Origin of the sequence: Nocardioides aquiterrae (assembly GCF_039526625.1) — a bacterium.
GTDB lineage: Bacteria > Actinomycetota > Actinomycetes > Propionibacteriales > Nocardioidaceae > Nocardioides > Nocardioides aquiterrae.
Window position 1 is genome coordinate 1 of record NZ_BAAAJE010000014.1, and the last position, 112,728, is coordinate 112,728.

Sequence of the window (112,728 nt, forward strand, 5' to 3'; positions counted from 1 at the left end):
GCGACCCTCAACCGAGAGCCGCAACCCGCATAGGAGCGGCAGAGAACCTGGGGCGCTTCAGGCCTCGGTGGTTTCGAGGCTCGCTTCGCTCGCACCTCAACCACCGGGTACGTCCGGTGAGCCGGGCGCCGGCCGTGATCACCCGCCCGCCGTCCCCGTCGCTGCCTAGTCGGCCGCAATCCCAGGCTGCCTGCACGGTTCCGGGGTCTCGACGAGCTCGACCAACGGGGGCCTCGGTGGTTTCGAGGCGAGCTCCGCTCGCACCTCAACCACCGGTACCGCCAGAGAGCCGGGCGCAGCCGCCGACCGTCCGCCCGGCCTGAGCGCCGCGCGCAGCGGGCGCTCGACGAACCGGAAGCTCGCCTCGGACAGCGCGACGAACAGCGCGACCCAGGCCGCGTCGCCCACGAGGGTGTGCCCGAGCAGCGCGAGCGCAGCGATGCGCGCGAGGACGTTCCACAGGTAGATCGAGTACGACCGCTCGCCCAGCCACCGCATCGGCCGGCTCGCGAGCAGCTGCCGGACGGCGGACCGGGGGGCAGTGCCGACGCCCGCGAGGATGACGAGCGTCAGGGCGGTGCCGGCGAGCGTGACCAGCGCGGGCCGGTCCGTGTCGTCGTGGTGCGCCAGGAGCGGCAGCAGCACGACCGCGGCGAGGGCCGCCGGCCCGGCGCGGCGCGGCGTCCACGACAGCCGGCCGTGGTGGACGGCGATCGCGAGCAGGGCGCCGGCCAGGATCGGCAGCGCGTTCACGTCGGTGCCGAAGTACTCGTGCTGGTCGTACCGCACCGCCCGGGTCACCCCGAGGTAGACGGAGAGCGCCAGGCAGAGGGTGGCCAGCGCGGCGGCGGCGACCACGAAGCCCCGGCGGTGGCGCCGGTAGCCCCAGAGCAGCGCGAACGGCCAGACCAAATAGAACTGCTCCTCGACCGAGAGCGACCACGTGTAGTTGAAGTAGTCCCCGGTGACGAAGACGTGGTTGGACCAGTCGAAGAGGCTGGTGGTGTAGGTGACGGCGGCGCCGGCCGGCGCGAGGACCTGCCCGGTCGCGAGGTCCCGTCGAACGACGAGCAGGACGGCGGTCGTCACCACCACGACGGTGACCAGCGCCGGGACGATGCGCGCCGCCCGCCGGCCGTAGAACGCCCGGACCTCGATGGTGCCGCCCTGGAGCTCGCGGACCAGCAGCGTGGTGATGAGGTACCCCGACAGGCAGAAGAACACGGTCACGCCGACGAAGCCGTCGATGAGCGGCCGGGTCGGGGCGTGCTGACCGAGGACCAGGAGGATGGCCAGGCCGCGGACGCCGTCCAGCGCCGGATCGTGAGCACGGTCGAGCATGCGCGCCGACCTCCCTGCCTCGTCGTACCCCCGGCGCCCAGTGTGCGCCGTTCCGGTGCCCTCAGTCGCCTGGCAGCAGGAGCATCGCGTCCCCGAACTCGTGCCAGAGGTAGTCGGGGGTGAGGTCGGCGTACCCGCGTGAGACGAGGTCGGGCCCCGCCACCGCCCGCAGCAGGTCGAGGTGGGAGGCCTCCGGCTCGTGCAGGCCGGTCAACAGCCCGGACACGACCGTGGCCGGCCGCGAGGGGCCGAGGACGAGCGAGGTCCAGCCCGCCGACGGGACGACGCGACCGTCGAAGGCCGCGGACTCCAGCGCGCGGACGACCGTGGTGCCGACCGCGACCACCCGGCGGCCGGCACGCCGGGTCGAGTCGACCAGGCGCGCGGTGGCGGCAGGGACGGCGAACTCCTCGGGCTGCGGCGGCTCGTGCTTCTCCTGGCTCGCGACGCCGGTGTGCAGGACGAGCGGCGCCACCGTGACCCCCACGGCGATGAGCGAGACCAGCACCGCCGCCGTGAGCGGCCGCCCGGCCGACGGCATCTCGGCGCTGCCGGGGTGGGCGGCGTAGACGTTCTGGTGCGCGGCGATCGGCCACGACCCGCGCACGTACGGGTACCGGATCGGGCTGCCGTGCTCGGACAGGTACGCGACCCGGTCGACCGCGGGCGTGGGCACGGCCCGCCAGAGGCGTGCCTGGCCGGGCGGGTGCGGCTCGACGATGCGCAGGGACACGCCGCCCGGCAGCGGCAGGACCTCGCCCGGTACGGGCACGGCGGGGCCGCTGTTGTCGGGCTGCCGCAGCTCGACCACCCACGACCCGTCGTCCAGCGAGGTCGACACGTGGAGCCCGGGGAGGGCGGATGGCACGGTCGCGCTGGTGTTGACGACGAGCAGGTCGCCGGGGGAGAGGTACGACGCCAGGTCGCGCGCGACCGCGTGGGTGGTCCCGGCGGGCGTGACGACCGCCAGCCGGACCCCGTCGCGCGAGATGCCGCGCGCCTCCGGCGGCACGGTGGCGTCGTGGGTGGCGGTCATGCGACGTGCCGTCCGCTCGCGGTGTCGCCGAGCACGAGCGACAGCAGCCGGGGCGCGACGGAGGACGGCAGCGGCCGGTCGCTGATGTCCTCGCCCGGGAACGCCGCCTGGTGCATCTCGGTGCGCAGGTCGCCGGGGTCCACGGCGTAGACAGCCACGTTCGGCTCCTCCGCGGCCAGCACCCGCGACGCATGGTCGAGCGCGGCCTTGGAGGAGCCGTACCCGCCCCAGGTCTCGTACGGCTCGACCGACGCGTCCGACGTGACGTTCACGATCCGGCCGCGCCGCTCGCGCAGCTGCGGGAGCAGCAGCCCCGCGAGGGCGACCGGCGCGACGACGTTCACCTCGAACGTCCGCAGGTACGCCGAGGGGTCGAGGTCGGCGAGCCGGGGGAGCGGGCTGGCGCCGAGCGTGCTGGCGTTGTTGACGAGCAGGTCGGCACCCCCGAGGTCCGCCGCGGTGGCGGCCAGGGCACCGCGGTGCCACGAGTCGGTGACGTCGCCGGGTACGGCGGCGTGCGGGCCACCCGGCAGCGCGGCGACCGCGGAACCGAGTCGCGCGGCGTCGCGGGCATCAGCGACGATGGTCCAGCCGGACCCGGCGAGATGGGCGGCGAGGGCGAGGCCCAGGCCCTGGGACGCTCCGGTGATCACAGCGACAGGCATGGATCGAGGGTGCAAGTTCAAGTGAACTTCAAGTCAAGGATCCGTCCGGCGTTGGTGGGACTACGCCAGTAGCTCGCGCGCCAGCGCCACGTGGAACTCCACCGACAGCAGCAGGTCGTCCACGTGGACGCGCTCGTCGGCGTTGTGGAACCCCGCGGTGAGCACCTCCGCCGACGTCGCCCGGAACGGGCTGAAGCCGTACGCCGTCGGCGTGCCCGCCTCGCGCAGGTACACCGAGTCGGTGAAGCCGGTGCACAGCATCGGCAGCAGCTCGGCGTCGTCGCCGGAGGCGGCGAGCACCCGCGCGATCGCGGCCATCAGCTCGGTGGACGGCGACGAGGCGCTGCCGGCGATCAGCGGCTCGGGCCACTCCAGCTCGTAGGGCACGCCGGCGCCCAGCCGGGACCGGACCGCGCGCTCGACGTCGGCCTCGGTGGTGCCCGGCAGGATCCGGCAGTCCAGCTCGACCGACGCGCGCGCGGGCATCACGTTGCGCTTGACCGAGCCGTTCAGCAGGGTGGGCGCCATCGTGGTGCCGCCGAGCGCCGGGATGGAGTGCGCCAGCACCGGGTGCAGCGCGGCCGCCTCGCGCAGCGCGGCCGCGCGGTCGGCGTACGAGCCGACCAGGACCGACAGCATCGCGTCGACGTGTGGCGACTCCTGCGGCGTGGGCATCCCGAGGCCGACGCGCCGCAGCAGCTCGCCCAGCAGCGGGACGGCGTTCGCGCCGACGTCGGGGGTCGACGCGTGCCCGGCCTCCCCGACGGCGACGACCCGGACCGGGTAGGTGCCCTTCTCGCCGACGCTGACGGTCTGCACGACCCGGCCGTCGGCGAGCGGCAGCCGCTCGCCGCCGCCCTCGTTGATCGCGAGGTCCGGCCGGACGTCCGGGCGCGCCTCGAGCAGCCACCGCATGCCGACGTCGGCCATGCCGTCCTCCTCGTCGGCGACGGCGATCAGCCACAGGTCGCCGCGCGGCCGGAACCCGGTCCGCGCGAGCTCGGCCATCGCGACCGCGCGGGCGGCGACCTCGTTCTTCATGTCGATCGCGCCACGCCCCCACAGCCAGCCGCCCTCGTCGACGACCGCTGCGAACGGAGGGTGCGTCCAGTCCCGCGGGTCGGCGGGGACGACGTCGAGGTGGCCGACGAACGCCAGCGACGGGGCGCCACCGGTGCCGGGGATCCGCGCGACCAGGTTCGCCCGGCGCGGGTCCCGCGCGACCAGCTCGCAGTCGACGCCCGCACCGGCCAGGTAGTCGCGCAGGTACGTCGCCGGCCCGGTCTCGTGGGCGTCCAGGCCCGGCGCGTTGCTGGTGTCGAACCGGATCAGGGCCCGGGTGACCTCCAGGACCTCCTCGAGGAGGGGGGTCACGAGAGCCGGTCCAGGATCCAGGCGTACACCTCGGCCTCGTACGCCAGGTGCCCGAAGCGTCCGGACGGCCCGGTGTGCGCACCGGCGCCGGTCTCGACTCGGAACAGGCAGCGGGGCGACCAGTCCGGATCGGTCTCCCGCAGCCGCGCGACCCACTTGGCCGGCTCGTGCACCATCACCCGCGGGTCGTGCAGCGCGCCGGTCACCAGCAGGTCCGGCCGGCCTCCGGCCGGCGGCGGGTTGTCGTACGGCGAGTAGGCCAGCAGCCAGTCGAAGTCGTCCTTGCGCCGCGGGTCGCCCCACTCGTCCCACTCGGTGACCGTGAGCGGGATCGAGGCGTCGAACATCGTGGTGACGACGTCGACGAACGGCACCTCGGCGACGACCGCGCGCCACCGGTCCGGGCGCTGGCTGAACACCGCGCCCTGCAGCAGTCCGCCCGCGCTCAGGCCGCGGGTCGCGATCCGGTCCGGGTCCACCAGCCCGTCGCGGGCCAGCCCGTCGGCCACCGCGACGTGGTCGTCGAAGGTGTGCTGCTTGTGCTCGAGCTTGCCGTCGAGGTACCAGCGCCGCCCCATCTCGCCGCCGCCCCGGTTGTGCGCGTAGACCCAGACGACGCCGCGGTCGAGCAGGCTCGGCAGCGCGGGGTCCCAGGTGGGCTCGTCGACGGCGCCGTACGAGCCGTAGCCGTAGAGGAGCGCGGGAGCGGAGCCGTCCAGGGGCGTGTCGCGGTGCCGGAGGATCGTCGCGGGCACGAGGGTGCCGTCGGCCGAGGGGAACGTACGGCGCTCGCTCACGTACCGCTCCGGGTCGTGGCCGGGCGCCTCCTGCTCCCAGACCGTCTCCAGCACCCCGGTCCCGAGGTCCCAGGTGCGCGCCACCCCGGGCCGCAGCCAGGACTCCTCGAGCACGGTGACCGGACCGTCGTACCGTGGCGAGCGCAGGAGGTCGGCCTCGACCCGCTGCGACCCGGCCCTGAGGTCGTCGTGCGGCACCAGCACGAGCTCGCGGTGGCCGCCGGTGCGGACCGTCAGGAGCACGCCGGCGGCGAAGGCGTCCGCCCGGACCAGCGTCTCGTCCGGCGACTCCGGCCGGGCCTCGACCCAGACCGACGCGTCCTGGTCGGCGCCGTCGGGGACCGGGGCCGTCATCAGGCGCCCCTCGACCGCGCCGTCGTCGGTGACCACGAGCAGGTCCCCGCCGCCGTCGGCCCGGCGGCGGTGCTCGGCGTGGTAGCGCACCCCGGCGCGGCGGCCGCCGACCGACCACGGCCCGCGGGTCACGTCGTGCGCGTCGACGACCCAGCACTCCGAGGTCGTGTTGCTCTCGCTCCAGAGCACGAGGCAGTCGCCGCTCCGGGTGCCCCGCACCTGGACCTCGAACCGCTCGTCCGGCTCCTCGAGGACGAGCACGTCGTCCGCGACCGGCGTGCCGACCCGGTGCCGCCACACCTGGAACGGCCGGTACTGCTCGTCGTGGACCGTGTAGAGGAACCACGCGGAGTCGGCGCTCCACGCGCCGCTGTAGTAGCTGCGCGGCACCACCTCGTCGAGGTCCGCGCCGGTGCGCAGGTCGCGGAACCGCAGCTCGTAGACCTCGTCGCCGTCGCGGTCGAAGGAGTACGCCAGCAGGTCCTCCGACGGGCTGACCACCGTGACCCCGAGATCGAGGTACCCGGTGCCACGGTCGGGGTCCGTCGCGAGCGATTCGACGTCGAGAACGACCTCCGGCGCGTGATCCGGTTCCGATTCGGTTGCGGAACCGACGGTCTCCCTCATCAGATCCGCGTAGTCACTCCCGGTCCGGGCCGCCGTGTAGTAGGCATACCTCGTACGCCGCCAGCGCGCCGACAGGTCCGACTCCGGGAGCCGGGCGACCATCTCGGCCCGCAGCGTCGAGACCAGGGAGTCCAGATGGGCACACGCAGAGTCGTAGTAGGTCCGCTCGGCCCGCAGGTGGCCGGTCAGCGCGTCGCCGCCGGCGGCCATCCAGGCGTACGGGTCCGGCCGCGGGACGCCGTGCTCGCGGTGCTCGAACGGCTCACGGTCCGCCACCGGGGGCTGCGTCATGGGCGCCAACGTACAACCGTCGTCGCCTTCGCAGCGTTCGCAGCGGTATCCCTGGTTCCAGGTCTGGCTGTCGGCTCGCCGGCCGCCGCCGACCAGCCGGTCACGCTGACGATCGGGGTCCTCAACGACGCGGACTCGCTGAACCCGTTCGTCGGGATCGAGGCGACGTCGTTCGAGATGTGGCAGCTCACCTACGACTACCTGGTCACCTACTCGACCAAGGACCTCTCGCCGGAGCCCTCGCTGGCGGAGAGCTGGGACACCTCCGACGACGGGCTGACGTGGACCTTCCACATGACCGACAAGGCGACCTGGTCCGACGGCCGGCCGCTGACCGCCGAGGACGTCGCCTACACCTACAACCGGATCATCGACGGCGGCCCGGAGGCCGCCACGTGGGGCGCGTACCTCGCCCAGGTCACCCAGGCCGAGGCCACCGACCCGACCACGCTCGTGCTGCACCTGAAGAAGCCGAACTCGAGCCTGCCGCTGCTGCCGATCCCGATCGTCCCCGAGCACGTCTGGAAGAGCGTCGCCGAGAAGGACGTCAAGACCTACAAGAACGAGCCCACCGACGGCCAGCCGGTCGTGGGCTCGGGACCGTTCCGGATGGTCGAGGGCAGCGCGGGCGGCTCGACGTACGTCTTCGAGGCCAACCCCCACTACTGGAAGGGCGCCCCGCACGTCGACCGGGTCGTGTTCCGCGTCTACAAGAGCGCGGACCCGATGGTCCAGGCGCTGATCAAGGGCGAGGTCGACTTCGTCGACGGCATCAACGCGCTCGAGGTGAAGTCCCTCCAGGGCCGAGACGGCATCACCGCCCAGAACGGCAACGCGCCGAGCTTCAACGAGATCGCGTTCAACACCGGCGCGGTGGACACGAAGACCGGCGAGCCGATCGGGGACGGCAACCCGGCACTGCAGGATGCGGCGTTCCGGCACGCCCTGGGCTACGCGATCGACACCCGGAAGATCATCGACAAGGTCTACCAGGGAGCGGGCGTCCCGGGCAGCGTGATCATCCCGCCGGCGTTCACGACGTGGCGCTGGGAGCCGTCGCCGGACCAGGCCTACACCTACGACCCCGAGAAGGCGGGACAGCTGCTCGACGACGCGGGCTACGCGAAGGGCGCCGACGGCCTGCGCACGATGCCCGACGGGTCGCCGATCGGCACCCTGCGGCTGGTCGCCCGCTCCGAGTCCCCGACGTCGCTCAACACCATGAACTACTTCAAGGAGTGGCTCGCGGACATCGGCATCAAGGCCGACGTCGTCAGCATGGAGTCGTCCAAGCTGACCAACGTCATCCTGGACGGCGACTTCGACGCGTTCGAGTGGGGCTGGTACGTCGACCCCGACCCGACCACGATGCTCGACTACATGACCTGCGGCCAGCGCGGCTCCTGGTCGGACTCGTGGTACTGCAACGACGCCTACGACAAGCTCTACCAGGAGCAGCTGGTCGAGATGGACCGGGACAAGCGCGTCGAGCTGGTCCACCAGATGCAGCAGATGGTCTACGAGGACGCGCCGTACCTCGTCACGGCGTACGACACCATCGGCGAGGCGTTCCGCAGCGACCGGTTCGCCTGCTTCGCCCAGCAGCCCGACCCCGGCGGCGTCTGGCTCTTCCAGTCCGGCGTCTACAGCTACCTGCACGTGCGTCCCGCGGCGGACGCGGGCGACTGCGGCGGCGCGACCAACGCCACGGCCGCGAGCACCACGTCCGGTGAGTCCGGCTCGGTCGGCACCGGTGTGGTCGTCGGCATCGGCGCCGTCGCCGTGGTGGTCGCCGGGCTGGTCGTGCTCGTCGCCCTGCGCCGGCGCCGGACCGCGGGGGACCGGGAGTGACCCGGTGAGCATCGTCGCGGCGGGTCCGGGCGCCGCCGCGGCGGAGGCCGCCGAGGCCACCCGGCGGCGGCGCCGGGGCTACGGGCGCTACGCGGGGGTCAAGGTGCTCGGCGCCCTCGGCAGCCTGCTGTTCATGCTGGTCGTGAACTTCTTCCTCTTCCGGGTGCTGCCCGGCGACCCGGCCCGCACCCTGGGCCGCGGGCGGCTGAGCACCCCCGAGCAGCTCGCGGAGTTCAAGAAGACCTACGGGCTCGACGAGCCGGTCCTCCAGCAGTTCGTCACCTACCTGGGCAACCTGCTGCACGGCGACCTGGGCTACTCGATCCTCTTCCACAAGAACGTCTCCGAGGTGCTGCTCGAGCGGTTCTGGCCGACGCTGCTGCTGGTCGGCACCTCGACGGTGCTGGCCGCGGCGATCGGCGTGTGGCTGGGCATCCGCGCCGGGTGGGACCGGGCCAGCCCGCTCGACCGGTTCACCACGGGCGGCTCGCTGACCCTGTACTCGATGCCGGAGTGGTGGCTCGGCCTGCTGCTGATCGCGGCGTTCGCGGTGGGCATCGGGCCGCTCCCGGGGATCTTCCCCACCGGCGGGCTGCACTCCGTCGACGTCGACCCGGCGTCCGTGCAGGGCGTGCTCGACACCGCCTGGCACCTGACCCTGCCGGTGATCACGCTGACGCTGGCGTACCTCGCCGACTACGCGCTGATCATGCGCGGCTCGCTCATCGACGAGCTCCGGTCCGACTACCTGACGACCGCGCGGGCGAAGGGGCTGCGCGACGTGAAGGTCCGCGACCGGCACGCGGTGCCCAACGCGCTGCTGCCGACCACGACCGTGGTGGCGCTGAACTTCGGTTTCGTGGTCGCCGGCGCGATCACGATCGAGACGATCTTCTCGATCCCCGGCCTGGGCCTGCTCACGACCGACGCGCTCGCCGTCCCCGACTACTGGCTGCTGCAGGGCGTGTTCATGCTGTCGTCGGCGGCCGTGATCGCCGCGAACCTCGGCGCCAACCTGCTCTACGGCTGGCTCGACCCGCGGGTGCGGACATGAGTACGACGCCCGTGCCCGCGCTCACCGCGCGGCAGCTCGCCCGCCGGCGCCGCCGGGCGGCGTTCACGCACTCCTGGCGCCGGTTCCGCAGGAGTCGCACCGGCACCGCCGGGCTGCTCGTGCTGGCCTTCTTCGTGCTGGTCGCGCTGTGCGCGCCCCTGCTCGCGCCCGCGGAGGGGCTCCAGGTCACCCAGGCCACCGGCGGCGTGCTCGAGCCGCCGTCCCGCGAGTTCTGGCTGGGTACCGACGCCAACGGCAGGTCGGTGCTCACCCTGCTCATCTGGGGCGCCCGCATCTCGCTGTTCGTCGGCCTGATGGCCACGCTGATCTCGATGCTGATCGGCACCCTGATCGGGCTGACGTCCGGCTACTTCGGCGGCTGGGTCGGCGCCGTGCTGTTCCGGCTCACCGAGTGGTTCCTGGTGATCCCGTTCCTGCCGCTCGCGATCGTGCTGGCCACCGTGCTGGGCCGGTCGCTGGTCAACATCGTGATCGTCATCGGCGTGACCTCCTGGCCCGGCACCGCGCTGCTGATCCGCAGCCAGGTGCTGTCGATCAAGGAGCGGCCGTACGTCGAGCGGGCCCGCGCTCTCGGGGCCGGGCACCGGCACCTGATCGGCCGGCACCTGCTGCCGAACGTCGTCCCGATCGTCTTCGCGAACACCACCCTCACCGTGGCGATCGCGATCCTGTCGGAGACCACGCTCAGCTTCCTGGGCCTCGGCGACCCGACCCGGGTGTCGTGGGGCTCGATGCTCGACGAGGCCTACAGCGTCGGCGCGATCACCACCGGCTCGTGGTGGTACTTCGTGCCGCCGGGGGTCTGCGTGGTGCTCGTCGTGCTGTCCTTCACGCTGGTCGGCCAGGCGCTCGAAGAGGTCCTCAACCCGAAGCTGCGCGAGCGGTGAGGGCCAGGCGGAGGACGGGGCGATGAGCGAGCTGCTGCGGATGGAGAGCCTCTCGGTCACCTACCGGACCGAGGAGGGGCCGCTGCCGGCCGTCCGCGACGTCGACCTGGTCGTCGACCGCGGCGAGGTGGTCGGCGTGGCGGGGGAGTCGGGGTGCGGGAAGTCCACGCTGGCCAGCACCGTGCTGCGGCTGCAGCCGGCGTCGGCGACGGTGACCGGCACCGTCCTGGTCGACGGCGAGGACGTGCTCACGATGCGCTGGGCCGACCTGCGCGCGCTGCGCTGGGCGGGCGCGTCGATCGTCTTCCAGGGTGCGCTGCACTCGCTGAACGCGGTCCGCCGGGTCGGCCAGCAGATCGCCGAGCCGATCCGGCTGCACGAGCCCTCGGTGTCCGACGCCGAGGTGGACCGCCGGGTGGGCGAGCTCCTGGAGGAGGTCGGCCTGCCGGTCTCGCGGGCGCGGGCGTACCCGCACCAGCTCTCGGGCGGGCAGCGGCAGCGGGTGATGATCGCGATGGCGCTGGCCTGCCGGCCCGCGCTGATCATCGCGGATGAGCCGACCACCGCGCTGGACGTGATGGTGCAGGCGCAGGTCCTCGACGTGCTGTCGGCGCTGGTGCGCGAGCGCGGTGTCGGGATGCTGCTGATCAGCCACGACCTGTCCGTGCTCGCCGACATGAGCGACCGGATCGCGGTGATGTACGGCGGCCGCGTGGTCGAGCAGGGCCGGGCGGACCAGCTGTTCACCGACCCGCTGCACCCGTACACCACCGCGCTCGGCGCGTCGTTCCCGCGGGTCGGCGACCCGGCGGCGCGGTACGCCCCGGCGGGGCTCGCGGGCGACCCGCCCGACCCGCGGGAGCTGCCGCCCGGCTGCTCGTTCCACCCGCGGTGCCCCCTGGCGAGCGAGGAGTGCACGCGCGCCGAGCCGGTGCTCGAGTTGAAGCGGCCGGACCGGTCCGTCGCGTGCGTCAAGGTGCCGGTGACGGGTGGGGCGCGGTGACCGGCCTGACCCTGGAGGCCCGCGACCTGGCGGTCGCCTTCCTGCTGCGCGGCGGGGAGGTCGCCACGGCGCTCGACGGCGCGGACCTGACCGTGCGCAGCGGCGAGATCGTCGCGCTCGTGGGGGAGTCCGGGTCCGGCAAGACCACGCTGGCCCGGGCGCTGGTCGGCCTCCAGCCCCCGAGCCGCGGCGAGGTCCTGGTGGACGGCGTCTCGCTGGGCTACCGCACCCGGGACCTCAAGCCGTTCCGCCGCCGGGTGCAGATGATCCTCCAGGACCCGGCCGGCGCGCTGAACCCGCGGCACACCGTCTACGACTCGGTCGCGGAGGGGCTGCGCCTGCACGGGCTCTCGGTCAACGAGGAGCAGCAGGTCGCCGAGGCGCTCGCCATGGCCGGGCTGCGCCCGCCGGAACGGCTGTTCCTGCGCTACCCGCACGAGCTCTCCGGCGGGCAGCGGCAGCGGGTGCTGATCGCCGGCGCGCTCGCCCTGAAGCCGGACCTGCTGATCGCCGACGAACCGGTGTCCAGCCTGGACGCCTCGATCCGCGGCGAGATCCTCGCGCTGCTGCTGAAGCTGCGCGCCGAGCTCGGCCTCGGCGTCCTCGTGGTGACCCACGACCTCGGCCTGGCGTGGAACATCGCCGACCGCACCGCGGTCATGTACCTCGGCCGGATCGTCGAGGCCGGCCCGACGGAGGAGGTCGTCGCGGCGCCGCAGCACCCCTACACGCAGGCGCTGCTGTCGGTCGTGCCGGAGATCGACCGGCTCGAGCCCGTCGTGCTCGAGGGCGAGGTGCCCGACCCGACCCGGATCCCCCGTGGCTGCCGCTTCCACCCGCGCTGCCCGGCGCTCGCCAGCGGCCTGGCGGTGCTGGTCGAGGACGCGTGCCGGACCGTGCCGCTGCCGGTGCTGCCCGCCAGCGAGGGGCACCGGGCCGCGTGCCACCTGGCGGCGGCCCGCCTGGAGTCGGAGGAGTGGAGCCATGGCTGACCTGCAGGCGGCGCTGCCGCGGGAGATGTACGTCGACGCCGGCGCGTTCGCCCGCGAGCGCGACGCGGTGCTCTACGGCGAGTGGTTCTGCGTCGGACGCGTGGCCGACCTCGGCCTCGACCAGCCGAGCCGGATCGCGGTCGTCGACGTCGTGGGGGAGTCGGTGCTGGTCACCAGCGACACCGGCGGCGCGCTGCACGCGGCGTACAACGTCTGCCGGCACCGCGGCTCGCAGCTGTTCACCGCACTGCCCGGCGCGGCACCGGTCTGCACCGCGGCCGGGTCGCTGCGCTGCCCCTACCACTCGTGGACGTACGCGCTCGACGGGTCGCTGCTGCGCGCGCCGCACGCCGACCTGGCGCCGGACGAGATGCCGGACTTCCGGCTGTCGCCGGTGGCCGTCGACACCTGGGCGGGGTTCGTGTTCGTGCACCTCGGCGCGCCCGCCGGCCCGCTCCTCGAGGCGATGGCGCGGCCGGACCGGACGCTCGCGAACTACCGGATGGGCGAGCTGGTCACCGGGCTGCGGTTCACCTACGAGGTCGCGGCCAACTACAAGGTGCTCGCCGAGAACTACAACGAGTGCTACCACTGCGGGCCCGTCCACCCGGAGCTCACCCGGCTGGTGCCGGCGTTCGGCGGCGGTGGCGCCGACATCGACTGGGACGGCGGCGTGCCGCACCGCGAGGGCGCGTGGACGTTCACGATGAGCGGTACGACGGAGCGCGCGCCGTTGCCCGGGCTCGACGCGGCCGAGCGCGAGCGGCACAAGGGCGAGCTGGTGCACCCCAACCTGATGCTGTCCGCGTCCGCCGACCACGTCGCGGCGTTCGTGCTGCTGCCGCAGGCGGTCGACCGCACCCGGGTCGAGTGCGTGCTGCTGTTCCATCCGTCGGCGGTCGCCGACCCGGCGTTCGACCCGTCCGACGCCGGCGACCTCTGGGACCTGGTCAACAAGCAGGACTGGGCGATCTGCCAGTCCGTGCAGCGCGGCATGTCGTCGCGGTCGTACACGCACGGGTGGTTCGCGCCGATGGAGGACGACTCCGCGGACATCCGCCGCTGGCTGCTGCCGCGTCTCGACAGGCTCGACGACCGGGGGCGCGATGACTGAGCGCTTCGACCACGTGGTCGTCGGCCTGGGCGCGCTCGGGTCGGCGGCGGCGTACCACCTCGCCCGGCGCGGCCGGCGGGTGCTCGGGCTGGAGCGCTTCGAGCTCGGCCACCACCGCGGCGCCAGCCACGACGCCAGCCGGATCCTGCGGCACAGCTACCACACGCCGGAGTACGTCCGGCTGACGCAGGCGGCGTACGACGACTGGGCGCGGCTGTCCGCGGACGCCGGCCGCGAGCTGGTCACGGTCGTCGGCGGGCTCGACCTGTTCCCGCCGGAGCCGGCGATCCCGATGGCCGACTACACGGCGTCGCTCGCCGAGGTCGGCGTGCCGTTCGAGCTGCTCGACGTCGCCGCGATCGGCGCGCGCTGGCCGCAGTTCTCGCTGCCGGCGGGGACGGTAGGGCTCTACCAGGAGCGCGGCGCGATCGTGCCCGCCTGGCTGGGCACCGCCACCATGCAGGACCTGGCCCGGGCGCACGGGGCGGTGCTGCACGACCGCGCGCACGTCGCCTCGGTGACCGGCTCGTCGGTCACGCTGGTCGACGGCACCACCTACGCGTGCGAGAGCGTCGTGGTGTGCGCGGACGCCTGGACCGCGAGGCTGCTGGCGCCGCTCGGTCTCGACCTGCCGCTGACGGTGACGCTCGAGCAGGCGACGTACTTCGCGCCGGAGCGGCCCGAGGACTTCGCGCCGGGGCGGATGCCGCTGTGGATCTGGATGGACGACCCGTCGTTCTACGGGTTCCCCTGCTACGGCGAGCCGACGATCAAGGCGGCGCAGGACTGCGGGGGACCGGCGGTCGACCCGGACGCCCGCGGCTCGGAGGTGTCCGAGGAGATGCTCGCGCTGCTCGCCGGCCACGTGGGCCGGATGCTTCCGGGGTCGGGCCGGCCGGTGCGGTCGCTGCGCTGCCAGTACACGCTCACGCCGGACCGGGACTTCGTCGTCGACCGGGTGCCGGGGTATCCGTCGGTCGCGGTCGGTCTCGGGGCGGGGCACGGCTTCAAGTTCGCGCCGACCTTCGGGCGGCTGCTCGCGGACCTGGCGACCGGAGCGCGCGAGTCGGTGTCGCCGACGTTCGCGCTGGACCGGCCGGCGCTCACGGACCCGGCGTACTCCGCGCACTGGCTCGTGTGACGTGCAGCAGGTCGAAGCCCTTGACCAGCCACGCCGTGCCGAAGGCCCACACGGACCCGACCTCGCCCGCGTAGAGCGACGTCAGCCACCCGATGTCGAGGTCGACGGCGCGGCCCAGGGCGACCCACGCGACCGCGGCGAGGATCGCGATGCCGCACGCGCGGTGCAGCCGCGGGTGGCCGCCGCCGTACCGCTGGTCGCGGCGCGCGAACACGAAGCACAGTGCGGCCAGGCTGAGGATGAACACCCCGGCGCAGGTGAAGTGGATCGCGGCGACGGTCTGCTCGCCCCAGCGCTCCTGGAGCGGGGTGGGCGGCCCGCCGTACATGGCCGGCCGGCTGGTCGGCAGCAGCGCGACGCCGAGGACGGCGGTGCCGGCGAGCGTGCTCAGCCAGTAGTCCCAGGTCCGCGGCTGGGCCGCCAGGTAGGTCAGCAGCAGGCAGCCGGTGATGCAGAGGGCGCCGACGAAGAGGTCGCGGGCGCCGGAGTGGTAGTAGGCGCTCAGCGAGCCGCGCGCCGTGAGCGACCCGCGGAGCACCAGGGCGTCGACCACCCAGAGCACGAACGGGAGCAGGACGCCGATCGCGCCCACCACGGTGCGGATCAGCAGGTAGGACCGCGCGTAGAGCACCGCGGGGTCGGTGCGGTCCCGCAGGTCGGCCGGCCGCTCGAAGGTGGCCGTCGTCAGGTTCAGCATGTCGTCCTCCTCGGGAAGCGGCACAATCCATACATGACGAGGGCCCGATGAGCGATCTGGTACGTCTGCAGGACGAGGTGCGTGCCCGAGGCGGCTCCGTCCCCGCCATGCTGCCAGCGGTCGCCTACACCTCGGCGGAGGTGCTGGCGTGGGAGCGGCGGCACCTGTTCGCCGGCGGGTGGACCTGCCTGGGCCGGCTCGACGAGCTGCTGCCGGACGCGCTCGAGGACGGTAAGCCGGCGACCCAGCGCGCGGTGATGGTGGGCGACGTGTCCGCGCTGCTGACGGCGTCGTCGGGCCGGGTGCGGATGTTCGCGAACACCTGCCGGCACCGGGCGCACGAGCTGCTCCCGGACGGGGCCGCCTCGGACCGGCGGTCGGTGGTCTGCCCGTACCACGCCTGGTCCTACGACCTCGCGGGCGACCTGGTGGCCGCGCCCGGCTACCGCGACGAGCCCGGGTTCGACGCGGCGGCGTACCCGCTGGTGGAGCTGCCGGTGGAGGTGTGGCACGGCTGGGTGTTCGGGCACGCGCTGCATCGGCTGGGCGACCCGGACGTGGCGCCGTTCGCGGACTGGATCGGCGACCTGGACCGGATCGTGTCGGCGTACGACCCGGCCGGGCTCGTGCTGGCCGAGCGGCACTCGTACGAGATCGCGGCGAACTGGAAGATCGTCGCCGAGAACTACCACGAGTGCTACCACTGCCCGCTGATCCACCCCGAGCTGTGCCAGGTCACGCCGCCGACGTCCGGCGACAACTACGACTCGCCCGGCGCGTGGGTGGGCGGCTCGATGGTGCTGCGCGAGGGGATGGCGACGATGTCGCTGACGGGGGAGTCGAACGGACTGCCGATCCCGGGTGTGTCGCCGACCGCGGTCGAGTACCTGCACCTGCTGCCGAACCTGCTGATCTCGCCGCACCCGGACTACGTGATGACGCACCGGCTGGTGCCGCTCGCGCCGGGCCGGACCTGGATCGAGTGCTCCTGGTACCTGCTGCCCGCCGCCGACGGCTCGGTGCCGGACCCGGCGTTCGCGGTGGAGTTCTGGGACCTCACCAACCGCCAGGACTGGGCCGCCTGCGAGTCCGTGCAGCGCGGCCTGGAGTCCCCGCACTATGCGCCGGGACCGTTCTCGCCGCGCGAGGACGCCGTCGAGCGGTTCGTGGCGCTTGTCTCCCGGGCGTACGCCGGGCTGCCGGTGCACGACTACACGCACAAGGACGCCGTGGTCTAGCGCCTCTGGAACTCCCAGGCCGTCCGGATCGCCTGCTGGACGGCCGCCGGGTCCGCGTGCGCCAGGTAGGCCTCCACCTTGTGGTGCGCCTCCATCCGCGGCGGGACGCCGAAGGTGTCGGGGTGGGCGTCGAGCAGCGCCTCGCGATCGTGGAGCGGCACCCGGATGACCGCCGTGTCGGGGTCCTGGAGCCGGACGACGAGGCGGTCGTCGACGTACCACGCCGGCCGCGCCTGGGTGCCCTTGCGCTTGACCCCGAGCAGGGACTCGGCGTAGGCGCCGATCTCCTCGGGAGACATCACTCGCCCTGGGCCCAGGCGGCGACGGGGATCGCGAGGTAGACGCCGACGCTCGTCGTGCCTGCCGCGTCCACCACCGCGTCGCGGAGCCGGTCGCATCGTTCCTGGAGCGACTCGGCGCGGCCGGCGGACCATTTGGAGCGGACCTCGACGACGACGTCGAGACCGCCGGAGTCGCGCTCACCCCTGGCCCGGAAGCGGAGGTCGACGTCGCCCGGGCGCAGGTCGCCGTCGTACGGCTCCTCGGGGCACGCGACGGCCAGCGAGACGGCGTGGGGCAGGGCGTCGGCGAGTCGCTGCAGGGTCGCCGCGGGGACGGCGGGATCGTGGGTGACCTCGACGATGGGCATGTCGCGACGCTAGGTCGCAGCTGAGGGCGATGTCGATGCCCGGATCACGGGGCGCGCCGGGACCTCCGGCCGTGATCGCAGACCGTGAGCGGACCTGAGCAGCGGCGCACTCATGGGCTGCTTGTTGCCTTGACCCAGGACTGCCTGGCGAGGCTCGGTCCAGGCGCCCGAGCTGAGGTCCGCGCGCGCTCGGAACAGGGCTTGAACCCGAGAAGGCGGCGGCCACATCAACGGACCGCGATGGTCCACATGGGCTAGAGACGCCCGACGCTGCCCGAGGTACAAAGCACTGTAGCGACCGGTCAACCTGGAGGCGACGATGCCGGACGACGACGAACTCGCAAAGAGCGAGCTTGAACCGATAGTTGTTCTTCTGCCCCTTCGACAGATCGATGGGGTGCTCTGGGAACTCCACAAGCCGCGAGGCTGGATCAAGGTGGACTTCGAGGGCGCCGTGGCGGACAAGGGGAAGATCTACGCGTCAGCCAAGGCCGCGTACGCGGGCGGTGCAACGGTGGTGGTGCCCAAAGAGGCCGGCTACCACCTCGCTCAGTTCCCCGACGCTGACGGCAATCTTGTGTCACTTCGGATCGAGGTCACCTCGCCGCTGGTTGAAGCGACGGAAGCGAAGACCCTGGCCGACCTGGATGTGCGCGATCTGTCCACCTCGGACCGAATGATTCGGGCGGACCGGTTGTGAACGAAAGCGAAGCGCTCATCATCGCGCTGGCCGCAGCTCTCTCGGCCGGTGGCGGCTATGCGGCAGCCAAGGCGGGCGCTGCGAAGAGCGCAGGGGCCGCCCCAGCGCCTGCGCCCGCGCAACCGGCACCCGCCGAGGACCCAAAGCCGCATGCTAGAGAGGACCCTGAGAAGGCAGCCGGCGAGGACGCCAGCTCCGGAGACTCATGGCGAACGGGGCTCGTTAGTCAGTGGGGTGGTGTCATCACGACCCTGAGCGGGCTCGCCGCCGCCTTGGGCACGTACTCCCTCACCAAGACCCTCGGAACCGGTGACCTCAGCCAGCGAGAGACCTACGCGGTCGTTGCCGCGGCTGTCGCATTTGCGGTCGGCGTCGGCATGCTCCTCATGATTCCGGTGAGCCTACGTGCGAAGAGCAAGGTCCTGGTCGCGGATGCCGTTGAGCGTCAGAACAGGTGGAACAGCAAGAAGCACGGCGGAAGGAAAGGGAAGCTCGTCGTTCCGGCGTCCTCCCTGTTCGGCTACGCGGACATCACAGCGTTCGACCGGGCTAACGAAGACTTGGTCAAGGACCTTCGTGAGACCTACTGGGAGCAAGGGCAGGCGCCGCCGCCCGACAAACTGGCACGGGTGCGGTTCTTTGGTCAGCAACGGCGCCAGATTGAAGACATCGTGGCAACCGTCGAGTTGCGCCGCGCGTCCCGCAGAGCAGCGATCTTCGCCGTGGCCGGCATGGTTCTTGCGGTGGTCGGGTTCACGACCGCCACGGTCATCAACAACAGCAGCGTTCGCGATGCGAAACTGACTGACGCGAGGACTGAACGGGCTAACACGGTCGCTGACGCCCGAACTCAGCAGTTCTACAAGATGGTGGATGCCGCTCAAACGCACACCCGCTCGCTGCAGACGAAGGTCCTCGACGACGCCCTCGCTCAGCCGTCGGTCGGCTCCGTGCTGCCAGCACTGCCGTCGGCAGTAGTCGTCACCTTCCCTGACGGAAAGACCGCTGCTGACGCGCTCGGAGTTCCCGCAGCCGACCTGGACGCCGCCTGTTGGAGCGAGCGGACTGGATCAGCACTCGCAGTGGGTGAACCACCTGCTGGCACCGACCCGAATCGCGTCGTGTTCGTCGCCTTCCCTGCGACCAAGCAGTGCCCCGCCGGGGCGGCCTGGGTCGAGGTCGGGTGGCGCGTCGCCGCGTAGCTGTCTGCGTCGTTGACACTGCCCACACGGATCGCGGCGGCTCGATCCACGGGGACAGGACTCTGACTCCAGCGCGACCGGCTCGCATCCCCACACCGGCTCTTCGGCAAGTCGCTTCCGGACCCTGGTGGTGTTCGTGGTCGTCGCGATTGCCGCCGGCCTGGTGGCGGCGCTCGTCGGCGCGCTGGCCCGGCGCACGCGCGGCTGACGGGCGCCCCCGCTGCCGGCCCGCTCCGGTCGGCTCGGGTTGCGACCGACATGGCAGCGACGGGGGAGGCGGACGTCGGGTCGCGGCTGCTTCCCGGCGCACCGCCGGCGGGTGGCCGCACACCGGAAGTAAAGACTCGAAGAAAGATTCGGAAAGTGTCTCACATCGCGAGATATCGGGCCTGGATCAGGGCCTGATTGTCGGTGGTGCCTGCTGGACTAGAGGCATGCACGAAGGACAGCTGGAGGCGATGACCGAGGAGCAGATCCTCGATGCCGCGTCCTGTTGCGCCGACACGATCCGGGATGCGGAGACCGACTTGCTGCAGCTCGCCTACCAGTGGGCGATCGTGCACTCACCCGACCGCCTCGACCCCGCGACCGCCGCGCTGCCGGGCCGCGAGCAGGCCCGGCGGTACGGCGGCGCCGGGACCCCGGCGGTCACCGAGTTCGCCGCCGCGACGTTCGGGGCCCGGATCGGGCGGTCGACCTACGCGGGCCGGCAGCTGATCGCCGACGCCCTGGACCTGCACCACCGCCACCCCCAGCTCTGGGCCCGGGTCCAGGCCGGCGAAGTGCGCGCCTCCTACGCCCGGCACGTCACCAAGCAGACGCGGGACCTCACCCCGGAGCAGGCCGGCTACGTCGATGCCGGCGTCGTGGAGTCAGCGGACGGGCGGATCACCTGGACCCGGTTCGAGGCCCTGGTCGAGGCCAAGGTCGCCCAGGCCGCCCCCGAGGTCGCCCGGGAGAAGGAGCAGCGGCGCGCGGCGGCAACCTTCGCGCGCAAGACCGCGAACGAGGGCAACGGGATGGCCTCGTTCCTGATCCGCGCCGACGCCGCGACCATCAACGCCATCGACGCCGCCGTCACCGCCTTCGCCCAGCACCTCACCACCGCGTTCCCCGACGCCACCGACGACGAACGCCGGGTCCTGGCGGTGCTGTTCCTGATCCACGGCACCACGATTCCCGAGGCATCCGACGAGCCGGATCTACCCGATGTGGCGGACCTGCTCCCGACGGTGGTGCTGTTCGTGCACATGTACGCCGGCGCCGACCGCGAGAAGGTCGTCCGGGTCGAGGGCCACGGCCCCGTGACCGGGGACTGGGTCCGCGACGTCCTCGGCCCCAAGGCCAGGTTCACCATCCAGCCGGTCCTCGACCTCGAAGGCCAAGCCCCGGTCGACGCCTACGAGATCCCGGACCGACATCGCCAGGCCGTGCGCCTGATGACGCCGGCCGACGTGTTCCCCTACGCCACCTGCACCGCAGGCTCCACCGGCAGCCCGATGCAGGTCGACCACACCATCCCCCACGACCACGGCGGCGTGTCAGGGATCGGGAACTACGGCCCCCTGACCACCACCCACCACCGGATCAAGACCCACGGCCACTTCGAGTGCCGACAACCCTTCCCCGGCATCTACGTCTGGCGCGACCCCTACGGCGCGTACTACCTGGTCGACCACACCGGCACCCGGCACGTCCCGCACCGGTGCAGACCCCAGGTCATCGAGCTCTACCGCGCCCCGTTCCGGATGGAGATCGACCCCGGGTGGGCAGCGTGAGGTCGGGTCACCGGATCACGAACGGTGCCGCCCAGTCGTGGTTGTCGATGACGACGTCAGCCCGCGAGACGGGGCCGACCTCCGCGAGGTAGATCGCCTCGGCAACCGCGTATCGGTCCCGGTGCACCCGGGTCGCCTCGTCCGCGCCGTCCCTCGAGCTGTCGCGCGCGACGCCGCGGTCCAGCGACTGAACGGCAGCGACCTCGAGCCAGATCCGGTAGTCCCACAGGTCGTCCCACTCCGGCCGGAACGCGAAGACGGTGTCCACGATCAGCACGGCGTCGGGGCCGGCCCGGACGACGACGTCGCGGTGGTCCCTGCCGGTCAGGGGATCGTGCGCGCACAGGACGACCTGGCCCGACCCCGACGGTCCGGCGGGCTCGAGCAGCAGGCGTCGCACCGAGGCGTGGTCGTGGGCGTTGCGGTAGTAGCCCACGCCGGAGACCCGGTCGTACCCGTGCTCGCTCGCGTGCTGCCACGGGTGCTTGAAGTCGTCGAGGGACGCCCGCAACGTCGGTCTACCGAGCGCTCGGACGGCGGCTGCGAGCTCGTGGGCGAAGGAGGTCTTGCCGGCTGCGGTCCGGCCGTCGACGGCGACCCGGAGCCGCCGCTCCGAGCGCGCCAGGATCTCCGTTGCCACCCGCGTCACCAGGTCGGACCGGGACGACGAGGCCGCCGGCGGCACCGGCTGGCGCCAGGTCGACACGGACTCGAAGGCCTCCACGCGCCGAGGTTAGCGAGGTTCCGGTCGGTTCAGGATCGACGCCTGCGCAGCCGGTCGAACGCCTTGTCCGGGCCCAGCGCAGTGAGCTCGGTCGCGATGGCGACCGCGCACGCTTCCGGGTTCAGGTGGGTGGTGTCGACGGCGATGTCGCGGTCATCGTGCCGGAAGACGCGCTGGGAACGGGCCAGGCCGGCGGGACGATCCCCCCGTGCGCGCTCGCGTCGGTCCAGCTCGTCCGGCTCGCAGTGCACGTCCACGACGGTCACGTCGAACCCCTCCAGCACGTCGAGCAGGTCCTCGAGGCGCCAGCGCTCGCTGAGCGGGTAGTCCATGATCACGTCGTTGCCGACGGAGGCCACGGCGGCGACTGCTCGGTGGTAGCCAAGGCGCGTCCGACGCAGCATGTCGTCGATCTCGTCCTGGTCGAGGACGCGGGTGTGTGGGGTGGAGCGCATCGCTCCGAGTGTGTCCACGGGGAAGAGGAACCACGGGTCGGGCAGGACGTGCTGGAGCGCGCGACCGATGCTGCTCTTCCCGGAGCTCGACGCCCCGTTCAGGAGGATGACGCGGCCGCGGCTGTCGGACTCCACGGCGCACGACCCTATCGACCGGATCCGTGACCGTGCGACAGTCGTCGCATGACACCAGCAGGCATCGTCGCGGTGCTGGTCGTGCTGGCCGTCGTGATCGGGCTCGCGAGCCTCACCGCGATCGGCGAGCATCGCCGAGGGGGACGGCCCGCCGTCGTGGTCATCGCGGGCCTGTTCTTCCCCTTGGCGTGGATCGCCTGGTACGCGCACGACGAGCAGTCGCCCCGCCGCCGCTGACCCTCTGCGCTCAGGGACGGCACGACCGGTGCGAGGCATCCAGCAGCCGGTCGGCTGCCGGCTCCTCGACCTCGACGGGTTGGCCGAGCCCGAGGATCGCGACGTCCCAGGTGGCGTCCCGCAGTGAGGTGAACAGCTGACGGACGCTCCCGTCGACAGCGCTCGCCGGAAGGTCCGCCAGGGCGTCATCGATGGCGGCACCGGTCACGGTCCACCCGCGGAGGCTCCCGTCGAGCACCTCGATCGACACGTCCAGGCGCACTGCGCCCAGGTCGCCGGCGGCCGTGCTGACGAGCTTCTGGAAGCCGATCGCCGCGAGGACGTCCGCGAGGCTCGCGCTGGCGTTCCCGGCGTGCACGCCAGGTGCGTCGTGGGTCTGGGCAGACACGACCGGGACAAGGCCTGGCGGGACCCAGGTGGCGTCGGCCTCCGTCACACGCGTCCAGCAGTCCGGCGCGAAGATCGAGCCGTCGTACAACGCCTGCGCGAACGTCGACCTGTCGACGACCACGGTCGTCACCGTGACGTGTCCCTCCTTCGGGTAGACAGCCCGCATCGTGGTCCGGACCGTGTGCTCGGGGAAGTTCCACTCACCCGCAACCGTGGGTAGGCCCGCGATCGGGGCGCTTGATGTCCTCGACACCTCCACCTGCGTGAAGCCCGTGCCGGCGGCGACGAGCTCGCGCCACGCCCGCCGCAGCTCCGCTCGGGACAGCACGGCCACCGCCGGTTGCGAGCTCGCCGTCGCGCTCCCGGGCGCTGTGGCCGTCGGCGCGGGTGCCGTATCCCCGTCCGAGCCGCTCCCGCAGCCGCCGACGAGCGCGAGCGCCAGGCACGCCACCGCGGCGGAGGCGCCCCGCCACCCCGGCCGACGGGTCGGGCGGGCGGTCCGAAGACGGGTGGCGACGAGCACGGTGGGTGAGTGTCCTTCGGATGAGGTCCGAGCAGTATGCGAACCCGACCAGCGGCGGACCAAATCACCCGTACCGATGACCCTGGCGCGCGGCGCCGGTCTGTACACCGGAATCCCACACACGGAAGGCTCACGCCATGCGCACCCTCACCTACGGCATGAACGTGAGCCTGGACGGCTACATCGCAGCGCCGGGCGACGACATCACCTGGACCGCGCCGAGCGACGAGCTGTTCCAGTGGTGGTCCGACCGGGTCGGGGAGACGGACCTGGCGCTGTACGGACGCAAGCTGTGGGAGGCGATGAGCTCCTACTGGCCCACCGCCGACCAGCAGCCCGGCGTCACCCCCGCAGAGGTCGAGTTCGCCCACCGCTGGCGCCGGATGCCGAAGGTGGTGTTCTCCTCGACGACCGGCACGGTCGACTGGAACACCCGGCTGGTCACCGGCGACCCGGTCGCCGAGATCACCCGGCTCAAGGCCGAGGACGGCGGACCCATGGACATCGGCGGCGCCACCCTTGCCGCGGCCGCCATGCGCGCCGGGCTGATCGACGAGTACGTGCTGGCCACCGCGCCGGTCCTGGTGGGCGGCGGCACGCCGTTCTTCACGGCCCTGGACAACTGGGTCGACCTCGACCTCGTGGAGACCCGCACGTTCCCCGGCGGCGTGGTCCTCACCAGGTACGTGACCAGGCGCTGAGCTACCCCCGCACCGCCCTCGGGACCGACTCCCGCCAGGTCCGCCGCGACACCTCGGCGCCGTCGAGCGCCGCGACGGTCTCGATGGCCACCTCGTACGACGCGCCGGTGATCGTGACGTCCATGGTCGACTCGACGTGCACGTCGATGCCCGGCCAGGTGAGGTCGAACGTCGTCACCGCGTGCGCGGTCTGCTCCCACGTACGCCGGTCGACGGTCACCGCGCCGAGGTAGTCCTCGCGGGCGGTGCCGTCGTACGGCGTCTCGTACTCGCTCACCGTGCGGGTGCGCGCGGTGGTCGTGCGGCGCAGGACGTCGTCCTCGATCGACCAGCCGACGCCCTCCGTCGACTCCGAGGAGTGCTCCGCGCCGGGGGTGAGGACCGGCGTGGGGAAGGAGCCCTCCAGCAGCGGCAGCGACACCGAGCCGGCGTGCACGGTCAGCACCACCGGCGCGGGCGGGGCGATCGTGTTCGGCCAGTCCGAGCCGGCGACGCTGACCCGCAGCCGGTGGCCGGGCGACCAGTCGTAGGCGCAGGCGTCCAGGTCGAGCTCGACGTCGTACTCGTGGCCCGGCACCAGCGGCGACGGGACGCCGTGCACGCCGTCGCGGAAGGCCAGGTCGAGGGTGCCGCGCGAGACCAGCGCGGACGTGCCGTCCGCGAAGACGTCGCAGAGCTTCACCGACAGTGAGGCGAGCGGCCGGTCGGCCGAGACCCGCAGCTGCGCGCGCGGGTGGCCCACGACGGGGCGGGACGGCGGCGCGGCGTCCCAGGTCAGCGAGCGCGCGTCGTCGAGCCGCTGGTCGCCGGACTGCCCCCAGGGCAGGTGGCCGGCGCAGTCGATCCAGGCCGCGGTGCCGGTGTCGGGAGCCACGACGAGCGCCGCAGGCCCGGCCAGCGACACCGACCACGGCCGGGTGGGCGGCACCGACGGCAGCGACAGCCAGTAGCCCGCGTGCAGGTCGAGGTCCGGCTCGGGGAGCGTCGACGTGCGGACGAACACGTCGCACCCCGACGCGGTTTCGAGGCTCGCCGCTGGCGCTCCTCGCACCTCAACCACCGGGTCGGCGTCGCGCAGCCACCGGTCGAACCACGCGGCCATCTCGACGTCCAGGTCGATGCGCGGGCCCGGCATCGCGGTCCGCGGGTCGGCATGCGCCCAGGGGCCGGCCAGCAGCCGGTGCGGGACGCCGCGGGACGCCAGGGCCGCGACCGTGCGGAAGGAGTTGTTGCGGTACCCGTCCGCCCAGCCGGCGACCAGCATCGTCGGCACCTCGAGCCGCTCGTAGCCCGCGCCGGTGGCGCCCAGCCGCACCGAACCGCCGCGCCAGTAGTCGCCGTGCACGCTCTCCCGCAGCCAGGTCAGGACCCACGGCTCGTTGGTCGCCAGCCGCCGGAACCACTCGTCCCGCCAGGACGCTCCGCCGTCGTCCGGCCACACCGCCGGCACCGGCGGCAGCACGCACATCGGCGTCATGTAGTGGCAGTAGTCGACCAGGTCGACGAGCTTCAACGCTCCACCGCGCCAGTGCACGTCGTCGGTCCACCGGTCGTCGCTGCTGTAGATCGCGAACACCGCGGCCAGCCCCGGCGGGCGCTCGCACGCGAGCTGGAGGGAGTTGAAGCCCGAGTACGACGTGCCGAACATCCCGACCCGCCCGGTGCACCACTCCCGCTCCGCCAGCCAGGCGATCACCTCGACCAGGTCGGCCTGCTCCGCGGGCGGGTACTCGTCGGTCGCGTCGCCCGACGACGACCCGGTCCCGCGCACGTCCACCCGGCAGACCGCGAACCCGAACCGGTCGCGCAGGTCCTCGTAGCCGACGGCGTACGACCAGGTCAGGTCGTCCTTGCGGTAGGGCAGCGCCTCGAGCAGGCACGGCTGCGGCCCGTTCGACGGGTCGGGCAGGTACAACGTCGCGGCGAGCTCGACGCCGTCCCGCACCGGGATGCGCACCTCCGACGTCGACCCGCTCACGACAGCAGCGCCAGGACTTCGGGGGAGTGCAGCGACTCGCTGGTGTGGCCGTCCCGTCCCACGACGACCGGCGCGGTGAACATCGAGTTCAGGACGGCCTCCTCGGCGGCCTCGGCGACCGCCGTGAACAACGGGTCGAGCGCCCGGCCGCCGAGCGGCGTCCCGTCCAGCTGCTGGTCGCGGTCCAGCCGCAGCCCGAGCCCGAAGCCCAGGAAGATCTCGCCGCTGCCGTGGTGCGCGACCGAGCCGGCGCGGCCCAGGCCGAGCCCGATCCGGCGCGCCAGCCGGGCACACGCGGCGCCGTCGACGGGCGCGTCGGTGACCACGATCCCGATGCAGGACCCCGCCGGCTTCGGAGGCGCGGACGGCGCCGGCGGCAGCAGCCGGCCGACGGGTACGCCGCCGACGACGAGCTCCTCGCGCGTCCCGAAGTTCGTCAGCAGCAGCACCGCCACCGTGTGGTCGCCGACGACCCGGGACGCGGTGCCGATGCCGCCCTTGAAGCCCAGGCAGGACATGCCGGTGCCGGCGCCCACCGCGCCCTCACCCGGAGGGTCGGACGAGCCGCGGGACGCCAGTGCGGCCGCATGCGCGGCGACCACGTCGTCGGCTGTCACGTGCATCCGCCGGCAGTCGTTGAGGAACGAGTCGTCGCACTCGCCGACGACCGGGATCACGACGTCCTCCGCGACCCCGCCGTCGCGGTCCAGCTCGATCCCGCACGCGGCGTCGTACACGCGACCCAGCTGCATCGTCGACGTCAGGTGGACCGGCGTCTCGGCCGCGCCCCACTCCGCTGCTGTGATGAAGCCGGTGCACTCGCCGGCGCCGTTGAGCACCGCGCCGCCGGCCGGGACCGGCCGGCGGTAGGCGTCCTCGGCGAGCACCAGGCAGGTCACGCCGGTGCGCGCTATGACCGGGTCGTCCCGCCACACGGTGGCGTGCCCGAGGCCGACCCCGGCGACGTCGAGCACGGAGTTCGTCGGGCCGGTCGGCAGCACCCCGATCCGGACCCCGACCTCACGCGCGCGCGGCATGCCGCCATCCTGCCCGAGCCGGCCGGGTCGGTGGGATGCTGACGCCGTGCGCATCCCCGTGGTCTGGTCGCCCGCCACCAGGCGACACGTCCCGCGGCACGAGGTGTGGGTCGGCGTGCCGACGCCGGGCACCGAGGTGCCCGAGCGGGTGGACGTGATCCTCGCGGCGCTCGACGGGCACCCGACGTACGAGGCCACCCCCCACGACGACGGCTTCCTCCGGACCGTGCACGACGGGGAGCTGCTGGACTTCCTGGCGACGGCGGCCGAGGACTGGGCGGCCGGCCCGTACCAGGAGCTGGTCGGCCAGGACCGGGTGGTGCCGTACTTCTTCCCGACCGGGGCGCTGCTCGCCGGGATGCCGCCGACGCCGGCCGCCGCGCTGCACGCCCGGGCCGGCAGCTACTGCTACGACACGATGACGCTCGTGGGCCCCGGCACCTGGGAGGCCGCCCGCGCCGCGGTCGACGTCGCCCTCACCGCGGCCGACCTGGTGCTGGCGGGGGATTGCGCGGCGTACGCGCTGTGCCGCCCGCCCGGTCACCACGTCACCTCGCACGGGTACGGCGGCTCGTGCTACCTCAACAACGCCGCCGTCGCCGCCGAGGCGCTGCTGGCGGCCGGCCACGAGAAGGTGGCGATCGTCGACGTCGACGCCCACCACGGCAACGGCACGCAGGCGGTGTTCTGGGAGCGGCCGGACGTCCGGTACGGCTCGCTGCACGTCGATCCCGCCGCCGGGTGGTTCCCCCACGTGTTCGGGCACGCGAGCGAGACCGGCGCCGGAGCGGGAGCCGGTACGACGCGCAACCTCCCGCTCCCGGAGGGCACCGGCGACGGGCCGTGGGTCGGGGCGGTCGCCGAGCTCGCGGAGTGGGTGGCCGACTGCACCGCGCTCGTCGTCTCGCTCGGGGTGGACGCCGCCGGCGACGACCCGGAGAGCCCGCTGCAGGTGACCGAGGACGGCTTCCGCGCCGCCGGGCGGGTGCTCGGCGACCTCGGCGTCCCCAGCGTGTTGGTCCAGGAGGGCGGCTACGACCTCACGAACCTGGGCCGGCTGGTCGCGGCGTACCTGGAGGGCCACGCAGGCCCCGCTGCCGACTGAGGACCAAGGCCTCTGCCGCCGGCGGCCGGGGCGGCGCGACGGTCGACGCATGAGGTGCAAGCGGTGCGCGGCCGTGGCCGCCATCGGGTTCGCGGTCGTCTACCACCGCGGCCGCACGTACGGCGCCACGCGCGCGGAGCGGCAGGCCCCGATGCCCGGCGACGACCTGGTCGACTCGCCGCAGGTGGTCGCCACCCACGCCGCGACGCTGCCGGCCCCGCCCAACCGGGTCTGGCCGTGGCTGACCCAGGTCGGGTGGCACCGGGGCGGCTGGTACACCCCGCGCTGGGTCGACGTGCTGCTCTTCCCCGACAACTGGCCGAGCGCCGACCGCCTGCTGCCGGACACCGGGCTCGCCGTCGGGGACACGATCCCGGACGGCCTGCCGGAGAGTCGGTGCTTCTTCGTGGTGCGCGAGCTGGAGGCGCCCCGGCGGATGGTGCTCGAGTCCACCACCCACCTGCCGCTGGGCTGGCGCGAGCGGCGGCGGGCTCGCCTGCACTGGACGTGGAGCTTCGTGCTCGAGCCGGTCGACCACGGCCGGCGCACCCGCCTGGTCTTCCGCTGGCGGGCCCGGACCGCGCCGTGGTGGATCACCGCCGGCGCGCACCTGCTGATCGTGCCCGCGGACCTGGTGATGAGCCGCGGCATGCTGCGCGGCCTGCGCCGGAGGGTCGCGGCGGCCCCGAGCCCGTCGCCGCGCTAGCGGAGCCGGTCCGCGTCCCGGGGTCAGCGGCGCGGCATCTCCTGGCCGTCGCACTCGAAGACCGGGTCGTCCGGGCTCGGGAAGAGCACCACGCACTCCTTGTAGACCTTGCCGTCGACCTTCCAGTCCGGCGCGCTGCCGAGCGGGGCGCCCCAGTCCTGGACCTTCACGTGGTACTTGGCGAGGACCTCGGCGCGCTTCTCGTGCTCCCACTGGCTGCTGACCCGGCCCATCAGCACCAGCGCGGCGACGAACGACGCCCCGGCCAGCACCAGCAGCAGCACGCCGAGACGCTGCCGCGAGATCACGAACGCGCCCACGGTCAGCGCGAGCAGTGCGAAGCCGGCGACGATCGCGGCGAGCAGGAGGGTCTGGGTATGGCTCATCAGCGGTGAATGTACTTCAAGCCGGTTCCCAGTCGGCCCCAAGTACCCCCGCGCAGAGTGCTCCCACCGATCACCCTCACTCTGCACAGGAGCAGCACCGTGAACCGCATCCTCTACCGCCTCGGTCGCAGCACCGCGGCGCACCCGTGGCGGACGATCTCCGCCTGGATCGCCGCCGTGGTCGTCGCCTTCGTCGCGGCCGGAGCCTTCGGGGGCACCTTCCACGACGACTACGACGTCGAGGGCGCGCGCGCCCAGGTGGGCGTCGAGCAGCTCCGGGCGCACGTCCCCGACGGCGGCGGCGCGACCGCGCAGGTCGTCGTCCACGACCGCGGGGGCGACACCCTCGACGCCACGCAGCTGACCGCGCTCGTCGAGCGGCTGCGCGGCATCGACCACGTCTCCTACGTCTACCCCCCGCGGATCTCCGCCGACGGCGACACCGCGCTGGTCGCGATGGAGTACGACGTCCCCACGACCGACGAGGACCTCGTCGGCGCGCAGGGGTACGACCCCCTGGAGGACGCGGTCGCGCCGGTGCGGGACGCCGGGCTCCAGGCCGAGCTCGGCGGGGAGCTGCCGAGCCAGACCGAGTCCACGATGAAGGGCACCGGCGAGCTCGCCGGAGTGATCGCGGCGCTGGTCATCCTGATCGTCGCGTTCGGCTCCGTCGTCGCCGCGGGCCTGCCGCTCGCGGTCGCCCTGATGGGCCTCGGCGTGGGCACGGCCGGCGTGACCCTGCTGGCCGGCGCCATGGACGTGAGCACCGCCGCCCCGACCGTCGCCACCATGGTCGGCCTCGGCGTCGGCATCGACTACGCCCTGCTGCTGGTCACCCGGCACGTCGAGTTCCTCGGCCAGGGCCTGCCCGAGCAGGAGGCCGCCGGCCGCGCGATGGCCACCGCCGGGCGCTCGGTCGTGTTCGCCTCGGTCACGGTGCTCATCTCGCTCCTGGGCCTCAAGCTCGGCGGCCTCCCGGTCTACGCGACGTTCGGCTACGCCACCGCGATCGCCGTCGTCTCCGTGCTCGCCGCCGCGCTCACCTTGGTGCCGGCGCTGTGCGGGCTGGCCGGCAACCGGCTGCTGCCGCGGCGCACCCGGAAGGGCCGGATCCGGGCCGAGAAGACCCCGCTCACCGCCCGCTGGGCGCGCCGGGTCGTCCGGCGCCCGGTGGCCGCCGCGCTCGCCGCGCTGGTGTTCCTGCTCCTGCTCGCCGCGCCGGTCCTCGGCATGCGCACCTGGCCGCAGGACGGATCCAGCGCCGGCCCGGAGACCTCCCAGCGCCAGGCCTACGACCTGATCGAGGCCGAGTACGGCGCCGGTGCCAACGGCCCGTTCACGATCGTCGTCGACACCGCGCAGGCCGACCCGGCCGCGGTCGCCGCGACCGTCGCGGCCGAGCCGGACATCGTGGGCGTCACCGACCCCGTCACCACCCCCGGCGGCGCGATCAGCGTGTTCATCGCGGAGCCGGCGTACGGCCCCACCGACGAGCGCATCGACGGCCTGGTCGCCGCGATCCGGGCCGACGTCCCGGAGGGTGTCGAGGTCACCGGCCAGACGCCGTTCTTCTCCGACATCGTCGACCTGCTCGACGCCCGCCTGTGGCTGGTCGTGAGCTTCGTCGTCGGCGTCTCGGTGCTGCTGCTGGCGATGATGTTCCGCTCGGTCGTGGTGCCGGTGAAGGCGGCGGTGATGAACCTGCTGTCGATCGCGGCGTCGTACGGCGTGCTCGTGGTGATCTTCCAGTGGGGCTGGGGCGGCAGCGCCCTCGGCGTGGACCACGCGGTGCCGGTGTCGAGCTGGATCCCGATCCTGAACTTCGCGATCCTGTTCGGCCTGTCGATGGACTACGAGGTGTTCCTGCTTTCTCGGATCCGCGAGGACTGGCTGCGCACGGGCGACGCCCGCGGCAGCGTCGAGCGCGGCCTGGCCGCGACCGGCCGGGTCATCTCGTCGGCCGCGGCGATCATGGTGGTCGTCTTCCTCGGCTTCTCGACCGAGGCGGACACCGTCGTCAAGCAGCTGGGCTTCGGCATGGCGATCGCGATCGTCCTCGACGCCACCGTGGTCCGGATGGTGCTGGTGCCCGCGACGATGGCGCTGCTCGGCAGGTGGAACTGGTGGCTGCCGGCCTGGCTGGACCGCCGGCTGCCGAGCATCGAGGCCGAGAGGCACGAGTCCGACGAGCTGTGGGCCGAGCTCGACGCCACCGAGTCCGAGGCGGTCGGGCGATGATGACGACCGCGCCGCAGGCCTGGCCCCGGCAGCTCCGGCTGCCGGGCCAGGCGGCGGCCCCCGAGGGGCCGGTCGACATGCAGACCATGTACCTGATGCACCACGCGTTCCGCCGGGACCTGGACGCCTTCGCCGACGCGGTGCGCCACACGCCCGCCGGCGACCGGCGCACGTGGCAGGCCCTCGCGGCCCGCTGGGAGCTCTTCGCGGAGGTGCTGCACAAGCACCACAGCGCCGAGGACGACCACGTCTGGCCGGCGCTGGTGCGGGTGGGGACGCCCGAGGACGTCGCGGTGCTGGACGCGATGGCGGCCGAGCACGGGGAGATCGACCCGCTGCTGGAGTCCTGCGCCGCCGGCTTCCGGCGGCTCGCGACCCGCGCCGACGAGGACGCCCGGGCCGCGCTCGCCGTCCGGGTGTGCGCGGCGCGGGAGTCGCTGCGCCGGCACCTGGCCCACGAGGAGTCCGAAGCGATCGCGATCGTCCAGCGCTTGGTCACCGCCGAGCGCTGGCACCAGATCGAGGCGGAGATCGAGAAAGGCGGCTCGCTGCGCGAGGCGGCCCGGATCGTCCCGTGGATCGGCCACGGCGTGCCCCGGGAGACCCTCGAGCGGGTCCTGGACGGCGCCCCGGCGCCGCTCAAGGTGATCTGGACGCTGACCCACCGCGGGTTCGCGCGCCGGGAGGCGCGGACGTTCCGGTACGCCTGACGTCCGGCTAGAACCCGAACTTGTCCCGCTCGCGGCGCACCAGGTCCGCCGCGAGCGGGACGTCCCAGGCGTCGCACAGCTCCAGCGCCCGGTCGGCGTGCTTGGTGGCCAGGTCGTGCTCGCCGGTCGCGTGGGCGGCCATGGCGAGGAACATGTCGATCGGCCCGATCGCGGCGCCGGAGCCGGCGCAGGCCGGGCGGCCGGCCAGCCCGATCAGCTTCTCGTACGCCGCCGCGCCGAGCTCGGCGTCGCCCAGGTAGCAGGCGGCCTCGGCGCCCATGCTCCACGCCATGGGGGAGTACCAGGTGTCGCTCTCCATGGCCAGGCGGATCTCGTCCGGGTGGGCGTCGTACCAGGCCCGGGCGGCGTCGACGGACCCGGTGCGGCACTGGATCGCGACGATGGAGGTGGCGATCGGCAGGAAGGTGTTGCCCTCCATCGCCATCATCGCGGCGGCGAGCTCCTCGTCGCGGCCCTGCCAGAGCAGCTGCATCAGCATCGCGCCGGCGACGGACTCCTCGTACCCGGTGATCGACACGACCTCACCGATGCCGACCATGTGCCCGATGATCCTCTCGACCTCGTCGAACCGGCCGCGCATCGACGACCAGGACACCTCGAGGGAGTCGAGCACGAGCTGGGCGTAGATGTGCCGAAGCCGGTCCGCCTCGGGCCGGGCCGCGGCCAGCGCCGCGTCCATGAGCGCGATCTCGCCGAGCTCGCCGGCGGCGACCGCTTGGAGCGTGAGCGCCGAGGTGAGGCTGATGTCGTCGCCGAGCTCGCGGGCGATGCCGACCGCCTCGGTGGTGAGGTCCAGCCGCCACCGCGCCGTGCCGCCGCGCCAGATCGCGATCGTCGCGTTCAGGCAGGCGCTGAGCGTCAACTCGGGGTCGCCGACCCGGCGGGCCATCGCGACCGCCTCCTCGGCCAGGGCCTCGCGCTCCTGCGGCGTCGAGCCGTAGTAGATCTCGCCGGCCAGCGCGAGCATGGTCCGGCAGCGCCGCGGGTCGTCGCCGGCCGGGAGCCGGTCGAGCGCCCGGCGCAGCGCGTCGACGACGAGCGGGTCCACCTCGGCGTGCGCGGCGGCCTGCCACAGCGCGCCGGTGCTGGTCATCACGCCCGCCAGGATCAGCAGCTCGAGGTCCCCGAGGTCGTCGGCGACCTCGACGGCCTCGTGGGTCACCCCGCGCAGCTCGATCCAGCGGCCGGCGCGGCGCAGCACGTCGGCGAGGTCGGTGAGCAGCGAGAACCGCGCGTAGTCGTCCGAGCCCGGGTCCGCGTCCTGCGCGCGCAGCGCGTGCTCGAGCATCTCCAGCGCCTCGACGTACGCGAACACCTCGGTGGCCCTGCGGGCGGCCGCCTGCGCCGCCGGCCAGGCGTCGCCGAGGTGGCGCGGCCCCGCCGCGAGCCAGTGCCGCGCGGTCTCGCTCTCGTGGCCGGGCCGGCCGTCGAGGACCGCTGCCGCCCGGGCGTGCACGCGTGCCCGGCGGGAGGCCGGCAGGCTGGCGAGCACCGTGTCGCGCACCAGCGCGTGGGTGAACCGGAACCGGTCCACGCCGTCCTCGTCGACCAGGCCCGCGGCCAGGGCGGGGTCGAGCGCGTCGAGCACGGCGTCCTCGTCGCTGCCGGCCGTGGCCGCCAGCGTGCCGAGTTCGAAGATCCGCCCGACGACGCTGGCGCACTGGAGCAGCTCCCGGGTCCCCTCCTGGAGCGTGGCGAGCCGGCGCGACAGGACCTCGTGCACGGCGGCGGGCGGCTGCGCCTCGGACAGCAGCGCGTGCAGGTCGCCGCGCTCGCGGGCCAGCCGCGCGTACTCCACCAGGAAGAACGGGTTGCCCTCGGTACGCCGGCGCAGCGCCTCGGTCTCCGCCGCGGTCGGCTCGGCCTCGGAGATCTGGCCGAACACCTGCGCCGTGGCCTCCGCCGAGATGCCGCGCAGCTGCAGCCGCAGCGCGTGCTTGCGGGCCAGCGCCTCGGCGACCTCCGCGAGCGCGCCCTCCGGCGGCGGGTGCTCGCGCCAGGTCGTGACGACGAGCAGCCGGGGGCCGGCGCCCTCGGCGACGGCGGCCTCGGTGAGCAGCCGGAGCACCCGCAGGCTGGACGTGTCGGCCCAGTGCAGGTCGTCGAGCACGAGCATCAGCGGGCCGGCCGTGGCCGCCGCGAGCACCCGCTCGACGACCGCCTCCCAGGCGCGGAACGCCGCGCCGCTGTCGTCGTCCGGGCCGCCGCTGGGCAGCTCCGAGCCGAGCCGCTCGAGCACCGTCGCCCACGGCCACAGCGCCGGAGCGCCGTCGTCCTGGGAGCACCGGCCCCAGGCGATCGTCATGCCCCGCTCGGACGCGTACGTCGCCGCCTCGATCGCCAGCCGGCTCTTGCCGATGCCGGGGTCGCCGGTGAGCGCGGCGAACGTCGGCGCGCCGCCGGCGCCCGCGACGGTGCGGTCGACGAGGCCCTGCAGCGCCGCCAGCTCGGCGTCGCGGCCGGCCAGGGACCAGCCCCAGAGCGTCGGGAAGGGCAGGGGGGAGCGCGCCTCGGCGGCCGCGGCCGGCGCCGGTGCCGGGGTCGTGGGCGTCGGTGTCGCGGAGCCGGTCTCCTGGCGCAGCACCGCGGTCTGCACGGCGCGCAGCTCCGGTCCCGGCTCCAGCCCGAGCTCCTCGTCCAGCACGTCGCGCACCTGGCGCAGCACCGCCAGCGCGTCCGCCTGGCGGCCCGAGCCCGCGAGCGCGAGCGCGCGCAACGCCCAGGCCCGCTCCCGCAGCGGGTGCTGCCGGGTCAGCGAGTCCAGCTCGGCGGCGACGGTGGCGTGCAGGCCGAGGAGGATGCCGAGCGCCGCGTGGTCCTCGCTGGCGAGCAGCCGGAGCTCCTCGAGCCGCGCCCGCTCGGCCTCTGCGGCCGGCGCGTCGCCGAGGTCGGCGTAGGGGACGCCACGCCACAGTGCGAGCGCCTCCTCGAGGGCGCGGTGCAGGGCGTCGAGGCCGCCGGCGTCCGGAGCGCCGGGCGGCAGCGCCCGACCCCGGCACAGGGCGTCGGCCAGGGGCGCCACGGCGGTGTGCGCCGAGGCGACCGCCGCCTCGAACGCCGCCGCGTCCAGGTCCTGCTCCGGCAGCCGCAGCGCGTACCCGGGCTGCTCGGTGACCAGGAGCGTGCCGCCGCCACGGGCGGTCCGGCCGGGCTCGAGCACGCGGCGCAGGCCCGCGACGTACCCCTGCATGGTCCCGGAGACGCCGGGCGGGGGACTCCCGCCCCACACGACGTCGGCGAGCGTGTCGACGGCGACCGCGCGGCCGCGGTGCAGCGCGAGCGTCGCGAGGAGCGCGCGCTGCTTCGGCCCGCCGAGGTTGACCGGACCCGAGGAGTCGGTGGCCACGGTCGTGCCGAGGACGCCGATCCGCATGGGCGCAGGCTAGTGCGGGTCAGCGCAGCGTGTCCGCCGAACCGAGGCGCCACACGGCGAGGCCGCGCACGCCGTACTCCCGGGCCAGCGCGACCCGCTTCCGGTAGGACCGGGCGTCGGACCACCAGAGCCGGGTGCCGTCGGACAGGCGGGCGGTCCACTCGCCGGGTCCCGGGCGCCAGTGCGCGGTGGCGCCGTCCTCCGCCACGAGCGCCCGGGCGCGGCGGTCGGTGACGCTGTGCCCGTGGCGGCCGGAGCCGGGCCGCGGCCAGGTGTAGCCGTAGCCGGCCACGCCGAGCTGCACCTGGTGCGCGGGTACGACGGACAGCAGCGCGTCCAGCGCGTCGCGCTGCCAGTCGAGCGCGCCGACCGGGCCGGGGCGGGACCAGGGGCCGTGCAAGTCGTAGGTCATCAGGTCGACGACGTCGACCGCGCCGGCGAGCCCGGTCAGGCGGTAGCCGCGGTCCCGGTAGGACCGCACCGAGGTCGCCGCGCTGACGTCGATCGACACCGTCCGTTCCGCGGGCATCGCGTCCTGGAGCGCGGTCACGAAGGCGACCAGGCCGTCACCGTCGGCGGCGCGCACCCGCTCGAAGTCGACATTGACGCCGTCCCAGCCCTGGTCCGCGACGAACCTGGCCAGCCGGCCCGCCACCCGGTCGATCCGGGCGTCGCTCGACAGCAGCCGGTGCAGCCGACGGGGGTCGAACCCCTCGCTGCGGTTGCTGTAGTTGCTGACCAGCAGCTCCGCGCCGAGCCCGTGCCGGTGGGCGGCGGCCAGCAGCCGCGCGTGGTCGCGGCCGGGCGCGGCCACCGCGCCGCCGGACGCGGTGATCGAGACGCCGGCGACGCTCAGCGTGGTGAGCCCGCCGGCGTTCCGCGCCACCAGCCGGTTGCTGCCGCTCTGGAGGACCCAGCCGGTGACCTCGAGGCCGTCGGGGACCCGCGCGGTCGCCGAGGTGGGCGCGAGCAGCAGCACGGACAGGGCGAGGGCCACGAGACGCATGTCGCTAGCGTGGCACGCATGCACCGCTTCGCCTGCACCCTGCTCGTCGACCGCCGCGGGTGGCTGCTGCTGCAGGAGCGCGACGAGCACCCGGTGATCGACCCGGAGAAGTGGGGCCTGGTGGGCGGGCACGTCGAGGACGGCGAGGAGTTCGAGCCCGCGGCGTACCGCGAGCTCGAGGAGGAGACCGGGCTCGACCTGGCGCCGGGGACGCTGCGGCTGTTCCGCGAGCTCGAGGTCTGGCACGAGGCGTACGGCACGCTCGACGCCACCCAGATCTGGTACGCCGGCGCCGACCTCACCGACAGCGACATCGTGGTGGGCGAGGGGCGGCAGATCGTGTTCGTCGAGCCGTCCCGGGCCCGCGACCTCCCGCTCACGGCGTCCGCGACGAGGATCGTGCCGGAGTTCCTCGACTCGGCGGAGTACCGGGAGCTCCTCGGTTGACCGGTGGCCTCGACCCGGGCGTGTTCGCGCTCGTCTTCCTCGCCGTGCTGCTCGGCTCCACCGTGCAGGCGGTGGTCGGCCTCGGCATCGGGCTGGTCGCCGCGCCGGTGATCACGCTGCTCGCGCCCCAGCTGATGCCGGGGGTGCTCATCTCCCTGGCGTTCGTGCTGCCGATCATCACGCTGGCCGAGGAGCGCCGGGACATCGACTGGCACGGGTTGAACTGGTCGCTGCCGTGGCGCGTGCTCGGCACGGCGGCCGGCGTCTGGGTGGTCGCGACGTTCACCGCCGCGCAGCTCGGCGTGTTCATCGGCGCGATCGTGCTGCTGGCCGTGCTGCTGACCTGGCACGCGGTCGAGGTGCCGGTGACCAGGGGCACGCTGGGGGTGGCGGGGTTCGTCGGGGGCGTCACCGGGACCGCGACCTCGATCGGCGGGCCGCCGTTCGCGCTGCTCTACCAGCACCGGGAGCCCCGGCAGATCCGCACCACGATGGCCGTGTACTTCCTGGTCGGCGCCGCGATCAGCCTCGTGGGGCTGGCGCTCTCCGGCGAGCTGCACCGGCACCAGGTCGCCGTCGGGGCGTTGCTGCTGCCCGCGGTCGTGCTCGGGGTGGTCGCCGGCGCGCCGCTGCGGCGGCGGCTGCCGGCCCACCGGGTGCGCGGTGCCGTGCTCCTCGTCTCCGGCGTGTCGGCGCTGGTGCTCGTGGTCCGCTCCCTGCTCTGATGGGCCCATGCGCGACCTCACCGTGATCCCCGTCCCCGGACCCGGCGCGGAGGACGTCGTCGTCGGCTCCGACGGCTCGGTCTTCACCGGCACCGAGGACGGCAGCATCTTCAAGGTCAGCCCCGACGGGCGCCGGGTCGACCGGGTCGCCCACACCGGAGGCCGGCCGCTCGGCATCGAGATCGACCCGGACGGCCGGCTGCTGGTGTGCGACGCGCACCGCGGCGTGCTGCGGGTCGACCCCGCGACCGGCGGGGTCGAGGCCGTGGCCGACCGGCTCGGGTCCGCGCCGATGATGTTCTGCAACAACGCCGCCATCGCGTCCGACGGGACCGTCTGGTTCAGCGACTCGTCGCAGCGCTACGGCATCGAGCGGTGGAAGGACGACTTCGTCCAGGACACCCGCACCGGCCGGCTCGCGCGGCTCGGCGCCGACGCTCTGTCATCAGGTGGGGGCCCCGAGGTCGTGATCGAGGGGCTGGCGTTCGCGAACGGCGTCGCCCTGGCCGCCGACGAGTCGTACGTCGCGGTCGCCGAGACCGGCGCGCGCACCGTCGTCCGGTGGTGGCTGACCGGGCCGCAGGCGGGCACCCGCGACTTCCTGGCCGACGACCTGCCGGGCTACCCCGACAACATCGCGCGGGGGAGCGACGGGCTGATCTGGGTCTCGATCGCCAGCCCGCGCGACCCGGTCGTCGAGCGCCTCCAGCGCGCGCCGCGGCCGCTGCGGAAGGCGGTCACCAGGATCCCCGAGCCACTCCAGCCGAAGCCCAAGCGCACCGTCCGCGCGCAGGCGTACGACGACGCCGGGACCCTCGTGCACGACGTCGACCTGCCGGGCACGTCGTACCACATGGTCACCGGCGTCCGGGAGCACGACGGGCGGCTCTGGTTGGGCAGCCTGCACGAGTCCGCGATCGCGGTCGTGGACCTCTAGCCCGTCTCGACGACCTCGCCGGTGAGGCCGTCGACCAGCCGGGCACCGACCCCGGCCGCGCGCAGGGCACGCAGTGCGATCGAGCGCCGGTCGAACGACTGGGCCTCCGTGCCGCCGTCGGGCTCGGCGAGGATCCAGCGCCGGGTCGGTCGCGCCCCGCGCGTGGGACGATCGGGTTCCGGCTCGCGGTCGACAGGTGCGACGTACTCGCCGCGCAGGGCGTCGGCGATCCGAGCCGCTCGCACCCGCCCGATGCCGGGATGGCTCCGCAGCCCGTCGGGAGCGGCCGCGGCCACCGCCGCCACGCTGCCGTAGGCCGCGAGCAGGCTGCGGGCCATCGCCGGGCTGATGCCCGGCACGACCGACAGCATCACCTCGGCCTGGGCCGACGGGTGCCGAGGAGCCCGCCGCGGACCCTCAGTGCGGGTGGTCGGCGCAGCGCGCCGGGCCCGCTTGGCGAGCCGGAGGATCCAGGCCGCGCTGTCCTCGGCGTCGAGGCTGTGCAGCACGGTGAACCCGTCCTCGACCAACCGGCACACCGCACCGCGCCACGCGTCCTCGGCGATCCAGCGCGGCTCGCCCTCGATGAGGAGGACCGCCTGGGGGAAGGCCGACTGCAGGCGCACCGCCTGGTCGAAGATGCGCCCGTCGCGGATCGACGCCCCCAGGTCGGCGGGACCCTTGCGCTCGACCGCCAGCCCGGGCCCGAGGACGTAGTCGCCCACCGGCAGGTCCGTCATCTGCACGTCGAGGCCGGCAGCGGCCAGCGCCTCCGGGATGGCGCTACCCCGCTCGCGGTGGTCGACCAGCACCGGACCGATCTCGACCACGCCCTGACGTACCCGCGCGAGGGCGCGGGCTAACGAGGCCTCGTGTCACGCCGTGCGCAGGTTCGCGGGGTCCGCCGCCTTGCGGATCCAGGGCCCGGTGATCAGGACGGCGAGCCGGACCGCGGACCACACCAGTCCGGCCACCGCGCCGAGCGCCAGAGCGGTGGCGACGGCCCACGGGAGCCCGAGCCCGGCGAGCGGGATCCCGATCAGGAGGGATCCGAGCAGCGTGCCGCCGAGGGCCATGGGCATCGCCACGAGGCCGACCTCGGCGCGCTGGCTCTGCGCGAGGAGGCCGGTGGTGCCACCGAGCGCCGCGAGCGAGGCGACGGAGCGCTTGCGGTCGAGGAGGGACTCGACGGAGTGGATGGCGAGTGAGCCGATCACCGCGAGCAGCGCGAGCAGGAGCCCGACCCCGACGAGTCCGATGGCGACCAGGTAGTACGCCCGGTCGCCCGGCTCCTGGGTCTCCAGGATGTCCGCGGCCATGGCTGCGGCACCGCCTGCCACGAGCCCGATGGCGCCGACGGCGGCAGCCGCCCGGCCGGCGGGCCGGGGGTCGCCGGCGAGCCGCCGCGCGGCCAACAGCACGGGGGCCGTCCGTGCGCGGCGGGCCGTGCGTCCGACGACGTACGCCGTCCACGGGGCCAGGCTGATCAGCCCGACGACGAGCAGCGCGATCGACGCCAAGGGGGCGAGCAGGTCGACGAGCTCGGAGGTCCCGAAGAGGACGAGCGCGCTCACGCCGAACCCGATGCCCGCCACGACGAGGAGCAGGCCCCAGGGTCGGGGCGGGTTGGAGCTCGTGCGCCGGGCGATGCCCAGTGGCGAGACGACGACACCGCGGTTGGCGGCCGTGCCCACGATGACCCCCAGAACGGTCACCACCAGCACCGTCAGCAGGACCTGCCACCACGCGGGCGCGACGCTCGTCGGGACGAACCCCGCCAGCGAGCCGTGCCTCGTGACGCCCGGCTCACAGCAGCCGGCATCCACCGGGGCTCCGCCGAAGACTCCACGCATCAGCCGGTAGACGCCGTAGCCCGCCACCGCGCCCGCGAAGGTGGGCAGACCCACCTCGAGGGCACCCAGCCGGCGTACGTCGCCCGGCGTCGCGCCGGCGAGGCGGAGCGCGGCGAGACGACGTTCCCGGGCGGACGTGCCCAGGCGCACGGCCTGGAAGAGGAGCAGCAGCGCGGGGAGCGCCAGCAGGAACACGGCGAAGGCGAAGCCACTGCGGGTCCCGGCGTCGGCCACGACGCTGTACAGGGCCTCCTGGGGATACTCGGGGAGCAGGAGCATCGCCTGCCCGACCAGCAGCAGCCCGCCGACGACCGCGGTGCATGCCGCCAGCAGGACGGCGCGACCACGACCCCCGACGACGGTCAGGTGCCACGCGAGCCGGATCACGCGATCATCCCGTCGACCAGCCGGATCTCGCGGTCCGCCCGGGCGGCGACCCGGTTGTCGTGGGTGACGACGACGACTGCGGCTTCGGCCTCCTTGGCGGCGTCGTGGAGGGCGACGAGGAGCGCTTCCCCGGAGACCGTGTCGAGTGCGCCGGTCGGCTCGTCGGCGAAGACGATGCGAGGGGAGGTCACGAGCGCGCGGGCGAGGGCGACGCGCTGCGCTTCGCCTCCGGAGAGCTCGCCCGGCAGGGCCGCCGCGACGTCGGAGGCACCGAGGCGCTCCAGCCAGCCACGCGCGAGACGGTCGGCCGACGTGCGGTCGTGACGCTCGAGCATGAGGGGGAGGGCGACGTTCTGGAGCGCGGTCAGCTCGGGCACGAGCTGTCCGAACTGGAGCACGACGCCGAACTCACGACGCCGCAGCCGCGTCCGTGCCGTCTCGGACAGGTCGTCGAGGCGGCTGCCGGCGTATCGGATCTCACCCGCCTCCGGGCGCAGGATGCCGGCGAGGGAGAGCAGCAGCGTGGACTTGCCGCTCCCCGACGGCCCGGTGATCGCCACGCGCTCCCCGGCAGCGAGGCCGAAGCTGACGCCGCGCAGCGCCTCGGTGCGTCCGTAGGCCTTGCGGAGGCCGTGGGCCTCCATCAGCAGGTCACTCATGACGGGTCCCCCTTGCGGGTCGTGGTGGTCTGCGCGATGCGGGCTGCGGCGGCCTCGAGCCAGCGCAGGTCGGCGTCGAGGTGGAAGACGGCGTGGTCGATGGCCGAGCGCCCGGCGGGGTCGGTCGTCGCGTCCTGGATCGCGAGCAGCTCGCGCATGCGGGCCAGGTGCACCTCGCGCTGGCGCTCCAGGTAGCCGCGTGCGTCGGCTCCGAGGCGGAGAGCGGTCACCGCCTTCCGGACCAGGTCGTCGGCCGCATAGGGGCCGGCGCTCTCGGCCTCGGAGAGCCAGCGCTCGAGCTCGGCCTGTCCCGCGGGGGTCAGGGCGTAGACCGTGCGCTCGGGGCCACTCTCCTGGACGGTCTCGGCGACTTCGGCCAGGCCGTCGCGCTCGAGCCGCTGGAGAGCTGCATAGACCTGGCCGTAGGCCAGCTCCTTGGCGCCCGGGAACCGGGCGTCGTGCTCGCGCTTGAGGTCGTATCCATGTGCTGGCCCGGCCGCGAGGACGCCGAGGAGGACATGAGAGATGCTCACGCGGTCACTATACACACAATGAATACACTGAGTGAATAGTTCAACTCCGGTGGGCAGCTGACGCCGTTCTCGACCACATCGACGGGCGTGGAGGGCGAAGATTGCGCGGCCGCGAGGCGGAAAGCGACCGCAACCACCTGCCCACCGTCCCCGTTCGCCGCCATGTCGGTCGCAACCCCCGCGGACCGCGAGGAGCTGACGGTCGAGAGCGCCGCGCCGACTCGGCGTCCGGACCACCCACCCGTAGACTCGACGGCTATGGGCCTCCTCGACTCGATCACGTCGCCACGCGACCTGCGCGACCTCGATGACGCGCAGCTGGACGGGCTCGCGACCGAGATCCGGGACTTCCTGATCACCACCTGCGCGCGCACCGGAGGGCACATCGGGCCCAACCTCGGCGTGGTCGAGCTGACCATGGCCATCCACCGGGTCTTCGACTCGCCGCACGACCGGATCGTGTTCGACACCGGCCACCAGGCGTACGTCCACAAGCTGCTGACCGGCCGCAAGGCGGGCTTCGAGAAGCTGCGCCAGGAGGGCGGCGTCAGCGGTTACCCGAGCCAGGCGGAGTCCGAGCACGACATCGTCGAGAACTCCCACGCCTCCACTGCGCTCAGCTACGCCGACGGCCTGGCCAAGGCGTACACGATCCGCGGCGAGGACCGGCACGTGGTCGCGGTCATCGGCGACGGCGCGCTCACCGGCGGCATGGCCTGGGAGGCGCTCAACAACATCGCGGTGGCCGAGCGCAGCAAGCTGGTCATCGTCGTCAACGACAACGGCCGCTCGTACACGCCCACGATCGGCGGTCTCGCCACCGCGCTGACCCGGCTGCGCACGAACCCGCGCTACGAGCACGTCCTCGACATGGTCAAGCGCCGGCTGAACGCCGTGCCGGGCGTCGGACCCGCGGCGTACGACGCCCTCCACGCGATGAAGAAGGGCGTCAAGGACGCGCTCGCCCCGCAGGGCCTCTTCGAGGACCTCGGGCTGAAGTACGTCGGTCCGGTCGACGGCCACGACCGCGCCGCCGTCGAGCAGATGCTCGCCCAGGCGAAGCGGTTCGACGGGCCGGTGATCGTGCACGCGATCACCCGCAAGGGCTACGGCTACGACCCGGCCGAGCGGCACGAGGCTGACCAGTTCCACGGGCCCGGCCCGTTCGACGTGCAGACCGGCGCCGAGAAGCCCAAGGGCCGCATCTGGACCGACCACTTCTCCGACACCATGGTCGAGATCGGCCAGCGCCGGCCCGACGTGGTCGCGATCACCGCCGCGATGATGCACCCGGTCGGGCTGGACAAGTTCCAGGCCCGGTTCCCCGAGCGCACCTTCGACGTCGGCATCGCCGAGCAGCACGCCGCCACCTCGGCCGCGGGCCTCGCGCTGGGCGGGCTGCACCCGGTGTTCGCGGTCTACGCGACGTTCCTCAACCGGGCGTTCGACCAGGTGCTCATGGACGTCGCCCTGCACCGGCTGGGCGTCACGTTCGTCCTCGACCGCTCCGGGGTCACCGGCGACGACGGCGCGAGCCACAACGGCATGTGGGACATGTCGATCCTGCAGGTCGTGCCCGGCCTGCGCCTGGCCGCGCCGCGCGACGCCACCCGCCTGCGCGAGCTGGTGAACGAGGCCGTCGAGGTCGACGACGCCCCGACGGTCGTGCGGTTCCCGAAGGGGCCGCCGCCGGACGACATCGAGGCGGTCGGCAAGGCCGGCGGCTGCGACGTGCTGGTGCGCAACGGCACCAAGGACGTGCTGGTCGTCGCCGTCGGGTCGATGGCCGAGGTCGGTGTCGGCGTCGGTGAACGGCTGGTCGCCCAGGGCATCGGCGTCACCGTGGTCGACCCGCGCTGGGTGAAGCCGGTCGACCCCGCCCTGATCGAGATGGCCCGCGAGCACCGGCTCGTGGTCAGCATCGAGGACAACGGCGAGACCGGCGGCTGCGGCGCGGTGCTGCTCCAGACCCTCAACGCCGCCGGTGTGCACACCCCGTTCCGCCTGCACGGGATCCCGCAGGAGTTCCTCGGCCACGCCAAGCGCGGCGCGATCCTCGAGCGGATCGGCCTGACCCCGCAGGCCCTCGCGCTCGGCATCGTGGAGGACATGACCTCGCTCGCGGACGGTCGTTCTCCCATCGATGTCGAGCAGACCACGTAGCCTCCTGGCACTCGCGGCCCTGCTGGCCGCGAGCCTCGTCGGCTGCGCCGACGACCCGCCGCACGACGCGGGGCCGCCGCCGCACGACGTCGTCAAGGCGATCACCCGCGCGCTCGACTCCCGCGCCCGCGTCGTACGCCGGGCCGACGCCGCGGCGTTCGGCCGGCTGGTGGCCGGCGGCCGGGACTTCCGCGCGCACGAGCGCACCTGGTTCGACAACGTCACCCAGCTCCCCGTCGCCACGCTCCGCTACCGGCTCGACCCCGGCAGCCTGGTCCGCGACGGCGACTCCTACACGGTCACCGCCGACGAGGTGCTCCAGCTCGACGGGTACGACGACGCGCCGGTCACCAGCCCCGTGGAGTTCGGGCTCCGCCCGGCGGCGCGGCACCCGGGGCGCTTCCTGGTCACCGCGGTGACGCCCGCCGAGCCCCAGCCGTGGGACCTCGGCCCGGTCCGGGTCGAGCAGGGCAACGGCGTGCTGGGCGTCTTCGACGCGGGCAGCCTGGACGACGCGCCCGCGCTCCTCGCGTCGGTCGAGAGCGCGATCGTCACGGTCTCCGCGCAGGTGCCGTACGACTGGAGCCGCTCGGTGGTCCTCTACGCGCTGTCCGACCCGGCCTTCCTCGACGGCCTGCGCGACGTGCCGGGGGACGACCCGGAGGCGCTCGACGCCGTGGCGTTCCCGGTGGGCGGGAGCACGCGGTTCGCGCTCAACCCGCGGATGCTCGACCACCCGGGGCGGGAGCTCGACCGGCTGGTGCGGCACGAGCTGACCCACGTCGCCGTCGGCACCCGCGACGACGACGTCCCGGTCTGGCTGTCCGAGGGCCTGGCCGAGTACGTCTCGGTCCGCCCGCTGCCGCCCCAGGACCGCCGCATCCCGGAGGCGGCGGTCGCCGCCGCCGAGGACGGCGCCGCGGACCTGCCCGACGACGCCTCGTTCAACGACCAGGACTCCGAGGCGCACTACGGGCTGGCCTGGTGGGCGGTCGAATACGTCGCGGACGCGTACGGCGAGGACGCCCCCTGGCTGATGCTCGACGCGATGGACCAGCCGGGCGCCGACCCGGACACCGTGCTGCGCGACCAGTTCGGCACCAGCACCCGCCAGCTCGCCGAGCACGCGGACCAGCTCATCCTCCAGCTCTACGAGCCCGCGGGCTGAGGCGCCCCCTGGGTTTCACCCCCGTACCCGGGGGAGAGGGTGGGGGGCATGAGCGTGTTCCGGACGAAGACGATCGAGCAGAGCCTGGCGGACACCGACGAGCCGGAGTACCAGCTCAAGCGCCGGCTCACCGCGATCGACCTGACGGTCTTCGGCATCGGCGTCGTGATCGGCGCCGGCATCTTCACCCTCACCGGGAAGGTGGCCGCCGAGTACGCCGGCCCGGGCGTGGTGTTCTCGTTCGTGCTGGCCGCGATCTGCTGCGCGCTGGCGGCGCTCTGCTACGCCGAGTTCGCGTCGACGGTGCCGGTCGCGGGCTCGGCGTACACGTTCTCCTACGCGACGCTCGGCGAGCTCATCGCGTGGATCATCGGCTGGGACCTGATCCTCGAGCTGATGCTGGGCGCGGCCGTGGTCGCGCAGGGCTGGAGCCAGTACTTCGTGACCTTCCTCGACGAGATCGGCATCACCTGGCCCGCGGGGATCGGCCCGAGCTCGTCGACCAGCTTCGAGTGGGACCACGTCAACGTGCCGGCCCTGCTGCTCGTCGTCGGGCTCACCACGCTCGTCGCGCTCGGCATCAAGGAGTCGCTGCGGGTCAATCTGGTGCTCGTCGCGGTGAAGCTGTTCATCGTGCTGTTCGTGATCGTCGCGGGCCTGTTCTACGTGTCCGGCGCGAACTACGACCCGTTCATCCCCCCGGCCGCCGACCCCGTCGACTCCAGCGGGCTGGCCCAGCCGCTGATCCAGTGGGCGTTCGGCCTGCAGCCGCAGACGTTCGGCATCCTCGGCGTCATCTCGGCCGCGTCGGTCGTGTTCTTCGCCTACATCGGCTTCGACGTGGTCGCCACGACCGCCGAGGAGGCCGAGAACCCGCAGCGCGACCTGCCCAAGGGGATCCTGGCGTCCCTGGCGATCTGCACGGTTCTCTACATGGCGGTCGCGCTGGTGATCACCGGCATGGTGCCCTACGACCAGATCGACCCGGACGCGGCGCTCGCGACCGCGTTCCGCGACGTCGGCCAGAGCGGCTTCGCCACGCTGATCGCGGCCGGCGCCGTGGCGGGCCTGACCACCGTGGTGATGACGCTGCTGATCGGCGCCATCCGGGTGCTGTTCGCGATGAGCCGCGACGGACTGCTCCCGCCCGGCTTCGGCCGGACCAACCCCCGCACCGGCACGCCGGTGCGGATCACGGTCACCATCGGCGCGCTGGTCGCCGTGGTGGCGGCGTACACGCCGATCGGCAAGCTTGAGGAGATGGTCAACATCGGCACGCTCACGGCGTTCGCGCTGGTGTCGATCGCGATCCCGGTCCTGCGCCGGACCCGCGCGGACCTGGACCGGCCGTTCCGGGTTCCGCTGAGCCCCGTCCTGCCGATCCTGTCCGCGCTGATCTGCCTCTACCTGATGGTGAACCTCTCGCTCGAGACCTGGCTGCGCTTCTTGGTCTGGATGGTGCTCGGGTTCCTCGTGTACTTCGTCTACGGCCGGTCGCACAGCCGGGTGGGGGCCGCCGCCCGTGCGGAGGCGGCCCGCACCACGGTGTAGCGCGTCAGGCCCGAGCACACTGTTCGTCGACATCTGCGACGACGGATCCGGGACAGACCCGAGGTCACGGCCGGTGTTGGGCTACGGTCCATCAGCGGAAGCGCCGAGGAGCTCGCGTGTGCGAGCGTGGTGCCGATGACGAGGGTCTCGGGAAGGAGAACCGATGAGCGAGCAGACGGTGAGCCCGCTCGCGTTCCCGGAGCCGCCGCTCAGTGACGGGGTGATCATGCTCCGGCCCTGGCGGCGCGAGGAGGACGGCGTCCGGTACGAGGCGTTCACCGACCCGGTGATCGTCGAGACCTCCTGGCCGTGGTCCGAGCCGCCGACGCCCGAGAAGATCGCGAGCGCGTTCGACCGGCACGAGCGCGACCGGCTCGCCGGCCACGAGCTCAACCTCGCGATCACCGACCCGGACGACGCCGTCCTGGGCTCGATGTGCCTCTACAACCTCGACCGTGACCACGCCACGGCGTCGATCGGGTACTGGCTGACCCGCGCGGCGCGCGGGCACGGCTACGCCACCCGGGCGCTCCGGCTGCTCGGCGGCTGGGCGATGGCCGAGCTCGGCCTGGCCCGCCTGCAGCTCACCTGCGACCCGCGCAACGAGGCGTCGCAGCGGGTCGCCGAACGCTGTGGCTTCGTGCGCGAGGGGCTGCTGCGCTCCCAGTACGCCTGGAAGGACGGCCGCCGGGACACGCTGGTCTTCAGCGTGCTGCCCGGCGAGCTGGTCTGAGGTCGCCCGGGGTCGGTCACCGTTGGTCGAGCCTGTCGAGACCCCGGACCACGGCCGCGCGCGGTCGCCTGTGGACGGAAAGTGGCCCCGAAACTTTACCTACCAAATGCCCAGAACCCAGTGAAACAAGGGTTCTGAGCCCCATCACTGTCGGTGGTCGATGCTTGGGTAGAGGTATGACAGCGATGGCGACCCCCCGACACCGGATCTCGGTGGCGGTCGCCCACGCCCACGCGGAACTCGACACCGTCACCGACGCCTCGGTGTGGTCCATGACCCCCGAGGAGACCCGCACCACCCTGGTCGAGATCACCCGCCTCAAAGCCCGGGCCGCCGAGCTCGAAGCCCGGGTCGCCGAGCACGCCGACGACCAGACCCTCGACACCTGGGCACACCAGACCAGGCAGCTCCGCCCGGCCGTGCTCCGCACCACCCGGCTCGGCCGGGCCCTGGTCACCCGGTCACAGGTGCGCGCAGCGCTGGCCGCCGGTGACCTGGTGGTGGAGCAGGCCCAGGTGATCGTCGACGCCCTCGACCAGCTGCCCGCCGACCTGGACCCCGGCCTGGTGGACAAGGCCGAACGGCACCTGGTCGCCGAAGCCCGCGATCATGACGCGAGGGTGCTGCGGCTGTTGGGCACGCGGCTGCTGGAGGTGGTTGCCCCGGACCTGGTCGACGCCTACGAGGCCGAGCAGCTCGCCCGCGAGGAGGCCGACGCCCTGGTCGCCGCGAAGTTCAAGATCCGCGACGACGGGCACGGCAAGTGCCACGGCACGTTCACGATCCCGTCCTTCCACGGCGCCGCGCTGACCAAGATGCTGCTGGCCTTCACCAACCCCAAGCACCGCACCGCGACCGAGGGCGCCGGGGCTGCGCGCCGGCCCGGACCCCAGGCCCTGGGCCGGGCCCTGTGCGAGCTCATCGAACGCATCGGCGACAAGGACCTGCCCAGCACCGGTGGCGTGGGTGCCACGGTCGTGGTCACGATCCCGCTGGCGGTCCTCGAAGAACGCCTGCAGCAGGCCTGCCTGCTCGACACCGGCGGCAAGATCTCTCCGGCCCTGGCCCGCCGACTGGCCTGCGAGGCCGGCCTGCTCCCCGTCGTCCTCGGCGGGAAGTCCCAGGTCCTCGACCTCGGCCGCAAACGCCGCTTCCACACCCGGGCACAGCGGATCGCGATCGCCCTCCGCGACCAGCGCTGCACCGAACCCGGCTGCGACTGGCCACCGGCCATGTGCCACACCCACCACGACCTCGAATGGGCCCACGGCGGACCCACCGACGTCGACCACGCCCGACTCCTCTGCCCCCGACACCACGCCCGCTACCACCGACGAACGTAAGCGGACCGCTCGAGATCAGGGATACCGCGACCTCGAGGTCGGAGGCACGTGCCAACCCTCGCGCTCGGCCCGGACGGCGGCGAGGGTCCGCGTCGGTACCTCCAGCTTGTGCAGGATGTGCTCCACGTGAGCGGCCACGGTCCGGAGGGCGACGCCCAGCTGCCGCGAGATCTGCTGGTTCGAGCAGCCGTCCACGAGAAGTCCGAGCACTTCGAGCTCGCGCGGCGACAGCCCCTGGCAGTCAGCCCCCGGCGTCACGACGAGAGTGCCGAGGACGAAGTCGGGCGCGTCCGTTGCTGCCAGGACCGTGATCCGAGCGTGACCGGTGGTGCCGGGGTCCCCGTCCTCGGGCCAGAGGAACGAGCGGAAGACCTGGCCGGCCACCAGCGACTGCCGGGCGAGGTCGACCACGGGAGATCCGGGCCCCAGGAGCGGATGCTCGTCTAGTCCCGGGAGGGCGTGGCTGGTGCCGTTGCGGAGCAGCACGACGCCTGAGACGGCACCTGCCACGAGGCGCGCGACGGCGCGCAGCGAGCGCAGGGGCGAGAGACCCAGGGCGATCAGTGGCGCGATCTCGCCGAGGTGGTCGCGCACCGCGGAGGACGGCGCCTCGCCGGTGGCGAAGAAGAAGCTGAGCATCCCCAGGTACGGTCCTCCGGGCTCGCAGAGGGGGACGCCCAGACCTTCCCGAAAGCCGGCCGGGAGCAGGCAGTCCGCCCAGGTCGGCAGCTCGTCGACCGGCACGGGGAGCTCGGTCACGGTGACCGGGGGCCGGTTCTGGTTGAGCTCGGCCAGCTGGATCTCCCGCGCGACCGACGGACGGTCGAGGTAGTCGAGGATCGACTGGTCCAGACCTGTGCTCCCTACCGTGGCGGAGACGGTGGAGCCGGGGTCGGACAGCGTGAGCCAGATGGCGTCGGCCGGCAGCCACCGACCGACGCTGGCCACGAGTGCTCTCGCTCGCTCCGGTAGCGGCATGGTGGAGGCCGCCACCTCGAGAATCTCTGCCACCGGTGGCGGATCGACCCGCATGGGGCTCCCTCCGGGAGCTGGCAGCGCGAGCCGGGCTCGCCGTCGTCGATCCCCGTGGCTAGAGACCGCGCCGAACGCTACCGGTAATCCGGGCGCGACGCCCGGCGCGCACCGGTCTCGGCGCGCCGGGGCGCGGCACATCGGCATTTCTGCCGATGGTGCTCGCGGGTGCGTTGCTCTTGCATGGGCCCAACGCCCCTCGACCGGGCGGCACTCCGTATCCGTCAGAGGGAGAAGCATGAGAACAGTGGCTGAGCCGGTCGACCCCCACGGCGACCGGTGGCTGCCATGAAGGGTCTGAGCCTGGGCATCCCCGGGGTCGGCGACGTCAGGCCGGGAACGCACTACTGCGCCCTCTACTCCGGCCCGGAGGAGCGAGACCGGCTGCTGTACGCCTTCCTCCAGGAAGGGCTGCGGCAGGGCGACAAGTGCCTGTGCCTCATCGACGACGTCGAGCCGGGGCTGGTCCGCGACCTCGCCGTGGGGCAGGCCGGCCCGGAGTACTCGCGCCGGTCGGCGCAGCTCGACGTCGAACGAGCATCGGACGCCTACCTGCCCTCGGGGGAGTTCCGGGTCGACGACATGATGAGGTTCCTGGCCGAGAGCGCGGACGCGGCGACGGACGACGGCTTCGACCTGCTGCGGGCCGCCGGGGAGATGTCGTGGGTGCTGACCGGGCCGCCCGGCTGGGACGACCTGTTCCGCTACGAGTCGGCCATCAACCACGTCGTCGAGGAGATGCCGGCGATCCTCGTCTGCCTCTACGACCTGCAGAAGTTCGGCGCCGACATGCTGGTCGAGGTCCTGTACACCCACCCGAAGGTCCTGGTGGACCGCACGGTGATCGAGAACCCCCACTACCTGCCCCCGACGGAGTACCCCGCCGCCGGCCTCGCGGCAACGGACCGGTATCCGATGGTCAGGGCGAGTGCGCCCGCTGAGGGGGGCGCGCACCAAGGGTGGGCGTCACTCACCGACGGCGAGCTCCGCGTCGTCACCCTGGTGGCCGAGGGGATGAGCAACCGCAGCATCGCCGACGAGCTCTACCTCTCCCGACACACCATCGACGCCCATCTCAAGCACATCTACCTCAAGCTCGACATCCACTCGCGTGTCGAGCTGACCGTCCTGGCCCTGCAGCAGCGCTCCTCGACCGGCTGACCGCACCACCGCGGGCTGCCCGGGGTCACTGCTTCGTCGCGGCCACCTGCAGGAGCGTGGTGCCCTCGCACGTCTCCGAGCTCTTGATCGCCCAGGTGCCGGCGTAGCCGTGCCCGGACCACGTGGCCTCGGCGTCGTCGTGCTCGGCCTCGCCCCGGACCGCACAGGCGGCCACGAGGGCAGCGCCCCCGGCGATGATCCGGCGTTGGAGAGAAGGCATGCGAGTTCCTTCGTGCGACGGGCGGCGTCGCCAACGCGCTCAGCGGTGCCACAGAACACTGGGACAACGATGCCGAGGGGGCGCGGTTACCGCCGGCCACCGCTCGGGCACCGTGGAGGCATGGCCGATGCGCTGGACGTCTACCGACGGAAGCGCGACTTCGCGCGCACGCCGGAGCCCGCGGGGGCGGTGGCCGGCGGCGACGGCGAGCGGCGGTTCGTCGTGCAGCGGCACCGGGCCAGCCGGCTGCACTACGACCTGCGGTTCGAGATGGACGGGGTGCTGGTCAGCTGGGCGGTGCCCAAGGGGCCGACGCTGGACCCGTCGGTGCGGCGGCTGGCGATGCACGTCGAGGACCACCCGGTCGAGTACCTGCACTTCGAGGGCGTGATCCCGTCGGGGGAGTACGGCGGGGGCGACGTGATCGTGTGGGACACGGGGACCTGGGAGCCGGTGCACACCGACGACCCGGGCGCCGCCGTACGCGACGGCGAGCTGCACGCCGAGGTGCACGGGCAGAAGCTGCGCGGCCGGCTGGTGCTGGTGCGCCGGGGCGAGGGCGAGGAGTGGATGCTGCTGCACAAGCACGACGAGCACGCCGTCGACGGGTGGGACCCGGAGGAGCACCCGCGCTCGGTGCTGAGCGGGCGGACCAACGACGAGGTGCTGGCCGACCCGGACCGGCTGTGGCGCTCGGACGCCCCGGCGGACCGGGCGAGCGTGTCGCTGCTGCCCGAGCCGCTGCCCGACGAGGCGATCGACGAGCTCGGTGCGCTCGGCAAGGAGGGCACATGGGAGGTGTTCGGCCGGACGCTCAAGGTCACCAACCTGGACAAGGTGCTGTTCCCGGCCCCTCCCGACGGGCAGGGCCCGCCCGTGACCAAGCGGGAGCTGCTGGCGTACACGGCGCGGATCGCGCCGTACGCGCTGCCCTACCTCGAGGGCCGGCCGCTGAACATGCACCGCTACCCGAACGGCGCCGACGCCCAGGGCTTCTGGCACAAGCAGCGGCCGGCGCACGCCCCCGAGTGGCTGCGCTGCTGGGAGAACCCGGACGCCGACGAGGGCGAGACCACGGCGTACGTCGTGCCCGACGAGCCCGCCGCGCTCGTCTGGGTCGCCAACTTCGGGGCCCTCGAGTGGCACCCGTGGACCTCGCGCGCGGAGTCGCCCCACGAGCCGACGTACGCGCTCGCCGACCTCGACCCGGGGGAGCGGACCGGCTGGGACGACCTGCTGACGCTGGCCCGGCTGCACCGCACGGCCCTGGAGCACCTCGGGGTCACCGGCCGGCCGAAGGTGACCGGGCGGCGCGGCATCCAGATCTGGATCCCGGTGGTGCCCGGCTACATCTTCGACGACACCCGGGCGTGGGTGGAGAAGCTGTCGCGCACCGTCGGCAAGGTCGTGCCCGAGCTGGTGAGCTGGAAGTGGGAGGTCAAGCAGCGCAAGGGCCTGGCCCGCCTCGACTACACCCAGAACGCGATCAACAAGACGCTGGTGGCGCCGTACTCGCCGCGACCCTCGGCCGGGGCGCCGGTGTCGGTGCCGATCGAGTGGGACGAGCTCGACGACCCGGACCTGCGGCCGGACCGCTGGACGATCCGCACCGTGCTGGACCGGCTGGCCGAGCACGGCGACCCGTTCCGCGTGCTCCTCGGGTCGGCCCAGGAGCTGCCGGAGATCACCTAGCCGGGACCGGTGGAGCCGGGCGCCGTACGGCGAGCGCGGCGACGTCGTCGTCGCGGGTGGGGTCCCGCACGCCGTCGACGACCGCGACCAGCCAGGCGTCGAGGTCGGCGCGGTCCAGGCGCCGGGCCGCGCGGACCAGGCGCTCCATGCCCTCCTCGGTGTCCTCGCCGCGGCGCTCGACGAGCCCGTCGGTGAACAGCAGCGCGGTGTCGCCGGCGGCGAACGGCACCGTGACGACGTTCCGGGCGCCACCGCCGGCCCCCAGCAGCATGGTCTGGGTGTGCTCGACCACCTCGACGGTGCCGTCCGTGCGCACCAGCAGCGGCGGGGGATGGCCGGCGCTGATCAGCTGCATCGTGCCGGCGGCGGGATCGGCGACGGCGTACGCGATCGTGACCAGGTGCTCGAGGTCGAGCCGGTCGAAGACGACGTCCAGGCCGGTCATCACCGCCGCGGGCGCCGGGTCGAGGGCGACCAGCGTCCGGATCGCGGAGCGCATCTGCGCCATCACCGAGGCGGCCTGGACGCCGCGCCCCATCACGTCGCCGACGAACGCCGCGATGCGGCCGCCGCCGAGGGCGATGACGTCGTAGAAGTCGCCGCCGGCGTCGGTGCGCCCGGACGGCTGGTAGACGACCGCGGTCTCCCAGTCCGGCAGCGCCGGGAGCCGCTCGGGCAGCACGGCGTGCTGGAGCCGCAGCGCGACGTCGCGCAGCTCGGAGTGCAGCTGGGCGTTGTCGATCGCGATCGCCGCCCGGCGCGCCAGGTCCTCGCCGAACGCGAGGTCGTCGGCGTCGAAGCGCCGGCTGTCCTCGCCCGCGACCCAGGTGATCACGCCCAGCACCCGGTCGCCGGCGGTCAGCGGGCAGGACATCATGCTGCGCGGCGCCACGGCGCGCAGCAGCCGGAGGTGCTCCTCGTCCCGCGCCCGGCCCTCGAGCATCTCGTCGGTGATCTCCGGCACCAGCACCGAGCGGCCCGTGTGCAGCACCTGCGCCGGGCTGGCGTACGCGTCGGGCGGCTGGGGGTAGTCGGTCTGCAGCCGCTCCACCAGGCCCGCGTGCCCGGTGTCGGCGTGCGCGAAGGCGATCGGCCGCAGCCGGCCGTCGTCGGCGATGAGGATCACGCACCAGTCCGCGAACCACGGCACGGCCGCCGCGGCGACGGCACTGAGCGTGGCCTCGTAGTCGAGGTCGCCCGACAGGCGGACGGTCGCGTCGGCGAGGAAGGCCAGCTTGGACTCCCGGTCGTCCGCCGACGCCTGCGCCTGGATCCGGTCGATCGCGTGCGCGCACATCTCGGAGAGCAGCGTGAGGAAGACCAGCTCCGGCGCGTTGAACCGGCGGCGGCCCGGGAAGGACATGGAGATCGCGCCGAGCTCGCGGTCACCCACCACCAGCGGCAGGCAGACGATCGAGCGCTCGCCCTCGGCGGCCCGTTCGAGGTCGGGGTAGCGCGCCGCGATCGCCGCGCGCCCGTTCAGCACCAGCGCTCGGCGGTTGCGCAGGCAGTCGGCGGCGGGGGTGCGGCTCGACCGGGGGTACGACGCCCACCGGCTCGCGGCCCCCGTCGCGCCGCCCTTGATCGCGACCAGGGCCAGCGACTCGTCGTCGACGACCAGGGAGATCGAGCCGACCGTGGCACCCGCCGCATCGGTCATCTCGTCGGTGACGACCCGCGCCACGTCCTGGACGGTGCGCGCCGCCAGCAGGTTCGTGCTGACGTGGGAGAGCCGGTGGAGCCGGCGGGTCAGGATCCGGGCGTGCTCGGTGTCCTCGGCGAGGAGCAGGACGCCGGCGACCCGGCCGGCTCCGTCGTACGCCGGCGACCAGGACGTCACGAGCTCGCGGACGTGCTCTCCGCTGCAGAGCACCGGCAGCTCCCCGCTCCACGAGGCGCCGGCGAGCACCCGCGCGGTGACCTCGTCGACCGCGCCCCGGTTGGCGTCCTCGAAGAGCCGCTCGCGCAGCTGCGTCCCGACCAGGTCGTCGGGGCAGGAGCCGAAGAGCGCGGTGGCCGCGGCGTTCGCGTAGACGACGTGCCCGGTGTCGTCGGCGGCCAGGGCGGCGACCATGAGGTCCTCCAGGACCGCTGCCGATGGTTGCCACGCCATGCGCCGATGCTCCCATGCGGTGGCAGCGCGCGGGGCCGATCAGACGACGCGGACGGCTGTCCGCCGGGCGGTGAAGTCCCAGACCCGCCTCGACAGCTCGCCGCTGAGCCGGATGCAGCCGTGCGAGGAGGCCATGTCGGTGCCGAGGATCCAGTCGGCGTGGATCTGCTTCCCGGTGGACTTGGCGCGCGGGATGCGGTGGAACCCGATGCCGCACGGTGCGAACCGGACGAAGTTGTCGAGCCACACGCTCCCGCTGGTCGACTGGTTGAGCTTGATCCGCGCGGTCCGGCCGCAGTACGACCCCACGCGGTAGGAGCCGCGGTGCAGCACCGAGGGGTTGTCGACCATCGGGCCCTGCGCGGCGACGCCGCCCTTCGGGCCGACCAGCCAGACCCAGTTCTGCTGCTGCGAGATCACGATCCGGCGGCCCTTCCCCGAGTGGCCCGGCACCGGGCGCTGGTCGCAGCGCGGGGCGTCGTCGGCGTCCAGGCGCTTCCGGGTGCGGGCGTCCAGGTGGCCGGTCTGCCGCATCCCCTCGCGGGACTGGAAGCGGATCACGGCCGAGCGGGTCCAGCGGCCGACCTTCCCGTCCGGCGGGCCGGCGTGGCAGCCGAGCGCGTTGAGGCGCTTCTGCGCCGCGACCGCCCAGTCTCCGCTCGCGCTCGCGGCGGACGGGGCGGCGACCAGGAGGAGGGCGACGAGGAGGGAGACGAGGAGCGAGACGGCACGGCGCACCACCCCATCGTGCCAACCTTCATCTACGGTGTGCACACCGCTGGCTCGGGCCGAGGGAGGTGGGAGGTGGGAGTGGCCGGGGAGAACGCCGACCTGTGGCGGCTGATGCTGCAGCACTCGCCCATCGGCATGGCGGTCGTGGCGCCCGACGGACACCTGCTGATGGTCAACCACGCGCTCAGCGAGATGATCGGCTACACCCCGGACGAGCTGACGCGGGTCGGGTTCCAGGAGCTCACCCACCCCGACGACCTCGACGCCGACATGGAGCTCTTCAACCAGACCCTCGCGGGTGAGATCGACTCCTACCGGATGCGCAAGCGGTACCTGCACGCCGACGGTCACGTGGTCTGGGGCGATCTGTCCGTGGCGCTGGTGCGGGACGCGGACGGCGAGCCGCTGCACTTCATCTCCCAGATCCTCGACGTCACCGAGCAGCGCCTCAACGAGGAGCGCCTGGAGGCCGCCAACGCCGAGATGGAGGCGATCTTCGAGACCGTGAACGTCGGGCTCCTGCTGATCGGGCCCGAGGGCACGTACGAGCGGATGAACAAGCGGCACGCCGAGACCATGCACCTGCCGTTCCCGCGCGGCCACGACGGCGCGGCCGGCCAGCTCGGGGAGGTCTACCTCCTCGACGGCCGGACGCAGATGCGGCGCGAGGACATGCCGTCCTACCGCGCCACCCAGGGCGAGGAGTTCGACGACTACACCTACTGGGTGGGCGCCGACCCGGCGACGCGCTCGGCGTTCTCGACCTCGGCGCGCCAGGTGCGCGGGCCGGACGGCGAGCGGCTCGGTGCGGTGCTCGCCTACCAGGAGATCACCGACCTGATCCGGGCGATCGAGGTCAAGGACGAGTTCGTCGCCTCCGTGTCGCACGAGCTCCGGACGCCGCTCACGTCGGTGCTCGGCCACCTCGAGCTGCTCTGCGAGAGCGACGACCTGCCGGCGGAGGCGGCGGCGCAGCTGCGCGTGGTCCAGCGCAACGCCCTCCGGCTCCAGGCGCTGCTCGCCGACCTCCTGCTCATCGGCCAGGTGGCCGACGGCACCCTGGAGCTGCACATGGGGCCGGCCGACGCGGCGGCGATCGCGCGGGAGGCCGTCGAGTTCGCGCGCGTCTCCGCGCAGCGGGCCGGGATCTCGCTCACCGCGGACCTGCCGGAGCGGCTGCCGCTGCGCGCCGACGCGCAGCGGCTGCGCCAGGTGGTCGACAACCTGGTCTCCAACGCGATCAAGTACAGCCGGAGCGGGGACGCCGCGACGGTGACGGCCCGGCAGGAGGGCGACCGGGTCGTGATCGAGGTCGCGGACACCGGCATCGGGATCGCTGCCGAGGAGCTCGACCACGTCTTCGGCCGGTTCTTCCGCGGGGGCGAGGCGATCCAGCGCCAGATCACCGGCACCGGGCTGGGCCTGAGCATCGTCGGCTCGATCGTCGCCGCCCACGACGGGACGGTCACGGTCGAGAGCGAGCAGGGGCGCGGTACGACGTTCCGCGCCACCCTGCCCGCTCGCCTCTGAGCCGGGCCGGCTCCTAGTGGAAGCTGCCGAGCCCCTCGCGCTCGAGCAGCATCGTCAGGCCGCCGTTCCAGAACGAGAACCCGGCGCCGGTGATCATCGCCAGGTCGAGGTCCTCGGCCGCGACGACGACGCCCTCGTCGAGCATCCGGCGGGCCTCGTCGGCCAGCCCGGTGAGCACCCGGGTGCGGACCTCGGCGGGCTCGAGGACGACCGGGTTCTCCGGCTTCTCCAGCAGCGCCTCGACCTCCGGGTCGAGCGCGCCGTCCGGGCCGTAGTACGACGCCTTCCGGGCCGCCACCACGCGCTCCAGCGCGGGGGAGACGTAGAAGCGGTCGGGGAAGGCGCCGTGCAGCGTCTCGTTGTTGTGCAGCGCGATCGCCGGCCCGACCAGGGACAGCAGCACGAACGGGGGCATCGGCGCGACGCCCGCGAAGGCGCCGTCCACGACCGGCACCGGGGTGCCCTCGTCGACGATCTTCCCGACCTCGCCCATGAACCGGCCGAGCAGCCGGTTCACGATGAACGACGGGCTGTCGTTGACCAGGATCGTGGTCTTCTTCAGCGCCTTGCCGGTCGCGAAGGCGGTCGCCAGCGTGGCGTCGTCGGTGCGCTCGCCCTTGACGATCTCCAGCAGCGGCATCACCGCGACCGGGTTGAAGAAGTGGAAGCCGACGACCCGCTCGGGGTGCTCGAGGTCGGCGGCCATCTCGGTGATCGACAGCGACGAGGTGTTGGTCGCGAGGATGCACTCGGGGGAGACGACCTTCTCGACGTCGGCGAACACCGACTTCTTGACCGACATCTCCTCGAACACGGCCTCGATGACGAAGTCGGCGTCCGCGAACACATCGCTCTTGTCGACGGCGCCGGTGACCAGCGCCTTGTGCCGGTTGGCCTTGTCGGCGTTGATCCGGCCCTTGGCGAGGAGCTTGTCGATCTCGGCGTGCACGTAGCCCACGCCCTTGTCGACCCGCTCCTGGTCGAGGTCGGTCAGCACGACCGGCACCTCGAGGCGACGGACGAACAGCAGTGCGAGCTGCGAGGCCATCAGGCCGGCGCCGACGATGCCGACCTTGGTGACCGGCCGGGCCAGGGACCGGTCCGGGGCGCCGGCGGGGCGCTTGGCGCGCTTCTGCACGAGGTCGAACGCGTACAGCGACGCGATCAGCTCGGGCGTCTTGGACATCGCCTCGAGCGCGTCGTCCTCGCGGGCGAACCCGGCGTCGCGGTCGCCGTCGCGTGCGGCGTCGATGAGCTCGACGGCCGTCAGCGCGGCCGGGCTGGCACCGCCGGTCTTGGCCTGCACCAGCGCGCGCGCCCGCTCGACGGCGGCGTCCCAGGCCTCGCCCCGGTCGACCGACGGCCGGTCGACGACGAGCTCGCCGCTGAGCACGGCGTCCGCCCAGAGCAGCGACTGCTCCAGGTAGTCCGCGCCGGAGAAGACCGCGTCGGCGAGGCCGAGCTCGTACGCCGCGGCGCCGTTCAGCGTCTTGCCGTTGTTGAGCGGGTTCTCGAGGATCACCGTGACGGCCTTGTCGGCGCCGAGCAGGTTCGGCACCAGGAACGCGCCGCCCCAGCCGGGGACCAGGCCGAGCATGACCTCGGGCAGACCGAGCGCGGGGGCGCTGTCCATCACCGTGCGGTAGGTGCAGTGCAGCGCGACCTCGAGGCCGCCGCCGAGCGCGAGGCCGTTGACGAAGCCGAACGACGGCTTGCCGCCGTGGCCGAGCTTGCGGAACACGTGGTGCCCGAGCTCGGCGACCACGCGGACCGCGTCCGGTCCGCCGCCGGCGACCGAGGTCAGGTCGGCGCCGGCCGCGAGGATGAACGGCTTGCCGGTGACGCCGATCGCGACGACCTCGTCGTCGGCCAGCGCGGCGTCGATCGCGTCGTTCAGGGCGAGCAGCGACCGCGGGCCGAACGTGTTCGGCTTGGTGTGGTCCTCGCCGTTGTCGAGCGTGATCAGGCCGAGCACGCCGGCGCGGGGGAGGCGGACCTTGCGCAGGTGCGCCTGGGTGACGCGCTCGGCGTCGGAGGAGATCTCCTGGGCGCGGGTCAGAAGGTCGGTCATCACGCTGCTCCGTTCCAGTTCGGGTTCTCCCAGACGACCGTGCCGCCCATGCCGATGCCGATGCACATGGTGGTCAGGCCGTAGCGCACCTCCGGGCGCTCCTCGAACGCCCTGGCGAGCTGGGTCATCAGCCGCACGCCGGACGACGCGAGCGGGTGGCCCATCGCGATCGCGCCGCCGTACGGGTTGACGCGCGGGTCGTCGTCGGCGATGCCGTAGTGCTCGAGGAAGGCGAGCACCTGCACCGCGAACGCCTCGTTGACCTCGAACGCGCCGATGTCGTCGATGGTCAGGCCGGCGCTCTTCAGCGCCTTCTCGGTCGCCGGGATCGGGCCGGCGCCCATCACCTCGGGCTCGACGCCGACGAAGCCGTAGGACACCAGCCGCATCTTGACCGGCAGGCCGAGCTCGCGGGCGGTCTCCTCGTCGGCGAGCAGCGCGGCGGTGGCGCCGTCGTTGATGCCCGCGGCGTTGCCGGCCGTGACCTTGCCGTGCGGGCGGAACGGGGTCTTCAGGGCCGCCAGCGACTCCAGGGTCGTCTCGGGGCGCATCGGCTCGTCGCTGACGGCCAGGCCCCAGCCCTCCTCGGCCGAGCGGGTCGCGACCGGCACCAGGTCGGGCTGGATCTTGCCGGCGTCGTACGCCGCGGCGGTCTTCTGCTGCGAGCGCACGGCGTAGGCGTCCACGCGCTCCTTGGTGATCGTCGGGTAGCGGTCGTGCAGGTTCTCGGCCGTCTTGCCCATCACCAGCGCGTCCGGGTCGACCAGCCGCTCGGACATGATCCGCGGGTTGGGGTCGACGCCCTCGCCCATCGGGTGCCGGCCCATGTGCTCGACGCCGCCGGCGATCGCGACGTCGTACGCGCCGAACGCGATGCCGGACGCCGTGGTCGTCACGGCGGTCATCGCGCCGGCGCACATCCGGTCGATGGCGTAGCCGGGCACGCTCTGCGGCAGCCCGGACAGCAGCGCGGCGGTGCGGCCGATGGTCAGCCCCTGGTCGCCGATCTGGGTCGTGGCCGCGACGGCCACCTCGTCGACGCGCTCCGGCGGCAGCGACGGGTTGCGCCGCAGCAGCTCGCGGATGCACTTGATGACGAGGTCGTCGGCACGGGTCTCGGCGTACTGGCCCTTGGCCTTGCCGAACGGCGTGCGCACGCCGTCGACGAAGACGACCTCTCGCAGCTGTCGGGACACGGTGGTCTCCTCCAGGAAGTAGATGGGGTTCGCTCGGGGATGCCGGTCAGGTTACCCCTCGGTAACTAGCGGGTCACCCACCGCCGGTGTGACGTCCCCCTCGCCGATACGCTGTCGCCCATGCCCGACCGCCTGGTCCACATCGTCGACGACGTCCCCGAGCTCGACGACACCTCCGAGCTGACGATGGTGCTGGTCCTGGACGGGTTCCTCGACGCGGGGAACGCCGCGGGCCGGGCCGCGCAGCACCTGGTCGACCTGTCCGACGGCCGGGTCGTCGCCACGTTCGACGTCGACGAGCTGCACGACTACCGCGCCCGCCGCCCGCCGATGTCCTTCGTGCGCGACCACTACGCGTCGTACGACGCGCCGCGGCTGGTCGTGCGGCTGCTCGCCGACGCCGGCGGCACGCCGTACCTGCTGCTGCAGGGCCCGGAGCCCGACACCCGGTGGGAGGCCTTCTGCGTCGCGGTCCGCGAGGTCGTCGAGCGGTTCGGGGTGACCCGCGTGGTCGGGATGGGGTCGGTACCGATGGCGGTGCCGCACACCCGGCCGATCGCGATCACCCACCACGCCAACAACCCGGGCCTGCTGACCGGCGAGAGCCCGTGGCGCGGCGAGCTGCGGATCCCGAGCAGCGCCCAGGCCCTGCTGGAGATCCGGCTGGGGGAGTGGGGCCACGACGCGATGGGGTTCGTCGCGCACGTGCCGCACTACCTCGCGCAGATGGACTACCCCCGCGCGTCGGCGGCGCTGCTCGAGCAGGTCGAGATCGCCGGGCGGCTCACCGTCGACCTGTCCGGGCTGCGCGCCGAGGCCGAGGACCGCGAGGCCGAGATCGCCCGCTACCTGGCCGCCAACGCGGAGGTGGCCGACGTGGTCGAGGCGCTGGAGCGCCAGTACGACGCGTTCGAGCGCGCCGAGGAGAGCGGCGCGGGGCTGCTCGCCGAGGAGCAGCGGCTCCCCACGGGCGAGGAGCTCGGCAAGGAGTTCGAGCGCTTCCTGGCCGGCCTCGACGGACCGGAGTCGTCCGACGGGGACGAGGACTGATGCCGCGAGACGCGGACGAGCTGCTGGACCTGCTCGACCTGGAGACGATCGACGACGACCTGTTCCGCGGCGCGCAGATGCCGACCACCCGGCCCGTCGTGTTCGGGGGCCAGGTGGCCGCGCAGGCGCTGGTGGCCGGGTCGCGGACCGTCGAGCCGGCGTACGCCGTGCACTCGCTGCACTCCTACTTCCTCCAGCCCGGCGACCCGTCGGTGCCGACGATCTACGACGTGGAGAACCTGCGCGACGGCCGGTCGTTCCTGACCCGCCGGGTGATCGCGCAGCAGCACGGCCGCCCGATCTACGCGCAGACGCTGAACTTCCACAAGTCCGAGGCGGGGTACGAGCACCAGGAGCCGATGCCCGACGTGCCGTCGCCCGACGACGCGCGGCCGGTGGGCCGGCGGGCCCGTGGCGAGGAGCACGCCGACCAGTGGGACGTCGCCGAGATCCGCCGGGTCGACGCCCTGGAGGACGACCCGGCGCGACCGGCGCGGCAGCGGGTCTGGATGCGGGTGTCCTCGCCGCTGCCGGACGACCCGTTCTGGCACACCGCGGCGTTCACCTACCTCTCGGACATGACGCTGACCGGCGCTGCGCTGTCGGCGCACGGCCTGAGCTTCGCGTCCGGCGAGGTGTTCGTGGCGTCGCTGGACCACACGATCTGGTTCCACCGGCCCTTCCGCGCCGACGACTGGTGGCTCTACGACCAGCACTCGCCGGCCGCCTCGAACGGGCGCGGCCTGGTGCTCGCCCGGGTCTTCGCGCGTGAGGGGACGCTCGTCGCCTCGGTCGCCCAGGAGGCCGTGATGCGGAAGGTGCGCGCGTGAACCCCACCGAGGAGCTCGTCGCCCTGCTCGACCTGGAGGAGCTCGACACCGACCTGTTCCGCGGCCGGCAGCCGGAGACCCAGCGGGCCCGGGTGTACGGCGGCCAGGTCGCGGCGCAGGCGCTGGTCGCCGCCGTCCGCACCGTGCCGGACGGGTACGTCGCGCACTCGCTGCACTCCTACTTCCTGCTCGGCGGCGACTACAGCGTCCCGATCGTGTACGACGTCGAGCGGCCCCGCGACGGGCGCTCGTTCGTCACCCGGCGGGTGGTCGCCCGGCAGCACGGCCGGCCGATCTACTACCAGACCGTGAACTTCCAGCGGCCCGAGGACGGCTGGGAGCACCAGGACGCGATGCCGCCGGTCGGCGCGCCCGAGGACGGCTTCGACCTGGTCGACGTCATGAAGCAGGGCGGCAACGCCGAGGCCGACGCGCTGGCCAAGGAGTGGGGCGCGCTCGACGTCCGCTGGCTCGGCAACACCCGCCACGGCCTCGAGCCGGACGGCGGGCACGTCTCGCAGGCGCGGATGTGGATCCGGCTGCGCGAGGGGCTCCCGGACGACCCGGCGGTGCACCTCGCGGCGTTCACCTACGCCAGCGACGTCAGCCTGCTCGGGTCGACGCTGGCCGCGCACGGCGGGAACCCGGCGAAGACCCAGATGGCCTCGCTGGACCACACGATCTGGTTCCACCGGCCGTTCCGCGCCGACGAGTGGTGGCTCTACGACCAGTGGTCCCCGTCCGCCCAGGGCGCCCGCGGCCTCGCGTTCGGCAAGGTCTACACCCGGGACGGCACCCTGGTCGCCACCGCCGCCCAGGAGGGCCTGATCCGGCCGCGCCACGACGACTACACCGGCCCCGGACAGGCCTGACGCCGAGCCGGGACTTCCGACGTTCGCCGTCCCGGTGGGCCGCCGCGGTGGTAGGACTGGCCCATGACGGGGGAAGTCGCGCGCTGGCGCTTGCAGATGGGGACGGGGATCGGTCCGTGGGCCGACCATCGCGGGATGGTGCACGCGGTCGACGAGTCCCGCTGGCTGTTGCTGAGCGGGCTGCCGAGCCCCGACGTGAACCTCGCGATGGTCTACGACGCCGACCCGGCCGTGCTGGCCGGAACGCTCGCGGAGATCGACGCGATGGCGACGCCGGCGCTGGTGCTGCTGGCCGGCGCCGGGGCCGAGCGGGTCGGCGACCTGGCCGATCCGTGGTTGCACGTGGGCGAGATGCCGATGATGACGATCGAGCTCGCGTCGGCGCCGCTCCGGGCCGACCCGAGGGTCCGGCCGGCCGGACCCGAGGACCGGGAGGCCGTCGCGAGCCTGCTGGCCGACGCCTACCACATGTCCCCGGACGTGGTGTGGGTCTGCGTCGACCCGCTGGACCGGACGAGCGAGACGATGGGCATCTGGGTGCTCGAGGACGACGGCGTCGCGGTCTCGACGGTCACCACGACGCTCACCGACGACGCGGTCTCGATCTGGTGCATGGCGACGCCGGAGCGGTACGGCCGACGCGGGTACGGCCGCGCCCTGCTCGGCGCGGTGCTGGAACACTTTCACCAGCAGGGCGTGCGCACCGGGCTGCTCGGTGCGACCCCGGCCGGCGAGCCGTTGTACGCCGCCTCCGGGTGGCAGCACGTCGAGCGCTGGCAGGTCTTCACGAACGCGGCGTCGGCGCAGTTCTCGGGCTGAGTCTCGGCTCTCACGGGCGCGGGTCGACGCGCCGCCACGGCTTGTCGTCCCGGCGCCGGCCGGTGGCCGCGGCGCACCGGTGGCAGACCCGGGTGACCCGGTCGGCGTCGCGGCCGGTCGCCGGCTGGGCGTCGGCCCACTCGACGTGCGAGAAGCGGTGCAGGCCGGCCTTCTTGATCGGGATGCCGCACAGCGTCTGGTTGGTGCCGGGCGTCCAGGCGTGCACCTCGCCTGCGGGTGCCCGGAAGCCGTCCGGGTCCCGCCAGGAGTCGGTGGCCGCCACTGCTGCTCGCACGGCGGACCGTTACCCCGGCGCCGCCGGTCGCATGCCGGTCCGGCGCGTGACGGGTCGTGTGCCCCACAACGCGCCATGGCGCGTTCTCAGGCACACGACCCGAAGGTGGAGCAGACTCGTTCCGTGCCCCGTTCGCGCGCCGCGCTCGCCCTGCTCGCCGGCGCGCTCGCCGTCGGACTCATCTGGTGGTCGCCGTCGTTCGGCGGTGACGCGCTGCGGGTCGAGTCGCGGCCGGACGCGGTCGCTGACGCCGATCGGTCCGCGGCGGTGGGAGCCGAGGCACGGACGCTGGCGGCGGCCGTGCTCGCCCACCTCGGCGATGTCGGCGTGGGCGTCGTCAAGGGGACCGTCGACGACCTCGGCACCATGACGAGCATCGACCTCGAGGACGCCGCCGGCACCAGGTATTTCGTCGGCGTGATCGAGTCGACGGTGGTCGAACCGCACTGCCAGGGGCGCGCGCTCGTCTGCCGGACCCTCGGCGACGGCACGCTCCTCACCCTGCGTGCGGGGCACGGTTCCCGCCAACCGGCGCTCACCGGCTGGGCGTACCGTCCGGACGGCAGCGAGCTCCTGCTGGAGGTGTTCACGGAGTCCGGTGCGCCGTCGGTCGCCACGGCGATCGCGATCCTGGAGGACGAGGAGGTCGGCTGGCGCCCTTCACGCGAGACGGTGGCCGCAGGCGAGTCGCTCGAGGTGGGCGCGATGGAGCTGACCATGGAGCTGGTCGCTGGCGGAGGATCGCCGCGCCAGCGCGACGGAGAGCTCCTCGACTCACCGCGCTGACGCGCCCGGGGGCGTCGCGAGCTCCCGGTCGATCCAGCGGCCGATCACCTCGACGACGTACGCCCGCTCGTCACGGTCGAGCTGACGCCCCTTCGGGATCGCGTGCCACGTCTCCAGGCAGGTGCGGCAGCAGGTCGCGGTCGCGTGCTGGGCGACGAAGACGGGATGGTTGCGGTACGGCGTCTGCCGGCCGTCGTTGCGCGGCTGCGCCGGGGCGAGCCGCTCCGCGATGATCTCGGCTGCGTGCCGTCGCATCGTCTGGGGCCCGCGCAGCTCGGCCGTCGCGCGATCGCGCCCGCGGAGGTGGAACCTGCGCCCGAACGGTCGCTGCGCGGCCAGCTCCATCCGCTGCTGGAGGTGCTCGGTGTCGGGCATGCCTCGAGGCTACGCGGCGGCGCCGACACGGCAGGATGGTCGCATGACGGACTACAACGCCGAGATCATCGCGGAGTTCCGCGCGAACCACGGCCGGGTCGGTGGCAACTTCGAGGGCGCCCCGCTCCTGCTCCTGCACTCCACAGGCGCGCGCAGCGGCCGGGAGCGGGTGAACCCGATGATGTACCTGCGCGACGGCGGCCGGTACCTCGTCTTCGCCTCGAAGGGCGGCGCCCCGGACAACCCCGACTGGTACCACAACCTCAAGGCCAACCCCGAGGCCTCGATCGAGGTCGGTGACGATGTGATCGAGGTCCGCGCGGAGGAGCTCCCGCGGGCCGAGCGGGACGCGAAGTACGCCGAGCAGGCCGAGCTCTACCCCGGCTTCGCGGAGTACGAGCGCAAGACCGACCGGGTCATCCCGGTCGCGCGCTCACGCCACGCTGACGGCCGCGGCCGCCAGGTGCGGGGCCCCGCTCTTCGGCGAGCTGAGCGAGAACGCCCAGCCGTCCTCCAGTGGGCGGGAGCCGAAGGCCACGGCGCCGGGCAGCAGGATCGGCTTCTTGAACGCCACGGCGACGGTGACCGCGTCGGGGAGCCGGTTCTCCAGCGCGCCGACGCAGCGCGCCATCGACCACATGCCGTGCGCGATCTGGCGAGGGAACCCGAACGCCTTGGCGGTCAGCGGGTAGAGGTGGATCGGGTTGTGGTCGCCGGACACGGCGGCGTACCGGCGGCCCAGGTCGCCCGGGAGCCTCCAGGTGATGCCGTGCGGCGGCGCGTCCGGGAAGGTCGAGCCGCCGGGTGCGTCGTCGGACCCGCGGCCGCGGCGCAGGAACGTCGAGGTCTCCTCCCACACCAGCTCCCCGCGCGAGTGCACGGTCGTGAGCATGTCGAAGACCTGGCCCTTCGGGTGCGGGCGCAGGTGATCGGGGCGGGCGGTGACCTGCAGCTTCTCGTCGAGCCGGATCGGCCGGTGCTGGGTGATGGAGTTCTCCAGGTGCACGGTCCCGATCGCCGGGAACGGGAACGACCCGGCGGTCATGATCTCCATGTGCAGCCCGAACGCCAGCAGGTGCGGGTACGGCAGCGGCAGCGTGTCCTTGTGCGGGAAGCCGCACAGGTCGGCGTACGCCGCCACGTGCCGCGGGTCGACGGGGACGTCGTGGCGGGTGAGCGACAGGTCCGGCAGGGCACCGCCGGTCTTGCGGACCCCGGGTAGCAGGTTGACGCCCGGGACGACCGGCAGCGCGGCCTTGACCATCGTCGGGAGCATCAGGCCCCCAGCATCATCTGGCCGCAGACCCGGACCACGTTGCCGTTGACGGCGGTGGAACCCGGGCTCGCGTACCAGGCGATCGCCTCGGCGACGTCGACCGGGAGGCCGCCCTGGGCCATCGCGTTCAGGCGCTGGCCGACCTCGCGGGTCGCGAACGGCACCGCCGCGGTCATCTGCGTGATGATGAAGCCCGGCGCGACCGCGTTGATCGTGATGCCGCGGTCGAGCTCGTCGGCGAGCGAGTCCACCAGGCCGATCACGCCGGCCTTGGAGGCGGCGTAGTTGGTCTGGCCGACGTTGCCGGCGATGCCCGCGATGGAGGCGACGCCGACGATCGAGCCGTTGTCGTTGACGACCTTCTCGTCGAGCAGGTGGCGGGTGATCCGCTCCGGCGCGGTGAGGTTGACGGAGATGACCTGCTCGAACCGGTCCTCGGCCATGTTCGCGAGCTTCTTGTCGCGCGTGATGCCGGCGTTGTGCACGACGACGTCGACGCCGCCGTGCTTCTCCTTCAGGTGTCGCGCGATCCGGTGCGGCGCGTCCTTGGCGGTGATGTCGAGCACCAGGTGGTCGCCGTCGATCTCCTTCATCACGGCCTGGAGCTCGCTGGCCGCCTGCGGTACGTCGACGCCGACGACCGTGGCGCCGTCCCGGTGCAGCACCCGCGCGATCTGCTCGCCGATGCCGCGGCTCGCGCCGGTGACCAGCGCGACCCGGCCCTCGAGCGGGCGCAGCCAGTCGCCGACCTCGCCGGCGTCCTTCGAGCCGTGGGCGCCGATCCGGATCACCTGGCCGGACACGTACGCGGACTTGGGCGAGAGCAGGAACGCCAGGGTGCTGTGCACGGCGCCCTCGGCGCCCTCGGCGACGTAGACCAGCTGCACGGTGCCGCCGCGGCCGATCTCCTTGCCGAGGCTGCGCGTGAAGCCCTCGAGCGCCCGCTGCGCGACCCGCTCCTCGCCCTGCGCGAGCTCCGGCGGCGTCCCGATCACGACCACCCGGGGGCACCGGTCGAGCCGGCGCAGCAGGGGCGTGAAGAAGTCGCGCAGCTCGACGAGCTGGTCGGACGACGTCAGGCCGGTCGCGTCGAACACCAGGCCCTTGAAGGTGTCGTCACCGACGGTCTGGGCGACGGCGGCGATGCCGAGGGAGTCGAGGACCCCGGCCAGCGACTCGGCCAGCCGGCCGCGGCCGCCCACGGCGACCGTGCCGTCGACGAGCGGCGCGCCCTCGGCGTACCGGTCCAGCTTCGTGGGCTGGGGGAGGCCCAGCATCTTGGTCAGCTGCTTGCCGATCGGCGAGGACGTGAAGCCCTGGTAGAGATCGTTCATGGTGGGTATGTAACTCCTCGTGTAACTCTGAGTCCACATTTCGTGATCTGCCCCTCATGCGCTTCTCTCGTTCCCCTCACCGACGCAGGATGAACCCATGAACCCGCACACCCGCCGCGTCGCCGTCCTCGGCGGCAACCGTCTCCCGTTCGCCCGCTCGAACACCGTGTACGCCGACGCGTCCAACCAGGACATGCTCACCGCCGCGATCGACGGGCTGGCCGAGCGGTACGGCCTGCAGGGCCAGCGGATCGGCGAGGTCGTCGCCGGCGCCGTGCTCAAGCACGCCCGCGACTTCAACCTCACCCGCGAGGCGGTGCTCGGCTCGAAGCTCGCCCCGGAGACGCCGGCCGTCGACCTCCAGCAGGCGTGCGGCACCGGCCTGCAGGCCGCGATCTCGGTCGCGAACAAGATCGCGCTCGGCACCATCGAGTCCGGCATCGCCGGCGGCACCGACACCACGTCGGACGCGCCGGTCGCGATCAGCGACAAGCTGCGCAAGAAGCTGATGAAGGTCAACGCCGCCCGCGACACCGCCGGCCGGGTCAAGGCGCTCGGCGCGATCCGCCCCGGCGACATCGGCCTGGAGATCCCGCAGAACGGCGAGCCGCGCACCAAGCTGTCGATGGGTGAGCACGCCGCGCTGACCGCGCTGGAGTGGGAGATCACCCGCGAGGCGCAGGACGAGCTCGCCGCCACGTCGCACCAGCGCCTCGCGGCGGCGTACGAGCGGGGCTTCCTCGACGACCAGGTCACGCCGTTCCGCGGGCTGGACCGGGACAACAACCTGCGGCCGGACTCCTCGGTCGAGAAGCTGGCCAAGCTCAAGCCGGTCTTCGGCAAGGGCGAGGCGGCCACGATGACCGCCGGCAACTCGACGCCGCTCACCGACGGCGCGTCCGTGGTGCTGCTGTCGTCGGAGGAGTGGGCCTCGGAGCACGGGCTGGAGCCGCTGGCGTACTTCGTCGACCACGAGACGGCGGCGGTCGACTACGTGCACGGCAACGAGGGGCTGCTGATGGCCCCGGCGTACGCCGTCCCGCGGATGCTCGCGCGCAACGGCCTGACCCTGCAGGACTTCGACTTCTACGAGATCCACGAGGCGTTCGCCTCGCAGGTGCTCGCGACCCTGAAGGCGTGGGAGGACCCGATCTTCTGCAAGGAGCGGCTCGGGCTCGACGCGCCGCTCGGCGCGATCGACCGCGACAAGCTCAACGTCAACGGCTCCTCGCTCGCCGCGGGTCACCCGTTCGCCGCGACCGGTGGCCGGATCCTCAACAACGCCGCGAAGCTGCTGGCGGAGAAGGCTGCGTCGAACAAGGGGGGCGGCCGTGCGCTGATCTCGATCTGCGCGGCCGGTGGTCAGGGCGTCGTGGCCATTCTGGAACGATGACCGGGTGAGCTCACTCGACCCCAAGCTGCAGGACGTCTACGACGAGGTGCTGGCCCGCAACCCGGGCGAGCAGGAGTTCCACCAGGCGGTCCGCGAGGTCCTCGAGAGCCTCGGACCGGTGGTCGGCAAGCACCCGGAGTACGTCGACGCCGCGATCATCCAGCGGCTCTGCGAGCCCGAGCGGCAGATCATCTTCCGGGTGCCGTGGACCGACGACCGCGGCGGCGTGCAGCTGAACCGCGGCTTCCGGGTCGAGTTCAACTCGGCGCTCGGGCCGTACAAGGGCGGCCTGCGGTTCCACCCGTCGGTGTACCTGGGCATCGTGAAGTTCCTCGGCTTCGAGCAGATCTTCAAGAACGCGCTCACCGGCATGCCGATCGGAGGCGGCAAGGGTGGCTCCGACTTCGACCCCAAGGGCCGCTCGGACGCCGAGGTGATGCGGTTCTGCCAGTCGTTCATGACCGAGCTGCACCGCCACATCGGCGAGTACACCGACGTGCCGGCGGGCGACATCGGGGTCGGCGGCCGGGAGATCGGCTACCTGTTCGGCCAGTACAAGCGGATCACGAACCGCTACGAGTCCGGCGTGCTCACCGGCAAGGGTCTGAGCTGGGGTGGCTCCCTGGTGCGGACCGAGGCGACCGGCTACGGCACGGTGTTCTTCGTCGACGAGATCCTCAAGGCGGACCGCGACTCCTTCGACGGCAAGAAGGTCGTGGTCTCCGGCTCCGGGAACGTCGCGATCTACGCGATCGAGAAGGTGCACCAGCTCGGCGGCACCGTGGTCGCCTGCTCCGACTCCGGCGGCTACGCCGTCGACGAGGACGGCATCGACCTGGACCTGCTCAAGGAGGTCAAGGAGGTGCGCCGGGCGCGGATCTCGGAGTACGCCGAGGCGCGCTCGTCGGCCCGGTACGTCGAGGGCGGCAGCGTCTGGGACGTGCCGTGCGACATCGCGCTGCCGTGCGCGACGCAGAACGAGATCGACGAGCCGGAGGCCACCGCGCTGATCAAGGGCGGCGCCCGGGTCGTGGCGGAGGGCGCCAACATGCCGTGCACGCCGGACGCCGTACGCGCGTTCGCCGAGGCCGGCGTCGTCTTCGCCCCGGGCAAGGCCGCGAACGCCGGCGGCGTGGCCACCAGCGCGCTGGAGATGCAGCAGAACGCCTCCCGCGACTCGTGGACCTTCGAGCACACCGAGGAGCGGCTCGCCGAGATCATGCGCGGCATCCACCGCCGCTGCCTGGAGACCGCCGACGAGTACGACCTGCCCGGCAACTACGTCGCCGGCGCCAACATCGCCGGCTTCATCCAGGTCGCGGACGCGATGGTCGCTCACGGGGTCGTGTAGCCCGGCGTTCCGCGGGACGTCATACGGACGGAGCAAGGGGACACACTGTCCGTATGACGTCCTCGGCGCTGGACTGATCAGCGCGCGGCGAGGGCCAGGGCGGACGCGACCAGGTAGTCGCGGACCTGGTCGGGGGAGATCTGGCCGAGCGTGGGGATGCCGGGGGCGGCCTCCTTGACCAGGATGCCGACCCGGGCGAGCTGGAGCGCGCCGAGGCCGCCGGCGTAGAGGGTGTTCGCGAGCAGCACCGGGTCCTCGACGGTGAACCGGCCGGACTCCTTGCCGTCCTCCAGGACCTGCGTGAGCAGGACCAGGCAGGACGAGATGGCCCGGCCGAGCCGGAACAGCGCGCTCTCGGAGATCTCGTCGAGCAGGTCGGGGCCGGTACGCCGCATCAGGGTCTGGGCGCAGTCGACGAACGCCGGGTGCGCCACGCCGTACTCGACGAACGCGCCGACCATCGCGGCCAGCCGCTGCTCCGGGTCGGTGGCCGAGTCCGCGGCCTCCGCCAGCGCCTCGCGCAGCTCGTCGAGGTAGCCGACCAGGGTGAGCGCGAACAGCTCCTCCTTGCCGGTGAAGTGCCGGTACACGATGGCCCGGTTGATCCCCACCGCCTTCGCGATGTCCTCGATCTGGGCGTCGCGGACGCCGCGCTCGTCGAACAGGGCGCGGGTGGCCGCGATGATGTCCTTCTCGCGGGCCCGCCGCCGGGCGGCGGCCGCGGTACGCCGGCCGTCGGACTGCGTAGTACTCACGAGAACATCGTACGGCTGTGCAACTGCGAGTTGCACGGGTGTGACGAGTGTCGCCCGGGCGGTCCGGCGACGGAACGGACGCAGGCCCGGGCGCGTCTACTCTGACCAGAGGACACGGGAGGTCGGCGCATGCTCCGGACGCGAATCATCGACGCAGCCGTCGTGCTGGTCCTTGCCGCAGGCGCCAGCTGGATCGCCGTCGCGGTCCTGCACGACGATGAGGCCACGGTCGACGGGCCGGTGATCGCGGTGGCCGGGTGGGACGGGTATCCGACCGCGGAGGTGAGGGGACAGCTCCGCCTCGTCGACGGCTGCCTGCTCATCGACGACGCGGTGGTCTTCTGGGAGGAGGGCACCTCGTGGGACGCGGCGCACGAGGCGGTCGAGTTCGAGGACGCCGACCCCGTCCCCGTAGGAGCGCAGTTCTCCGGCGGAGGCGGCTACTACATGGGCGGCGACGTCGACGGGCTCGACGGCGTCGACCACGACGCGGTCGAGGAGTGCCTGCGCCGCACCGGGGCCCGTGATGCGGTGGTCGCTACGGCGCACCGGTGACGGCCCCCGGCAGGAACGACTGCACCGTGCCGATCGTGTCGATCTCGGACACCGGCTTGTCGTCGCGGTAGCGCAGCACCCGCGCGAACCGCAGCGCCACGCCCCCGGGATAGCGGGTCGACCGCTGCACCCCGTCGAACGCGATCTCGACCACCTGCTCGGGTCGCACGTGGACGACGTGTCCGTCCCGGTGCGTCTCCAGCTCGAGGAACCGCTCCGTCTGCCAGCGGAGCGTCTCGTCGGTGAGGCCCTTGAACGTCTTGCCGAGCATCACGGCCTCGCCGGTCTCGGGGTCGCGCGCGCCGAGGTGGAGGTTGGAGAGCCAGCCCCGGCGGCGGCCGGAGCCCCACTCGACCGCGAGCACCACCAGGTCGAGGGTGTGCACCGGCTTCACCTTGACCCAGGAGGCGCCGCGGCGGCCGGCGTCGTACGGCGCGTCGAGGTTCTTGACCACCACGCCCTCGTGGCCGGAGCCGAGGGTGTCGCGGAGGAAGGCCCCGGCCTCGTCGGCCGAGGCGGTCACCACCCGCGGGACCCGGTACGGCGCCGGCACCAGCCGCTCGAGTGCCTCCGCCCGCGCGGAGGCGGGGGAGTCGAGCAGGTCCTCGCCGTCGAGGTGCAGCACGTCGAAGAAGTACGGCGTCACCGCCAGGCCCTCGCCCATGGCCGTGCGGGACGCGGTCTCCTGGAACGGCCGCGGGCGGCCGGCCTCGTCGACCAGCAGCGCCTCGCCGTCCAGCACGAACGACGACGCGGGCAGCGACCGGGCCACCTCGACCACCTCGGGCAGCCGGGCGGTGATGTCCTCCAGCGATCGGGTCGCGACCACCACCTCGGCGCCCGCCCGGTGCACCTGGATCCGGATGCCGTCCAGCTTCTGGTCGACGGCCACCGGCGAGCCGGCGCCGGCCTTCGCCAGCGCTGCGGGCACGTCGGGGGCGCTGGACGCCAGCATCGGCAGCACCGGCCGGAGCACCTCGAGCCCGACCTCGCCCAGCGCCTCGACCCCGTCGAACGCCGTCCGTGCGACGGCGACCGTCGAGCCGCCGAGCATCGCGGCCCGCCGCACCGCGGCCAGCGGGACGCCGGCGGCCAGCGCCAGGCCCTCCTGCACCAGCGAGTCGAGCGCGCCCTGCCGCACCTCCCCGGTCACGACGCCGCGCAGCCACCGCTGCTCCTCGGCGGTCGCCCGGCCGAACAGCTCCTCGACGGCGGCCGCCCGCGCGGCCTGCGAGCCCGCCCCGGAGAGCGCGGCGATCCGGTCGAAGTCCTCGTGCACCTCGACCACCGTCAGGGTCGAGGCGTCCGCGGGCGCCGGCAGCTCCGCGAGCCCGCGCCACCCGAGCCCGGTGCGCCGCTGGCGCAGCGCGCCACCGACGTACGCGGTCGCGGTCTCGAGCTCGTCCGGCGCGGCGCGGCCGAGCAGCTCGGCGATCGCCGCGACCTTGGCCTTGCGCGACCGGGTGGCGGCGACGGTGGTCGAGGTGGCGACGACGTCGGCGAGCAGCACACCCCCATCCAACAGGAGCCCGCCGACAACTAGGTTGGACGCCGTGGGCCGCACGCAGCACCTCCTCGTCGAGGCGGAGCACGCGCTGGAGTCGGTGCTGCGCCGCCGGAAGCGGCGCCGGCCGCCGGAGAACTTCCGGATCGAGGCGTACGGCGGCCACGGGGGACCGGACGGGGTCGTCGTCCGCGGCCGGGTCCTCGACAACCCACCACCCACCGACGCGGTCGAGGGCGAGGGGCTCGGCGCGGCGCTCCGCCGCAGCCTGGGCCAGTTCGCGACCGACGAGCTGCCCGGCGTACCCCTGCGGGTCACCGTCGGCGACGCCGTGGCGACGACCGAGACCGACCGGGAGGGCTACTTCCGGGTCGAGCTCCGGCCCTCCGCGGTGGTCGGCCCCTGGGAGCCGGGCCGGGTCGAGCTGGCGGCGCCGTACCGCGGCCTCCCGCCCGGGTTCCGCACCAGGGTCGACGTACGGGTCCCCGGGCCGGACGCCCTGTTCGGCGTCGTCTCCGACGTCGACGACACGATCATCGAGACCGGCGTGCAGCGGGTGGGGGAGATGCTGCTCCAGACGTTCGCGGGCTCGGCGCTGACGCGGACGCCGTTCGAGGGCGCTCCCGAGCTCTACCGCGACCTGGCCGACGACGACCGGAATCCGGTCTTCTACGTCTCGTCGAGCCCCTGGAACCTGCACGCGTTCCTCGCCGCCTTCCTGCGGCACCGCGGGTTCCCGCTCGGCCCGCTGCTGCTGCGCGACCTGGTCGGCAGCCGCGACGGCCGCGCCCGCAAGCACGACCGGATCGAGGAGGTGCTCCGCCTGCACCCGGAGCTGGAGTTCGTGCTGATCGGCGACTCCGGCGAGAAGGACCCGGAGATCTACGCCGACGTCGTGCGCGCGCACCCCGGCCGGATCCGGGCGGTCTACATCCGCGAGGTGCGGCTCGACCCCGGCGACGGGCGGGTCGAGGCGGTCACCGACGCCTGGGACGCCGACGTGCCGTTCGTGCTGGCCGCCGACAGCGACGCCGTACGCCGGCACGCCGCCGCGCTGGGGCTGCTGTGAGGAAGCTGCTGCTGGCGGTCGACGCCCCGAGCCTGCTGCACCGCAACCACCACGCCCGCGCCGACTCCGGGCTGCTGGACCGCGGCGGCCGCCCGGCCTGGGCGCTGCACGGGATGCTGCGCCAGATCCTGGAGGCGATCGACCAGTTCGCGCCGGACGCCGTGCTCTTCGGGCTCGACGACCGCCGCACGTCGGTGCGCGAGACCATGTACCCCGCCTACAAGGCCGGCCGTGCGGAGAAGCACCCCGCGCTGGTCGACCAGCTCGAGCGCGCCGCGGCCCTGCTCGACGCGCTGGGCCTGCTCACGGTCACCCCGGAGGGGCTCGAGGCCGACGACGTCAACGCCTCCGCCGCGACCTGGGCGGAGCAGCACGGCTGGAACTGCGTGCTCATCACCTCCGACCGCGACGCGTTCGCCCACATCAGCGAGCACACCCAGGTGCTGCGCCTGATCAGCGGCGGCATCAACGGCTCGCCGCTGCTCAACCCGGCCCGGCTGCGCGCCATGTACGGGGTCGCCGCCGAGCACTACCTGGAGTACGCCGCGCTGCGCGGCGACCCGAGCGACAACCTGCCCGGCGTGCCCGGGATCGGCGAGAAGATCGCGCCGTTCCTGCTGTCCGAGATGGGCTCGATGCGCGCAGTCTGGGCCGACATCGACCACTGCGACGGCGCGACCCTGGTGGCCACGATCGACTCCTACTGCGAGGAGGTGGGCCGGCCCCGGATCGGCGCGTCGGTGTTGAAGAAGCTCGCCGCGCCGGCCGCCCGGGAGCGGTTCGAGTTCAACCTCTCGATCATGTCCGGTCGCACCGACCTCGACCTCGGCCTGACCCCCGACGTGCCCGGCAGCCCCGGGCTGCTGCCGCTCGAGCTCGACCGGGTCGCGCAGGTCGTCGGCTACCTCGGCGTGCCGGGCACGACCGACCTGGCGATGCGGGTGCTCACCAGCCGGCCGGCAACCGGGTGAAGTCGGGCTCACGGCCCTCCGCGAACGCCGTCAGCGCCTCGAGGTTGGCCGGCCCGCCCATCAGCTCGACGAACGCGGCGTTCTCCCGGTCCCGCGCCGCCCGGATGCCCTCGCGCAGCGGCTCGGTCATGGTCCGCTTGACCGCCACCAGCGACGAGATCGGCCGCGCGGCCAGCAGCTCCGCGTGCCGCCGCGCCTCGGGCAGCAGGTCGTCCGGCTCGCAGACCCGCCACACCAGGCCCATCTCGCGCGCCTCCTCCGCGGAGATCCACTCCGCCGACAGCAGCACCCACGCGGCGTCCTGGCGGCCGACCAGCCGCGGCAGGAGGTACGACGACGCCGCCTCCGGGGCCACCCCGAGGCTGGTGAACGGGCACTTCAGCCGGGCGGTCGCCGACATGAACGCGAGGTCGGCGAAGCCGAGGATCGTCGTGCCGATGCCGAGCCCGACGCCGTTCACGGCGCAGATCAGCGGCTTCGGGAAGTCGACGAGCGCGTCGACCAGGCCCACGAACCCGTGCTTCCCGGGCACGAACGCCGGGTCGGTCGCCCGCGCGTGCATCTCCAGCAGGTCGGTGCCGGCGCTGAACCCGCGCCCGTTGCCGGTCAGCAGCACCACGGCCACGTCCGGGTCGGCCGCGGCGGCGCGCAGCGCCTCGGTCGTGGCGTCGTAGAGCTCCTCGTTGAACGCGTTGAGCGCGTCCGGACGGTCCAGGGTGAGCGTGCGGACCCGGGCCCGGTCGTCGATCTGCAGGGTCATGCCGCCTATCCTCGCGGACGTGGACGGTCGGGTGCGGGAGTGGCGGCCCGGCTGGCCGTGCCCGGTCGCGGCCGTGCTCGGTGTGCACCGCCGCGGGGGCGGCGACCCGACGTACCGCGTCGACGGCGACCGCCACTGGCGCGGCATCCGGACGCCGGCCGGCCCGGCCACCCTCGCGGTCGAGCCGCGCGCGGCCGACGGCGTGGTCCGCGGCGAGGCGTGGGGCCCGGGCGCCGACTGGGTTCTGGAGTCCCTGCCGGGGCTGCTCGGGGCCGACGACGACGTGACCGGCTTCGACACCGGCCGCCACCCCCTGGTCGCCGAGGCCTGGCGCCGCTACGGCCACTGGCGGATCGGCCGCTCCGGCCTCGTCATGGAGTCGCTGACGCCGTCGATCCTCGAGCAGAAGGTCACCGGCCAGGAGGCGTTCGCGGGCTTCCGGATGCTCGTGCACCGGTACGGCGAGCGCGCGCCCGGCCCGGGCCGCGAGCTCAAGCTGTGGGTGCAGCCGGACGCCGCCACCGTCCGGCGGGTCCCGTCCTGGGAGTGGCTGCGGATGCACGTCGACCCGGCCCGGTCGCGGACGCTGGTCACGGCCGCCCGGGTCGCGGAGTCGCTCGAGCGCACCGTCGGGCTCCCCGGCGGTGAGGTCGAGCGCCGGCTGACCAGCCTGCCCGGCATCGGCGTGTGGACCGCGGCCGAGGTGCGCCAGCGCGTCCACGGCGACGCGGACGCCGTGTCGTTCGGCGACTACCACGTCGCGAAGGACCTCGGCTGGGCCGTCGCCGGCCGCGACTTCACCGACGAGGAGATGGCCGACTTCCTCGAGCCCTGGCGGCCGCACCGCGGCCGGGTGCCGGTGCTGCTCGCCCTGGCCGTCGGCCGCCGGCCCCGCCACGGCGCCCGGATGGCGCCGCGCACCCACCTCCCCGCGAAGGTGACGAGGACCTGATGGCGCCCCTGGACCTGGCCGTCCTGCGCACGGCCGACCCCGCCGAGGCGGCGGCGTTCTTCGCCGAGGCCGACCCCGAGGCGCTGGTCGCCGCGGTCGCCGGCGTCTCCGACCACGAGCTGCTCGAGCTGATCGGCCGCGACGAGGTCCGCTCGGCGGCGATCGAGGGCATCCTGGCCCGGCTGCACGAGTACGCCGTACCCGAGCGGCTGGCGCTGCTCGAGGGCACCGTCCGCATCGACCTCGAACGCCGCGGGAAGCTGCTCGAGCGCCACCTGCTCCGCTTCACCGGCGGCGGGATCGAGCTGGCGTCCGGCGACGACGCGGACGTCGTGCTGCGCACCAGCATCGCCCGGTTCGTCCGGCTGGTCAGCGGCGAGCGGAACGCCGGCCTGGAGTACCTCTCCGGCAAGCTCGACATCGAGGGCGACTCCGACCTGGCGCTCGCGCTCGGCGGCATGTTCCGGGTGCCGGGCAGCGACGCGGTCGCGGTGGACCCGACCGCGCTGGACCCGGTCGACGTGGCGACGGCGCTCCGGCACGTGCACCGCAGCCACCTGGAGAAGGTGATGGCGTCCGGCTTCCGCCCGATCGTGCTCGGTGAGATCTTCCGCCGGCTCCCGGAGTACGTCGACCCGGTCCGGGCTGCCGACGTCGAGCTGGCCATCGGCTTCCGGCTGCTCGGCAACCCGTCCGGCGAGGTGGAGCGGTACGTCGTCCGCGTCTCCGGCGGCGCCGCCACCGTCACCAGCGGCGACGACGGCGAGGAGCGGGACGCGACCGTGACCTGCCAGGCGCACGACTACCTGCGGCTGGCGACCGGCCACCTCCACCCGCTCACCGGCGTCCTCAAGGGCCAGCTCAAGGTGAAGGGCGACCGGGCGAAGGCGCTGCAGCTGAGCTCGGTGATCGACATCCCGCAGCCGCGCTGACCCGGAGTCGGGCTGGTCGGCCGGGGTGTGGTCGATGCTAGCGGGCGCGGGGTTCGGCTGCTGGCAGCCGAAACCCGCACGACACGCCGGGCGGCGTCGGCGTGTCGTGCGGGTTCCGGCTGCCAGGTGGTGCGTGAGGTGCTGGCGGGATCGACGAGGCGCCCCAGGGGGCGGCCGTCTCTGGAGGTCACAGCGGGAGCCGGTCGGCCACCGCGTGACCGCCGAGGTCACAGCAGCGGGCGGAGCGGCCCGAGGATCATCTCGGTGAACTTGCGGTGCAGGTCCCGGGCCTCCCACTCGACGCGGGTCAGCTCCAGCGAGTTCGACTCGTCGGTGCGGAAGATCTCCTCGAGGTTGGCCGCGAAGCCCTCGTCGATGACCTCGAGGTTGATCTCGTAGTTGCCCTGGAGGCTGAGCCGGTCGACGTTCGTGGTGCCGACCGTCGACCAGGTGCCGTCGATCGTGGCGGTCTTCGCGTGCACCATCGCGTCGCGGAACCGGAAGATCCGCACGCCCGCGTTGAGCAGCTGCGAGAAGTACCCGCGGGAGATCCAGTCGGCGACGATGTGGTTGGACTTCAGCGGGACCAGCAGCCGGACGTCGACGCCGCGCGCGGCGGCGTCCTTCATCGCGTCGACGAAGTCCTGGTCGGGGCAGAAGTACGCGGTCGTCAGCCAGACGTTGGTCGACGCGCGGTTGATCGCCTCGATGTACATCGACCGGATCGGGAACATCCACAGCCGCGGCACGTTGCGGTGGAACCGGATCCGCGGCTCCCACGTCGACGCGGTCTCGAGCAGCAGCGGGCGCTCCGACGTGCCGAGGCGGCGCCGGCGGTTGAGGTTCCAGAAGTCCGCGAACGCGCGCTTGAGGTCCCACACCCCGGGGCCGGTGATCCGGACGTGCGTGTCGCGCCACTCGGTGGCGTACGCCGAGCCGACGTTGTAGCCGCCGACGAACCCGACCGCATCGTCGACGACCAGGATCTTGCGGTGGTCGCGGCCGTACCGGGCGAGGTCGAAGAACTTCCAGCCCGCGGGGTAGATCGGGTACCGCAGCACCTTGATCGTCGGGGGGAACCGCTTGAACCGGGGCGAGACGACGAGGTTCGCGAAGCCGTCGTAGATCACGTAGACCTCGACGCCACGGTCGGCGGCGGCCGCGAGCGCGGCCTTGAAGCGCTCGCCGACGTCGTCGCCCTTCCAGATGTAGGTCTCGAAGAGGATCTGCCGCTGCGCCTTCTCGATCGCCCCCAGCATCGCGTCGTACAGGTCGCCGCCGTAGGTGTACGTCGTGAGCGTGCCGTCGCCGACCTGCACCTCCCGAGGCGTGGTGACCGGGAACGGCTTGGCCTTCTTGCCGCGGCGCCGGTAGGAGTCGACGACGGTCATCCCGAGCGCGAGGGCGACCTGGACGCCGACCGCGGCGAGCAGCGTGCGGCGGAGCAGCCGGAGCAGCCGCGCGGCGACGGACTGGGGGCTGCTCACGGGCCCCAATCTAGCGACCGGGGTCGCGGTGTCGGTGCCCCCGTCTACCCTCGAAGACATGCGACCAGTGACCGATCTCGAGCGCCGGGTGGCCCCCTTCAAGGTCGTCTCCGACTATCAGCCGTCCGGCGACCAGCCGGCGGCGATCAAGGAGATCTCCCAGCGGATCGACGCCGGCGTGGAGGACGTCGTCCTGCTGGGTGCGACCGGCACCGGCAAGACCGCGACCGTCGCGTGGGTCGCCGAGCAGCTCCAGCGGCCGATGCTGGTGATGCAGCCGAACAAGACGCTCGCCGCCCAGTTCGCCAACGAGCTGCGCCAGCTGTTCCCCGACAACGCGATCGAGTACTTCGTCTCGTACTACGACTACTACCAGCCCGAGGCGTACATCCCGCAGACCGACACCTACATCGAGAAGGACTCCTCGATCAACGAAGAGGTGGAGCGGCTGCGGCACTCCGCGACCAACTCGCTGCTCACCCGCCGCGACGTGATCGTGGTCAGCACCGTGTCCTGCATCTACGGCCTGGGCACGCCGCAGGAGTACGTCGACCGGATGCTCCGGCTCAAGGTGGGGGAGGAGCACGACCGCGACTCGATCCTGCGCCGCCTGGTCGAGATCCAGTACACCCGCAACGACATGGCGTTCACCCGCGGCACCTTCCGGGTGCGCGGCGACACCCTCGAGATCTTCCCGGTCTACGAGGAGCTCGCTGTGCGGGTGGAGTTCTTCGGCGACGAGATCGAGCGGCTGATGACCCTCCACCCGATCACCGGCGAGGTCGTCACCGAGGACGAGGAGCTCTACGTCTTCCCCGCGACCCACTACGTCGCCGGGCCGGAGCGGATGGAGCGGGCGATCCGCGGCATCGAGCTCGAGCTGGAGGACCAGCTCGCGACGTTCGAGCGGCAGGGCAAGCTGCTGGAGGCGCAGCGGCTGCGGATGCGCACGACGTACGACATCGAGATGATGCGCCAGGTCGGGTCGTGCGCGGGCATCGAGAACTACTCGATGCACATCGACGGCCGCGCCCGCGGCTCGGCGCCGAACTGCCTCCTCGACTACTTCCCCGAGGACTTCGTCCTGGTGGTCGACGAGTCGCACGTGACCGTGCCGCAGATCGGCGGCATGTACGAGGGCGACATGTCGCGCAAGCGCAACCTGGTCGAGCACGGCTTCCGGCTGCCGAGCGCGCAGGACAACCGGCCGCTGCGGTGGGAGGAGTTCCTCGACCGGATCGGGCAGACGATCTACCTGTCCGCGACCCCGGGCGACTACGAGCTCGACAAGGTCGGCGGCGACACCGTCGAGCAGATCATCCGGCCGACCGGCCTGGTCGACCCCGAGGTGATCGTGAAGCCGACCAAGGGCCAGATCGACGACCTGATCCACGAGATCAACACCCGCGTGGAGAAGAACGAGCGGGTCCTGGTCACCACGCTGACCAAGAAGATGTCCGAGGACCTCACCGACTACCTCCTCGACGCCGGCGTCCGGACCCGCTACCTGCACTCCGAGGTCGACACCCTCAAGCGGATCGAGCTGCTGCGCGACCTGCGGCTGGGGCAGTACGACGTGCTGGTCGGCATCAACCTGCTCCGCGAAGGCCTCGACCTGCCCGAGGTGTCGCTGGTGGCGATCCTGGACGCCGACAAGGAGGGCTTCCTGCGCTCCGACAAGTCGCTGATCCAGACGATCGGCCGCGCGGCCCGCAACGTGTCGGGTCAGGTGCACATGTACGCCGACAAGATCACGCCCTCGATGGAGTCCGCGATCGACGAGACCAACCGGCGCCGGGCCAAGCAGGTCGCCTACAACGAGGCGAACGGCATCGACCCGCAGCCGCTGCGCAAGAAGATCGCCGACATCACCGACATGCTCGCCCGCGAGGACGAGAGCACCCAGGAGCTGCTGGAGACCTGGCAGCACCAGGACCCGAAGAACCGCAAGGCGCCGGTCCCGGCGCTGTCGCGCGCGGCGGGCGGCGAGTCCGGCCAGCACAGCAAGGACCTCGCCGGGCTGCCGAGCGCCGAGCTCGCCCAGCTCATCCAGGAGCTCACCGACCAGATGAAGGGCGCGGCCGCCGAGCTGCACTTCGAGGTGGCCGCCCGGCTGCGCGACGAGATCAGCGACCTGAAGAAGGAGCTGCGCCAGATGATGTCGGCGGGTGCGAAGTGAATCTCGACACCAGCTCGATCACCGGGGTGAGGACTGTGCAGGTCACCGTCGACTGCGCCGACCCGCGGTCGCTGTCGCAGTTCTGGAACGCCGTGCTCGGCTACCAGGCGCCCCCGCCGCCGCCCGGCTTCGACTCGTGGGACGCGTTCGCCGCGACCCTGCCCGAGGAGCGGCGCAACATGGCCTCGGCGTCCGTCGACCCGTCGGGCGCCGGACCGCGGCTGTTCTTCCAGCAGGTCCCCGAGGGCAAGACCGCGAAGAACCGGCTCCACCTCGACGTCCGGGCGGCGCCCGGCCTCCAGGGCGACGAGCGGATGGCCGCGCTCGAGGCCGAGGCGGAGCGCCTGGTCGCGCTCGGCGCCACCCGGGTCGAGCGGCACGAGCCGGCGCCGCCGATGGGAGCCGGCCACCTCGTGATGCAGGACCCCGAGGGCAACGAGTTCTGCCTGGACTGACCGCCGTAGGATCGGGGGAGTGAAGTCGACGGTCCGCAACTCGTGGGCGGTGTGGGTCGTCGGGCTCCTGGTCTACCTCGTCGCGGTCTTCCACCGCTCGTCGCTGGCCGTCGCCGGCCTGGCGGCCACCGAGCGCTTCGACATCTCCGCGTCGCAGCTGGCGACGTTCACGATGCTCCAGCTGGTCGTGTACGCCGGCATGCAGGTCCCGGTCGGGCTGCTGGTCGACCGGTTCGGCTCCCGGAGCGTGCTGCTCGTCGGCACCCTGCTGATGACCTGTGCGCAGGCCGGGTTCGCCGTCGCCGAGAGCTACCCGGCGGCGCTGGCCGCCCGGGTGTTCGTCGGCATGGGCGACGCGATGACGTTCATCTGCGTGCTCCGGCTGGTGAGCAGCTGGTTCCCGGCGCGCCGGATCCCGCTGGTCACCCAGCTGACCGGCACGCTCGGCCAGCTCGGTGCGGTCGTCGCCGCGGTCCCGATGACCTGGGCGCTCGGCCACCTCGGCTGGACCAAGGCGTACCTCGTCGCCGCGTCGGTCGGCGTGGTGCTCGCGGTCGCCATCCTGGTCGTCCTGCACGACTCGCCGGCCCACCGGAACCTCCGCGGCCCGGCGCTCTCCCTGACCGCGGTCCGCGCGAGCCTGGCCGCGTCGTGGGCGCACCCCGGCACCCGGCTCGGCTTCTGGATGCACTTCACCACCCAGTTCAGCGCCACCGCGCTCAGCCTGCTGTGGGGCTACCCGTTCTTCGTCAAGGGGGAGCTCCAGTCGTCGTCCACGGCGGGCCTGCTGCTGACCGCGATGGTGCTCTCGGTGATGGCGGCCGGGCCGACGCTGGGCTGGCTGGTCGGCAACCACCCCTGGCACCGTTCGACGATGGTCCTGGTGATCGTCTCGTCGATCGTGGCCGTGTGGACGGTCGTGCTCGCGTGGCCGGGCCACGCGCCGACGCCCGTGCTGGTGCTGCTGGTGATCGTCGTGGGCGTCGGAGGCCCGGCGTCGATGATCGGCTTCGACGTGGGGCGCACGTCCAACCCGAAGGAGCGCTTCGCCAGCGCCAGCGGGATCATCAACCAGGGCGGCTTCATCGCCAGCCTGGTGCTGGTGATCGCGATCGGCCTGGTGCTCGACTGGCGTACGCCGGGGTCGGGCACCGACTACACGCCGTCGGCGTTCCGCTGGGCGATGGCCACGCAGTACGTCCTCTGGGCGATCGGCCTCTCGCAGGTCTTCCGGTTCCGCAAACAGGCCCGCCGGGTGATCAACCGCGGTGAGCTCGAAGAGTCCGCGCGAGCACCGGCGTGAACGCCAGGATCACCAGCAGCCGGAACAGCTGGACCGCCATCACGTAGGTCACGTCCGAGCCGCTGTCGGCAGCCGTGGCCAGCACGGCGAACAGTCCGCCGGGCGTGGTGGCGAGGTACGCCGTCAGCCCGTCCACCGGCGTCAGCCAGGCCAGCAGCGCGCCGAGCAGCGCGGTCGCCGCGACCATGGCGACGATGATCAGCAGCACGGTCGGGAGCATCCGCGCGATCGAGGCGAGGCTGGCCCGGGTGAAGCGCAGCCCGACCTGGACGCCGATGAGCGCATAGGCGAGCCACTGCAGGCCGACCGGGACCATCGGCGTACCGAGCCAGCCGGAGGCGGTCAGTGCGGCGGCGACCACCAGCGGCCCGAGGAGGGTGGCGGTGCTGATCGGCACCAGCCGGGCCACGACGAGCCCGAGCGCGAGCGCCGCGGCGGTGTAGGCGAGGTCCGGCAGCAGGCCCTCGCCGTCGGCGGTGAACGTGCCGAGGCCGTGGTCGGGGTGGAACACGACCGCGGTCACCAGCGGCATCGAGACCAGGACCACGAAGACCCGCAGGTACTGCACGACCGTCACCACCCGGTCGTCCGCGCCCAGGTCCCGGGCGATCGCGACCACCCCCGACGCGCCGCCGGCGATCATCGCGAAAGCGCCGGTGACCGGGCTGACGTCGCGCCGGAGCGCGAGCAGCTGCCCGGCCGCCACGCTGAGCAGGACGGTCGCCGCGGTGACGGCGAGGATCGGGAGCAGCGCCGGGCCCATGTCCGCCAGCGCGGACACGCTGACCAGGGCGCCGATCGTGATCCCGATCAGGGCCTGCCCGATCCGGAACGACCAGGCCGGCAGCGCGAGCGGGGTCGGCGACGTCAGCGCGTGCGCCATCCCGCCGACCAGCGAGCCGAAGAGCACGGCGGACGGGACGTGCAGGACCGCGAGCACCACGCTCACCAGGACGGTCACCCCGACGACGAGCAGGACCGCCTGCGCGGGGGTCCGGTCGCGCTCGCTCATCCCGGCCAACCTACGTCCCGGGCCGTGAGTGCGGTCAGCCGCGTTGCCCGTCCGACGGCAGGAAGGTCACCTCCTGCGGCTCGGCGCCGGGCCAGGTCAGCGTCGTGGCCGCCGGCGGCGTGGTGGCGACGACCCGGCCGTGCGCCACGACGTGGGTCGGCCGCACCTGCCGGCGGACGGCGTCGTAGCCGTCCGTCGCCGGCAGCAGCAGGAAGCTCGCCGGGCGCCCGGCGGCCACGCCGTACCCGTCCCCGAGGCCGAGCACAGCGGCGGCGCGCGACGTCACCATCGTGAAGGCCTCCTCGATCTCGTCGCGGGAGAGCAGCTGGGTGGCGTGGGTGCCGACCAGGGCGACCTGGAGGGGGTTGGCGGTGCCGAGCGGGTACCAGGGGTCCATCACGTCGTCGTGGCCGAACGCCACGTTGACGCCCGCGGCCAGCAGCTCCTTGACCTGGGTGAGCCCGCGCCGCTTCGGGTAGCCGTCGAAGCGTCCCTGCAGGTGCAGGCTGACCATCGGGTTGCTCACCATGTTGATGCCCGAGCGGGCGATGATCCGGTGCAGCTTGTAGCTGTACGCCGGGTTGTACGACCCCATCGCCGTGGTGTGGCTGGCCGTCACGCGCTCGCGCAGCCCGGACCGGGCGGCCCGGGTCGCGAGCACCTCGATGAAGCGGGACTGCTCGTCGTCGATCTCGTCGCAGTGGGCGTCGACCCGCAGGCCGTACCGGTCGGCGAGGTCGACGGCGATCTCGACCGAGCGGACCCCGTCCTCGCGAGTGTCCTCGTAGTGCGGGATCGCGCCGATCACGTCGACGCCGCGGCGGGCGGCCTCGGTGATCAGCTCCTCGCCGTCCGGGAACGAGCAGATGCCCTCCTGCGGGAACGCCACCAGCTGCAGGCCGACCACGTCGCGCACCCGGTCGCGCACCTCGAGCAGGGCGTCGAGGGCGACGAGCGACGGGTCGGTGACGTCGACGTGGCTGCGCACGTGCAGCGTGCCGTTCGCGGCGTACCACCGCAGGGTCTGCTCGGCCCGGTCGATCACGTCTTCGCGGGTGAGCATCGGCTTCCGCTCGGCCCAGCAGGCGATGCCCTCCCACAGCGTGCCGCTGCGGTTCCACCGGGGCTGGCCGGCGGTGAGGGCCGCGTCGAGGTGCACGTGCGGCTCGACGTACGGCGGGGTCGCCCACGCACCCGCACCGTCGATCACCGAGCGGGCTGCGACGGGCTCGTCGGCCCGCGGCTCGACGGCGACGATCCGGCCGCCGTCGACGTGCAGGTCGACCGGGCGGACGCCGCCCTCCTCGCGCACGCGGACGTCACGGACCAGGAGGTCGATCACGAGGCACCTCCTGCGCGCGCCATCAGCGAGGTGATCTCGTAGCCGAGCGTCGCGGCCGCGAGCGAGGTGATCTCCGCGTGGTCGTACGGCGGGCTCACCTCGACCAGGTCCGCCGCCACGATCTGGTCCGGCGGGAGCGCCCGCACGAGCGCGAGCAGCTCGCGGGAGGTCAGGCCGCCCATCTCCGGGGTCCCGGTGCCCGGGGCGAACGCCGGGTCGAGCACGTCGATGTCGATCGACAGGTAGACCGGCGCGTCGTTCGTCCGCCGGCGCACGCCGTCGACGATCTCCTCCAGGCCGATCCGGTCGACGTCGCGTGCGCTCACGATCTCGAACCCGAACGTCGCGTCGTCCGCGAGGTCCTGCGCGGAGTACAGCGGCCCGCGGATGCCGACGTGGCTGCTGGCGTCCTGCACCAGCAGGCCCTCCTCGTGCGCCCGCCGGAAGACGGTCCCGTGGGTGCGGTCGGCGCCGAAGTAGCTGTTCCACGTGTCCAGGTGCGCGTCGAAGTGGATCAGCGCCACCGGGCCGTGCTCGCGCGCGACGGCGCGGAGCGCACCGAGCGCGATCGTGTGGTCGCCGCCGAGCAGCAGCGGCCGGCCGCCCGCGCGGACCAGCTCGGCCACGTGGTCGTCGATCTGTTGCAGGGCGTGGTCGATGTCGAACGGGTTGCACGGCACGTCGCCCGCGTCGACCGCCTGGAGCACGGCGTACGGCGCCACGTCCTGGGCCGGGTTGTACGCCGGGCGCAGGTGCCGGGAGGCCTGCCGGATCGCCGCCGGGCCGAAGCGAGCCCCGGGGCGGTACGAGACGCCGCCGTCGAACGGGGCGCCGAGCACGGCCACGTCGAAGCGGGACACCTCGTCGATGCGGGGGATGCGGGCGAACGTCGCCGAGCCGGCGAAGCGGGGCACCTGGGTGCCGTCGACAGGCCCGAGAGGGGTGCTGGTCATCAGATCTCCGGTCGGGGGAAGACGCGAGGGGTGAGGTCGAGGGAGCGGACGTGGCGGGCGATGTCGCCCGCGGGCGCGAGCCACAGCCCCGGCAGGGACTGCATCGTCTCGATCAGGGTCTCGAGCGCGCGGAGCCGGCCCAGCCGGCCACTGAGGAACGGGTGCACGGTGAGGGCGAAGCACGAACCGTGCCGGTGTGCCTCGGTGAGCTCGCCGGTCCACATGGAGAGCGCCTTCTCCGGGTCCTCGATGACGCCCGGCCCGAACAGCTCGGGGACGAACGCGAACTGCTCCCAGTCGTCGAGCGCCCAGGCGACCGGGATCTCCACGATGCTGCGGGCGCCGTCGCCGGGCCGCTCGGCCAGCTCGTAGGGCAGGTCGGAGTCCATCAGGCTCGAGTCGTAGAGGAAGCCGCGGTCGAGCAGCAGCTCGGCGGTCTGGTACGTCGTCTCCCACATCGGCGCCCGGTAGCCGACGGGGCGGACCCCGGCGACCCGGTCGAGGGCCTCGAGGCCGCGGTCCAGCACGGCGGCCTCCTGCTCGCGGGTCATGCCCGCCATCGCCTCGTGCAGGTAGCCGTGGTGCGCGATCTCGTGGCCCGCGTCCCGCACCCGGCGCAGCACGTCGGGGTAGCGCTCGGCGGTGTAGCCCGGACAGAAGAACGTGGCCCGGACGTCGTGCCGCGCCAGCAGGTCGAGGACCCGCGGCACGCCGGTCAGCATCCCGTAGGCCTGGTGCGACATCGCCGAGAGCCGGTGCCGGCTCTCCGGGTCGACCGTGAGGGCGACGTCCTCGGAGTCCAGGTCGAACCCGAGGGTCGCGGCTGCGGTGGCTCCTCCCGGCCAGGCGACCGGTCCGGCCGGGAGGGTGACGTCGTGGAGTCCCGGGTCCTCCGCCATCAGGCGCTTTCCGTGCTGACGGCAGGGGTGGGGGCCGTGGTGCGGGGCCGCCGGCGGGACATCGCGACGTACGACAGCACACCGGCGACGAGGGCGCCGGCCAGCCAGGACAGGTCGATCCCGCCGAGGGCCTTGGCCGCGGGGCCCTGCAGCCAGGTCGGGATGCCGTACTCGAACATCCAGGTGGCGACCATGCCCAGCAGGAACGGCACGATCGCCTCCCACACGATGTCGGGCACCCGCGAGGAGCCGGGCGGCTCGAAGAGGGCGTCGACGTCGATGCGCTGCTTGGCGATGCCGTAGTAGTGCACGAGCATGATCGCGCCCCAGGGCGCCACCCAGGTGACCAGGCCGGCGAGCCAGCCGTCGAGGTTGGTGGCGAAGTCGCCGTTGAGGATCAGGTAGATCGTGAAGATGGTGGCCAGCACGCCCACGCCGTAGGAGAGCTTGCGGCGGTCGACGCCCCAGTCGAGGGTCTGGGCGCACAGCCCGCACGAGTAGATGTTGAGCACGTTCGTGGCGATCGGGCCGTGGATGACCAGCAGCAGCACGGGCACCGCGAGGCCGCCGAAGGCGTTGACCACGAGCTGGCCGGGGTCGATCTCCTGGCTGACGGTCGCCAGCGTCGCGCCGAAGATGCCCAGCCACACCGTCGGGATGAACTGGCCGAGGACGCTGCCGAGGTAGAGCTTGCGGCGCGAGATCTGCGGGGAGACGAAGCGGGAGTAGTCCGAGGCGTAGGCGAACCAGGTGATGCCCCAGCCGATGCCGATGGCGGTCATCAGCGTCGTCAGGGAGCTCCAGAGCGCCTTGCCCTCGAGCCCGCCGCCGGCGTACCCCCAGTCGACGTCGGTCTTGGTCCAGGCGACGATCGTCATGGCCAGCAGGACCACCAGCGTGATCGGCACCGTCCAGCGCTCGAAGCGGGCGATGGCGCGGAAGCCGATCGCGGCCAGCCAGACCTGGATCGCCATGATCACGACCGCGACGCCGATGCGCAGGCCGTCGCCGCCGTGGATGCCGATCTTGTCGAACAGCGTGACGACGAGGTCGAGGATGATCCAGGTGTTGATGGCGCACCACCCGACCGCCAGCAGCCCCTGCATCACCGCGGGGAGGTAGGCGCCGCGGCGGCCGAACGCGGCCCGCGAGAGCACCATCTGGCTGACGGCCGTGCGCTGGCCCATCAGCACGAAGAACCCGAAGGTCGCCATCCCGATCAGGTTGCCGACGACGAGCACGGCGACCGTCTGCCAGAGGCTGAGGCCGAGATAGATCCCCAGGGCGCCCAGCACCCAGTTGATCGGGGCGATGTTGGCGCCCATCCAGATCCAGAACTGGTGCGCGACCGTCGAGGTGCGCGCCTCGGGCGGGATCGGCATCAGGGTGTGCTCGGCGGTCTCGGTGACCGCCAGCTCGTCGGAGTTGATCGACACGTGTTCCTCCCGGAAGACATCGGCTCGCGCCTCGATGCGGGGAGTATTTTGCTCCGTTGTCCCATGTGTCAAGGACCGTTGACCGATATGGCAATATTTGGCCATGCCCGACCAGACCGAGGCGGGGACCGACGGCGAGGTCGGCCCGCGGCTGCGCCAGCTGCGGGAGCAGAAGGGCCTGTCCGCCCGCCAGGTCGCCGAGCTCGCCGGCCTCACGCCGGCGTACCTGAGCCGCCTGGAGAACGGGCGGGTCAGCCCCACGGTGGCCACGCTGGCCCGGGTCGTGGAGGCGATGGGCGAGACGATGGCGACGCTGTTCGCCGAGCCGCCGGGCCCGCAGCAGCCGGTCGTCCGGCGCGCGGACCGGCACCTGATGCGCAGCCGCGGCGTCCTGGACTCGCAGGTCACCCCCGGCTGGGCCAAGCGGCTGGAGGTGCTGGAGTCGTTGGTGGATCCGGGGCAGGGCAGCAGCGACGACCTGCACACGCACGCCGGCGACGAGGAGTGCGTGCTGGTGCTCGAAGGCGAGCTGGACCTCTACCTCGGCGACGAGCGGCACCACCTCGGGCTGGGCGACTCGGCGACCTTCGACTGCCGGGTCCCGCACCGCTGGCGCAACCCGTCCGCCGCACCGGCGCGGGTGCTCTGGATCTTCACGCCGGCGAGCTACTGAACCGACCCGGACCGACGGTTGGCGGCGGCCACGGGTGGGTACGACGGCGGTTGCTCGGCACCGCCGAGACCGACCCCGACCCGATGACCACGATCCAGAGGCCCCCATGACCGACATCGATCTCGGCCGCCCGATCCAGGGCGACGTCGTCGACCTGATCCTCGACGACCACCGCCGCTTCGAGGCGCTGCTGCGCGACCTGCGCGACAGCAGCCAGGACCGCGACGCCGTCCGCCGCGCCTTCGCCACCCTGCACGTGGCGCACGCCGAGGCCGAGGAGAAGCACGTCTACCCCAAGCTGAAGCGGAAGAACGCGGTCGACGCCGACGATGCCGACCACGGCGTCGAGGAGCACGCCGAGGGCAACGAGGCGCTGCTGAAGGTCCTCGAGCTCAAGGGCACCGACACCCAGGCCTTCGAGGACGCCGTCGAGAAGCTCGCCGAGCTGATCAACCACCACATCACCGAGGAGGAGCTCACGATCCTCAACCCGGCGCGTGAGGAGGTCGGACCCCAGGTGCGGGCGGACCTCGGGGCGCTGTTCGTGGAGGAGCGCAACCGCCAGATCGACCAGGACTGCGGTCGGGTCGACAACGTCCGGCGGATCGTCGCCGAGGCCCGCAAGGAGGGCCTGCTCGACGACGACGACGAGGACGACGAGGGCGACGACGAGGACTGACCGACCGCCCGGGACCAAGGGCCCGGGGCCTTCGGGACGGTCTGCCCTGCGGGACGGGGGTGGCCGCACGCAGAGTGGATGACGAGGAGGCTCGTCGTGCCACTAGGTCCTCGGATGATGATCGTGGCTGCCACCGCGCTGTCCCTGGCGGTGCCTGCCCTGGTGACGCCGCCGCCCGCGGCTGCGGACTGGGGACCGGTCACCACCCTGGCGGCGAACACCCGCGGCGAGTCGCTCGCGGTGGACGCCCGCGGAGCGGTCACGGTCGTCTGGGCGGGCACGGCGAGCCCCGGTGACGTCATCGCGCGGCGGCGGACAGCCGGCGGCGACTGGCACGCACCCGTGGTCATCGGCCACGGCTACGCGCCGCAGGTCGTCGTCGACCGGCGCGGTGACGTCACCGCCCTCTGGCTCACCCAGGAGCCCGGGCGCACCGACGGCGTCGCCGCGGCCCGGCGCCCCGCGGGCGGGCACTGGTCGGATCCGGTCGAGGTCTCGCGCGACCTGCCGGTGCCGGGCTACCAGCCGGGCGCCGAGGACGTGTACGGCGCCACCCAGCTCGACGTCGCGGTCGGCGCACGGGGCGTCGTCGCCGCGGCCTGGGCGTGGGGCAGCGTCGACCGCCACCGCCCGTGGCGCGTGCAGGCGGTCTGGCGCCATCGGCACGGCGGCTGGGCCGACCCCGCCGCGGTCACCCCGGCGAACTCGTCGAGCGCACCGCAGGTCGGCGTCGCGGCCGACGGGACGACCGTCGTCGCCTGGGGCCGGCAGCCGTTCGGCCACCCGCAGACGCTCCGCGCCCGGCGGCACGACGGCAGCGGCTGGACCGCTCCGGAGACCGTCGCGCGGGAGGGCTACGCCCCGGAGCTCGCCGTCGACCGCGCGGGCGACGCCCTCCTGGTCTTCCACACCGCCACCGACCGGGCCGCCGCGGCCGCGATGACGGCCGGAGGCGCCTGGCAGCCCGTCGAGCGCCTGTCGCCGGCGGGCGTGGACGCCGAGGACGTCGCCCTCGCGATGAACGCCGCGGGAGCAGCGGTGGTGGCCGTCGGCCGCCCGGGCGGCCGGGTCGACCTGGTCGACCGCCCGCGCGGCGGCCCCTGGGGCCCGCCGGTTCGGGCCGTGCGCTCGCGGGCGACCGTGTACGACGTGCTCGTCGCGCTCGACGGGGCCGGTGACGTGTTCCTCGGCTGGGGCGGCTACGCGCTGTACGGCAAGCTCCGGCCGGCCGGCGGCAGCTGGGGCGCCCGGACGACGATCTCCCCGGACGCGGGCGCGGAGGTGCTCGAGGCGACGTACGCCGCCATGGCGCCGGACGGCGCGGTCGCCGTGCTCTGGAAGCAGGAGGAGCGGCCGCTCAAGGTGCGGACCTGGTCAGAGTAGGTCGCGCAGCCGATCGGCCAGGGAGTCCTGCACGGCTCGGGTCACGGCCGCCTGGACCTGCTCGTCGAGGGCCTGCGGGTCGTCGAGGTTCGCCAGCAGCGCGCGCAGGTCGAGGTCGTCGATCGCTCTGGTGAGGACGTCGTCGGTCTTCAGCGCGGCGTCGACCAGGGAGTCGGGCAGGGCCCGGATCGCGGTCTCCAGGAAGGGGTTGAGGTCGGCGGTCGCCAGCGCGTCGTCGACCAGGTCCGAGGCCGGGGGCAGGGTGCCGTCGGCCTTCATCCGGTGCACCGCCGAGAGCAGTCCGTCGTGGAGCGCGTCGATCTGCGCGTCCGTGCGCGTCCCGGGCTGGGCGAGCTCGAGCGTGAGCGCCTCGCGGCTGACCTGCAGGGTGCAGGCGGCGTCGTCCAGGCCGAGCAGCACCAGCCGCTCGGTGAGGCCGTCGATGCCGTCGGCCTGCGAGGTGACCGTCCGGTGCGCGCACGGGTCGGTGGCGCGGAGCGGCTCGAAGCTGCCGCCGCCGGCGGTGAGCTGGACGGCGAGCACGCCGCCCACCAGGGCCAGGGCGAACGCCGGGAGCCCGTTCACGGCGCCACCTTCCGGCCGGGGGCGACCACCACGAGCAGGGCGAGCAGGGCCAGGCCCGCGCCGATGAGGAACGAGTCGCGGAACGCCCGCGTGGCCGCGCGCACGACCTGGTCGCCGAGATCGCGCTCGAGCCGGTCCGCCGCGGGCTGCTCGGCGGGGTCGAGGTCGAGGGTCCCGAACGCGTCGTGCAGGTCCGGGACCCGCCCCTGCTGGGCGGTGAGCTCGGCACCCAGCGCCCGAGCGACGGCGACCTTGTCCTGCGGCTGCAGGGGTGCGTCGAGGACCAGCGAGGTGATCGCCTCCTGCGCCGGCTCCTGCGCGTCCAGGAGGTCGGCGGTGAAGACCGGGGTCAGGATCGCCAGGCCGACGACGACCCCCGCGTGCCGGGCGCCGATCGTCCAGCCGGCGTGCCGGACGCGGGGCAGCCGGAGCTCCATCGCCTGCGCCGTCAGCCGGTCGATCGTCAGGCCGAGCCCGAGGCCGACCAGCGCCTGCGGCGCGATCGTCCAGGCCAGGTCGGCGGACGGCAGGAACGCCAGGCAGGCGAGCCCGCCGGCGACCAGGAGGCAGCCGGTGGCGACCTCCACCTCGTGCGACGGGCGGAACAGCCGGGCCAGCGGGCGCGCGGCGAGGGCCGCGAGCGGGACGACCGAGACCGCCAGCGCGGCCGTCGCCGGCGATCGGCGCCAACCCTCGACCAGGAGCAGCACCAGCAGGAACAGCGCGGCCGTGAGTGCCGCGGACAGCAGGGCGAGGGTCAGGTTGGGGCGGAGCGCGGGGCGGTGCCGGTCCGCGGCGGCGTCCGGAGGCGCCGCCAGCAGCAGCGCGGCCGGGACGGCCAGCGCCGCGACCGGCACCTGGGCGACGAAGATGGCCTGCCAGGAGAACGCCTGGGTGAGGATGCCGCCCGCCATCGGCCCGGCGGCGGTGCCCACCACGCCGGCGGTCACCCAGATTGCCACGCCGCGCCGCTCGCCGTACTCCGCCACCAGCAGCTCCAGGCACCCGAGCAGCGCCAGCGCGCCCCCGGCCGCCTGCAGGCACCGGGCCGTCACCAGCACCTCGATCGAGCCGGCCACCGCGCACCACGCCGAGGCGCCGGCGAAGACCGCGATGCCGACCGCGGTGAGGACCCGCGGCCGGCGCCGGGTGAGGAGCAGCGCGGTCGGGACGGCCGCCAGCGCCAGCACGACGTTGTAGGCGATCAGCACCCACGCGACCTGCCCGACCGTGGTCTGCAGGTGGACGAGGATCGCGGGCAGGGCCAGCGTGACCACCGCGGAGTCCGCGAGCACCAGCGCCACGGTCACCGCGAGCACGGGACCGGCAGCGCGACGCACCCGCCCATCTTCGCAGGACGGGCGGCGCGGCGTACGTTCCTGCCGTGGACGTCGAGCGGATGCGCGCGTACTGCCTGGACCTGCCGGGCGCCTGGCCGGACTTCCCGTGGGACCACGAGTACCCCGTGATCAAGGTGGGGCCGGGGGAGCGGGGCAAGATCTTCGCGTTCCTTGGGGCCGACACCGTCGGCGTGAAGGGCGGGGCGACCCGGGAGGTCGCCGACGAGTGGCTGGACCGCTACCCGGACGACGCGACGGTGATGCGCTACATCGGCCGGTCGGGCTGGAACACCCTGGCGCTCGGCGGCGCGATCCCCGACGACGAGCTGCTCGAGGCCGTGGACGAGTCGTACCGGCTGGTCGTGGCGAAGCTGCCGAAGAGGGACCGGCCGGTCAGCGGGGGATGACCGAGAAGAGGAACTTCTTCCGCACCATCAGCCAGATCAGCAGGATCTCGGCGGTGTGGATCACCGTGCCCTGCCAGACGCTGTCCCGGTCCAGGCCGGGGATGTTCGCGATCGCCAGCACGAAGAAGACGTGCACGACGAAGACGTACAGGCTCGCGGCGCCCAGGGGCGTCCAGAACCAGCCGACGGCCGCGTTGACCGGCTTCCAGAGCGCGGTCAGGACCGCGTAGGCGACCACGATCACCAGCGCCAGGTCGAGGAGCCGGCCGGGCTGGAGGAACACCCGGGTGTAGGCGTGCGCGTAGAGGTAGTCGTAGGTGCCGGGCTCGAACGGTGACGGCACGCCGTGGGCGTGGGCCGCCCAGAGCCAGACGAGGGCGCCGGCGTACCCGAGCACGAAGACGGTGCAGGCGATCCTGCCGGGGAGCGACGTCAGCCACCCGGTCAGCCGCGTGCGGTAGTACCCGATCACCAGGCCGTGGGTGAAGGCGATCTGCCAGGTGAGGATCGGGAAGACCGCCTCGAACTGCGAGGGCAGCACCGTCCAGTCGTACCGCGCCTGGAGCACGAACAGCGCCCAGGACACCGCGAGCACCAGCCACCACATCCGCCGGCGGATGAACCACATGAGCAGCGGCAGGGCCAGGCTGAGGACCACGAACAGGCCCATGATGTTGAAGACCCACGGACCCATCTGCAGCAGCAGCAGCTGCTCCACGGCGTACCACGGCGGCGGGTAGTCGAAGAGGTGGTGCGCGTTGGCGTACAGGTCGTAGACCCGGCCGGCGTCCGCCTGGCCGCCCTGCCCGGTGCCCCGGTCGGTGAAGGTCGTGATCACCGTGGCGTCGACGAGCGGGAGCAGCCCGATGACGAAGACGAGGAGCACCACGACGAGCGCCACGAGGTACTGCTTCCGCGCCCGCTTGAGCATGACGACCGCGGTGGCCTTCTCGCCGAGCTTGCGGACGGTCGGCTCGTAGATCATGCCCAGCACGATCCCGGAGAGCAGCACGAACATCTCGGCGCCCGTGATCGCGCCGATCGCGTTGAGGCTGACGTAGGAGTACGGGCTGGCGAGCTCGGTGTGGGTGAGGACGACGGTGAGGATGATCCAGCCGCGGAACAGGTCGAGACGCTGGTCCCGCGGGTCGCGCTCGTGCGGGTAGCGCCAGGACGGGACCCAGCGCCCGACCGCCCCGGCGACCACGAAGGCGATCGCGAGGAGCGCCGCACAGAAGACGATCCACCCCATCTCGTCCCCGGCGTCGTCGGCGCCGGGGAGCCGGCCCTGGGCGGTGGCGGCGTTGCCCGCGTCCTGGTCGAGCCGCTCGGTGACCGGTCCGAGGGTGACGCCGGCCGAGCGCAGGTCGGCGCGCAGCGCCCGGGTGAGCGCGCCGGTGTGCGTCGCGCGCCAGTCGACGGGCCGGTCGTCGACCTCGGGCTCGACCCGCTCCACCTCCAGCCAGCTGATGCCGCCGATCAGCGGGTGGGAGCTGGTCGCGGCCAGGACCTGGCGCCACCAGGCCCGCTTGAGGTCGAGCTCCGCCGCGCCCTCGACCGACGGGTCGTAGAGGGCGCCGGTCTCCACCAGCATCGGCTTGCCGTGACCGGCGGCGAACCGGTCGTAGAACGAGTCCCGGCCCGCGGGGTCGGCGTACCCCCAGTCCTCGGCGAGCCGGCGCTCGTACTCGTCGGCGTCGGGCACGGTGTTGCCCTCGACCCCCTGGGACTGGCCGAGCCGGTAGAGGTAGAGGCCGACCCAGTCGACGGCGCCGTCACCGGGGTAGTACGGCCCGTACGGGTCGTCGGCCTCGGTGACCTGCCCGTCGCCGCTCGTGTCGAGCTCGTCGGCGACCCGGTCGATCTCGTCGCCGAGGTCCGAGTCGGCGCCCTGGTCGAGAGTGAACGGGTAGCCCGATCCGTAGACCGGTGACCACACGGTCCGGGCCCGCTCCGTGTGGGTGTGGAGCACGTCGGCGAGGTCGCGGAAGGCTCGGGTGTACGCCGTCGGCTGCTGACCCCACGCTCGCCAGGAGCCGTTCATCTCCGGGGCGAAGCGGACCAGGACCTGGCTGTCGAGCTCCGTCTCGGCCTCGGCGACATGGGCGGCCAGGGTGGTCGCATCGTCGCGCGTGAGGTCGGCGAGAGGGACCTCCGGCTCGACGTCGAGCACGACGACCGCCCCGATCGCGGCGATCCGGCGCGTCTCGTCCTCGAGGTGGCTGACGTCGTCCTCGGCCAGCGGGTAGCCGACGTGGATCGTCACCAGGGACGGGTCCAGGCCCAGCCCGTCGGCGTACTGCTCGGGGGTGCGCTCCTCGCCGGTGCCGCTGTCCAGCCCGGGCCCGAACCACGGGGCCCCGGGCTCGGGTCTGACCGGGTCGTCGGCGGCCGCCGCCGGCACGCCGACCAGGGCGGCCAGCAGGGCCAGCAGGAGGGTCCCGAGGAGACGTCGGGTCACGGGCGCACCCGCACGCAGATGAGCGTCCACTGGTTGCGCCCGTCCGCGTGGACGTAGCGGAGGTCGTCGAGGGCGGCGATCGCGAGAGCCAGGCCGCGCCCGGACTCCGCCTCGGGGTCGGGCATCGTCACGGCGCCGAGGTCGATGTCGGCCGGGCGCCCGTCGTCGGAGAGGAGGGCGATGATCGTGCTGTCGTCGACCGAGATCTCGAGCTCGAGCTGGCGCGAGCCGGGCGTCGTGCCCTGGTCGAGGGCGTAGGCGTGCTCGACGACGTTGCCGACGACCTCGACGAGCGCGGTCTCGAAGCGCATCCGGTCCCGCGCCGTGACCCCGGGCTGCTGCTCCCAGAGGGTGGCGAGCGCCGTCTGCACCAGCTCGATGCTGGCGGGCGTCGCCGGTGCGCCGATCGTGACGCGGTCAGACATCGAAAGCGCCCTCGACGCTGTCGCGGGGGCGCAGCACCCGGTCCATGTTCGTGAGCTCGAAGACGCTGAGCACGGCCGGTGTCGGACGGGCGATCCGGAGGTCGCCGCCGGCCAGCCGGGCGGCCTTGAGCCCGCCGACGAGCGCCCCGAGGGCGGAGGAGTCGAGGAACGTCGTCTCGGCGAGGTCGACCACGACCCGGGTGGTGCCGGCCGCCACCAGCTCGGTGATGACCTCACGGAACCGCCGGGCCGTCACCATGGTGAGCCGGCCCCGTGGCGTGACCACCCCGACCCCGTCGTCGGTGGTGCGGACGTCGAACTCACTCATGGCGTTCCTCCGTTGCGTGCGGGGTGGCGGGTTCGTAGCCGCGGTAGCGGGCAGCCCGGATGATGATCGAGAAGATGAGCAGGTCGAAGAGGACCCAGACGATGTTGAACGCGGTGCCGAACGGCGTCGCCTGGCCGACCGCCAGCCGCACCCCGCCGATCACGACCGCGAGGGCCAGCAGGCCCATCGCGATCAGCTGCGGGCGCACGAGGTCCCACCGCGGACCCTCGTGCTCGGTCCGCGTCTTCTTGGTGACCGCGAAGTCGAGCGTGCGGCCGCGGTACACGTTCCCGAACGCCGAGGTGAACGCCTTGATCCAGACCGGGAACAGCGCGAGCGAGTACTGCTGGCCCCGCCACGTGGGACGGCCGTTGGCGACCACGAAGAACAGCAGCTGGTTGACGACCAGGAACGGCACCAGCCGGAGGAAGAAGTCCGTGCTCAGCGCCTGCACCGGCAGCACGCCGAGCGTGAGGTACACGACGGGCGCACCGATGTAGACCAGCGCGGCGAAGCCGGACAGGTAGCTCCACATCGTCGCGAAGTACATCAGCCGCTGCGGCCAGGAGAGCCGGCGCTGCACGAGCGGGTTCTCCCGGAACATCACCTGGACCGTGCCCTGCGCCCAGCGCAGGCGCTGGGTCAGCATCGTCGGGAGGTCCTCGGGCGCAAGGCCGTGGGCGAGCACCTCGTCGTGGTACGCCGTCCGCCAGCCCATCCCGTGCAGGCGCATGCAGGTCGCCATGTCCTCGGTGACCGAGATCGTCGCCAGCGGCATGATCGGCTGGGCCTCGCCGGCGCGGTCGATGTCGACCGCACGGACCAGGGCCTCGACGGTCTCGACGGCCCCCAGCGGCGACCAGTCCCGGTGCGCCATCTGCGCGAGCACGGACTCGTCGACGTCCGCCAGCGTGGTGTCCGGGTCGTCGGCGAGCCGGTCCAGCGTGGCGATCACGGCCAGGTCCTCGTGGAGGGTGCGGAGGTCCGCGGCGACCATCCGCCGGCGGATCGACGAGACCCGTTGCTGGAAGCGGAAGGTGACGTCCGACAGCGCGACGTCGCGCGCCAGCTCTCGGCCGGCGCGGTCGATGTCGTACTGGATCTCGCCGAGCGCCTGGCGGACCTCGTGCTGGTCGGGGTCGGTGTTCTTGAGCGCCTCGCGGATGACCGAGCGGGCGGTGCGCAGCGCCCGGTGCACGGCGACCTCGATCTCGTGTGCGTAGCGGCTCACGCCGAGCTGCATCAGCGCGTCGCGGCGGATCACCGCGTTGGACCCGCAGAAGAACGCCGCGTTCCACCCGTCCTTGCCCTGCTGGATCGGGCCGTAGAACAGCGGCGCCTGGCTCCCGAGGGGGTCGCTTGCGGGGACGTTCACGAACCACTGGGGCGTCTGCACCAGCGCCATCCGCTCATCGGTGAAGTACCCGAGCGTGCGGTCGAGGATCTCGGGGAGCGGCACCTGGTCGGCGTCGAGGATCAGCAGGAACTCGCCCTCGGTCTGGAGGAGCGCGTTGTTGAGATTGCCGGCCTTGGCGTGCCGCGGCATGCCCGACCAGTCGGCCGACCGGGTGATCCAGCCGATGCCCTCGGCCTCCGCGGCCGCGCGCAGCTCGGCCCGGTCGCCGTCGTCGAGGATCCACGTCTCGTGCGGGTACCGGATCTCCCGAGCGGCGCGCGCGGTGGCCATCACCAGCTCGATGGGCTCGTTGTAGGTCGCGATGAGCACGTCCACCGTCAGGTCGGGCGGGGCGGGCGGCGGATCGCCGCGTTCCTTGAGCCGCCACACGGTCATCCCGAAGAGCAGCGAGTCGATGAGGCTGTACGTCTCGGCGACCACCAGGGGCACCGCGATCCACCAGGCGCCCCAGTGCACCGAGAAGAGCCATCGCCAGACCACGTAGTTGATCCCGAGGATCGCCGTGACGAGGACGATGCCGCGGATCAGCAGCAGGCGTCGGCTCATGCGCCTCCCTCGCCCCGGCGGAAGACGGCCAGCGCGGTCACGTCGTCGGTCGCGACGCGCTCCGCCGCCAGCTCGGCGATGCTGGACAGCAGCGCAGCCGCCTCGGCGTGCTCGGCGACCAGCGCGGCGACCGGCTCCTCCCACGCGACCGGGTCGTCGAGGAGGTCGACCAGGCCGTCGCTGAACACCAGCAGCCGGTCACCCGGGGCGAGCACGGTGGACTGCTCGGTCCAGTGGTCGTCGGGGAGCAGCCCGATCGGCCGGTCCCGGGCGGTGAGCCGCTCGTGGGTGCCGTCGGCCCGCACCACCAGGGCGAGTCCCAGTCCGGCGTCGACGTACCGCAGGGTGCCGTCGGCGAGGTCGAGGGCCGCCTGGAAGACGCAGGCGAAGGACCCGGCCCGGTCCAGGTCGGTCTCCAGAGCCGCCGCGACCTCGGTGGTGACGGTGCCGAGGTCCGCGCCCGCCACCACCGCCTGGTGGGTGGCGCGCATGGTCGTGCGCACGCCGGCGCCGACCATGGCGGCGCCCGCACCCTTGCCCATCACGTCACCCAGTCCGAGGTGCAACACACCCTGGCTGGCGCCGTAGTCGTAGAAGTCGCCGCCCACGGCCAGCGCGGGCAGGCAGGCGCCGTTGACGTCCCAGTCGTCGACGCGCACCGGGGCGGCTGGGAGCAGCGCGGCCTGGATCATCCCGGCCTGGGCCCGCTCGGAGGACGCCACCAGCTCCTGCTCCGCCCAGGCCGCCAGGTCCTGGAAGGACTCGAGCTCGTCGTCGCTGAGCGTCCGCGGCTCGGTGTCGTAGACGCAGAACACCCCCACGTTGTTGCCGAGGGAGTCCCGCAGCGGCACGCCGGCGTAGAACCGGATGCCGGAGTCGAGCACGGCCGGGAGCTCGGCGTACCGCGGATCGCGGGTCGCGTCCTCGACCAGCGTCAGCCGGTCGTCCTCGGTCGTGCGGTCGCAGAAGGTGTCCTGGCGGGCCATCTCGGTGATGTCGAAGCCGTCGGCGCCGGGGAAGAACGCGCGGTCCCGGTCCAGGACGGTGATCGACGACCAGTCGACTCGGAGAGCGGTCCGGGCGAGCCGGGTGATCCGGTTGAACCGGGCGTCGCGCCCGGGATCGAGCGCGAGGCTGTCCACCGCGCGCTGGCGTCGCTCTTCTCTCCGTCCGGTCCAAGCCGCGGCGGTCGTGCTGATCCCCATGATCGACGCCTGGTACCCATCTTCACCGACGATATTTGTCGGCATATTACGGCGCCGGTCAAGACTCCGGGCGCTGCCGCACTACGGCGAGGCTCACCAGGCGGGCGACCACGAGCGCCACGTAGAACACGCCGGCCACCATCTCGACCATCACCAGCGAGCGCGCGTGGGCGCCGATCGGTACGACGTCGGAGAGGCCGACGCTCGTGAGCGTGCTGAACGACAGGAACAGCAGCTCGAACCAGCTCCGCGGGCCGTCGCCGGCCGCGCCGATGAAGGAGGCCGGCCAGATCGCCTGGCAGGCGGCGAACACGTACGCGAACCCCCAGGCGACCACCGTGAAGGCGGCCCCGGTCGCGAACAGCTCGTCCCGGGTGACCCGGTCGTCGTGGAAGAGGTACCGGATCATCGCGTAGGAGATGTAGAAGTAGAACGGCGCGTGCAGGGCGGCCGACGTCAGCCCGAGCGCGGCGCTGTCGGGTTGCAGCGCCTCGAGGACCGTCAGCACCATCGCCGGCGCGGCGATCAGCACCGCGACCCACGTCAGCGCCGGGGTCCGGCGCACCGCGGCCAGGGCCGCCAGCACGATCGCGAGCTGCACGGTGCCGACCACGGCCCGGCCCCACGCCTCCTGGTCGAGGAAGGGGTAGGCGAGCACCGCGACGAGCTGGGCGGCCAGCAGCACCGCGGACGGGTGCCGGCGCAGGGTCGCCGCGTGCGCGCGCAGGCTCACCATCGCGGCCAGCCGGGGCGCTGCTGCTTGTCGCGCTGCTTCTCCAGGCGCCGGATCTCGCTCTCGACGATCTCGTCGTGCGACATCGCCGTCCGCACCAGGTTGAGCAGGCTGAGCGCGATCACGAACGCGGGCCAGAAGAAGTACGGGTCGAAGCCGCCCTGCCGCCACGAGGTCGCGAACCAGATCGCGGTGGTGACCAGGCTGGCGCCGAGGAACGAGAAGGACGCCTCACGCCGCTTGGACCGCCAGTGCCGCTCGGCCATCGCCTCGATCTCGGCGCGCGAGACGTGCGCGAGGCTGCGGCCGGGACGGGGCTGCGGCGCGACCAGGTCGGCGAGCAGGGGGTTCAGGTCACCGAGCACCCGCACCGACCGGACCCGGTCGCTGCGCTCGTCGAACTCGTCGCGGTCGAGCCGGCCGTCGGCGTACGCCTCGGCGAGCACCTGCCGTACGGTCTCGCGGTCACTGTCGGAGGCACGGATGCCGGCGAACCGAGCGTCCCGCGGGTCGTGGGTGAACGACGACCACACCTCCCTGTCCACGCGGACATCGTAGGAGGGGCGGTCCAGCCCACGTTTCGTGCACGTCACCCCCGGGGAGGAGCGTCGTTGACCGGGTCGGGAGAACCCGTTCTACACGGAGTGGACGCTCGTTGCCTCAAACGAGAACACGTTCTACTCTGTGCGGGCTGTCTAGACACAGCCAGTGGTCCAGGGGAGGTGAGGGATGGCGTTCTCTGCCGTGTCGGTGATCCGCGGCCCCGGCGAGATCGCAGCGATGGTCGTCGAGGTCACCAAGCGGATCTTCACCCGCCCCTTCCAGTTCCGGGAGTTCGTCGAGCAGGCCTGGTTCATCACCAGCGTCACGCTGATGCCGACGATCCTCGTCTCGATTCCGTTCGGCGCGGTCATCTCGCTCCAGGTCGGCAACCTCACCGGCCAGCTCGGCGCCCAGTCGTTCGCGGGCGCCACCGCCGTCCTCGCCACCGTCCGCGAGGCCGCTCCGATCGCCGCGGCGCTGATCATCGCCGGCGCCGCCGGCTCCGCGATCTGCTCGGACCTGGGCGCCCGCAAGATCCGCGAGGAGATCGACGCCATGGAGGTCCTCGGCGTCGACCCGCTCGAGCGGCTGGTGGTGCCGCGCGTGGTCGCGACCATGTTCGTGGCCGCGATGATCAACGGCATCGTGATCGCGGCCGGCATCGGCGGCGGCTACTTCTTCACCGTGATCGTGCAGGGCGGCTCCGCCGGCGCGTTCCTCGCGAACTTCACCGTGCTCGCGAGCCTGCCGGACCTCTACATCTCGATGGTCAAGGCGATCGTCTTCGGCTGGCTGGCCGCGATCGTCGGCGCCTACAAGGGCCTGAACGCCGGCGGCGGGCCGAGCGGGGTGGGCCGCGCCGTCAACGAGTCCGTGATCGTCGCGTTCATGCTGCTGTTCTTCCTCAACGCCATCATCACGGCGATCTACTTCCAGGTCGTCCCGCCGCCGGGGTTGTGACATGGCGAGCATCGCTGCGATGGGCAGCTCCTTCGTCAAGGGGCGCCGCGACTCCCTGGAGACCTACGGCGACCAGCTGCTGTTCTACGTCAAGGCGCTCGCGTGGACCCCGCGGGCGATCAAGCGGTACCCCCGCGAGATCGTCAACACGCTCGCCGAGGTGACGTTCGGCGCCGGGGGCCTGACCCTGATCGCCGGCACCGTCGGTGTGATCGCGTTCCTGGCGTTCTTCGCCGGCACCGAGGTCGGGATCCAGGGCTACGCGTCGCTCAGCCAGATCGGCGTCGCGAAGTTCAGCGCGTTCATCTCGGCGTACTTCAACACCCGCGAGGTGGCCCCGCTGGTCTCGGCGATCGCGCTGGCCGCGACCGTGGGCTGCGGCTACACCGCCCGGCTCGGCGCGATGCGCATCTCGGAGGAGATCGACGCACTCGAGGTGATGGGCATCCCGTCGTTGCCGTTCCTGGTCACCACCCGGATGATCGCGGCATTCGTCGCGGTGATCCCGCTGTACATCGTGGCGCTGTCCGCGTCGTACCTGTCGCCGCGGTTGATCACGACGCTGATCTACGGGCAGTCGCCGGGCACCTACGACCACTACTTCCTGCAGTTCCTGCCGCCGATCGACATGCTCTGGTCGTTCTTCAAGCTGCTGTTCCTCGCGGTCGCGGTGATCGTCGTCCACTGCTACTACGGCTACACGGCGTCCGGGGGACCGGCGGGCGTCGGCATGGCCGTGGGCCGCGCGATCCGCACCAGCATCGTGACGATCGTCGTCGCCGACTTCTTCCTCAGCTTCGCGATCTGGGGCTCCACCACCACCGTCCGGATCACGGGGTAGCCGCGGCGATGCTGGTCAACATCTACCACGACAGCCCCCGGGAGCACCGGCGGCTGCTGGTCGCCGGCGTCGCGTTCCTGACCGTGATCGCGCTGCTCATCGGGCTGTCCATCGCCGTCTACGACAAGACGTTCGATCGGGTCACGACCGTCACCATCCAGGCCGACCGGGCCGGCCTCCAGCTCGCGAAGTTCGGCGACGTCCGCGTCAACGGCGCGCTCGTCGGCCAGGTCCGCAAGGTCGACCAGCAGGGCGACCAGGCGCTGATCACCGTCGCCCTCGACCCGGACGAGGCCGAGCAGATCCCCGACAACGTGTCGGTGCAGATCCTGCCCACCACGCTGTTCGGCCAGAAGTTCGTCTCGCTCGTCGTGCCCGACGACCCGTCGAAGACGCCCCTGGAGAGCGGCGACGTCATCCCCGCCGACCGGGTGGAGACCAACGTCGAGCTGAGCCGGATCCTCAACCGGCTCTTCCCGCTGCTGCGCTCGATCCGCCCGGCGGACCTGAACGCGACGCTCAACGCCCTGTCCACCGCGCTGGCCGGCCGCGGCGAGCAGCTGGGCCGCACCATGGACCAGCTCGACGACTACCTCGGCCGGATCGACGACCACCTGCCCACGCTCCGCACCGACCTGGTCAAGCTGGCCGACGTCGCCCGCACGTACGACGGCGCCGCGCCCGACCTGCTCGCGGTGCTGCGCAACGTGACGGTGACCGGCCGGACGATCGTGGCCGACAAGCAGCAGCTGAGCACGTTCTTCTCCGACCTCGGCGGGCTCGCGGACACGTCCAGCCGGGTGCTGAGCCAGAACTCCGCGAACCTGATCCGGGTCGGGCAGGTCACCGAGCCGGTGCTGCGCCTGCTCGCGGTGTACTCGCCCGAGCTGCCGTGCCTGATCAAGGGCGCCGCCCGCTACGCGCCCCGGCTGGCGCGGACGTTCGAGGGCAACCAGGTCAAGCAGTACATCGAGTTCGGCGCCCCGCAGTACAACGCCTACGACAAGAGCGACCAGCCGAAGTACGGCGAGGTCGGCCACGGGCCGTGGTGCCTGGGGCTGCCGAACCCGCCCGTGCCGTCGCCGCGCCTCGCGCTCAAGCAGGGCAGCGACATCGACGAGCACCCGCCGACGTCGCCGGTCCCGGACTACCTCGGCCTGAACCGCCCCGGCGTCGACTACTCCGGGTCCGCGGGGGAGCAGCAGATCGTCAACGCACTGCTCGCCCAGCGGACCGGCGCCTCCGCAGACAGCTTCGGGTCGCTCGGCGCGCTGATGTTCGGGCCGCTCCTGCGCGAGGGGGTGGACGCGAGGTGAGCAGGAACTCGACGACGATCGCCGCCGGCATCAAGCTGGGCGTCTTCACGCTGGTCTCGATCCTGGTCACCGGCCTGCTCGCGGTGATCATGGGCAACTTCGGCTTCGGCGACCAGTCGACCTACCGGGCGGTCTTCAGCACCGCGTCGATGCTGCAGAAGGGCGACGACGTCCGGGTCGCCGGCGTGAGCGTCGGCGAAGTGAAGAAGGTCGAGCACTACGACCGCACCGAGGCGCTGGTGACGTTCAAGGTGGCCGCGGACGTGCCGCTCACGACGGCCTCGCGCGCGGAGATCCGCTACCTGAACCTGGTCGGCGACCGCTACCTGGCCCTCGAGGAGGGCGCGGACCAGGACGCCGCGCCGCTGGAGGACGGCGGCACCATCCCGATCGGCCAGACGAAGCCGGCGCTGGACCTGACCGTGCTGTTCAACGGCTTCCAGCCGCTCTTCCAGGCGCTGAACCCGCAGCAGGTCAACGACCTGAGCATGAACCTCGTCCAGGTGCTCCAGGGCGAGGGCGGCACGGTCCAGAGCCTGCTCGCCAAGACCGCCTCGCTCACGAACACGCTCGCCGACCGCGACCAGCTGATCGGGCGCGTGGTCGACAACCTGACGCAGACCCTCCAGACCGTCGACAGCCGGCACCAGCAGCTGAGCGACCTCGTCGTCGGGCTGAAGAACTGGATGGCCGACCTGGCCCGGGACCGGAAGGTGATCGGGTCCTCGATCGACAACATCTCCGACCTCACCGTCGTGGTCGCCGACCTGCTGCGGCAGGGCCGGCCGCTGGTGAAGTCCGACATCGCGAAGCTGCGGAAGCTCGCCGCCCTGCTGAACCAGAAGAAGAACAGTGCCAACCTGGTCGACCTGCTCGACCGGCTGCCCGAGTCGATGACGGACCAGACCCGGACCGGCACCTACGGGTCCTGGTACAGCTACTACATCTGCGGCTTCAGCGGCCGGATCACGCTGCCCGCCGCGCTCGGCGCCCTGCCCGGCGTCAAGCAGCTCATGAAGCAGCTCGACCACCTCGACTTCCACTCCACCGCCCCCCGCTGCAACGGAGCGACGGCACCATGAGCGTCACGAGGTCCTACAGCGACGCCCGCATCCTCCGGCTGGGCGCGATCACCGTGGTCGCGATGCTGCTGGTGATGGCGGCGGCCTTCAACCTCTCGCAGTTCCCCGGCTTCAAGGGCGGCACCTATCGCGCCGAGTTCAGCGACGCCAGCGGCCTGCACGTCGGCAACATGGTCCAGGTCGGCGGGATCCGGGTCGGCCGCGTGCAGGACGTCAGCCTCGAGGACAGCAACAAGGTGCTGGTCACCTTCGACGTCGACAAGGGGGTGGACTTCGGCCCCGAGAGCCGGGCGTCGATCGAGGTGCTCAACCTGCTGGGGGAGAAGTACCTCGACCTCCAGCCCGCGGGCGAGGGCCAGATGCCCGAGGACGACGTGATCCCGCTGGACCGCACGCAGTCGGCGTACGACATCGTCGGCGTCTTCAGCGACCTCACCCAGACCACCGAGCGGATCGACACCGGGCAACTCGCGAAGGCCCTGGACGTCGTCGCGGACACGACCAACCAGGCCGCGCCGGAGATCCGGTCGAGCTTCGAGGGCATCGCCCGCCTCTCGCAGAGCGTGGCCTCGCGGGACGACCAGATCCAGGCGCTGCTGACGAGCTCGCAGAGCGTCAGCAAGGTGCTCGCCGCCCGCGGCCAGGACCTCGTCGACCTGATGAAGCACGGCGACCTGGTGCTGCAGGAGGTGCGGCAGCGCAGGCAGGCCATCCACCTGCTGCTGGTCAACGCGCGCGAGCTCGCCGACCAGCTGAAGGGGGTCGCGCAGGACAACCAGGCCCAGATGGGCCCGGCGCTGAAGGAGGTCGACGACCTGCTCGCGCTGCTCAACAGCAAGGACAAGCAGCTGAAGGCCACCCTGAACGCCCTCGGCCCCTACGTCTCGATCCTGGGCAACATCATCGGCACCGGGCCGTGGTTCGACGCCTACGCGTCGAACCTCGCGGCGATCCCGACCGGCGAGTTCCAGCCCGGCTTCCAGGAGGGGCAGTGAACGTCCTGAGCAGGGTCAGCGGGCGCGCCATCGCGGTGGCCCTCGCCGTGCTGCTGCTGGCGGGGACCTACTTCGTGTTCCTCCGCGACGACACGCGGACGAAGACGGTCACCGCCCACTTCCCACGGGCGGTCAGCATCTACCAGGGCAGCGACGTGCGCATCCTCGGCGTCAACGTCGGCCGGGTCACCGCGGTGGTGCCGGAGGGCAACTCGGTCCGCGTGGACATCGAGTACGACGCGAAGTACCGGGTGCCCGCGGACGCGAAGGCCGTCATCGTGACGCCGACGCTGGTCGCGGACCGGTTCGTCCAGCTCACCCCGGCGTACGAGCCGGGCGACCGGGTGCTGGCCGACGGCGCGGACATCGCGCTGCCGGACACCGGCGTGCCGGTCGAGCTGGACCGCATCTACGCCAGCCTGCGCGACCTGTCCGAGGCGCTCGGCCCGAACGGCGTGAACAAGGACGGCACGCTCGACCACGTGCTCGCGGCCGGCGCGCACGCCCTGGACGGCAAGGGCGCGCTCGGCAACCGGATGCTGACCCGGCTCGCCGCCGCCGCCGAGACCTTCGGGACCGGCGCCGGCCCGCTGTTCGAGACCGTCAAGCAGCTCGCGCAGTTCACCACCACGCTGGCGCGGAACGACCGGTTCGTGACCGCGTTCATCAAGGACCTCGCCCGCGTCTCGGGCCAGCTCGCCGGTGAGCGGACCGAGATCCGGCAGGCCCTCGCCTCCGTCGCGCAGGCGGTCGGCACCGTGCAGGCCTTCGTGCACGACAACCGCGCCCGGCTGGTCGACAGCGTGGAGCGGCTGACCCGGGTGATGAAGACGATCAACTCCGAGAAGACCAGCCTGGACACGGCGCTGCGGGTGGGCCCGACCGCGATCGGCAACCTGGCGCTGGCGTTCAACAACCAGACCGGCACGATCGGCTCGCGGATCGGCATCAGCGGCAACGTCTGGGACGCCGACGGCTTCCTCTGCGGGGTCGTGCAGCAGGCCGGCCTGCCGCAGGCCAGTGCGGACCTGGCCTGCAAGCTGTTCAAGCAGCTCCTGGAGCCGGTCGTGAGCCAGGTCCCCACCGGGCCGCCGTCCGAGCAGGGCCGGTCGTCGGGCCGGTCGCCGGGCGGGTCGAGCGGGCTCAACCAGGTCCAGCAGTACGCCGCCGGCGGCGGCGGCTCGCTCGGCGCGCTGATGGGGGGCCGCTCATGAGGCGCGTGCTCCCGGCGTTCGCGCTGCTCACGGCCCTGGCGGTCACCGCGAGCGGCTGCAAGTTCGACGGCGCCTACGACCTGCCGCTGCCGGGCGGCCCCGTCGACGAGGGCAACTCGTTCCAGGTGACGGCCGAGTTCCGCGACATCCTCAACGTCGTCCCCAAGTCGCCGGTCATGGTCGACGACGTCACCGTCGGCGAGGTCACGGACGTGACGAGGGTCGGCTGGCACGCCGAGGTCACGCTCCGGGTGAAGAACGACGTGGATCTGCCGGACAACGCGATCGCCGAGATCCGCCAGGTCAGCCTCCTCGGCGAGAAGTACGTCGCCCTCGAGCCGCCGCCGAGTGGGGCGAGCGGGACGCTGTCCGAGGGCGACCACATCCCGCTCGCCGACACCGGCCGCAACCCCGAGGTCGAGGAGGTGCTGGGCGCCCTGTCGTTCCTGCTCAGCGGCGGCGGCGTCGAGCAGCTCGGCACGATCACCCACGAGCTGAACGCGGTCATGGACGGCCGCACGGACCGGCTCCGCCACCTGCTCGGCTCGCTCGACAACGTAGTCGGCACGATCGACGCCCAGAAGAACGACATCGTCGACGCGATGGACGCCGTCGCCCACCTCACGGCGACGCTGAACAGCGAGAAGAAGACGATCACCGGCGCGCTGGACGTGATGGGGCCGGCGATCGAGGTGCTGGCGTCACAGCACGACCAGCTGATCTCGATGCTGCGGTCGCTGGACCGGCTGGGCGCGGTCGGCACCCGGGTCATCGGCCAGAGCAAGGAGAACATCCTCGAGTCGCTGGACCACCTCCAGCCGGTGCTCCAGCGGCTGTACGAGGCCGGCGACAAGCTGGCGCCCGGCCTGAACCTGCTGGTGAGCTTCCCGTTCCCGAAGGAGGCGTCCGAGATCGTCAAGGGCGACTACGCCAACACCTCGATCCGCGCCGACATCAGCCTCGAGAACATCATCCCGACCGGCCAGGAAGGCGGCGGCGTCCCGCCCGTCGTGCCCGACCCCGGCCAGGTCGTCGACGCCGTGACGAAGTGCCTCCGGAGCGGTGACCTCCAAAGCAAGCCCTGCCAGAAGGTCCTCGGCAGCGCCGACCTGGTCGAGAAGCTGAAGAAGGAGTGCAAGAAGAAGCGGTACGACGGCAACCCGGTCTGCACGATCGTCGAGGCGCTCCCCGGCGCCGGCGGACCCCTCGGCGGGCTGCTCGGCGGAGGGGTCGGCGGAGGGGCCGGCGGGCTGCTCGGGCGCGCCCTGGCCGACGGCACCCCGAGCCCGGCACCGAGCCCGGCCGCGCTGTTCGGAGGCCCCGCATGAGCCACGGCGTGAAGATCCGCATCGCGGCGTTCCTCGTGCTGAGCGCGGTCGGGATCGTCTACATGGCCGGGTCCTACCTCGGCCTCGTGGACCGGGTGCTCGGGCGCGGCATCACCGTGCACGCGACCCTGCCCACCTCCGGTGGCCTGTTCGAGGGCAGCGAGGTGACCTACCGCGGCGTGAAGATCGGCAAGGTCTCGGCGATGAACGCCACCGCCGACGGCGTGGACCTCACGCTCGCGCTCCAGGACGGCACCCGGCTGCCCGAGGACGCCCCGATGTACGTGCACAACCTGTCCGCGGTGGGGGAGCAGTACCTCGACTTCGAGCCCCCGGACGACGAGGGCCCGTACGCCGAGGCCGGCTACACCTTCCACGGTGGCCAGGACTCGCTCCCCGTGGACGAGGGCGACCTGCTGGTCGAGCTCGACAGGTTCGTCGGGTCGGTCGACAAGCGGAACCTGACCACGGTGGTCCGCGAGCTCGGCACCATGTTCGACGACACCGGCCGTCCGCTCCAGCGGCTGCTGGACAGCGGCAGCGAGTTCGTCCGCCAGGCGTCCCTGCACACCGCCGACACGATCCGGCTGCTCGACCGCGGCGAGCGCGTGCTCTCGACGCAGCAGGGCCAGCGCGAGAACATCCGCAGCCTCGCGCGCAACCTGCACGCCCTCACCGGCGCGCTGGCCGCCAGCGACGACGATCTCGACCGGGTGCTCACCGACACCCCGGGCGCGGCCCGCGAGGTCGACGTACTCTTGCAGGACCTGGAGCCGACCCTGCCGGTCCTCCTCGGCAACGCGGTGAGCGTCAACCAGGTCGTGGTCTCGAACCTGGCGGGCGTGGAGCAGCTGCTGGTCACCTACCCGCGCGTGATCTCGTCGGGCTTCACGGGTACGCCGCCGGACGGCTACGGCCACGTGAACATGCAGATGGACTACCGGCAGCCGCCGTGCACCGACGGGTACAAGCCGCCCAGCCAGTGGCGGTCGCCGCGCGACCTGACCGACGCGCCGATCTACCCCGCGCAGTGCCGGAGCGGGCCGCCGTACGTGATGCGCGGGACCCCGCACTCGCCGCAGAACACCCGGCACGGCGATCCGGGTGCGGTCTACCGGTCGTCGTACGACCCGGAGACGGGAATCGTGTCGGGTGCCGTCGATGACCACGGCGACCCCGTACGCTTCCTCGATCAGGGCAACCTGTCGATCCTGGGAGGGGACGCATGGAAGTGGCTGCTGGTGGGGCCGGTGACCAGCCGGTGACCGCTGGCGGTACTCGGGTCCGCCTCGACATCGGTCTCTTCGTGCTGGCGCTCCTGCTCGCCTGCGCCTGCGTGTTCGGGGGCGTGCTGGTCGTGCAGCAGCACCGCGACGACCAGCGGGTCGCCGCGGAGCAGGAGCGGTACGGCGAGGTGCTGGCCGCCGCGCGCACGGAGGTGACGGCGTTCATCAACATCGACTACCGCAACGCCCAGGACAGCATCGACGCGGTGGCCGCCGGAGCGACCGGCGACTTCCGCAAGCAGTACGACACCTCCACCGACAGCGTCGTGAAGGTGCTCGAGCGCGAGCAGTCGGTGATGGACGGCCAGGTGCTCTGGGCCGGGGTCGTCGACGTGGACGCCGACAGCGCGACCGTGCTCGCGGCGACCACCGGCACGGTCGCCAACCGCTCGACGGACAACCAGAAGGTCGCGCGGTACTTCCGGCTCAAGCTGGACCTGCAGAAGGTCGGCGACCGGTGGCTCACCTCGAACCTGGAGTTCGTCGGATGACCCCCTCCCGCGGGCTGGGCTCCCGCAACCCGTCCGGACGGCCCCGCAAGATCGCGAGCCAGACGCACCCGGTGGTCGAGCCGGTCGAGACCCCGGAAGCCGAGGCAGGACCCGACGGTGCGGAGGTCTCGACGAGCTCGACCGACGGGGGCCGGGTTCGGACGATCGCGCTGCTCGTCGCGATCGTGGTGCTGCTCGTCGTCGGCGGCCTCGAGGCCTGGTACCTGACCCGCGACGACACCCCGACCGTCTCGCCGTCGCGGCCCGTGGTGGTCGGCGACGCGACCCGCGCCGAGGCCGTCGAGACCGCGGCCCGCTCGACCGAGGAGATCCTCTCCACGACGTACGACGGCTACGACGACCAGGTCCAGCAGGCGACGCAGAAGATGACCGACACGTTCGCCGAGCAGTACCAGCAGACCGCCGACGGCATCCGCGACCGGTTCATCGCGCAGCGGACCCGGCTCCAGGTGAAGGCGGTCGGCCAGAGCGTGGTGCAGGCGTCGCCGTCGCAGGTGCAGGCGTTGCTCTTCCTCAACCAGTACGTCGAGAAGACCGTCGCCGGGCAGCCGAAGACCGACTACGCGCAGTACCGCGCGCTGGTGACGGTCGTGCACACGGACCACGGGTGGCTGGTGTCGAAGATCGACACGCAGTGACCGGTGTGCCAAACTAGAACACGTTCCAGTTGAGACGGCCGTCCGGGCAGGGAAGGATCGCGGCGTGGCCCAGCAGGCAGCAGAGCACACCCACGACACGGAC

Annotated in this window: 106 protein-coding genes and 1 pseudogene (1 of these 107 only partly in view); 59 read left to right on the plus strand and 48 right to left on the minus strand. The window is 72.8% G+C overall.

Translation table 11 applies throughout. The annotated features are described in order from the left end of the window. Window positions 1-165: 165 nt before the first annotated feature. The 5 genes from ABD086_RS13525 to ABD086_RS13545 all read right to left on the minus strand — a co-directional run bounded on the left by ABD086_RS13525 (window position 166) and on the right by ABD086_RS13545 (window position 6,485). Complete coding sequence (locus ABD086_RS13525; protein WP_343908080.1) at window positions 166-1,341, minus strand: acyltransferase family protein; 1,176 nt, start codon at window positions 1,339-1,341, stop codon at window positions 166-168. A 61-nt stretch (window positions 1,342-1,402) separates the two neighbouring features. Then, a complete protein-coding gene (locus ABD086_RS13530; protein ID WP_343908081.1) occupies window positions 1,403-2,377 on the minus strand; it encodes an S-adenosylmethionine:tRNA ribosyltransferase-isomerase in 975 nt (324 codons plus the stop codon). Next, window positions 2,374-3,042: an SDR family NAD(P)-dependent oxidoreductase gene (locus tag ABD086_RS13535; RefSeq protein WP_343908082.1), complete on the minus strand. Its 669-nt coding sequence runs from the start codon at window positions 3,040-3,042 to the stop codon at window positions 2,374-2,376. The genes ABD086_RS13530 and ABD086_RS13535 overlap by 4 nt, the downstream gene beginning before the upstream one ends. 60 nt (window positions 3,043-3,102) lie before the next feature. Next, window positions 3,103-4,416 (minus strand): M20/M25/M40 family metallo-hydrolase, encoded by a 1,314-nt coding sequence (locus ABD086_RS13540; protein WP_343908083.1) that lies wholly within the window; start codon window positions 4,414-4,416, stop codon window positions 3,103-3,105. After that, on the minus strand, window positions 4,413-6,485 hold the full coding sequence (locus ABD086_RS13545; RefSeq protein ID WP_343908084.1) for a prolyl oligopeptidase family serine peptidase: 2,073 nt from the start codon (window positions 6,483-6,485) through the stop codon (window positions 4,413-4,415). Before ABD086_RS13545 ends, ABD086_RS13540 begins: the two co-directional genes overlap by 4 nt. On the opposite strand from ABD086_RS13545, the gene ABD086_RS13550 reads away from it, so the two are divergent. The 7 genes from ABD086_RS13550 to solA are packed head-to-tail and all read left to right on the plus strand — an operon-like array spanning window position 6,444 to window position 14,548. After that, the gene (locus ABD086_RS13550; RefSeq protein WP_343908085.1) at window positions 6,444-8,336 is read left to right on the plus strand and encodes an ABC transporter substrate-binding protein; all 1,893 of its coding nucleotides are present in this window, start codon (window positions 6,444-6,446) and stop codon (window positions 8,334-8,336) included. The genes ABD086_RS13545 and ABD086_RS13550 overlap by 42 nt on opposite strands. Before the next feature lie 4 nt (window positions 8,337-8,340). Beyond that, window positions 8,341-9,390: an ABC transporter permease gene (locus ABD086_RS13555; protein WP_343908086.1), complete on the plus strand. Its 1,050-nt coding sequence runs from the start codon at window positions 8,341-8,343 to the stop codon at window positions 9,388-9,390. After that, on the plus strand, window positions 9,387-10,298 hold the full coding sequence (locus ABD086_RS13560; RefSeq protein ID WP_343908087.1) for an ABC transporter permease: 912 nt from the start codon (window positions 9,387-9,389) through the stop codon (window positions 10,296-10,298). Before ABD086_RS13555 ends, ABD086_RS13560 begins: the two co-directional genes overlap by 4 nt. Before the next feature lie 22 nt (window positions 10,299-10,320). Further along, entirely contained in the window at window positions 10,321-11,301 is a 981-nt protein-coding gene (locus ABD086_RS13565) for an ABC transporter ATP-binding protein (RefSeq protein WP_343908088.1), read from the plus strand. Beyond that, complete coding sequence (locus tag ABD086_RS13570) at window positions 11,298-12,293, plus strand: ABC transporter ATP-binding protein (protein WP_343908089.1); 996 nt, start codon at window positions 11,298-11,300, stop codon at window positions 12,291-12,293. Before ABD086_RS13565 ends, ABD086_RS13570 begins: the two co-directional genes overlap by 4 nt. Beyond that, window positions 12,286-13,407, plus strand: coding sequence for an aromatic ring-hydroxylating oxygenase subunit alpha (locus tag ABD086_RS13575; protein WP_343908090.1), 1,122 nt, complete (start codon window positions 12,286-12,288; stop codon window positions 13,405-13,407). Before ABD086_RS13570 ends, ABD086_RS13575 begins: the two co-directional genes overlap by 8 nt. Continuing rightward, entirely contained in the window at window positions 13,400-14,548 is a 1,149-nt protein-coding gene (gene solA, locus ABD086_RS13580) for an N-methyl-L-tryptophan oxidase (protein WP_343908091.1), read from the plus strand. Before ABD086_RS13575 ends, solA begins: the two co-directional genes overlap by 8 nt. On the opposite strand, the gene ABD086_RS13585 is transcribed toward solA, so the two are convergent. Then, complete coding sequence (locus tag ABD086_RS13585; protein ID WP_343908092.1) at window positions 14,511-15,245, minus strand: hypothetical protein; 735 nt, start codon at window positions 15,243-15,245, stop codon at window positions 14,511-14,513. The two genes, solA and ABD086_RS13585, sit on opposite strands and share 38 nt — an antisense overlap. A gap of 47 nt (window positions 15,246-15,292) precedes the next feature. Here ABD086_RS13585 and ABD086_RS13590 point away from each other — a divergent pair, with 47 nt between their 5' ends. After that, a complete protein-coding gene (locus tag ABD086_RS13590; RefSeq protein WP_343908093.1) occupies window positions 15,293-16,483 on the plus strand; it encodes an aromatic ring-hydroxylating oxygenase subunit alpha in 1,191 nt (396 codons plus the stop codon). On the opposite strand, the gene ABD086_RS13595 is transcribed toward ABD086_RS13590, so the two are convergent. After that, window positions 16,480-16,782, minus strand: a complete 303-nt coding sequence (locus ABD086_RS13595) for a hypothetical protein (RefSeq protein ID WP_343908094.1) — start codon at window positions 16,780-16,782, stop codon at window positions 16,480-16,482. The two genes, ABD086_RS13590 and ABD086_RS13595, sit on opposite strands and share 4 nt — an antisense overlap. Further along, window positions 16,782-17,132: a hypothetical protein gene (locus ABD086_RS13600; RefSeq protein WP_343908095.1), complete on the minus strand. Its 351-nt coding sequence runs from the start codon at window positions 17,130-17,132 to the stop codon at window positions 16,782-16,784. The genes ABD086_RS13595 and ABD086_RS13600 overlap by 1 nt, the downstream gene beginning before the upstream one ends. A 319-nt stretch (window positions 17,133-17,451) precedes the next feature. Between ABD086_RS13600 and ABD086_RS13605 the strand changes: the two genes are divergently transcribed. From ABD086_RS13605 to ABD086_RS13615, 3 genes are all read left to right on the plus strand, one after another. After that, entirely contained in the window at window positions 17,452-17,832 is a 381-nt protein-coding gene (locus tag ABD086_RS13605) for a hypothetical protein (RefSeq protein WP_343908096.1), read from the plus strand. Then, window positions 17,829-19,034, plus strand: coding sequence for a hypothetical protein (locus tag ABD086_RS13610; protein WP_343908097.1), 1,206 nt, complete (start codon window positions 17,829-17,831; stop codon window positions 19,032-19,034). Before ABD086_RS13605 ends, ABD086_RS13610 begins: the two co-directional genes overlap by 4 nt. 434 nt (window positions 19,035-19,468) lie before the next feature. After that, window positions 19,469-20,812 (plus strand): HNH endonuclease signature motif containing protein, encoded by a 1,344-nt coding sequence (locus ABD086_RS13615; RefSeq protein WP_343908098.1) that lies wholly within the window; start codon window positions 19,469-19,471, stop codon window positions 20,810-20,812. A 7-nt stretch (window positions 20,813-20,819) separates the two neighbouring features. Here ABD086_RS13615 and ABD086_RS13620 read toward each other — a convergent pair whose 3' ends face one another. Both ABD086_RS13620 and ABD086_RS13625 read right to left on the minus strand, forming a co-directional pair. Then, window positions 20,820-21,536, minus strand: a complete 717-nt coding sequence (locus tag ABD086_RS13620; protein WP_343908099.1) for a nucleoside/nucleotide kinase family protein — start codon at window positions 21,534-21,536, stop codon at window positions 20,820-20,822. A 29-nt stretch (window positions 21,537-21,565) separates the two neighbouring features. After that, the gene (locus ABD086_RS13625; protein ID WP_343908100.1) at window positions 21,566-22,126 is read right to left on the minus strand and encodes a chloramphenicol phosphotransferase CPT family protein; all 561 of its coding nucleotides are present in this window, start codon (window positions 22,124-22,126) and stop codon (window positions 21,566-21,568) included. A gap of 48 nt (window positions 22,127-22,174) precedes the next feature. On the opposite strand from ABD086_RS13625, the gene ABD086_RS13630 reads away from it, so the two are divergent. Next, window positions 22,175-22,363: a hypothetical protein gene (locus ABD086_RS13630; RefSeq protein WP_343908102.1), complete on the plus strand. Its 189-nt coding sequence runs from the start codon at window positions 22,175-22,177 to the stop codon at window positions 22,361-22,363. A gap of 10 nt (window positions 22,364-22,373) precedes the next feature. Here ABD086_RS13630 and ABD086_RS13635 read toward each other — a convergent pair whose 3' ends face one another. Next, window positions 22,374-23,081 (minus strand): hypothetical protein, encoded by a 708-nt coding sequence (locus ABD086_RS13635; RefSeq protein ID WP_343908104.1) that lies wholly within the window; start codon window positions 23,079-23,081, stop codon window positions 22,374-22,376. A 332-nt stretch (window positions 23,082-23,413) separates the two neighbouring features. Here ABD086_RS13635 and ABD086_RS13640 point away from each other — a divergent pair, with 332 nt between their 5' ends. Then, window positions 23,414-23,977, plus strand: coding sequence for a dihydrofolate reductase family protein (locus tag ABD086_RS13640; protein ID WP_343908105.1), 564 nt, complete (start codon window positions 23,414-23,416; stop codon window positions 23,975-23,977). A 1-nt stretch (window position 23,978) separates the two neighbouring features. On the opposite strand, the gene ABD086_RS13645 is transcribed toward ABD086_RS13640, so the two are convergent. Continuing rightward, a complete protein-coding gene (locus ABD086_RS13645; RefSeq protein ID WP_343908106.1) occupies window positions 23,979-25,955 on the minus strand; it encodes a CocE/NonD family hydrolase in 1,977 nt (658 codons plus the stop codon). Beyond that, complete coding sequence (locus ABD086_RS13650; protein ID WP_343908107.1) at window positions 25,952-26,992, minus strand: P1 family peptidase; 1,041 nt, start codon at window positions 26,990-26,992, stop codon at window positions 25,952-25,954. Before ABD086_RS13650 ends, ABD086_RS13645 begins: the two co-directional genes overlap by 4 nt. Window positions 26,993-27,038: 46 nt before the next feature. On the opposite strand from ABD086_RS13650, the gene ABD086_RS13655 reads away from it, so the two are divergent. Both ABD086_RS13655 and ABD086_RS13660 read left to right on the plus strand, forming a co-directional pair. Next, window positions 27,039-28,097: an arginase family protein gene (locus tag ABD086_RS13655; protein ID WP_343908108.1), complete on the plus strand. Its 1,059-nt coding sequence runs from the start codon at window positions 27,039-27,041 to the stop codon at window positions 28,095-28,097. A gap of 49 nt (window positions 28,098-28,146) precedes the next feature. Then, the gene (locus ABD086_RS13660) at window positions 28,147-28,803 is read left to right on the plus strand and encodes an SRPBCC family protein (protein WP_343908109.1); all 657 of its coding nucleotides are present in this window, start codon (window positions 28,147-28,149) and stop codon (window positions 28,801-28,803) included. Between the two features lie 23 nt (window positions 28,804-28,826). Here the strand turns inward: ABD086_RS13660 and ABD086_RS13665 are convergent, their stop codons facing one another. Beyond that, complete coding sequence (locus ABD086_RS13665; RefSeq protein WP_343908110.1) at window positions 28,827-29,189, minus strand: hypothetical protein; 363 nt, start codon at window positions 29,187-29,189, stop codon at window positions 28,827-28,829. Window positions 29,190-29,288: 99 nt separating this feature from the next. Between ABD086_RS13665 and ABD086_RS13670 the strand changes: the two genes are divergently transcribed. Beyond that, a complete protein-coding gene (locus ABD086_RS13670; protein ID WP_343908111.1) occupies window positions 29,289-31,427 on the plus strand; it encodes an MMPL family transporter in 2,139 nt (712 codons plus the stop codon). Next, the gene (locus ABD086_RS13675; protein WP_343908112.1) at window positions 31,427-32,137 is read left to right on the plus strand and encodes a hemerythrin domain-containing protein; all 711 of its coding nucleotides are present in this window, start codon (window positions 31,427-31,429) and stop codon (window positions 32,135-32,137) included. The genes ABD086_RS13670 and ABD086_RS13675 overlap by 1 nt, the downstream gene beginning before the upstream one ends. 7 nt (window positions 32,138-32,144) lie before the next feature. Here the strand turns inward: ABD086_RS13675 and ABD086_RS13680 are convergent, their stop codons facing one another. Continuing rightward, the gene (locus tag ABD086_RS13680) at window positions 32,145-35,531 is read right to left on the minus strand and encodes an ATP-binding protein (protein ID WP_343908113.1); all 3,387 of its coding nucleotides are present in this window, start codon (window positions 35,529-35,531) and stop codon (window positions 32,145-32,147) included. Window positions 35,532-35,550: 19 nt separating this feature from the next. Then, window positions 35,551-36,537 carry a glycosyl hydrolase family 18 protein gene (locus ABD086_RS13685; RefSeq protein ID WP_343908114.1) on the minus strand — a complete coding sequence of 329 codons (987 nt, stop codon included), beginning with the start codon at window positions 36,535-36,537 and terminating at the stop codon, window positions 35,551-35,553. 18 nt (window positions 36,538-36,555) lie between these two features. On the opposite strand from ABD086_RS13685, the gene ABD086_RS13690 reads away from it, so the two are divergent. Genes ABD086_RS13690 through ABD086_RS13700 form a run of 3 tightly spaced genes read left to right on the plus strand, consistent with a single transcriptional unit; the run spans window position 36,556 to window position 38,646 of the window. Beyond that, complete coding sequence (locus ABD086_RS13690; protein ID WP_343908115.1) at window positions 36,556-36,984, plus strand: NUDIX domain-containing protein; 429 nt, start codon at window positions 36,556-36,558, stop codon at window positions 36,982-36,984. Further along, window positions 36,981-37,709, plus strand: a complete 729-nt coding sequence (locus ABD086_RS13695; RefSeq protein WP_343908116.1) for a sulfite exporter TauE/SafE family protein — start codon at window positions 36,981-36,983, stop codon at window positions 37,707-37,709. Before ABD086_RS13690 ends, ABD086_RS13695 begins: the two co-directional genes overlap by 4 nt. 7 nt (window positions 37,710-37,716) lie before the next feature. Further along, window positions 37,717-38,646, plus strand: a complete 930-nt coding sequence (locus tag ABD086_RS13700) for an SMP-30/gluconolactonase/LRE family protein (RefSeq protein WP_343908117.1) — start codon at window positions 37,717-37,719, stop codon at window positions 38,644-38,646. Here the strand turns inward: ABD086_RS13700 and ABD086_RS13705 are convergent. The 4 genes from ABD086_RS13705 to ABD086_RS13720 are packed head-to-tail and all read right to left on the minus strand — an operon-like array spanning window position 38,643 to window position 42,078. Then, complete coding sequence (locus ABD086_RS13705) at window positions 38,643-39,476, minus strand: ERCC4 domain-containing protein (protein ID WP_343908118.1); 834 nt, start codon at window positions 39,474-39,476, stop codon at window positions 38,643-38,645. The genes ABD086_RS13700 and ABD086_RS13705 overlap by 4 nt on opposite strands. A gap of 45 nt (window positions 39,477-39,521) precedes the next feature. Next, window positions 39,522-40,886: an FtsX-like permease family protein gene (locus ABD086_RS13710; protein WP_343908119.1), complete on the minus strand. Its 1,365-nt coding sequence runs from the start codon at window positions 40,884-40,886 to the stop codon at window positions 39,522-39,524. After that, window positions 40,883-41,545 (minus strand): ABC transporter ATP-binding protein, encoded by a 663-nt coding sequence (locus ABD086_RS13715; protein WP_343908120.1) that lies wholly within the window; start codon window positions 41,543-41,545, stop codon window positions 40,883-40,885. Before ABD086_RS13715 ends, ABD086_RS13710 begins: the two co-directional genes overlap by 4 nt. Continuing rightward, complete coding sequence (locus ABD086_RS13720; protein ID WP_343908122.1) at window positions 41,542-42,078, minus strand: PadR family transcriptional regulator; 537 nt, start codon at window positions 42,076-42,078, stop codon at window positions 41,542-41,544. Before ABD086_RS13720 ends, ABD086_RS13715 begins: the two co-directional genes overlap by 4 nt. A gap of 258 nt (window positions 42,079-42,336) precedes the next feature. On the opposite strand from ABD086_RS13720, the gene dxs reads away from it, so the two are divergent. From dxs to ABD086_RS13745, 5 genes are all read left to right on the plus strand, one after another. Next, a complete protein-coding gene (dxs, locus tag ABD086_RS13725; protein ID WP_343908123.1) occupies window positions 42,337-44,241 on the plus strand; it encodes a 1-deoxy-D-xylulose-5-phosphate synthase in 1,905 nt (634 codons plus the stop codon). After that, the gene (locus ABD086_RS13730; RefSeq protein ID WP_343908124.1) at window positions 44,222-45,409 is read left to right on the plus strand and encodes a hypothetical protein; all 1,188 of its coding nucleotides are present in this window, start codon (window positions 44,222-44,224) and stop codon (window positions 45,407-45,409) included. The genes dxs and ABD086_RS13730 overlap by 20 nt, the downstream gene beginning before the upstream one ends. 48 nt (window positions 45,410-45,457) lie before the next feature. Next, window positions 45,458-46,960: an amino acid permease gene (locus tag ABD086_RS13735; RefSeq protein ID WP_343908125.1), complete on the plus strand. Its 1,503-nt coding sequence runs from the start codon at window positions 45,458-45,460 to the stop codon at window positions 46,958-46,960. 163 nt (window positions 46,961-47,123) lie between these two features. After that, the gene (locus ABD086_RS13740; RefSeq protein WP_343908126.1) at window positions 47,124-47,693 is read left to right on the plus strand and encodes a GNAT family N-acetyltransferase; all 570 of its coding nucleotides are present in this window, start codon (window positions 47,124-47,126) and stop codon (window positions 47,691-47,693) included. A 185-nt stretch (window positions 47,694-47,878) separates the two neighbouring features. Further along, window positions 47,879-49,036 (plus strand): HNH endonuclease signature motif containing protein, encoded by a 1,158-nt coding sequence (locus ABD086_RS13745; protein ID WP_343908127.1) that lies wholly within the window; start codon window positions 47,879-47,881, stop codon window positions 49,034-49,036. A gap of 15 nt (window positions 49,037-49,051) precedes the next feature. Here the strand turns inward: ABD086_RS13745 and ABD086_RS13750 are convergent, their stop codons facing one another. Next, window positions 49,052-49,984, minus strand: a complete 933-nt coding sequence (locus tag ABD086_RS13750; RefSeq protein ID WP_343908128.1) for a helix-turn-helix transcriptional regulator — start codon at window positions 49,982-49,984, stop codon at window positions 49,052-49,054. A 372-nt stretch (window positions 49,985-50,356) separates the two neighbouring features. On the opposite strand from ABD086_RS13750, the gene ABD086_RS13755 reads away from it, so the two are divergent. Then, the gene (locus ABD086_RS13755) at window positions 50,357-51,229 is read left to right on the plus strand and encodes an MEDS domain-containing protein (RefSeq protein ID WP_343908129.1); all 873 of its coding nucleotides are present in this window, start codon (window positions 50,357-50,359) and stop codon (window positions 51,227-51,229) included. Window positions 51,230-51,254: 25 nt separating this feature from the next. Here the strand turns inward: ABD086_RS13755 and ABD086_RS13760 are convergent, their stop codons facing one another. Beyond that, the gene (locus ABD086_RS13760; protein ID WP_343908130.1) at window positions 51,255-51,449 is read right to left on the minus strand and encodes a hypothetical protein; all 195 of its coding nucleotides are present in this window, start codon (window positions 51,447-51,449) and stop codon (window positions 51,255-51,257) included. Window positions 51,450-51,569: 120 nt separating this feature from the next. Between ABD086_RS13760 and ABD086_RS13765 the strand changes: the two genes are divergently transcribed. Continuing rightward, window positions 51,570-53,141: a non-homologous end-joining DNA ligase LigD gene (locus ABD086_RS13765; RefSeq protein WP_343908131.1), complete on the plus strand. Its 1,572-nt coding sequence runs from the start codon at window positions 51,570-51,572 to the stop codon at window positions 53,139-53,141. Here the strand turns inward: ABD086_RS13765 and ABD086_RS13770 are convergent. Both ABD086_RS13770 and ABD086_RS13775 read right to left on the minus strand, forming a co-directional pair. Next, complete coding sequence (locus ABD086_RS13770) at window positions 53,134-55,254, minus strand: SpoIIE family protein phosphatase (protein WP_343908132.1); 2,121 nt, start codon at window positions 55,252-55,254, stop codon at window positions 53,134-53,136. The two genes, ABD086_RS13765 and ABD086_RS13770, sit on opposite strands and share 8 nt — an antisense overlap. A gap of 39 nt (window positions 55,255-55,293) precedes the next feature. Next, on the minus strand, window positions 55,294-55,992 hold the full coding sequence (locus ABD086_RS13775; RefSeq protein ID WP_343908133.1) for a L,D-transpeptidase family protein: 699 nt from the start codon (window positions 55,990-55,992) through the stop codon (window positions 55,294-55,296). Window positions 55,993-56,064: 72 nt separating this feature from the next. Between ABD086_RS13775 and ABD086_RS13780 the strand changes: the two genes are divergently transcribed. Continuing rightward, complete coding sequence (locus ABD086_RS13780; RefSeq protein WP_343908134.1) at window positions 56,065-57,516, plus strand: ATP-binding protein; 1,452 nt, start codon at window positions 56,065-56,067, stop codon at window positions 57,514-57,516. A 13-nt stretch (window positions 57,517-57,529) separates the two neighbouring features. Here the strand turns inward: ABD086_RS13780 and ABD086_RS13785 are convergent, their stop codons facing one another. Continuing rightward, window positions 57,530-59,587: a 3-hydroxyacyl-CoA dehydrogenase NAD-binding domain-containing protein gene (locus ABD086_RS13785; protein WP_343908135.1), complete on the minus strand. Its 2,058-nt coding sequence runs from the start codon at window positions 59,585-59,587 to the stop codon at window positions 57,530-57,532. Then, window positions 59,587-60,783, minus strand: coding sequence for a thiolase family protein (locus tag ABD086_RS13790; RefSeq protein ID WP_343908136.1), 1,197 nt, complete (start codon window positions 60,781-60,783; stop codon window positions 59,587-59,589). Before ABD086_RS13790 ends, ABD086_RS13785 begins: the two co-directional genes overlap by 1 nt. A 120-nt stretch (window positions 60,784-60,903) precedes the next feature. Here ABD086_RS13790 and ABD086_RS13795 point away from each other — a divergent pair, with 120 nt between their 5' ends. The 4 genes from ABD086_RS13795 (at window position 60,904) to ABD086_RS13810 (ending at window position 64,354) form a co-directional block, all read left to right on the plus strand. Further along, the gene (locus ABD086_RS13795) at window positions 60,904-61,833 is read left to right on the plus strand and encodes a proteasome assembly chaperone family protein (RefSeq protein ID WP_343908137.1); all 930 of its coding nucleotides are present in this window, start codon (window positions 60,904-60,906) and stop codon (window positions 61,831-61,833) included. Further along, window positions 61,833-62,663, plus strand: coding sequence for an acyl-CoA thioesterase (locus ABD086_RS13800; protein ID WP_343908138.1), 831 nt, complete (start codon window positions 61,833-61,835; stop codon window positions 62,661-62,663). Before ABD086_RS13795 ends, ABD086_RS13800 begins: the two co-directional genes overlap by 1 nt. Further along, window positions 62,660-63,535: an acyl-CoA thioesterase gene (locus ABD086_RS13805; RefSeq protein WP_343908139.1), complete on the plus strand. Its 876-nt coding sequence runs from the start codon at window positions 62,660-62,662 to the stop codon at window positions 63,533-63,535. Before ABD086_RS13800 ends, ABD086_RS13805 begins: the two co-directional genes overlap by 4 nt. Window positions 63,536-63,598: 63 nt before the next feature. Continuing rightward, window positions 63,599-64,354, plus strand: coding sequence for a GNAT family N-acetyltransferase (locus tag ABD086_RS13810; protein ID WP_343908140.1), 756 nt, complete (start codon window positions 63,599-63,601; stop codon window positions 64,352-64,354). 10 nt (window positions 64,355-64,364) lie between these two features. Here the strand turns inward: ABD086_RS13810 and ABD086_RS13815 are convergent, their stop codons facing one another. Then, a complete protein-coding gene (locus tag ABD086_RS13815; protein WP_343908141.1) occupies window positions 64,365-64,649 on the minus strand; it encodes a hypothetical protein in 285 nt (94 codons plus the stop codon). Window positions 64,650-64,772: 123 nt separating this feature from the next. On the opposite strand from ABD086_RS13815, the gene ABD086_RS13820 reads away from it, so the two are divergent. Then, window positions 64,773-65,435 carry a hypothetical protein gene (locus ABD086_RS13820; RefSeq protein WP_343908142.1) on the plus strand — a complete coding sequence of 221 codons (663 nt, stop codon included), beginning with the start codon at window positions 64,773-64,775 and terminating at the stop codon, window positions 65,433-65,435. On the opposite strand, the gene ABD086_RS13825 is transcribed toward ABD086_RS13820, so the two are convergent. Beyond that, window positions 65,424-65,810 carry a DUF4186 domain-containing protein gene (locus tag ABD086_RS13825; protein ID WP_343908143.1) on the minus strand — a complete coding sequence of 129 codons (387 nt, stop codon included), beginning with the start codon at window positions 65,808-65,810 and terminating at the stop codon, window positions 65,424-65,426. The genes ABD086_RS13820 and ABD086_RS13825 overlap by 12 nt on opposite strands. Window positions 65,811-65,853: 43 nt before the next feature. Between ABD086_RS13825 and ABD086_RS13830 the strand changes: the two are divergent. Further along, window positions 65,854-66,228 (plus strand): annotated as a pseudogene (locus ABD086_RS13830) (nitroreductase family deazaflavin-dependent oxidoreductase); the annotation flags it as partial. A 15-nt stretch (window positions 66,229-66,243) separates the two neighbouring features. Here the strand turns inward: ABD086_RS13830 and ABD086_RS25320 are convergent. Together ABD086_RS25320 and ABD086_RS13840 are read right to left on the minus strand one after the other, a co-directional pair. Continuing rightward, window positions 66,244-67,086, minus strand: a complete 843-nt coding sequence (locus ABD086_RS25320) for a MaoC/PaaZ C-terminal domain-containing protein (protein ID WP_425571618.1) — start codon at window positions 67,084-67,086, stop codon at window positions 66,244-66,246. Continuing rightward, a complete protein-coding gene (locus ABD086_RS13840) occupies window positions 67,086-68,420 on the minus strand; it encodes a 3-oxoacyl-ACP reductase (RefSeq protein WP_343908144.1) in 1,335 nt (444 codons plus the stop codon). The genes ABD086_RS25320 and ABD086_RS13840 overlap by 1 nt, the downstream gene beginning before the upstream one ends. A 97-nt stretch (window positions 68,421-68,517) precedes the next feature. Here ABD086_RS13840 and ABD086_RS13845 point away from each other — a divergent pair, with 97 nt between their 5' ends. Continuing rightward, window positions 68,518-69,813: an acetyl-CoA C-acetyltransferase gene (locus ABD086_RS13845; RefSeq protein WP_343908145.1), complete on the plus strand. Its 1,296-nt coding sequence runs from the start codon at window positions 68,518-68,520 to the stop codon at window positions 69,811-69,813. Window positions 69,814-69,817: 4 nt separating this feature from the next. Beyond that, window positions 69,818-71,164 carry an NADP-specific glutamate dehydrogenase gene (gdhA, locus tag ABD086_RS13850; protein ID WP_343908146.1) on the plus strand — a complete coding sequence of 449 codons (1,347 nt, stop codon included), beginning with the start codon at window positions 69,818-69,820 and terminating at the stop codon, window positions 71,162-71,164. Between the two features lie 77 nt (window positions 71,165-71,241). Here gdhA and ABD086_RS13855 read toward each other — a convergent pair whose 3' ends face one another. Next, entirely contained in the window at window positions 71,242-71,919 is a 678-nt protein-coding gene (locus tag ABD086_RS13855) for a TetR/AcrR family transcriptional regulator (protein WP_343908147.1), read from the minus strand. A 129-nt stretch (window positions 71,920-72,048) separates the two neighbouring features. On the opposite strand from ABD086_RS13855, the gene ABD086_RS13860 reads away from it, so the two are divergent. Then, window positions 72,049-72,474: a hypothetical protein gene (locus tag ABD086_RS13860; protein WP_343908148.1), complete on the plus strand. Its 426-nt coding sequence runs from the start codon at window positions 72,049-72,051 to the stop codon at window positions 72,472-72,474. Here the strand turns inward: ABD086_RS13860 and ABD086_RS13865 are convergent. Next, window positions 72,458-73,984, minus strand: a complete 1,527-nt coding sequence (locus ABD086_RS13865) for an ATP-dependent DNA ligase (protein ID WP_343908149.1) — start codon at window positions 73,982-73,984, stop codon at window positions 72,458-72,460. The genes ABD086_RS13860 and ABD086_RS13865 overlap by 17 nt on opposite strands. Before the next feature lie 43 nt (window positions 73,985-74,027). On the opposite strand from ABD086_RS13865, the gene ABD086_RS13870 reads away from it, so the two are divergent. Both ABD086_RS13870 and ABD086_RS13875 read left to right on the plus strand, forming a co-directional pair. Then, entirely contained in the window at window positions 74,028-75,047 is a 1,020-nt protein-coding gene (locus ABD086_RS13870; RefSeq protein WP_343908150.1) for an App1 family protein phosphatidate phosphatase, read from the plus strand. Beyond that, complete coding sequence (locus tag ABD086_RS13875) at window positions 75,044-76,018, plus strand: 5'-3' exonuclease (protein ID WP_343908151.1); 975 nt, start codon at window positions 75,044-75,046, stop codon at window positions 76,016-76,018. Before ABD086_RS13870 ends, ABD086_RS13875 begins: the two co-directional genes overlap by 4 nt. On the opposite strand, the gene ABD086_RS13880 is transcribed toward ABD086_RS13875, so the two are convergent. Then, entirely contained in the window at window positions 75,993-76,778 is a 786-nt protein-coding gene (locus ABD086_RS13880) for an enoyl-CoA hydratase/isomerase family protein (RefSeq protein ID WP_343908152.1), read from the minus strand. The genes ABD086_RS13875 and ABD086_RS13880 overlap by 26 nt on opposite strands. A gap of 19 nt (window positions 76,779-76,797) precedes the next feature. Here ABD086_RS13880 and ABD086_RS13885 point away from each other — a divergent pair, with 19 nt between their 5' ends. Both ABD086_RS13885 and ABD086_RS13890 read left to right on the plus strand, forming a co-directional pair. Next, window positions 76,798-77,730, plus strand: a complete 933-nt coding sequence (locus ABD086_RS13885; RefSeq protein WP_343908153.1) for a DNA-3-methyladenine glycosylase family protein — start codon at window positions 76,798-76,800, stop codon at window positions 77,728-77,730. Next, complete coding sequence (locus ABD086_RS13890) at window positions 77,730-78,662, plus strand: SCP2 sterol-binding domain-containing protein (protein WP_343908154.1); 933 nt, start codon at window positions 77,730-77,732, stop codon at window positions 78,660-78,662. Before ABD086_RS13885 ends, ABD086_RS13890 begins: the two co-directional genes overlap by 1 nt. Before the next feature lie 227 nt (window positions 78,663-78,889). Here the strand turns inward: ABD086_RS13890 and ABD086_RS13895 are convergent, their stop codons facing one another. Continuing rightward, the gene (locus ABD086_RS13895) at window positions 78,890-80,149 is read right to left on the minus strand and encodes a phospholipase D-like domain-containing protein (protein ID WP_343908155.1); all 1,260 of its coding nucleotides are present in this window, start codon (window positions 80,147-80,149) and stop codon (window positions 78,890-78,892) included. Window positions 80,150-80,207: 58 nt separating this feature from the next. Here ABD086_RS13895 and uvrB point away from each other — a divergent pair, with 58 nt between their 5' ends. The 3 genes from uvrB to ABD086_RS13910 are packed head-to-tail and all read left to right on the plus strand — an operon-like array spanning window position 80,208 to window position 84,086. After that, window positions 80,208-82,328 carry an excinuclease ABC subunit UvrB gene (gene uvrB, locus ABD086_RS13900; RefSeq protein ID WP_343908156.1) on the plus strand — a complete coding sequence of 707 codons (2,121 nt, stop codon included), beginning with the start codon at window positions 80,208-80,210 and terminating at the stop codon, window positions 82,326-82,328. A gap of 26 nt (window positions 82,329-82,354) precedes the next feature. Beyond that, a complete protein-coding gene (locus tag ABD086_RS13905) occupies window positions 82,355-82,783 on the plus strand; it encodes a VOC family protein (RefSeq protein ID WP_425571619.1) in 429 nt (142 codons plus the stop codon). Between the two features lie 19 nt (window positions 82,784-82,802). After that, window positions 82,803-84,086 carry an MFS transporter gene (locus ABD086_RS13910; RefSeq protein WP_343908157.1) on the plus strand — a complete coding sequence of 428 codons (1,284 nt, stop codon included), beginning with the start codon at window positions 82,803-82,805 and terminating at the stop codon, window positions 84,084-84,086. Here the strand turns inward: ABD086_RS13910 and ABD086_RS13915 are convergent. The 5 genes from ABD086_RS13915 to ABD086_RS13935 are packed head-to-tail and all read right to left on the minus strand — an operon-like array spanning window position 84,043 to window position 89,728. Beyond that, window positions 84,043-85,098, minus strand: coding sequence for an AbrB family transcriptional regulator (locus ABD086_RS13915; protein WP_343908158.1), 1,056 nt, complete (start codon window positions 85,096-85,098; stop codon window positions 84,043-84,045). The two genes, ABD086_RS13910 and ABD086_RS13915, sit on opposite strands and share 44 nt — an antisense overlap. Window positions 85,099-85,132: 34 nt before the next feature. After that, a complete protein-coding gene (gene codA / locus ABD086_RS13920) occupies window positions 85,133-86,440 on the minus strand; it encodes a cytosine deaminase (protein WP_343908159.1) in 1,308 nt (435 codons plus the stop codon). Then, window positions 86,437-87,393, minus strand: a complete 957-nt coding sequence (gene speB, locus ABD086_RS13925) for an agmatinase (RefSeq protein WP_343908160.1) — start codon at window positions 87,391-87,393, stop codon at window positions 86,437-86,439. The genes codA and speB overlap by 4 nt, the downstream gene beginning before the upstream one ends. Beyond that, the gene (locus ABD086_RS13930; protein ID WP_343908161.1) at window positions 87,393-88,292 is read right to left on the minus strand and encodes a polysaccharide deacetylase family protein; all 900 of its coding nucleotides are present in this window, start codon (window positions 88,290-88,292) and stop codon (window positions 87,393-87,395) included. The genes speB and ABD086_RS13930 overlap by 1 nt, the downstream gene beginning before the upstream one ends. Continuing rightward, window positions 88,292-89,728, minus strand: coding sequence for a purine-cytosine permease family protein (locus ABD086_RS13935; protein ID WP_343908162.1), 1,437 nt, complete (start codon window positions 89,726-89,728; stop codon window positions 88,292-88,294). The genes ABD086_RS13930 and ABD086_RS13935 overlap by 1 nt, the downstream gene beginning before the upstream one ends. 103 nt (window positions 89,729-89,831) lie before the next feature. Between ABD086_RS13935 and ABD086_RS13940 the strand changes: the two genes are divergently transcribed. The 3 genes from ABD086_RS13940 to ABD086_RS13950 all read left to right on the plus strand — a co-directional run bounded on the left by ABD086_RS13940 (window position 89,832) and on the right by ABD086_RS13950 (window position 92,463). Continuing rightward, window positions 89,832-90,401, plus strand: a complete 570-nt coding sequence (locus tag ABD086_RS13940) for a cupin domain-containing protein (protein WP_343908163.1) — start codon at window positions 89,832-89,834, stop codon at window positions 90,399-90,401. A gap of 106 nt (window positions 90,402-90,507) precedes the next feature. Then, window positions 90,508-91,080, plus strand: a complete 573-nt coding sequence (locus tag ABD086_RS13945; RefSeq protein ID WP_343908164.1) for a hemerythrin domain-containing protein — start codon at window positions 90,508-90,510, stop codon at window positions 91,078-91,080. Window positions 91,081-91,194: 114 nt separating this feature from the next. Further along, window positions 91,195-92,463: a hypothetical protein gene (locus tag ABD086_RS13950; protein WP_343908165.1), complete on the plus strand. Its 1,269-nt coding sequence runs from the start codon at window positions 91,195-91,197 to the stop codon at window positions 92,461-92,463. Here the strand turns inward: ABD086_RS13950 and ABD086_RS13955 are convergent. Then, entirely contained in the window at window positions 92,455-93,048 is a 594-nt protein-coding gene (locus ABD086_RS13955) for a hypothetical protein (protein ID WP_343908166.1), read from the minus strand. The genes ABD086_RS13950 and ABD086_RS13955 overlap by 9 nt on opposite strands. Continuing rightward, complete coding sequence (locus ABD086_RS13960) at window positions 93,045-94,388, minus strand: MFS transporter (RefSeq protein WP_343908167.1); 1,344 nt, start codon at window positions 94,386-94,388, stop codon at window positions 93,045-93,047. The genes ABD086_RS13955 and ABD086_RS13960 overlap by 4 nt, the downstream gene beginning before the upstream one ends. A gap of 44 nt (window positions 94,389-94,432) precedes the next feature. Between ABD086_RS13960 and ABD086_RS13965 the strand changes: the two genes are divergently transcribed. Next, entirely contained in the window at window positions 94,433-94,795 is a 363-nt protein-coding gene (locus tag ABD086_RS13965) for an MmcQ/YjbR family DNA-binding protein (protein ID WP_343908168.1), read from the plus strand. Here ABD086_RS13965 and opgC read toward each other — a convergent pair. The 7 genes from opgC to ABD086_RS14000 all read right to left on the minus strand — a co-directional run bounded on the left by opgC (window position 94,782) and on the right by ABD086_RS14000 (window position 102,455). Next, window positions 94,782-97,256 carry an OpgC domain-containing protein gene (gene opgC, locus ABD086_RS13970; RefSeq protein WP_343908169.1) on the minus strand — a complete coding sequence of 825 codons (2,475 nt, stop codon included), beginning with the start codon at window positions 97,254-97,256 and terminating at the stop codon, window positions 94,782-94,784. The genes ABD086_RS13965 and opgC overlap by 14 nt on opposite strands. Continuing rightward, window positions 97,253-97,681, minus strand: coding sequence for an ATP-binding protein (locus tag ABD086_RS13975; RefSeq protein ID WP_343908170.1), 429 nt, complete (start codon window positions 97,679-97,681; stop codon window positions 97,253-97,255). Before ABD086_RS13975 ends, opgC begins: the two co-directional genes overlap by 4 nt. Continuing rightward, a complete protein-coding gene (locus ABD086_RS13980) occupies window positions 97,674-98,009 on the minus strand; it encodes an STAS domain-containing protein (protein ID WP_343908171.1) in 336 nt (111 codons plus the stop codon). The genes ABD086_RS13975 and ABD086_RS13980 overlap by 8 nt, the downstream gene beginning before the upstream one ends. Continuing rightward, on the minus strand, window positions 98,002-99,972 hold the full coding sequence (locus ABD086_RS13985; protein ID WP_343908172.1) for a glycosyltransferase: 1,971 nt from the start codon (window positions 99,970-99,972) through the stop codon (window positions 98,002-98,004). Before ABD086_RS13985 ends, ABD086_RS13980 begins: the two co-directional genes overlap by 8 nt. Next, on the minus strand, window positions 99,969-101,114 hold the full coding sequence (locus tag ABD086_RS13990) for a PP2C family protein-serine/threonine phosphatase (protein ID WP_343908173.1): 1,146 nt from the start codon (window positions 101,112-101,114) through the stop codon (window positions 99,969-99,971). Before ABD086_RS13990 ends, ABD086_RS13985 begins: the two co-directional genes overlap by 4 nt. A 121-nt stretch (window positions 101,115-101,235) precedes the next feature. After that, window positions 101,236-101,913, minus strand: coding sequence for a potassium channel family protein (locus tag ABD086_RS13995; protein ID WP_343908174.1), 678 nt, complete (start codon window positions 101,911-101,913; stop codon window positions 101,236-101,238). Then, the gene (locus tag ABD086_RS14000; RefSeq protein WP_343908175.1) at window positions 101,907-102,455 is read right to left on the minus strand and encodes a DUF1707 SHOCT-like domain-containing protein; all 549 of its coding nucleotides are present in this window, start codon (window positions 102,453-102,455) and stop codon (window positions 101,907-101,909) included. Before ABD086_RS14000 ends, ABD086_RS13995 begins: the two co-directional genes overlap by 7 nt. 184 nt (window positions 102,456-102,639) lie before the next feature. Here ABD086_RS14000 and ABD086_RS14005 point away from each other — a divergent pair, with 184 nt between their 5' ends. From ABD086_RS14005 to ABD086_RS14055, 11 genes are all read left to right on the plus strand, one after another. Continuing rightward, complete coding sequence (locus ABD086_RS14005) at window positions 102,640-103,413, plus strand: MlaE family ABC transporter permease (protein ID WP_343908176.1); 774 nt, start codon at window positions 102,640-102,642, stop codon at window positions 103,411-103,413. Between the two features lies 1 nt (window position 103,414). Next, window positions 103,415-104,254 (plus strand): MlaE family ABC transporter permease, encoded by an 840-nt coding sequence (locus tag ABD086_RS14010; protein ID WP_343908177.1) that lies wholly within the window; start codon window positions 103,415-103,417, stop codon window positions 104,252-104,254. An 8-nt stretch (window positions 104,255-104,262) separates the two neighbouring features. Further along, a complete protein-coding gene (locus ABD086_RS14015; protein WP_343908178.1) occupies window positions 104,263-105,570 on the plus strand; it encodes an MCE family protein in 1,308 nt (435 codons plus the stop codon). Then, window positions 105,567-106,652, plus strand: a complete 1,086-nt coding sequence (locus tag ABD086_RS14020) for an MCE family protein (protein WP_343908179.1) — start codon at window positions 105,567-105,569, stop codon at window positions 106,650-106,652. The genes ABD086_RS14015 and ABD086_RS14020 overlap by 4 nt, the downstream gene beginning before the upstream one ends. Then, complete coding sequence (locus ABD086_RS14025; protein WP_343908180.1) at window positions 106,649-107,647, plus strand: MCE family protein; 999 nt, start codon at window positions 106,649-106,651, stop codon at window positions 107,645-107,647. The genes ABD086_RS14020 and ABD086_RS14025 overlap by 4 nt, the downstream gene beginning before the upstream one ends. Next, entirely contained in the window at window positions 107,644-108,861 is a 1,218-nt protein-coding gene (locus ABD086_RS14030) for an MCE family protein (protein WP_343908181.1), read from the plus strand. The genes ABD086_RS14025 and ABD086_RS14030 overlap by 4 nt, the downstream gene beginning before the upstream one ends. Beyond that, window positions 108,858-110,189, plus strand: a complete 1,332-nt coding sequence (locus tag ABD086_RS14035) for an MCE family protein (RefSeq protein ID WP_343908182.1) — start codon at window positions 108,858-108,860, stop codon at window positions 110,187-110,189. Before ABD086_RS14030 ends, ABD086_RS14035 begins: the two co-directional genes overlap by 4 nt. Then, window positions 110,186-111,454 carry an MlaD family protein gene (locus ABD086_RS14040; protein ID WP_343908183.1) on the plus strand — a complete coding sequence of 423 codons (1,269 nt, stop codon included), beginning with the start codon at window positions 110,186-110,188 and terminating at the stop codon, window positions 111,452-111,454. Before ABD086_RS14035 ends, ABD086_RS14040 begins: the two co-directional genes overlap by 4 nt. After that, on the plus strand, window positions 111,415-111,966 hold the full coding sequence (locus tag ABD086_RS14045; protein ID WP_343908184.1) for a hypothetical protein: 552 nt from the start codon (window positions 111,415-111,417) through the stop codon (window positions 111,964-111,966). Before ABD086_RS14040 ends, ABD086_RS14045 begins: the two co-directional genes overlap by 40 nt. Beyond that, a complete protein-coding gene (locus ABD086_RS14050; RefSeq protein WP_343908185.1) occupies window positions 111,963-112,625 on the plus strand; it encodes a hypothetical protein in 663 nt (220 codons plus the stop codon). The genes ABD086_RS14045 and ABD086_RS14050 overlap by 4 nt, the downstream gene beginning before the upstream one ends. Window positions 112,626-112,689: 64 nt before the next feature. Further along, window positions 112,690-112,728 carry the 5' portion of an NAD(P)/FAD-dependent oxidoreductase gene (locus ABD086_RS14055; protein ID WP_343908186.1) on the plus strand. It continues 951 nt past the right edge of the window, so only the first 39 of its 990 coding nucleotides appear in the window; the start codon lies at window positions 112,690-112,692; its stop codon lies off the right edge, out of view.

Bases quoted from the DNA above. Each gene is read 5' to 3' on its own strand.
- ABD086_RS13525 (WP_343908080.1), bottom strand. From the start codon at position 1,341: ATGCTCGACCGTGCTCACGATCCGGCGCTGGACGGCGTCCGCGGCCTG.
- ABD086_RS13530 (WP_343908081.1), bottom strand. From the start codon at position 2,377: ATGACCGCCACCCACGACGCCACCGTGCCGCCGGAGGCGCGCGGCATC.
- ABD086_RS13535 (WP_343908082.1), bottom strand. From the start codon at position 3,042: ATGCCTGTCGCTGTGATCACCGGAGCGTCCCAGGGCCTGGGCCTCGCC.
- ABD086_RS13545 (WP_343908084.1), bottom strand. From the start codon at position 6,485: ATGACGCAGCCCCCGGTGGCGGACCGTGAGCCGTTCGAGCACCGCGAG.
- ABD086_RS13560 (WP_343908087.1), top strand. From the start codon at position 9,387: ATGAGTACGACGCCCGTGCCCGCGCTCACCGCGCGGCAGCTCGCCCGC.
- ABD086_RS13565 (WP_343908088.1), top strand. From the start codon at position 10,321: ATGAGCGAGCTGCTGCGGATGGAGAGCCTCTCGGTCACCTACCGGACC.
- ABD086_RS13575 (WP_343908090.1), top strand. From the start codon at position 12,286: ATGGCTGACCTGCAGGCGGCGCTGCCGCGGGAGATGTACGTCGACGCC.
- solA (WP_343908091.1), top strand. From the start codon at position 13,400: ATGACTGAGCGCTTCGACCACGTGGTCGTCGGCCTGGGCGCGCTCGGG.
- ABD086_RS13585 (WP_343908092.1), bottom strand. From the start codon at position 15,245: ATGCTGAACCTGACGACGGCCACCTTCGAGCGGCCGGCCGACCTGCGG.
- ABD086_RS13590 (WP_343908093.1), top strand. From the start codon at position 15,293: ATGAGCGATCTGGTACGTCTGCAGGACGAGGTGCGTGCCCGAGGCGGC.
- ABD086_RS13595 (WP_343908094.1), bottom strand. From the start codon at position 16,782: ATGTCTCCCGAGGAGATCGGCGCCTACGCCGAGTCCCTGCTCGGGGTC.
- ABD086_RS13600 (WP_343908095.1), bottom strand. From the start codon at position 17,132: ATGCCCATCGTCGAGGTCACCCACGATCCCGCCGTCCCCGCGGCGACC.
- ABD086_RS13605 (WP_343908096.1), top strand. From the start codon at position 17,452: ATGCCGGACGACGACGAACTCGCAAAGAGCGAGCTTGAACCGATAGTT.
- ABD086_RS13615 (WP_343908098.1), top strand. From the start codon at position 19,469: ATGCACGAAGGACAGCTGGAGGCGATGACCGAGGAGCAGATCCTCGAT.
- ABD086_RS13630 (WP_343908102.1), top strand. From the start codon at position 22,175: ATGACACCAGCAGGCATCGTCGCGGTGCTGGTCGTGCTGGCCGTCGTG.
- ABD086_RS13640 (WP_343908105.1), top strand. From the start codon at position 23,414: ATGCGCACCCTCACCTACGGCATGAACGTGAGCCTGGACGGCTACATC.
- ABD086_RS13650 (WP_343908107.1), bottom strand. From the start codon at position 26,992: ATGCCGCGCGCGCGTGAGGTCGGGGTCCGGATCGGGGTGCTGCCGACC.
- ABD086_RS13660 (WP_343908109.1), top strand. From the start codon at position 28,147: ATGAGGTGCAAGCGGTGCGCGGCCGTGGCCGCCATCGGGTTCGCGGTC.
- ABD086_RS13665 (WP_343908110.1), bottom strand. From the start codon at position 29,189: ATGAGCCATACCCAGACCCTCCTGCTCGCCGCGATCGTCGCCGGCTTC.
- ABD086_RS13675 (WP_343908112.1), top strand. From the start codon at position 31,427: ATGACGACCGCGCCGCAGGCCTGGCCCCGGCAGCTCCGGCTGCCGGGC.
- ABD086_RS13680 (WP_343908113.1), bottom strand. From the start codon at position 35,531: ATGCGGATCGGCGTCCTCGGCACGACCGTGGCCACCGACTCCTCGGGT.
- ABD086_RS13685 (WP_343908114.1), bottom strand. From the start codon at position 36,537: ATGCGTCTCGTGGCCCTCGCCCTGTCCGTGCTGCTGCTCGCGCCCACC.
- ABD086_RS13690 (WP_343908115.1), top strand. From the start codon at position 36,556: ATGCACCGCTTCGCCTGCACCCTGCTCGTCGACCGCCGCGGGTGGCTG.
- ABD086_RS13700 (WP_343908117.1), top strand. From the start codon at position 37,717: ATGCGCGACCTCACCGTGATCCCCGTCCCCGGACCCGGCGCGGAGGAC.
- ABD086_RS13715 (WP_343908120.1), bottom strand. From the start codon at position 41,545: ATGAGTGACCTGCTGATGGAGGCCCACGGCCTCCGCAAGGCCTACGGA.
- dxs (WP_343908123.1), top strand. From the start codon at position 42,337: ATGGGCCTCCTCGACTCGATCACGTCGCCACGCGACCTGCGCGACCTC.
- ABD086_RS13730 (WP_343908124.1), top strand. From the start codon at position 44,222: ATGTCGAGCAGACCACGTAGCCTCCTGGCACTCGCGGCCCTGCTGGCC.
- ABD086_RS13735 (WP_343908125.1), top strand. From the start codon at position 45,458: ATGAGCGTGTTCCGGACGAAGACGATCGAGCAGAGCCTGGCGGACACC.
- ABD086_RS13740 (WP_343908126.1), top strand. From the start codon at position 47,124: ATGAGCGAGCAGACGGTGAGCCCGCTCGCGTTCCCGGAGCCGCCGCTC.
- ABD086_RS13745 (WP_343908127.1), top strand. From the start codon at position 47,879: ATGGCGACCCCCCGACACCGGATCTCGGTGGCGGTCGCCCACGCCCAC.
- ABD086_RS13755 (WP_343908129.1), top strand. From the start codon at position 50,357: ATGAAGGGTCTGAGCCTGGGCATCCCCGGGGTCGGCGACGTCAGGCCG.
- ABD086_RS13760 (WP_343908130.1), bottom strand. From the start codon at position 51,449: ATGCCTTCTCTCCAACGCCGGATCATCGCCGGGGGCGCTGCCCTCGTG.
- ABD086_RS13765 (WP_343908131.1), top strand. From the start codon at position 51,570: ATGGCCGATGCGCTGGACGTCTACCGACGGAAGCGCGACTTCGCGCGC.
- ABD086_RS13770 (WP_343908132.1), bottom strand. From the start codon at position 55,254: ATGGCGTGGCAACCATCGGCAGCGGTCCTGGAGGACCTCATGGTCGCC.
- ABD086_RS13785 (WP_343908135.1), bottom strand. From the start codon at position 59,587: ATGACCGACCTTCTGACCCGCGCCCAGGAGATCTCCTCCGACGCCGAG.
- ABD086_RS13795 (WP_343908137.1), top strand. From the start codon at position 60,904: ATGCCCGACCGCCTGGTCCACATCGTCGACGACGTCCCCGAGCTCGAC.
- ABD086_RS13800 (WP_343908138.1), top strand. From the start codon at position 61,833: ATGCCGCGAGACGCGGACGAGCTGCTGGACCTGCTCGACCTGGAGACG.
- ABD086_RS13810 (WP_343908140.1), top strand. From the start codon at position 63,599: ATGACGGGGGAAGTCGCGCGCTGGCGCTTGCAGATGGGGACGGGGATC.
- ABD086_RS13825 (WP_343908143.1), bottom strand. From the start codon at position 65,810: ATGCCCGACACCGAGCACCTCCAGCAGCGGATGGAGCTGGCCGCGCAG.
- ABD086_RS25320 (WP_425571618.1), bottom strand. From the start codon at position 67,086: ATGCTCCCGACGATGGTCAAGGCCGCGCTGCCGGTCGTCCCGGGCGTC.
- ABD086_RS13840 (WP_343908144.1), bottom strand. From the start codon at position 68,420: ATGAACGATCTCTACCAGGGCTTCACGTCCTCGCCGATCGGCAAGCAG.
- ABD086_RS13845 (WP_343908145.1), top strand. From the start codon at position 68,518: ATGAACCCGCACACCCGCCGCGTCGCCGTCCTCGGCGGCAACCGTCTC.
- ABD086_RS13860 (WP_343908148.1), top strand. From the start codon at position 72,049: ATGCTCCGGACGCGAATCATCGACGCAGCCGTCGTGCTGGTCCTTGCC.
- ABD086_RS13880 (WP_343908152.1), bottom strand. From the start codon at position 76,778: ATGACCCTGCAGATCGACGACCGGGCCCGGGTCCGCACGCTCACCCTG.
- ABD086_RS13890 (WP_343908154.1), top strand. From the start codon at position 77,730: ATGGCGCCCCTGGACCTGGCCGTCCTGCGCACGGCCGACCCCGCCGAG.
- uvrB (WP_343908156.1), top strand. From the start codon at position 80,208: ATGCGACCAGTGACCGATCTCGAGCGCCGGGTGGCCCCCTTCAAGGTC.
- ABD086_RS13915 (WP_343908158.1), bottom strand. From the start codon at position 85,098: ATGAGCGAGCGCGACCGGACCCCCGCGCAGGCGGTCCTGCTCGTCGTC.
- speB (WP_343908160.1), bottom strand. From the start codon at position 87,393: ATGACCAGCACCCCTCTCGGGCCTGTCGACGGCACCCAGGTGCCCCGC.
- ABD086_RS13930 (WP_343908161.1), bottom strand. From the start codon at position 88,292: ATGGCGGAGGACCCGGGACTCCACGACGTCACCCTCCCGGCCGGACCG.
- ABD086_RS13940 (WP_343908163.1), top strand. From the start codon at position 89,832: ATGCCCGACCAGACCGAGGCGGGGACCGACGGCGAGGTCGGCCCGCGG.
- ABD086_RS13945 (WP_343908164.1), top strand. From the start codon at position 90,508: ATGACCGACATCGATCTCGGCCGCCCGATCCAGGGCGACGTCGTCGAC.
- ABD086_RS13950 (WP_343908165.1), top strand. From the start codon at position 91,195: ATGATGATCGTGGCTGCCACCGCGCTGTCCCTGGCGGTGCCTGCCCTG.
- ABD086_RS13975 (WP_343908170.1), bottom strand. From the start codon at position 97,681: ATGTCTGACCGCGTCACGATCGGCGCACCGGCGACGCCCGCCAGCATC.
- ABD086_RS13980 (WP_343908171.1), bottom strand. From the start codon at position 98,009: ATGAGTGAGTTCGACGTCCGCACCACCGACGACGGGGTCGGGGTGGTC.
- ABD086_RS13985 (WP_343908172.1), bottom strand. From the start codon at position 99,972: ATGAGCCGACGCCTGCTGCTGATCCGCGGCATCGTCCTCGTCACGGCG.
- ABD086_RS13995 (WP_343908174.1), bottom strand. From the start codon at position 101,913: ATGGTGAGCCTGCGCGCGCACGCGGCGACCCTGCGCCGGCACCCGTCC.
- ABD086_RS14005 (WP_343908176.1), top strand. From the start codon at position 102,640: ATGGCGTTCTCTGCCGTGTCGGTGATCCGCGGCCCCGGCGAGATCGCA.
- ABD086_RS14010 (WP_343908177.1), top strand. From the start codon at position 103,415: ATGGCGAGCATCGCTGCGATGGGCAGCTCCTTCGTCAAGGGGCGCCGC.
- ABD086_RS14015 (WP_343908178.1), top strand. From the start codon at position 104,263: ATGCTGGTCAACATCTACCACGACAGCCCCCGGGAGCACCGGCGGCTG.
- ABD086_RS14025 (WP_343908180.1), top strand. From the start codon at position 106,649: ATGAGCGTCACGAGGTCCTACAGCGACGCCCGCATCCTCCGGCTGGGC.
- ABD086_RS14035 (WP_343908182.1), top strand. From the start codon at position 108,858: ATGAGGCGCGTGCTCCCGGCGTTCGCGCTGCTCACGGCCCTGGCGGTC.
- ABD086_RS14040 (WP_343908183.1), top strand. From the start codon at position 110,186: ATGAGCCACGGCGTGAAGATCCGCATCGCGGCGTTCCTCGTGCTGAGC.
- ABD086_RS14045 (WP_343908184.1), top strand. From the start codon at position 111,415: ATGGAAGTGGCTGCTGGTGGGGCCGGTGACCAGCCGGTGACCGCTGGC.
- ABD086_RS14050 (WP_343908185.1), top strand. From the start codon at position 111,963: ATGACCCCCTCCCGCGGGCTGGGCTCCCGCAACCCGTCCGGACGGCCC.